Genomic DNA, 106300 nt, shown 5'->3' on the forward strand with positions numbered 1-106300 from the left:
GGCTCTCCGGTCGGGCTACGCCCTCCCTGCGATCCGCCAACCCCGCGTTCTCATCTTGATTGACGCTGAACTCTCATCCTGATTGTCGCGCTGCAAGATTCCTTCCCGAGCAGCAAATCGTCCCTCGTCGAAGAAAAAATTCCCGCTTTTACCTTTCATGAACCGGAGAGTCCGGCTGCGGAACAACTGAGGGTTTGAGCGCGGCAATGGTGCCAGCGCAGAAAGCAAACCAAGGACGAAAACCTCATGAAAAACCTCAAGGGCATCACCGCCATCGAAACCGCCGGCGTTCTGGCCGTTCTCTCCGTTCCGGTGCTGGTCGCCTTCCTGGCATTCGGCCAGTTCTTCGCGAACACCGCCGACGAAGACGCAGACGGCATCCGTGACGGCGTGATCCCCGGCCTGATGGACACCATCACGCAGACCCTGGGCGAAGGCCTGAGCGAAGCGGAGACCGAGGAAGTCGTGACTCCGTAATCAGCTACGGCTGACCTGATTGAGGGGGTGGCATTCGCCGCCCCCTCTTTCGTTCCCAGATCTCTCGTGTTGTCCGGCACCCAGCAGAGCAAGATCACGCTCTCTTTTCATCCAGTTTAATCTACGCCGTCTAAGCAGGGGCAAGCGTTTTCAAGGAGAAACCCCAATGCTGCCCACTGCAATTGCCATGATTGCTATCCTTCTCGCGATCGTTGCCGGCAAGACCGTTGCCCGAACGGACTTGCAGCGCCGAGAGATCGGCACGGAGAACGTCTTCGCTCTCGTTCTCGCCGGCGTCATGCTCGCCTACGCAGCTCCTGTGTCACCCGACCAGGTCTGGGTGGCGCCGGCTTTCGCGGCGTTCCTGGCGCTCGTCATGGGCACCGTGAGCTTTTCCTTCCCGAACAGGCTGGGCATGGGTGACGCCCTGCTTCTGCCGGCCGGGATGCTCTTTGCGGGCCAGCACGGCGCCGTCTACCTCGCATCTGTAGGCATCGGGGCCCTGGGGCTGTGCCTTGTCAGCCACCGCTTGCAGAAGCGTGTTGCGGCCCTGGGGCTCGAGCCGGTGCTCTCCGACGACCTCGAGCACAATGAGACGATGCCCGCCGACTGGCGACACAACCTCGGCTGCCCGGAGCTGCCATTCGGTCTCGTCATCGCCGCCGCCGTGATCGTGACCGCTTTCGTGAAGATCTTCGCATCCGATCTGGGAGGTCAGTGAGATGAAGCGTATCGCTCTCAACCTGTTCCTCGCGGCGACCGTGGCTGTGGCGGCCTGCTCTCCGATGGACCGCAAGCAGGTCACCACACTTCCTGAAAATGGATCGGTGGCTGCCCGGAGCGGCACGCAGATCCAGCCCCAGCCGCGGGCCGCAATCACGACGCGGAACGTGTCGCAGCCGGTCATGCGGGATCTCGAGCAGGTGTCCTCGAACCGGCTTCCGGATGTCCTGGTTGGCCCGTTTGCCGCCGCGGAGATGCCGCTCGTCGATGTCATGGACGCGGTCAGCTACGATTCCGGCGTTGCCTTCAGCTACGGCGGCGATGACCTGGAAGGCCGCACGCTCTCGTTCGTTGATCCGTCGAAGATGCCTCTCGAAGACGCCGTGAAGCGCATCGCGCGGGCGGGAGACCTGTACTGGAGCTATGTCGGCGGGGTGCTAGAACTGCAGTCCGAGCGCGCATACTCGGTATCCGTTCCCGGGGTTTCCGGGGCGGCCGACAGCCTGGCTGCCGCGGTTGCCGGCGTCGGAGCGACCGAAGTCACCGTGTCAGAGGCTTCCGGAGGCATCATCTTCAGTGCCTCGCCGTCTGTCGCCCGGCGCGTTGAAGGCGTCATCAAGAACTGGTCCGGCACCCGCCAGATGATCGATTACGAGGCTTACATCTGGGAAGTCGACCGGTCGATGTCGCACTCTTCGGGGACGACCATCCAGACTCTCAAGAACAAGCTCTCCGCCGTCGCCACGGCAGAGATCCAGGGCAACGGCCTGGTCGTGAAGTCCGAGGCTGCGGACCTGGTCATCGACATGCTGATATCGAGCATCGATGAGAGCAGCTCAAGCCGGGTTCTGTCGCAGCCCACGCTCTCCGTCGTATCCGGCGGAAAAGCTGAGATCGACGTCGGGAACAAGCAGAAGTACGTCGAACGGCTGGCCACGACGACTGAAGACGGGGTTCTGGTCAGCGAGGTAACGATCGGCGAGATCAACAGCGGCATCACGATGTCGATCTCGGGCGAGTACTCGAGCGAGGTAATCGTCACCGATCTCGAGCTGACCCTGTCGACGCTGATCGGCTTCGAGGAATTCGACACCGGATCCGCCAAGATGAAGCTTCCCGAGACCGCGGAGCGAAAGGTCAGCCAGACCCTGCTGGCCCGGCCGGGGGACACCCTGGTTCTTGCCGGCGTGATGTCGAGCGCCGTCGAGCAGGCCGAGACCGGCACCCGCGGTCGCAAGACGTCGGCTTCGGCACGTACGAGCATGACGGAACTCATCGTCGTGTTGCGTCCCCGCGTAACCCAGTACCGCTGAGGAGTTCCTGAAAATGAAGAAACTCCTGATCTTCCTCGTTCCGGCGTCGGTTGCCATCTCTGTCGTCATCGCGCTTGCGGGACTGAGCCAGGGCGGCTCCTCGAAACCGGCCAAGACACCCGCTGCCGCAGTGGTGGTCGCCCCGGAACCCGAACCCGCGCCGACACCTTCGGAGGGGCCGGCGCCTGATGTCGAACCGGTGGAGCCGGAGCCAGAACCCGGACGCATCGGGCTCAAACCCAACCAGCTCACGCACGACCGGCCGATCCCCGGCGCCGCACCGGGTGCCGATGTCGACGTGGTCATCGAGACGCGGACCGAGCTCACCCGGGGCGTCATCGAGACGCGGATCAGCCGCCTTGCCGGTGCCAGACTGGTGGTGACCGAGTTCGGAGAAACGGTCCTCGAATTCGCTGATGCCGAGACACGCGACGAGATCGAGCAGCTCGAAAGAACCCAGGACGTGAGGGTGTTGCTCTCACTGGCAGCCCAAGCGCGGTCCGGCAGCCTTGTCTGCACCCCCAAAGCGTGCGTCGGACTCGAGCAGATCAAGCAGCCGACAAAGGACAAAGCGGATTAATCCGTACGAAATCGGGGCGGGGTTAGAATGCCCGGTGCACAAGAAAGGATTGAATCATGACTGGCAGAGCAAAAGGAACGACGGGCATCGAGACGGCCGTCTTGATTGCAGGATTTTCTGTTCCGATGATCCTTGCCTTCATGATGTTCTCGCCTACCACACTGGAGGAGTGTGGTAGGTTCTGGAAGCTCTTCGACGATTGCGCGGACCCTGCTACCGGTGGATCGGGCAGCGGCAGTGCTTCCGCGGGCTACGAGATTCTGCCAGGTGATTTCGGGGACGAGGAATATGACCCGGATCCCGGAACGACATATTCTGGATGGTGGGTCTTCGGCAATGGCCAGGCATTCTCGTTCCACGAAGAGAAAATGGTTATCCCGGATGACCCCGATTACGAGCATTCCATCGATCCATATTACGCGAAAAATTGGTACGTGGAGAAGGTGGGACATGTAACGCCTCTCGCGGGCTACAACCACGAAAGCAGTCGGGGCAACCTGTGGAATACGTACGCGCTGGAGACCCGGATGCTTCAGCTCGATTCAGGTGTCGATTGCCTGAATGCGTCAACCAGCGGAAAGTATTGTGAAGTCGTCTTGAGCAATCCTGGACAAAATCAGGGCGAGGACGTCCTGGTTGCATCCCGAGCTTGGGAAGTGGCGCCTTACCCTTACTCGTATATCTGGAACCACACGACTTACGAGACGATCGATTACGATCGGTTTGCCATCGACCCTGCCGGCAAGAACGTGGCCATCAAGGATATGCTTGAGGACACGGAAATAAAGAACGACCCGGACGGAAACTACGTCAGCCGATATGAACAGTGGACGAAGGCGGAGTACCAGTTCCAGGGCGACGCGGCCGTTTATGACATATTCAACCGGGGGCGCCCCGATCGAGTCATCGACGCCCAGCAGAACAACATCAGTGTGCATTTCGACGCTCGCGTCGAACTTGAGCTTGCGAACGGGAACTTCGAGACGAACAACTACGTCTTCGATCTCTACGGCGAAAAAAACAACGACTACAGCGGGTTCTATACGTACCGGCCGGCCCCCGGGGGTGTAGTCGCCGCATACCCGACTCGCGACTGGCGCCACAGCCGCGAGGATTACGGTCATGGGCACTTCGCGGATTTCTACGACTCGGATCTGCGTGAGCGGGTGTATTTCCCAGTCCACGGTATAGAGATCGCGGGTGCGGACTGGACTGTTAAGGAATGCAGCTGGTCCGAAGTGCCGTTCGAGCGCGCAACTCAGCACTCGACAGCGAACTACAGGACCGCGCGGGCATCTGTGGGTCACGAAGGCCTTCTGGGCGGCCCGAGCGTCATACTCGAGAACTCCGCGGGAGAGACCTGGGAGCTGATCTACGTCGACCGGCCTCCGATCACCTTGTGCGACGAAAGCAACCCGCTGCTCTTCCGGCAGCGGGGGTGAACTCAGGAATCCTGGAAACAGGAACTGAGCTTTCGGAGTGGCGCTCAAAGGGGTCACCGCCGATGCATATCAAGCAGCCAGCCACCAGGAATAAGGGATAGATCCGGTTAATTCGCGCGAAACCAGCGTGTGCTTTAAGGTTGGCCGCGCAGAAAGGAATGATGATGGGTTACGACAGACAACGAGGCACTACGAGCATCGAAACTGCAGTCCTGCTCGCAGGGTTTTCTGTTCCGGTAATCATCGCTTTCATGATGTTCGCCCCCCAGACAACGGATGAATGCGGCGAGCTCTGGAGGATATTCGATGACTGCGCAGAGGACCCCGCCGGAAGTCCGTCGACCGGCGGGCAGTCTGAAACCACAGAGAAGTACGTGATCAATCCCGGTGATCTCGGGGACGAAGAGCACGACCCGGATCCTGGAACGCCTTATTCGGGGTGGTGGACGTTCGGCAACGGCCAGGCTTTCTCGTTCCTCGAAGAGAAGATGGTGATCCCGGATGACCCCAACTACGAGCATTCCATCGACTCGACTTACGCACAGGATTGGTACGCGGAACGGGTCGAAGGCTATCAGTCTCCGCTGATCCCCCTCGCCGGCTTCAACCACACCACCGGGCGCAACAACGGGTGGAACAAGTATGCCGTCGAGACCCGGATGCTTCAGCTCGACGCCAGCGTCGACTGCCTGAATTCGTCTGGCAACTCACGGTATTGCCAGGTCGCACTGAGCAATCCTGGGCAAAACCAGGGGGAGGACGTCCTGGTCGGCAGCCGGACTTTCGAGGCGGTCGAATACCCGTATCCATACATCTGGTCTGGGTCGACGTTCGAAACGATCGACTACGATCGGTTCTCGATTGATCCGTCGGGACAGAATGTCGGCATCAGAGACGGTCTGACGGACACGGCGACAGTCTATGACCCGGAAGGCCGCTATGTGAGCCGCGAACAGCGGTGGACGAAAGCGGAGTACCAATTTCAGGGCGACGCGACGGTGTTCGACCTGATCGGCTTCGGTCGTCCCGAGCGGATTATCGACGCGCAGCAGAACAATGTCGGCGTCCACTTCGTGAAACACGTCGAGCTCGAGCTTGGAAACGGGAACTTCGAGACGAACAACTTCCTTTTCGGCGCGTACAGCGACAAGGCGAAGCACTACAGCGGGGACTACACGTACCGTCCGGCGCCCGGCGGCGTAGTCGCTGCCTACCCGGCTCGTGACTGGCGACACGGCCGGGAGGATTACGGACACGGACACCTCAACGATTACTACGATTCCGAGCTGGGCGAGCGGGTTCAGTTCCCGGCTCACGGCATTGATATCGAGGGCACGGACTGGGCGATCAAGGAGTGCACCTGGTTCACGGAGGCGCCTTTCGAGCGCGAGACGCAGCACTCGACCGCGAACTACAGGACCGCTCGGGCATCCGTAGGCCACGACGGCCTCCTGGGCGGTCCAAGCGTTATCCTCGAGAACGGCGCCGGGGCAACGTGGGAACTGATCTACGTGGATCGAACCCCGATCGCGTCGTGCGATGAGAGCAATCCTCTGCTCTTTCGTCAGCCCCGCTGAGGGATCCTGAAAATGGCGCAGACGGTAAATATCTACTCGCCCGACGAGGACGTGCGCAACAACACCCGCACGATTTCAGGATCTCTGGGGCTGGTGTGCAAGACGGCCGAGGGGGGCGTCGACGCACTGATCGAGGACATGAACGAGTGGGTCATGCCGCCGCATATCCTCGTCATCGACATGTCCGCTTCGGACGACGTCCCTGCAGATCTCGAGCGGATCGCAGCCGCGGGCCCTTCTGCGGAAATCAGCACGATCGCGATCGGGGATGTCGAGGATCTCCGCCTCGCCCGCCGTCTGCGGAAGCTGGGCGTCGATTACGTGTGCAAGCCGCTCGAGCGGGAAGACTTGGTCGATGCTCTCACGGCTGCCATGGCAAGCACGGATCCTGAAAAGGCCACCGTCGACGCGTCGAAGATCACAACAGTGACGGGCACGGAAGGCGGAACCGGGGTCTCCACGATCGCCGCGGCCATCGCATCGCGGAAGGCAGAAAGCGGCCGGGTCCTGCTCCTCGATCTCGATTTCATCTGCGGCACCCAGTACGTGCTCCACGGCGGCCTGAAAACGGAAGGCTTCTGCTCCGCGATCCAGGTGCCAGCACGGCTCGACAGCGTTTCCCTGGAGCGGCTCGTGAACCGTACGGGGAACCCAAACCTCTACCTCCTCAGTGATCCGGGCCTGCTGCGTTCGCCGCCTGATCCAGGCGGGCTGAGCGGCTTCCTGTCGCTCTGTGCGAGGGCTTTCGACCACGTCGTGATCGACCTGCCTCGTCACTGCGAATGGGGCTCTGTCGTGCTTCCGCTGAGCGGCTCCGTTGTCGTTGCAACGCGACCGTCGTTTGCCGGTGCCGTGCAGCTCGCGGAATTCGTGGAAGCCAAGGGCGCCGGCCTGGTCGACGATGCCCTGGTTGTCGTCGTCAACGACAGCAACGGCGCCAAGTCGGAGAGCATCGAAAAGAGCGCGTTCAGTGAACGGACAACCGCACCGATCATCTACCTGCCGCACGACCCGGTTTCGCTCTACCGCGAAGTGCTGGACGGCGAAATGAGGCTGCAGACGGGCGCGTTCTCGAAGCACTTCAGGAAGCTCGTTGCGGTGACAGCCGGCAAAGCCGAGGAAGAGAGCAAGTCCGGTGGCGGCTTGTTTTCCTGGCTCAATTCCTGAAGGCCGGGCTTACAAGCAGGTCAAGTGACGATCACGGAACCGGTGGGGGTATCCCGACTTAGACCGTGATCGTCATCGCCGTACCAAACCCTACAGCATTAATTACTTGCGATCGCACAACACAATATACTTGTGATGGTACGGATCTCACGACGCTCTACAGGTCCATGCCGCGCTCGCGCCGAGGCCTCTGCAACAGCTGTTCCGCCGGGATCGGCTGGATGTAATCCTGGATTCCGAGGCGCGCGGCGACGCGCCGGGCCCTGTCGTTCGGCATCTTGATATCGAGCTTGTACGCCTGGCGACACAGCGCGAAGAACCGGGGACTGACTGCGTCCCGCGGATGCGACGTGCGCCGTCCGGCTTCCGCGTCCGTCATGCCGGTTCTTTTCAGGAACTCGGCGATAGCTATCATCGCCCGCCTTTGTTCCCTGATCCGCTCTTCTTTCGTCAACTGTGCCATGCCCATTCCTTTTCTGATGACTGCAGAGCAGCAGGCGTACTCCCTTGCGCTTTATTGCCAGTAAATTCAGAAGATTGCCGCAGAGCGTAGCCTTTTTATCCGGGTGAAACCTTGGTGTGGGAGCAAGAGCGCAACAGCACAGGAATTTCATCATGAATACTGAATTCTTCATCTTCGTTGACGCCGCGAGCCCTGCCCGTATTGCTTCCAGGTTCGCCACGCCGATCGATAGTTCGGTTGCCAAGGCAGCTGCTCTTTATCGAGCCCGGGCAGGTCTGTGCTTCCTCGGGGCCGCTCGCATCATCGCGTGCGTCGGTCGACTGCATGGATTGAACGTAGAAGTCATCTGCTCGTTCAAGCGCTCGCAGACCGCCGAGGATCTGGTGCGTGAACTCAAGGGGCGGGCGGCGTTGCTCGATGATTTCAATCGGGCGAAGTTCAACAAGAAGTCGTCCGGATCAATGTGCAACCTGTCGGCACGGTCGGCGTGGCAGCCGGAAACCATTGCGGAAGCAGATGCGGGGTTTGCCCGCTTCATCGACCCCGCGCTCACGATGGAAAATCAGATGTTTCTCGATCCGGACATGACGTTCGATGACCTCGTTCGCACAGGGATCAGAGACGCGAACATGGCGGACATGTGCCGCTCGATGAGGCGGGCCGTGAAGCCCAGCCCCAGCTGCACGATCCACTGAGCTCTTCAGGCCCCGACCATGGCCTTCCTGGTTTTGCTCGCGGTCTTCCCGGTTTTCGGGCTGCCCTTTCCGAAGTCCATCGCCTTGGCGGTGTCGCTCTTCGCGGCTGTGTAGTTCGGCGCCGTGATCGGGAAGTCCTCCGGCAGATCCCACCGTGCGCGGTATTCATGCGGCGTCATGCCGTGCGTCGATCCCAGGTGGCGCTTCAGCATCTTCATGCCGCGGCCGCATTCGAGGCAGTAGACCATATCGTCGGTCACAGCCTTCTCGATCGGGACCGCCGGCCTTTTCGGTGCCGGCGCAGGCGCGGAAGAGCTGGGCTTGCGGTCTGCTGCCTGGGCCTTCGCCCGGTTCGAACGGGCCGGGGTATCTTCCTGGACCGCCTTCGGCGCTGCTACCGGCTGGCTGCCCGGGGCCGGTGTCGTTGCTTCGAACTCGGCACGCAATCCTGACACGAGCCGGATCACGTCTTCAGGCGTGGAGCTTTCCTTCTGAGCGAAGGCTTCAGCTATGCGGAACCAGTCCGCGGGAACGGTCTTGTCTTGAGTTGTCATGGGTGCCTCGGATGAAATTCATCAGTTCAGTCCTGCGCCCACTATTCATGCATCACCGCGGCCGTCAATCCTGATCTACGATCACTGAACGGGAGGGCGCTGAGAGCATGTTTATCCCGTCGAAACCGGCATCGGGCATGCTGGCGCAAACGATAGCGCTGCAGCTGAATGGAGAGCGTGATGACGACCAGTTTGTCGGACAGACTCAAGGACTACTACAGGCCGTCGACTGTCCGCCGGAAGAGCGAGACCGTTGAGACGTTCTTTCCGAACGGCTACAACATCGACGACTTCAAGGCAGCGATCTCAGAGTTCAAGTGCCGGCTCACCTCACTCGCAAAGCAAGCGCAAGACGATGCCCGGAAGACTTCCGACCCCAACCGGAAAGCGGCTTTCAGGAACGTCGCGGCCGCCGCCGAGCTCGAGGCGCACAAGATCGCGATGGTCAAGGACCAGGTCAACAAGCTGCGATTTAGCCCAAAGCCGCTCGAAGCGCTCTGCGACAATGAGGCTTTCGTGAACCGGCTGAACAAGACGCAGTCACCGAACTTGCTTGCCGCGGTCGTCCACCGCAGCGACGCCATGCGCCCGGCAGAAGCCTTGCTGGCACGCGATATCGTGATGCAGTTCAACCGGAATCTGGACGAGCTTCGAGAGAGCCGCCAGGAGATCGAGCAGGGGTTCATCAGGAAGGCGCCGAAGCAGGCGGTTGACCGGAAGCCGGTGGCGAAGAAGACGTTCCTGGGGATTTCTTTCTGAACCAGGACACGTTGCTCTGCGTCATGCCGGGGTGGTATCCTGCGATCAGGAGGATACCGACATGGTCGACGAGACTGAGCATAAGGCCTCTCTGTCGTCCGACGATGCGGAGACGCGGCAGGAGTGGCTCGCGGAGAACGCTGCTGCATTGGCGAAGCAGGCGGAATGGCACGACCGGCAGGGACATCCGCTGAGTGACATCATTTCAGCACCTGGCAGATCTACCTGGACTCGCTGACTTACCACACGGTCTAAGCGGTAATCCTTCCGGGGACGCTGCGGCTATCCCGATTTAATCTCAGAAAAATCGAGCAGAAATAGACTGACGCCCTGAACAGAAAGGGCGTTGTTTTGCTTATCACGACCACAGAATGGATCACCCCGCCACAGGATTGCGAAGTCGTCGCGATCGGAATCGTCGAGGCGAATTCCACTCGTGCGACCAGCGCGATGAAGGACAGCCTGGCCGGTGTCCGCGACTTCTTCGGCGGGCGGTCGAAGACGTACAGCACGATGTTCGAAGCGCTGCTCGAGGACGTCTATAAAGAGCTCGAAGAGAAGGCCAGGAATGCTCCCAGCGTCGATGCCGTGGTCGGGTTGCGTACGAACCTCATCCCGCTGGGGGGAACGAAGCTCGTTGGCTTGCAGGCCATCGGGACCGCTGTCGGATTCCGGAAGAAGGGCCCCGCGCAGTCTATCCCGGATAGCCCGGCCCCGAAGCAATGATGTGGAAGGCTCACCTTGCGCTGGGTGCGCTGGCGGGGGTGGTGTTGAGTGCGTTCGGACCATCCCAGGCGCCGGTGATCATCACCGCGGCGCTCCTCGGGAGCCTGCTGCCTGATCTCGACCACCCACACAGCAAGCTCGGTCGCAAAGTCCGCCCGCTGTCGGATCTCGTCTACGCAGTGATGGGTCACCGGACCGGGACGCACTCCGTGCTTTTCCTGGTGTGTGTGTCGGCTCTGGTTGGTTTCGTGCACATGCCAGCAGGCGCCGGCCTTGCCTTGGGGATTGCGTCTCACCTGCTCGCGGACGCGGTGTCGTACTCCACGGGAAGACCGTTCACGACCGGCGGGGCAGGGGTGCCGGCGGCATGGCCGGTCTCGAACTCGCGCGTCGGCGTCCGCATCGTCCGGGTGAACGGGTTCTTCGAGCACTTCGTGGTCACCACCGGTGCTGCGATGCTCGCGTTCGCCGTTGCCGCTCTCACGCTCTGAGCTGGCGCCGACGATGGCTTCTACGCGATCCGAACTGGGCGTGTCTGTTCGCCACCGCGGCGAGCTTTTCGACATCCAGTGTTTCCAGGACGCGGAGTGCAACGCAGCGGTGCAGGTGGTTGAAAACCGCACCTGGTTCCAGTTTCAGGGTTTCGTCCCCATTCGCCGCGTCCGCGATCGTCGGATCCTGCTCGATTAGTTCCAGCAGATCGTAGCTGCCCCGGATTTCATCCGATGCGACGACTTCCATGGTCGTCTCCCGGATCGCCTCAAACACCTGGTTCTTGAGTGGTTCGCGCAGGTACGATTCAGGTCCGTGGCGGCGATACATGTCGCGCAGAAACTCTCGAGTCCAGGTCTGTATAACCTTATTCGCGGTGTCGATGCAGAGCTTCTTGAACGGCGACGTCTGATCGAAGAGCACGCCCGACGAGAGTGGCGCCTGGATCGCATCGCCGTCGATGCCGAAAGCCTGGTCAGCGCGGAGCTCGGCCGCCTCTTGCTCGCTGAGATCGCTCGTCAGCCTTTTGTCCTCTTCGATGAAGTAGTCAAGGAGGAAGTCGCGATCGTCGCCTTGTAGGTGATCAAGATGCGAAAACGCGTGGAAGATCGTGTCAGCAGTCATGGATCAGTTCCCTTTAATCTCTGCTTACCAGGTTTGCGAATATCTGACATTGTCAATACCTGCGGGAAGGATAAATCGTGGATCTGAGGAAGCTGCATGGGCAGGTAATCCGGGTGCGATGCCGCTGCGGAGAGAGCAGGGAAGAGCAGGTGACCCGTGACCTGATCGAGGTCCATGCGACGCTCGAGAAGCTGTCGGAAAGCCTGAAATGCGACGCATGCGGCGATCCCGGTGTTACATGCGATGTCGTCTTCATCAGGAACGTCGAGGCAAACTACCGCCAACGCACCCCAATAAGCACGTCAATCATGGATGCCGACGGAGAGATCAATCTCGATGCCTGCGACGAGATGTTCGAGGGCGTCCGGTGTGAGGAGCCGACCGCCGAGAGATCTACAGCTGAGAAGGTGGCACCGAAAGCCGAAGGCAAACCGACGAGGAAGCGGCTTTTGATCCGGATGAAGCAATTGCGCTCGAAGACGAAAACGGGTGAACCGTCACGAGCAGTGAACAGGATCGAGAGCTGACATCACACGTACACGCCGTGCTCCAGCTTGGTCAGGTGCTTCTCGACAGCTCTTACGCCCGCGGAGGAAGCCAGGAGGTCGACCGGGCGTCGGTTGTCGAGTCCGGGTGTGGGTGCAAGCAACCAGGCCTCAGCGCTTTCCTGATCACCAAGTGTTTCCGTCGCCTTAGCCAGAATCCGGGCAAAACGCCACGCCCGGCCGCCCTGGGCGGCGGTGAGACGGCTTCTGCTGTTTACGTGCCGGCGGAACGTCTTCCGGCTCATCCCCATGACGGTCTCGAAGGTATCGCGAGACGAAAGGACGTCGACGGACTCGATGAGGTGTTCAAGGGCTTGCGGCGGCATACCGGTGACGAGCATATCGTGCGCGTCGAGCGAGCTTCCTACAAAATTCCTGAAAACGGTGCTTCCGCCGAGAAGTTCGAAAGCGCGCTCTTCCAGTTCTCCATCCATGCCGTACCTCGCCATACCTCATCGCCTTCAAGGTGGCACACGGGTACCGGAATCCAATCAATTTTCCCGCGGTGATCCGATTCAGTTGCAAGGCTCGGGCTCAGCGCCTGATCTGCGAATGGCGGTGACATGAGCAGGTGCTGAAAACGAAAAAGAGCCCGCCTTTCGCTGACGGGCTCTTCCTGGGACAGAGATGCGACCGTGGATCGTTGAATCAGAAGGCCATCGCCACGCCCAGCGAGTAGTTGTCGCCCTCGTGCTCGAAGCCGTCAACTTTCAGATCGCTTTCTGAGAAGCCCGCTTGAGCAACGAGACCGCCGCCGAGGTCATAGTTGACAGCAAAGGCGTAGCCGCGGCTGGTGGGGCCATCGACGCCATCGAAGTCGTTGTAGATGCCGTAATTCGCAGCGACAGACAGGGCATCTCGGGTGTAGCCGACGCCGATTGCTGAGTGCTTCATCGTCTTCGACCAGTTGGCTTGGTCGTACTCCACATAGCTTGCGACGGTCCGAAGCCCGTTCTCGTGGCTCGTCGAGACACTTGCGCCGGCGACGGTGTGCAGACCGTCATCGAAGCCGTAGTCGTCCGCGTCGACGACAGTGCGCTGGTGACCAACACCAACCCGGACGTCCACGCCGGCAATCCTGCGGTCGTAGGTGAAGCCAACGCCATACACAGGGGAGCTTTCGCCCATGTCATCGACTTCGACGGAGACGTGACCGGCGACCGACCCGGCGGAGCGAGAAAGCCGAGCGATCTGGCCGTCGTAGATACCATCGAGCGCCGAGTTGCCGCTGTAGCCGAGGTGCTCTTCTGTGTCGTTGATCGTGCCGACCAGGGATGTTTCGGCTACGGCCGCATCGAACGCGCCGTCGGTGTCGCCGACGTCCAGGCGGTAGTCGCCGTACACCAAGAACCAGGTCGCGCCGTCATCGTCGGTGCCGTCGAAGCTGTCGTCACCCTCGTCGAGATCGACAGACGCGCCGTAGCTCAGCCCGTTGTCCGTTTGCCCGGTCATCGTGAAGACCACTTCGATGTCGGTGAAGATCTGGTCGACGCCGCCGCTAGACGGGGTCCCGTATCGCTCTCCGCCGACGATGCCGACTTCAGCCGAACCGGCGACGTCAACGTACTGTGCGGATGCCATGCCCGCGGAAGCGACCAAAACCGAGGTAGCGAAAAGGATAGATTTCATTGCAGTTCTCCAGAGTTTGCGCGCTCTGGATAGCCGCTAAAGGTTTAGCTGAATTGAAAAAAACAAGAGTTATTCGTTGGAGACGATGAATAGGGTTGCGCGGTCTACGCTGATTACATACGTTCAATGTAACAGGGATGGACGAGAACAATGAAGAGCGCAGTCGCAGTCGATCTACTCGAGAAGATGGCGAAGGACGGGAAGTACGTCTACTCGACGCCCGATCTTCGTATGCTGTTCACTGAGTCCGAGCGGACCCGGATCGGCACCCTCGAGCGCCTCGTCGGGAAGGGGATCCTGGTCCGCGCCACGGAGGCCTCGGGCATCTACGTGTACCCGGACGGCCGCTCGGAAGGCAGCAGGATCAGACATCAGGTCGCACTGATGCTCCGGCAGGGGCACTATTCGTACATCTCGCTGGAAAGCTCTCTGAGTGCGTACGGCGTCATCGATCAGATCCCGGCGGTGCTGACGGTCATGACGACCGGCCGCGAAGGCAAGTTCACCACCCCTTGGGGACGGATCGAATTCGTTCACACAGAGCGCTCGCCGGTGGACATCCTGACCCGGGCCCGCCGCGGGCCGGACGGGAACCTCGACATCGCGCTGCCGGACATGGCGCTCGAGGACATGAAGCGCACCAAGCGGGACCTCAGTCTCGTTGATTGGGAGATGTACCAGGAAGCCCTGGAAGAGCTGGAGGAATTCTTGTGATTGCAACGCAGAGAGACGACTTCAACAGGATCGTCGAACTGGCGACCGCCGAGGCTAACCTGACCGGCACGGGGATGGAAGAATACCTCGAGAAGGAGTTGTTGCATTACGACATCCTCTACGCTCTTCAGCGAGAGGGCCTGCTCGAGGGAATTGTCTTCCAGGGCGGTACGTCACTCCGTCTCTGCCACGGCTCTATCCGATACTCGCACGACCTCGACTTCGCTGCCGGCCGCGGCTTTGCGACAGCTGATGTCATGGCGATCAAGGATTGCCTCGAGACGTACCTGAGCGAGCGCTACGGCCTCGACGTGACCGTGAAGAACCCGAAGAAGGTCCGCGACGAGCCGGATTACGAGAAGATCCACATCGACGCGTGGTGGTGCAACCTCGTAACGCGTCCGGATCGGCCCGATCTGCCTCGGCAGAAGATCAAGATCGAATTTGCGAACGTGACGCCATTGACCTCCGAAGGGGTGAAAATCCGCGCGAAATACTCAGTGCTGCCTGCGATGTACGACCGGATGGTTGTACACTCAGAAGCCCCGCGCGAGATCCTTGCGGACAAGCTCGTTGCGCTCCCCGCCGTGTTCGGAAAGCGGGATGGCTTCGTGCGCTCGCGTGACTTGTGGGATATCTCATACCTCGCTCGCATCGGCGCGGAGCCGGATTGCGGGATGGTTGCTCACAAGATCGACGAGTACCGGGAACAGGACTACGGAGCTCACCTGACAGGGTTCCTTGATGCTCTCCCCCAGATCATGGAGAGCAAGGCATTCAGACAAGAGATGCGCAAATACCTGACGCCAGGGGACATCGAAGCTTACATCGAGAACCCGGGCTTCCGTCAGACGATGCTTGATGACGTCACGGGTGCCCTCAAAACCGTTCAGCGAGAGCTCTATCCTGACCCGGACGACACCCCGTCCGGACCAGGGATGTAGTTACCGCTCGTTTCCCTGATCGCGCGACAGGCGAGCCGAGGCAGGGAGCCGGCCGCGGAACCGCTCGAGATCCGAGAGCACCTGGGAAGACCGCCCGGCAACGCCAGGTCTGTCGTGCAACTGGAGGATTCCCTCGGCGCAAGCCTCGTCCACTTCCATCTGGGTGACGCAATACCCAATCCAATCAAGATCCCTGATTTTCTTGACGGCCTCAGCGAAATCATCGCGAACACCGGGACCATACGCCTCTTCGGCAATGTGCCAACCCCAACGCGAGATCATCACCGACAGGTCAAGGATGTCCTCGCTGAGCGCCGCCGGGTCCTGCCAGCGGTCCGAATTTGCCAGCAGCTTCTCGGCGTACATGAGTTCCCGACTGAGAACCGGCACGCCCAGGCGTGAATCCAGCGCCCCATCAAGTTCTATCCGGGCTTCGAGCACGATCTCGATTTTGATGTCGATGCCGTTGGCTCGGACGACCGTCTTCAGACCGTACCGGTCCGCGCGTATGTCGCGGACGGTCTCAATCGTCTCGCCCAGGCGCAGGATGCCATCCAAGTTCGGTTTGCCGGCAAGAGCTGTTCGGAGGGCCCTGAAGCCATCCCTGTCCGAGCAGAGGAAGTCGATGTCCGGGCTCTTTCGGTAGCCTTCCGAGCAGAGAGGGATCGCGGTCCCGCCGCTGAGAAAGCACTTCGACCCAGCCAAGAATTCACCGTCGATTGAACGGAGGATCGACAGGATCGCGGAGTGGCAGTCTTGTTTCGAAAAAGCAGATTTGACGATGCCGGCTCCGATGAAGACGCCGTTACCGAACTTCTCTACGAGCTGTTCCAGGAGGTTTCTTTCCTCGTCATCAAGCTTGTCCGTCTCTACAAGGCACCAGTTACGCTCGTAGAGGCCGAGTGCTTCCTCCGCGCCGATCACGGCTTCGCCGGGCCGATTCCAGCATAGGCTGCGCAACTGGGGGTAATCTCGGACTCTGATCCGCATGACGAAGACCTCGCTCCAACTCTACTGAAGATATCCGGGACAGGACCGGGATACACCCCGGCAGTCGACGATTTCATGAAGTTTGTGCCTCAGGCATAAACAGACGCCAAAAACGGTAGTTTCGGGTTCACACTTTGCCGATCTGTGAACCTGAAACTACCATTTTTCGGGTTTCACCTCTCCCGCGCGCGGTTCCTTGGACTCGGGTTTTTGTGGGGTGCGTGGTGGTTGCAGTCTACGGCCTGAGGCCTCCTGAACGGGATACCCTTGCCTCCTCACCTGCTCCTGCGAGGTGTCGCGGCAGCCTGGGCGTTACCGACGAACTGAGCGACGATCGTCGCCTGCTTGCGTCGATTACCCGGATGCAGAGAGACGGAAAGGCGCCCGACGATGCCGAGGATGGCCTGCAGGACGGCCGGAAGTCCCGCTCGCAGGTGAAGACGCAGCATGCGCTCTGCATACGCCTCCAGGGCCTCTCCGGGCTGCTCTGGGCTGTGCTGGCAGAGTTCCCGGAGCCGCGCAGCAGACTCACCGGCGCGGGGCGATTTCAGGACCGTTGTCGCCAGGTTGATGGCATCGAGGTCTTCGCTCATCACGCGCAGGCACGTGCGGAGGTCCTCGCGATCGCTGTTCGTCGCCAGGTTCAGGTCGGCAAGGATCTCGACGAGGAAGCTCAGGAAGTCTGTCGTACGGTCCTGCTCGAGCAGATCGCAGAGAGCGTCGATTTCATCATCAAATGCGGCTTCGGACAGGTGAAACCGGTGGGCTGCACAAGCCGCGGCCGCCGCAACCAGGATGCCGTGCTGCATCTCTGTCTTCACCGGGCGCCGGAACCGCTTGTCGACATGGATGGCTGAATAAATCCTCATGGCTTCACCTCTTTCTCTTCTTTGGAGGTTGCAAAATTCAGATGAAAGTCAACCTTCTTGGAAGGGAAAAGGAACGGCGACATGAGAGATACCTGCGATATCCTGAATCTGGGGAAGACGAAGTACCGCCACACGATCTCTTTTCTTGAAGAGGAAGGGTTCTCGTTTTCAGGCAAGAAGAGCGCTCCCGAGATCGATGCAGACCTGCTCATGTCGGTCGTCGACGATGCTATCGACCAGGTCTCCGGGTCTGCGAAATCAGGAAGCCATCTCGAAGGGGGAACGTTCGACCAGCTCTTTCGCGGGATCGACGAGGTGCAAACATCCGAAGAACGGATCCGCAGTGCTCTCTATCGCTGCCGTCCTGGCCCGGTGGAGCCGGATACTGATGATCTGGTGAGCTGCAGGCTTTGCGGTGAGCGCCATGCTGCGCTGACGAAGCATCTCAGTGCGGTGCACAGGTTCTCGCGTGAAGACTACGAGCTGGCGTTCCCGGATGCGGCCGTAGAGAGCAAGCAGTACCGGGAACGCAAGAGGGCAGGTGGACTGCGATCAGTGCAGGCGGCGGGAAAGGGCGCCTAGTAGCTCGCATGCGACGTGCTCGCAGAAGAGCCAGATGTAGCTGCCGTGGTCCGGCGCATCGGGCGTGAGAGCGCACCAGACGCCGGCGTCTGACAGGAATTCAGGCAGTACATCTTCGAGGGGAACGAGCGCGTCGCTGGTGAGGGCGAGACTCAACCGAGTGTGCTTGTTGAGATAGACGTGGGCGGTGACGGAATCCCGGCATTCGGTGGCGTAGACCTGCTCGCTGATCGCGCTGGGATCGAAGTCGCCGTTCTCTCGCAGCGTGGCGAGGATGCCTTCAGCGGCGTCCTCGGCGGCCTTGATGGCTCGCTGCGCCTTCTTGATGCGGCTCTGATCGACGGGTGACGGGGTGGACATGACCGAGAGCATGAGAGCGTCGACCGGGTTTTCGTGAGTAGCAGTGTGCACTTTCCAATATCCTTGTTGCTGGAAACAAGGATACCGTCACACATGTCGATTACGACAGGATAAAAATCGAGAGCAGGCGTCGCCGCCAGTCGTCAGGCCACCGCTTGATCCTGACCCAGTGTCTGCTGGAGCAGCTCGTAGAGTTCCGAGGACGCCTCGTCGTGGTATGCGGCGATCTCCTGATAGAACCGGGATGTCGAGCAGGATCCCCGCATGAGCTCGTAAATGGCGGCGGCACGCCGGGTCGGCGGCGCCGGCAGCACGTGGGTCTCGAAGAACTCCCGGTGAGCCACGACACCGCGGTAGATTTCCTGCTTGCGACGGAAGGTGCCGGCCCCGTCGTAACAAAGCCAGAAGAGGAACCCGCTGAAGTCGGTGTCAACGATTTGATGTGCGTAGAAGTCGTCCTGGCGTAGAGCAGCTTGCAGTTCCGTGATGGTGTGCAGCGTCAGGATATCCAGTCGCTCGATCTCTTGCGCGACCATCCCGAGGTACCGGGCGTTGATGAGGTCGTGCGTGAGGTCTTGCAGTCGTTCCTTCGCAGCGCTCGAGAACAGGTCACCGCCTATCTTCACGGCTTCCTGGATCGGTGCATGGATCGTCGCCGCGGCCGCGTAGACATCGGCCACGTCGAACATGTCCCCGGTCAGGTCTCCGACGCCGATCCGGGCGTCGACCAGGTTTCCGGCAGTCACGTAGTAGTCCGGGGTCTCAAACAGCTGTTGCGAATGCATTTCCATATCCTCTTCTGTCTCTTCGCAAGTGTGCGAAACGGCCGGCAAGGGAACCCCCCTCGGTTAATAAAAATGCCGCATCCGATCCTGAAAACATACGGCGGCGGCAGAGCGTGCCCGGATGTATTTAATCCTGGCGAAAACGCAGTGTGCGACCACCGGCTCTGATTGAACACGGAGCCAAAATCATGAAATTCGGAGCGTCGACGCGAAAGCCCGAAGGGGAGGACACACCCCACACACGCCCCCCCAAGCCGGAAGGTCATCGACCGGAAAGACCGGATGCTGCTCGTAGCGTGTCAAAGCCCGCGCCCGCGGTCGCGCTAGAAGATCGGCAGGTGATCTCAGCTGAAATCAGGAAGAGGCTGAACGTCGACGCAGTCAGTCAGCTGACCGACGCAGAGCGTTACGAGCAGATCCGCCAGGCAGTCGAGATGGTCGCGAGCGAAAAGCGCATGATGATCACGCAGGCCGAGCAGGATCAGATCGCGCGAGAGGTTGCCGCGGACCTGACGGGTCTCGGACCGCTTCAGCAGCTGATCGACGACGAAGCGATCACCGACATCATGGTCAACGGCCCCGATCAGATCTTCGCCGACATCCGTGGCAAGGGACGCCACCTGACCGATGTGACTTTCCGGGATCGCAAGCACCTGGAAGCGGTCGCTCAGAAGATCGCCCGGGACGTGGGCCGCAAGGTTGACGAGAGCACGCCGCTTGTGGATGCGCGCCTGGCGGACGGCAGCCGGGTCAACGTCGTGTTCTCTCCGATCGCGCTCGACGGGGCCTCGATCTCGATCCGCAAGTTCCCGGCTAACTCGTTCCAGCTCGATGACCTGGCCAGGTTGGGTGCCATGAGCCCGGACATGGCCCGCTTCCTGAAATTGGCCGCCAGCAGCCGTCTGAACATCATCGTGAGCGGGGGCACGGGCTCGGGCAAGACGACGCTGCTCAACGCGATCACGAAGTATTTCGGGGCAGACGATCGGATCGTCACGATCGAAGATGCCGCGGAACTTCAGGTTCAGCAGCCGCACGTGGTTCGCATGGAAACCCGCGTCGCCTCGGGCGAGGGTGGCGGGGCCGTCACACAGACGGATCTCGTGAAGAACGCTCTGCGCATGAACCCGGATCGCATCATCCTGGGCGAGGTCCGGGGTGGTGAGGCGTTTGACATGCTTGCCGCGATGAACACCGGACACGACGGATCCCTCGCAACGCTGCACGCGAACAACCCCCGGGATGCCCTCGCGCGCCTGGAAAACATGGTGTTGATGGCTGGATTCGATCTACCGGCCAGAGCGATCCGGACCCAGATTGCCTCGGCGGTCGACCTCGTGCTCCAGATCTCGAAGGGCCGCGATGGCGTCCGGCGCATCAACAAGATCTCTGAAATCAACGGGATGGAAGGCGAGCTGATCATCGTCAACGACCTGTTCGAGTTCGAGATCGAGACCGTCAGCGCAGAACGGATCCATGGCAACTTCAAGGCGGCCAAGGTGAAACCGACGACGCTGCACAAATTCAGGGCCGGCGGACACGAGCGCGAGGTCTCGAGCATCTTCGGCGGGTAGCTCGGAACGCCTTTTATCCACGTTTAAGCGCATCCCGGTAGGCAGAGGGCGTTCACACAGGTTTCTCATGATTTTGCTCTCTGCAGTTGTCTCACTCGCTCTTGTGTTAGTGCTTGCCTTGGTTGCGATCGGACCGATCAAGAGAGCACGCAAGTCGCGGCGCCTGGCATCACGACTCCTGAAAAACGACACCAAGCCGGCGGGCGTGTCTCCACCACCTCCACCGGTCATTACGCGTGATCCGGACCTCGAGAATTCAGGATCTTCGTTCAAGCTGCCGATCCTGTCCCGGCTCGTCGAGAGTGCGCGATACGGCGGCCTGGGTCGCCTTGCCTGGCCGGCCGTGGTCGGTGTCTTCGTCCTCACCTGGCCGTTGTCGAACAAGCTTCCGCTCGATCACGTGCCGAAGATTGTCTCGCTGTTCGTTGCTTTCGTGATCGTCAACAGCGCCGCCCGGATCGTCTTCGGCATGCTGGCTTCGAGAAAGCGGGCACGTATCGAAGCCGAGATCCCTGTTTTCCTGGACGCCGTCGCCCGGGGCCTCAGCGTCGGGAAATCTTTTACCGCCTGCCTGGAATCGGCAACGGAGAACCTGGGGCCGGAGATGTCGCTGGCCGTTCGCGAGATATCGGCAGGTATGAGTGCCGGGTTCCTCGCGTCCGAGCTGTTCGAAGAGCAGGCGCGCAAGCACGATATCGGAGCCTTCCTCTTCGTCGCCGCGGTGGTCGCTGCATCAGAGCGATCCGGCGGCTCGATGACGGCCGCGGTGCGCAACCTGTCGGGGGTGGTGCGCAGCCAGCGTGACCTGAAACTGAAGGTGAAAGCCCTGGCAGCCCAGGGTAAGGCCGGCGGATACATCATTGGACTGATGCCGTTGGGGATGATGCTCGTGATGTCCGGCGTCCAGCCGAAGATGATCGAGCACCTCTTCTCGAACATGATCGGCAACCTCGTGTTCTGCCTGATCCTTGCTCTCGTCTACATGTGCTTTGCCACGGTCAACAAGATCGCGAACATGAAAGTATGACCATATGTCTTTCAATTTGAACGCGAAAACCATCTTCATGGCGAGCCTGTTCGGTCTCTTCGGCGTGCTCGCCGGATCGGCGATCAAGGGCATCCCGTTCTTGAGTCTGGACGCTGTCCTTTTCGGTGCCGTGGCGGGTGGTATCTTCATCGTCACGCGAGCCGTGATCGCCGTGGCGCTGCACCGGGCCGACGCCTCAAGACAGCTCAAGCGCCGGACACGCTCTCAACGCCAAAAGCGCGAGGACCTGCGGCAGCGACTCCTGGAAGCGGGCAAGATCCAACTGGTCGAGCGCAACGATGCGGAGCTGAAGCCGTGGATGTCTCCGTTCATCGGCGGCATGCAGAATGCCGACCGACTTCGGTCACAGCTCGCGACGGCGGGATACCGGGGGCAGAACGCGATCACGAACTACGTCCTCGCACGGATCGGCGTCCCCCTCATCGGCGCGGCGATCGGGGTAACCGTCGCCAGCTTGCTGACCAGCGGCGCCATGGTCCCTGGAATTGCGGCCACCGTGATGGCGCTGGCCGGCTGGTCGGCAATCCCGTTCCAGCTCGGCCAGAAGTCTCTCGAACGCGGAGAAAAGGTCGGCGCCGGCATGGCAGACACGGTCGACATCCTGCTGATCTACGTGACTGCCGGCGTGCCGTTCGACGCCGCGATCGAGGATGCGGTTCCGAAGCTCAAGCGGATCGCACCGCCGATGGCTGACGAGCTCGAACGTCTCAACCGGGATCTGCTCACGACGAACGATCGCCAGGATGCATTCGACAGCTTCCTTGCGAGGGCACAGTCGACGCCGGTCCTCGAGTTCGTTTCGATCGTCAAGCAAGCTGACAAGGAAGGCACTCCGATGTCGGCCGCCCTGGCAAGGCTATCCGAGACCCTGAGGAAAGAGCGGTTTCAGACCGCCGAGCGCAAGGCGGGCAAGATCCCGTCGATGCTGCTGATGCCGCAGCTGCTGTTCGCGTTCCCGGCATTCGTGATGACGATCCTGTTCTCGCCGATCTACGAAGCGGCGCAGCAGATGATGAAGATGTTCTCATCATGACGGCGATCCTACATCTCTTCACGACGCCTGTTCTCGTTCTGCTGGCTCTCGGGGCCGTCGAGGGCGCTCTCTTCCTGTTCGTGAACATCGAGATCAGCTTCGCGACGATCGATATGTCGAACCGGCTGAGGTCAGGGCAGACGATCGAAGAAGCCCTGGAGTCGAGCCCGTTCTCAGACACCCAGTTGAGCCGGCTCTGCAGAGATCCTGAAAACGGGCAGGGGGGCTACGTGTGGTCCGTTTCCACGACGACGAGCGCCGCCGGCTCCCTAGAAATCCTGGGAACGAGTTGCCGCTATGCGTTTTCAGACTCCGGCGTCGTCGCGTCCTTCGGTGGCGGGTATCCTGCAGGCGGCTTTCTGAGCCGGTCGCAGCTTGTCCAGATCGAGGAGCCGTCGTCATGAACGTGGGAGCGATGGGGGCCATCCTGGCGCTGTGCTTGGGCATCGTTGCCGCTCTGGACGGCGGCATTCAAGTGACCCGGTCACTTCTCGCGAAGCATCTTGCGAACGACCTGCACCGGGCCGCGGTCGACCTGGATCTCGACAGGGTCGAGGCACCGACTGATGCGGAGATCGAGAAGCTGCGCGACGTGATCGAGGTGACGCAGAAGCAGGCGTATCCGGAGGAGCCGCAGTTCCGGGCGCGCGTGCACCGATACGTCTTGCGTGGGGGTGAGCGAAGGGTCCTCTGGGAGGCTGATGTGGCGGGTTCCTTGGGGGCGGTAACGGAACTCAAGAAGGCTACGGGTGCACCGGAAACCGGCGAGGAGACGTACATCGACGTGATCGTCTACTACGACCGCCTTGCTATCATGATCGATGCCTGCGACCCGTGTTCGATCACCGCGCTGCCCGGATTGTGACGTCCAGTTCAACCCTCGCTCCGAGGTGCTCAAGAACCTCTATTACGGGTCCTGGATTGCCGAGAGTTGCCGGATCCGGGGACATGTAACTCGACATCTGCGAGTGATGCTTGTCGAGATCCTGGGCCACGCTCTGAGCGGTGACCTGGCGCTCTGTGAGTAGGGCACGCAGAGCTATACCCAGCTGCAGGCGCAGGTGCTTGATCATACGTCGGCCGTCGCCAATCGGGAGGCCGTTTCGGGGGTGGCCGAAATCAGATCGCAGAAGAGGAGGCTGCGGCGCGATCGGGACCCACTCCGACCCGTCCTGGACGAAGACCCTCGTGTGGATTTCAGTATCCTGACCCATGGCTTGCAGGGCGTCGAGTTTTCGGGAGGCCGCGGTCCGGTCGACGAACTCAAAACCGCTCAGGAGCGACAGGAACGGCCGGCTGACACCGATATCCGCGGCGATGTCTTTCAGAAGGCGCTCGTCGGCGTCGATCGCTGCTCTGAGTTGCCTGCAGAGCAGCTCATTCAGGTCGTCGAAGGGGAGCGTCTGGGCGCAGATGATGCGGGCCTTGGTGGGGGTGTCGAGCATGAGATCTGTTCCTCAGGTCAGGTGTTCGTCGTGATGCGGAAGTAGAAAGTCCAGTCCCGGCCGAGGTAATACGGGAGGCGATTCAATCCTGCGTAGATCTTGTACGCGCCGGTCTCCCGGAAGCCTCTGTAACCGACAAGGACTCCCTTCTTTTCAGTGAAAATGGGCTTCATGCGGATCGGTTGATCCCGGATCGACGAGCGGTCGATCGTCAGAAAGATGTTCTCTGCAACGACGTCGTTACAGATGTCCTCGACGGACAGGTAAGGACCTTGGTCAGCGAGGGGTGCAATGCGGAACTCGAGGCTCGCTGCCCGCAGGTGTTTCACGCCATCGAATGCAAAGGCATGCGCAACCCTCTGCGGCGCCTTCAGGCCAGGAACGTAGCGGTAGACAATGCTCGTGCGCACGTCGACTTCAGTCGTGAAGTAGCCGCCGGCAAAAGGACTGAGCCCGCCGGCGATCACGTTATTGAAAGCCTGGTCGGCCTGGGAACGGAAGCTCCGCATTCCCGTAGTTGAGGTAACATTCGTCATGACCGGGAAGTTGCAGTAGATCTGAAAATTGCAAGCCTCGGATAGACAAGATCAGGAACCCGACCTCAGTTTATGCCTCAGGCACAATCCTAGATGAATCTTACGCAACGGCAACATGGAAGCTTGACACAGAGCGCTCTGCATCGAAGAGTGAGAAACTTGGCAGCAATGCCAGACGCGCGGCCCGGGGCAACTCGTGCTGTCCCAAGCAAGCTGTTATCCCCACCCTGGGCCGCGCGTACCAGCATAGAACACAGGACGAGGAGAGGAAAGGGCTGCAACGGTAGAGGATCTGTAGGGTGTAGCCAGTCGTATTGGTACCCGCCCATCCCAAAGGCGCCTTTCTTCCATTTTCAGAAGTTTTCCCTCTTCCAGCGCAAGCGGATCTCTTTCCCTGATCAGGGCAGGACACCCTGACCTTGTGGACGCCTCCTGGTGCCTGGCAAGGCGCCTGAACGCCCTTGGGGGAGAGTTTCCTGTCCCCGTCAGGGGGTGTCTTCCCTGGGCGGCAAAGCGGCCCTGTGGGACTACTGAAGCGGCCTTTGTCGGATGGTGTGAGACGACTTGCGGGAGCAGGGACGTGACGACAAACCCGTAACCCATAGGCTACGGGTTTTGCCCAATCCGTAGCCTATAGGTTACGGAAAGGAGGGGGGGGGGCGCCTTTTATCAGCGCAGCTGTGGGAGGTGTCTGTTTCTGAAATGGACGGGCCCCTGCCGAGTTAACGACAGGGGCCCTGGACAAGGATAGAAGTGATGGACTCGCTTCATTGCGTACAATGATCAGATAGCTTTTTCGGCTAAGGATTGCAACCGCATTCCGTCTGGTTTTCGCTTTTTCTTCAGTGTTCTTCGGCCACCATTTCCACACACTTGACGCATGCCGCCGCGCGACATCCGCCACCGACGCGCCGGGCACCGGCTCTCCGCCGGGATCCGCGCCCGCTCCGGCTTCGAGCGCATCCGTCGCCCCGTCGGGCCCTCGAGCACCTCCAGCCGAGAAGCCCCACCGCCGGTCGAGCCGTCCAAACGGACGCCTCGTTCCAACCCAAGTCGTCCATCGCTTATGCGCGCGGAGTATGGCCCAGTCCGGTCACCAGCGGCAGGACGGGATCGGCATCGCGCTTACGTTCGACCCAGGGACGGGCCAGCCTGGCTAGAAAAAGGAACTTGTGAAGTCCACGTGGTCGGCGATTTGGTCGGACAAGGTCTCGAAGAACCCATCGCGGGCGGATTGGCGATAGACGGCGTAGTATGTGACGGTTGGAAGCTCAGGCTTAGTGGGAATGACCTCGACCCGTCCGCTTTCGGTGAGGGTTGAAAGGTAACTCTTGGCGGCAATGCAGAGACCTTTCCCAGCTATGACAAGACCCAACGTGGCGTGCTGGCTGTCTATCTGAACCGTCGGGCGCCGAGTCACGTTGTGCTTGTGCAGCCATGAAGCGAGACGGGCAGAGAAGCCCGAACGGCTTCCTTGCATGATAATGTTGTAGTCCTTGAGGTCTGCGATCGCGATCGGTCTCTGACCAGAGATCATGCCGGGTTTGGAAAACAGGGCAACTTCCAACTCGGCGACCTTTCGGAAGCTCACGGTCCCGGGGAAGTGCATTTCCGGGATCACAACGATATCGAGTTCTCCGTCCTCGACCATCTGCATCAGGTCACGGCTCAGGCCGATGGTGATCTCGTATTCCAGTTCCGGGCGCAGCGGGACCGACTGTTCCAGGAATTTCGGGAGCCAGGTGAGCGACGACAGCTCGGTAACGCCAGCCCTTACGGTCCGCTTTTGATCTGAAAGGTCGCCATCCTTCGTGAGATCGGCTGCCCGTGACAGCAAATCCTTGGCTCGCTCGAAGTAGCGCTCCCCTCGCTCGGTCAGGCTGGCTCGACGCTTGCTTCGATCAAACAGGCTGATCCTGGACGCCGCCTCGAGATCGCTGATCCTCTTCGACACGGTGGACTGAGTCAGGTTCAACGCTCTTGCAGCTTCTTCGAATGAGCCGGCCTCGACCACCGCCACGAACGCTTCAAGCTGGCCCAGTGTGATACGCATGATCTCTCTCACGGTCTCGTGCCGCAGTTGGACAGCCCATGTCGGCACTGTCAACACGCGCCGCACCACACTGACTCATTCCTCAGTCCGATGGTATCGGATCGAAATAAATCGTTGGAAGTGAACTGATAGAGGTGTTTGACTGAAGAGAAACCGCTGAGTCGCTTGATGGAAGGGATGACACGACTTGCAGGAGGCCGGCTTCTCAGAGCGAATGACGGGCATCAAGCCTTCTTCGAGATTGGCCGCCCAACCCGCGGGAACCCCTTCTCGGGACGCATCAAGGGGCGCCGTTTACCGATCTCTGAATATCCTGAAACCGCTCGGGTGCGGGACACCCGAAGGAAGCGAAACCGAGAGCGCCATCGCTCTCGTCGAGCATCTAGCTGAAGAAAGCCGGTATCGAGATGGTAGCCAGGAGGCCCTTCGTGCCTCCGGATACCTTCTGCGCTCGCCGGAGATAGAAGAAGAATGGCTAGATGAGGCACGACCCGCAGTCGGCGGGTCGGCCGAAAACTGTCCTGAATCTAGGGAGAAAAATCGATGACTGTGAAGACCCTGATCGCATCCGCTACAGCCGCCGTAATGGCGGTGGCAGCGGTTCCCGCGGCTGCGGAATACCCCGAACGCCCGGTCACTGTAATCGTGGCCTGGGGTGCAGGCGGCAGCACTGACACCATGGCCCGTATCTTCGCCAACTACATCGGCGAGGACCTCGGGCAGCGCTTCGTTGTCGAAAACCGCGAAGGTGCTGGTGGTGAAATCGGCTGGACTGCGCTCGCAAATGCACCGGCGGATGGATACACTGTCGGCCTCATCAACTCGCCTTCGTTCGAGTCCAAGGGTATCGTGCGTGATGACGTCGGCTACGACATGGAAGACATCCGCCCGCTTGTGAACGTCGTCACGGATCCCGGCGTTCTCGCCGTTGCGGCCGACAGCCCTTACGAGACGCTCGACGATTTCGTCGCGGCTGCCAAGGAGAACCCGGGTGAGTTGTCCGTATCCCACGAAGGCGTGGGCGGCGACGATCACCTCGCGGCGCTGGACTTCACCGACAAGGCCGGGATCGACGTCAACTTCGTCACGTTCGACGGCAATGCGGAGGCGACTGCTGCGCTGCAAGGCGGGCATATCGATGCTTTTGAAGGCAACATGAGCGAGGTCGCGAACCAGATCGAGAACGGCAGCGTGCGTGCTCTTGCGGTTTGGTCCTCCGACCGAATGGAGGCGATTCCTGATGTGCCCACGGGTCAAGAACAGGGATACGACGTGATTTCTGCTGCCTCGCGCGGCTTCGCCGTCCCCGCCGACCTCTCCGAGGAGCAGTACAACACGCTTCTCGAAGCCGCACGCGGTGTGATTGAGAACGAGGAGTTTCGGGCGGAGCTCGCCGAGCTCAACATGCCGGTGGTCCCGATCTACGGCGAGGATTTCGTCGAGTTCCTCGAGAACAACCGCGAAACGCTCGAGACGCTCTGGGAAAAAGACCCCTGGATCGAGCAGTAATCCACGAGGCATGAAATCGTGTCAGCGAGCAACATAGATCGCTTACTGGCCGTGGCGCTGATACTTGTCGGCGCCACGGCAATCTTCCTGTCGCAGGATTTCCGCGGCGATGCAGGGTTCTTTCCGACTGCCATGGGGTGCCTGCTGATCCTGGCGAGCCTGATCCTTCTTGCACAGAGCGTGCTGCGGACGAGTCCTGCCCAGGAGCCGGAAGAGCCATTCGAGGGGCCAAGGTTCCTCGCTTGGGTCGGCATGGCGGTTCTGCTCTTCATTCTGGTCTGGCAGGTCGACTTCTATCTCAGCGTCTTCCTCTTCATTGTTCTGTCCTACGTGCTGCTCGCAAAGAAGGGTGTCATCTTCTCGATAACCCTCGCCGCGATCTTCACGATCGTGCTGTTCATCGGTTTCGACCTTCTTCTGAACGTCCCGACCCCGAGCAAGCTCCAAGCCTTCTTCAACACCTTCTGAGCCAAGAGGACGCATGCAAGATCTCCTGATCGCGCTCGGCAACATCTTCGAGCCTAGCTCCCTTTTGGTTCTCCTCATCGGAACGTTGGCAGGAATGGTAATCGGGTCACTGCCGGGCCTGTCTTCGACAATGGGCGTGGCTCTCGTCATCCCTATCACGTTCAGCATGACGCCGGAGAACTCGCTCATCCTATTGGGAGCAGTCTATGTCAGCTCCGTCTACGGTGGATCCATAACGGCTATCTTGCTGCGAACACCCGGAACAGACGCCTCGATCGCGACTGCACTGGACGGTTATCCACTCGCTCAACAAGGACGCGGGGCCGAGGCTGTCGGAATGGCAACCATCGCGTCTCTGATCGGCGGCATCTTCAGCACCGTGCTCCTGATTGCAGTCGCCCCGCCGCTTTCGCGTTTCGCCCTGTCGTTCGGCCCCATTGATTACGCAGTCCTGGCCATTTTCGGGATGGTCACGATCATCGGCGTGGTCTCGAGCAACCCCGTCAAAGGCACCGTATCAGCAGCAGCCGGACTGCTGCTCGCCACGATTGGCATGGACAACTTCACGGCTACGCAGCGCTTCACATTCGGTGAGAGCGCACTCTTCGATGGCGTTCCGCTGCTGCCCGCGCTGATCGGTCTTTTTTCGATCTCCCAGGCTATTGCATTGACTGTGCCCAGACGCGCCAGCATCCTGTCCGAAACCGCAGATATCAACCATGGCCGCCCCTATCCTAGCCTTGGGCTAATCCGGCAGTGCATGCGGACGATCATGAAATCTTCGGTCATCGGATCTGCGATCGGTGTCCTGCCTGGTGCAGGGACGAGTATCGCAGCCTTCATTTCATACAACGAAGCGCGCCGCTCCTCGAAAAATCCCGAAAACTACGGCAAGGGTGAGATGGAGGGCGTCGCAGCCAGCGAGGCGGCCAACAATGCTGTCACAGGTGGCACGCTCGTCCCGACACTCACACTCGGCATCCCTGGGAATGCGGTGACCGCGGTCTTCGTGGGCGGCCTGACGATCCACGGCATGGCACCTGGCCCGCGACTTTTCACGGATTTCGCGGACGTGACATACACGCTGATCCTGTCGCTTTTCCTCGCAAACCTCTTGTTTGCAATCATCGGCCTCAGTGTTGGTCGCTATCTGGTCTTCGTCACCAAGATCCCAGGCTCCGTTCTGGGGCCGCTGGTACTCGCGTTCAGCTTTATCGGCACATACGCGCTCCGGAACAACCTCTTCGACGTCGGGCTCGCACTCGCTTTTGGCATAGTTGGCTACTTCATGGAGCGCAGGAATTACCCGGCAGCACCCTTGGTGATCGCGCTCATTCTGGGTCCGATCTTCGAGGTGAACTTCCGCCGCGCAATGGAGATATCGTCCTGGAACTGGGCAGTGTTCTTCGATCGCCCGCTGACGATCTTCCTCATCTTCCTCGTGGTCGCGGCTGTAGTTCTGCCGATCTGGCAACGCCGCAAAGCCAGGAGAGCAGCTCGATTTGACCGGGACAGGCACTCGGAGCCGAAATGACCGTCAGTTCCGGGAACCGCCCCAGCTAGACCGCAAACGCCCTGATCATCGGGCACAACCTCACTAGGTCCTGCTCGCACCGGCAAGCAGGGAGAACTGGCACCAGGTGCCGCCGAAAGGAATACATCATGATCCAGGAAAAGCGTGAACTCATCGACGCCATCCGTAATCGCTTTGCCCACGTGGAAAGCTGTCCGTTCCAAGGACCACGGATCTTCTTCGAGAATGCCGGCGGCGCCCTGACGTTGAAGTCGGTGGGAGAGACATCCGCACACTTCGCCACCATTCCCGATAACCAGGGGCGCGCCAACCCGGCCGGCCAGGCTCTGGTTGACGTCATCACCAAGGCCAAAGCCGATCTCGCTGTCTTCATGAACGCAAGCTCCGGGCAGTTCATCGTCGGCGAGAGCGGCACCGAACTCCTCTTTCGCATGATCCGGACCGCCTGTGTCAACGTCGCCAAGGGAAGCAAGATCATCGGGTCGACGATCGAGCATCCAGCCAGCCGCAGCGCGGCCAACCGGTGGGCCGAAGTGATGGGGCTCGAATATGTCAGTGTTCCGCATGACAATGAGACCGGCACCGTGTCGGCCGAGGCGTACGCCGAGAAGATGACGCCTGATGTCTCGGTTGCGACGATCCTGCATGGCTCCCCCGTTACCGGCATGGGTATGGATGTCGCCGCGATCGTGAAGGAAATCCGCAAGGTCTCGCCTGACTGCTTCATCATCGTGGACGGCATTCAGCACGCCGCGCACGGACAGATCGATCTCGATGCCTACGATGTGGATGGCTATGCAATTTCGCCCTACAAGGTTTTCTCCCGGCACGGCTACGGAGTGGCATGGCTATCCGACCGTCTCAGCGTGCTTCCGCACGAGCAGCTGATGGGTGCTCCTGAGAAGGTCTGGGAATTCGGTACTCGTGATCCGGGATCCTACGCAACCATGTCCGACGTCGTTTCCTATTTCGAGTGGCTGGGTGGCCAGGTGTCTGACACGCAGGATCGCCGGGGTAAGATCGAGGCCGCCGGCCGCGCGATCCATGAGTACGAAAAGCATCTGACCACCAGCCTCATCCATGGCACAGGAAACCTTCCCGGACTTTCGAACATGGATCATGTCGAGATTATCGCGGGTGCCGACAATCCCGCCCGCGAGGGCGTTGTGTCGATCTCGGTAAAGGGCAAGTCGTCGGTCGACGTCGTGGAAATTCTCAACGCGCAAGGAATTCGCACTCACTCCCGGAAAGCTGATCACTTCAGTGGCAATGTTCTGAAGCCTCTTGGCCTCGACGACTGCATCCGGATCTCGATGTGTCACTACAACACCGAACATGAAATCGCGCAGCTTCTGACCGCGCTCAACGAACTTGAGCGGTAGCCCCGAGTACAGTCCAAGCGCGAACCTCAAACGGCCGGGCTCTGCTGCGACTAAGAGCTCTGCCGTGGGAGCGATGACGGCTGCTTGCGCAGCCCCCGGCAGATATCCAGCGTTCCTGCGGCTATTCTTTGTGCTCCTTATCATCATCGCGGCACTGAGTGGCGGTCGCTTCGAACGAAACACTGCGGCTCTCTTTCTGTCGGTCGAGTAGAGAGTACACGCCAGCGGTGCTCACCATGGATCCGAAGTCCCTGAGAGAATAGCCACCGCTTTCGGCGATGGCTGCATGCAGCAAGCTGGCAGCGGCACGCTGGCGGTTCACCTTCAGCAGCCACAGAGGTGGCGTTGATGCCTTCAACCACAGGCGGGTTGAAGCAAGGTGGAAGCCAACGGTGTTTGTGCATCAGGTTCCGACCTGTAGACTGACGTAATCCGAACGGCATTCGAGAGAGAACACCATGCGTCTATTCTTCGCGCTCCTCCTCACCCTGGCTCCACTGCGGGTGGCAGCTCTGGAGTTCGAGCACGAAGTGGTGGACATGAGGCCGATCCTCCCGAAGACCCTGGAGATCTCGATCGCCGGGAATTTCGTGTCCGGCGACAGCGACCGGTTGCAGCAAATCCTCACCAGCACGCTGGACCCTGATTTTCGCGACGTCAGCGTCACGTTCGACAGTCCGGGTGGTTCCCTGATCGAGGGCCTTCTGATGGCCCGAATTTTCATGGAGCTGCCGCAAATCGTTTCGGCCAGAGTTCGATCAGGAGGTGATGAGATCGGTGTCTGCGCGTCCGCGTGCGTTCTGGCATATCTCGGTGCCGACCTGCGATACATGCCGGACAACACGCTGATCGGGGTGCACAGGTTCTCGCATCGGCCAGGCGCGATGACGGATTCCGAGGCCAGCAGCCAGGCGCAGCTCTTCTCCTCGGAGATCGTTGCCCTGATGCAGGACCAGGGCGTGGACATGGAATTGTTCCGTCGCATGTCTGCCACCGGACCTGATGACATCGACTGGGTGCCCAAGCCGGTCCTGGAAAGCTGGCGTGCGGTCACCGGGCACGTCTTCAGTGAGACGATGGAATACCGCAACGTGAACGGATCGCTGTCCCTGCACATGGTCCACGAAAGCATCTACGGGACGAACCAGATGTTCCTGTCCTGCGGTGATAAGGGTCTCATCGCGATCGCGATGCTGGATGAGCCGGAGCTTGCGATGCTCGGCGACGCGGCCTTCGTGGTCGACGGAGAAGCGTACCTGCTTCCTCCAAGCGAGTACGACCTGATCAATCGTGATGGCGGGCGCACCCGGATCGTATTCAATGTCCCTCCTGAGGCCGTGCCGGCCTTACCGGGTGCCAATACGATCGGCGCGCGCATGAACACGCCCGGTGGAGACATCTTCTGGGGGTTCGAGCAGAATATCACCGACAGCAAGGTTCGCGACACTGCCCTTGGCTGTGACAGCACGATGGCACCTCAGAGGAGCCAACCGAGTCCATTGCCGGCGCCGCGCATGACCGAGTTGCCTGGAACCGATCTTCCAGGCGGAGACATGACGGCCGACGGCCTTCGCGACATCTCGTTCGCCGCCTGCAAGCAGATCTGCCTCGATACGCCGAGCTGCCGCGCGGTCTCTTTCGTGCAGTCCATGAGCTGGTGCTGGCCCAAGGGCAGTGTCGGCCCCGCCCGGAGCAAGGCTGGCGTGATCAGCGCGGTAAGGTGACCACGCCAGCCGGTTCTTCAAACCTGATACCCCGGCTGCTCACCATTGGGCGCGCCAGGATACCACCTCCCTACGGAGGTCTTCAGGCCATTCGGAAGGATCCGGCCGGACGTCGAGCGGGGCGTTTCGGTGGCGACGGGACACTGGCGCACATGCTGCCGAACGGGTCCAGCCCATCCAGCCTGCGCTGCGATTGACACCGAGGCCCTTCGACCGTCATCCTCAAGAAAATCACGAGCGGTTTTCGGATGCAGAAGAAGACGGTTCCGCGTGGCGCCAAGCTAGTAATCTACCAAGCAACCAATCGGAACACCGGTAAGATCTATATCGGCAAGGCAAAGCTTGGCATGTCGCACGCAAAGTCGCGACATCATCAGCGCGCGAAATTCCGCTGGAAGTATGGCTGCGACGGCTACTTCTACTCCTCCATCAGGAAGCATGGATGGGGCGCGTTCGACTGGGAGGTTATCGACCAGGTCGAAACTTATGATGAGCTCGACCCTCGGGAAATCGCGTGGATTGCATTCACGAGATCCTACCTGGACAAGTCCGTGGGATACAACATGACGCCGGGCGGCGATGGCGGCGCGGGTCGGACGTTGTCTGCCCGACAGATCGAAGGGTTGCGGGAGCGGTTCTCCGGCGAAGGGAACGTGTGTTGGGGGAAGTTCGGCGCTGATCACCCAGCCTACGGGCACGTCAAATCCGTCGAAGGACGTGCCGCAATATCTCGCGCGCTCACGGGCAGAACCCTATCACAGGATACACGCCGCAAACTCTCCTTGTCTCGGATCGTGCTCACCGCTGAGAGCAAGGCAGAAACAGCGAAACGGAAGGAAGAGGAGCGGGTCGCGAAAAGGACCGAAACGGCCAGGCGCAAGGCCGCCGGAGAATACAAAGGCGAGAACGCCGGCCCCTCCAAGGTGTCCGATGCGCAGCGCGCCGAGATTTGCCTACGCCGTGCGGCGGGTGAGTCCTACCGGTCTATCTCAGAAGACTTCCCGCTGGGCCTCACTGGCGTCAGAGCGGTTGCGAAAGACTGGGGACCACTGAACGGGTTCCCCTTCGAGAAGATCGTCGCCCACTCGGACCACCGATCGAAGCTCACCGACGACCAGAGGCGCGAGATCATCGGGCGCCACCGCAACGGTGATACCATAACGAAGCTTGCCGAAGCCTTCGAGGTCGGCGCCACCACCATCTACTGGACGATCTCTGAATGGCGACCTCGCAACGATCTTCCTTACGTCCGCCTCAGCGGTTCATGGGTCGGGTAGCTCGATAGGCGATGAGCGTGGTTCCACAATACGCCGCGTCGGGGGGCGTGGATGAGCCGGGAGAAATCGGCCCATGCGTCCCCGGCCAGTTCTTGTAGGCTGTCACTGCATACAGGGAAATTGAGGAAGTTTAGCGACTTATGCTACCTGAGGTGTCGCGATAGGGCTGCCACGGCATCGAAGATGTCGGTGAAGCGCGCGTAGTAGAGCTCTCGCGCGGCGAAGGATCGAGATGGCCGGCCTGCCATGTCGCTCTCGATCGCATCGACAAGTCGCAGCAGACGACGCCGGTGAATGCCGAGGCGCGCCTGGATTGGATCAGCCAGAAGACCGGCGAACGCGGTCACCAGGGATGCTGCCATGAGGAGCACGGCGACAGTCCAGCCGATCTGAGAAACCGATGCACCAGGCTGAAAGATCCCGTACCAGGCAGATCCGAGGTTCTCCCCAAGCCAGAAGCTACCGATCGCCCTGTCCCGGACGAGGGCATCGGCGACCGTCGGCGCCATGGAAACCACGCCGGGCGTCAGACTCCTGAAAATCAGCGCGCCGATCAGGATCGCGATCACAGCTGTGGTGATCTCCGACACCGCGGATCGGGTCGCCGAGTATGTCTTAAGAGCGAGGTCGGCCGGCGAGCCAGGTTCGGATGCTTTCAGCTGAGGAAGTCTCAGGAAGTCCGCGGCGACCTTGTGCTCGATATGTCGACCGGTGGCCGTCGGAAGTACAATCGATGCCAGGAATGAATTTAGCCCAGCCGCCGCTCTGCGCAGACGCAGCAAGTCCAGCACCGCGGCGAAGATGCGGACGAGAAGATGGACCGGGGCAAGGGCAACGTTCACTGGAGCGCGGAGCAGATCCCAGCCCAGGGTATGCCGATGAAGGCGCAGTGCGCCGCGCCAGGAGAAGGTCTCTTCGACGAATGCGTCAACGCGATCCCTGGCCCGCTCGAAGGGATCTCCCTCGCGGACCTCATAGTCGATCGCCATGGCATTTTCAGGCACCACTCGCCCCCACGCGGAAGATTCCATGATTGGCAGAATACAGGAGTTTCGCGAACCCTTCGTGACGATTGTGCCTCCGCGGGCTTCCGTGCGACAGTTATCGCATGAAAAAGCTTCGATCTCTGCTGGCTGGCGACCTCGCGCTGGACGAAGCCTTCTGGACCTGGGCGGTGACGGGCGGCCTGATGGTCAACATCTCGACCAGCATCCTCTTTCTGGTTCTCATCCTGCAGGACCTGCCGCTGGCCGCCTTGATCGTGGGCTACGGTTGCTCGGTGCCCTACAACGTGGTCGCGACAATCGGCGTCTGGCGCTCGGCTGCAGTCTACGGCGGCCCGACCCTCTATGCGGATCTGGCGCGGTACGCGACACTTGCCCTCATGGCGATCCTGACGCTGACTTGACCCTGTGCCGTGCCGCGGTCTTTCGTCGAACAAAGACGGGCAGTTGAACACCGATCTGTGCGTCCGAGCTCAGACAAACCCGACTGCGTTCATTCCATGGTATAGGTTCCGAGCCATGCTGCCCTCAGAGCAGGGTCCTGGAGGCCACCATGACACCGATCATCTATAGCGCACAAATCGTGGACCCGACCCGGGACTTCGACCGCTGTGGCATCACGCCTGGAGGGGCCGTGGATCTGCGTGAGGAAAAGGACGGACGGATCGCGATCCTGTGCCAGCGAAGGACACGGTGGTTCCGCTGGAAGCGGCGTGCAGTCCCGGTAGGCTTTCTCGACCAGCTGAACGCCGAGCTGATGAAAACGCATCTCGCGCAGATCGACAGCCTCCGGGTGAGGATCGTTTCGGCCTCGGGACCTGCCAAAAAACCCACCGCCGCGTGTATCTCGGTCTAGGGCAACGTCTGCGCGGCCGGGAAGGCCGAACCGCGGTCTCAAGCATCCGCCGCGCGGGCAACCAATGCTGTGCCGGAGGCGTTGCCGGCCGAATAGGGAGCGCAGCAATCAGGAACTTGGTGTGCGCGCCTGCGTTGCTGCAAGCGAACCGACACGAGGCATTCATGCTACGCTCGATCCTGATGGGCCTTGTCGCAGGCCAGCGCTCGATGGCGCCGCTTGCCGCATTGGCCGGTGCGGCGCGTCTCGGCAACCTCCCGTACGACAACCCGCAGGCGCGACTGATGGAGCACCCTCTGATCGCAGCTGGCGGAGTGGCGATGGCCGCGGCAGAAGTGGGCGGCGACAAGATGAAGACTGCACCCGACCGCACCGTGTTTCTTGGTCTGCTTGCCAGAACCATCACCGGCGGGTTCGCAGGTGCGGCTCTTGCTCCGCCACGGCGCCAGCTGGAGGGGGCGGCGCTAGGCATCGGTGCCGCGGTGGCTTCCTCGTATTGCGGACTTGCTGCGCGCGAACGGGCGATGCAGCACATGGATCAGACAACCTCCGGCTTCGCAGAGGATGTGATCGTTCTCTCGGCAGCCTTCGCGATCGCAAACGCTCGGCCAGCGCTACCGTCTTCTGTCGACAGAGGTGCCCAAAACCCATCCTGATTTCGTGGACTGAGTCATCAGCCAGCAAGGGTGACTGCCATGTCCGTTCGATTTCCGCCTCTCGACACGAAACCCATGGAAGCGGAACCAGTGGACGACCTGCCGACGGGCGCGGGCTACCAGTACGAGCAGAAATACGACGGGTTCCGCTGCCTGGCATTCAGGAAGTCCGATCCGGTCCAACTGCAGTCGAAGAACCAGAAGTCGCTCGCCCGGTACTTTCCTGAAATCGAGAGCGCGCTCCAGGAGGTCGATGAGACCGGTTTCGTGCTCGATGGCGAGATCATATCCCCGGAAGGGATCGAAACCCTCCAGCTGAGGCTGCATCCGGCTGCCAGCCGGGTCGAGCAGATGTCGATCGAGCACCCCGCCCGGTACATCGTCTTCGACATCCTCGCGCGGCTCGGGAGCTCGCTGATGTCGTCGCCGCTGGAAGAGCGCCGTGCCGTGCTCGAGGAGTCATGGCAGCTCATAAGGGCTTGTCTGTGCTGGAGCTGCGAAAGAAGACCGCGACGGCCGCCACCGCTCGCAAGTGGATCGGACAGAAGGGGCTCGACGGCGTGATGGCGAAGAGCCTGGCGCTGACGTACCAGCCGGGCAAACGGGCCATGCTGAAGTACAAGGTCTGGAAGACGGCCGACTGCGTCCTTGGAGGGATCTACCACAAGAAGGGGACGCGGTCGCTCGACTTCCTGCTGCTCGGTCTCTACGACGGCGAGGGCCTGCTGCACTATGTCGGGCGAGCCCGGATACCCACGGGCGGAGAGGCCATGGGAGGGATTCTGGAGCAGCTGGCCGGCGAGGGCGGCTTCACCGGTCGCAGGCCAGGGTCGAAGGATCGCTGGAGCGGCGCCGAGCGCGATTACGTCCCCCTGCGGCCGTTGATCGTGGCTGAGGTGAGTACGGAACTGGTGTCCGCCGATTTCATGAGGCACGGCGCCCGCGTTCTGCGGATCCGGCAGGACAAGAACCCTGACGACTGCTCAATCGACCAAATCCGCTAACCCGGCCGGAGGGGCCTCTAACCACCAACCACTAAAAGTACCATTGAAACTCTACTCAAGGAACGTCTGAACTACGGCTTCGGCTTCGCCGAAAGCCGGTCACTCGCGTGAGGCTTGCCGGGCGACCATTCCCACTTCGGGTTCAGCACACGCCTGACCGGGAGCGACATCACGGCATCACCAGCGCGGACAGCAGCAATGACACCAGGATGCCGACAGTCAAGACGTAGCCGCCGTTCCAGCGCCATGCCACGTGTGCTGGGCTGACCCCGCCATAGGATGCAACGAGGAGGACCGATGCGGTAAAGGGCGAGGTGACGCCACTTAGGGCCCAGCCGCTGGTGATTGCAAAGACCATCGCGACAGGCGCGATCCCCAGCGCTTCCGGCGAAGGCAGTAGCGGACCGATCAGTGACACCGCAAGGATCGGGTTCATGCCGATCTGCCCCGTCAGGGGAATGAGCCAGAACACCGAGATCAGCAACAGGACGGCGGGCACAGCACCCAGATTGATGCCGGCGCCCTCTATCAGCGGCGTTGCGAGAGCCGATCCCAGCGTTCCGATAAAACCTGCCATGGAAAGCAGCACCAATTCCCCATTTAAGCCGGGGATCTCGCGGGTGGCGAAGTCAGACACGCTGTCGCGTATGGCTGCCGCAGGGTGATCCCGGCCTGCCTGCAGGGCGACCCATACGACCGCGATGAGCGGCACCAGCGCCATGACAGCCCCGAATACCCATACCCCGAAGGCGAAGTGCACGGCGGCTGCAGATGCGAATACGACCGCAAGAAGCGTGATCAACGGTCTCAGATGATGGAGCCAGGTTCGGCTCGACGAGTCTTGCGAAGGCGACGGTTGTCCGGATGGACGCGGCTTGAAGATGGTGTCCAGCCCCCAGCCCGTGAGAATGAGCAGAACCACGCCAACCGTGGCCACGGGTAGTACCCCGGCCCAGCTTGCGCCGGGAACGACCGAAAGGGTGATGGCCAGCGAGAAGCTCAGAGGAGACCACACGAGGGTCGAAGCAAAGCCGCGCTGGATGGCGACCAGCATGCGTCGAACGCGATGCTTGCGGACATACGCGCTCGGTGCCTCACGGGCGCTCTCCGTCGCCAGGCCGCCGAGTAGGGAGATCGATCCATAAAGAAGGATCAGGCCAAACAGGTGGCCGCCAATAGTGAGCGCGAGGTAGCGCTTTCCCGGCGCCTGATTGGACAGGAAGCGACCGCACTCGATGATGGCGGGTGAGCTCGCCGCTGCTGTACGGATCGCCGTCAGCGCGCAGAAGAGCGCCGCGATGAAGCTCGCTTGTTTCAGCGCGCGCAGTATGGCCTCGTCCCAGTCGGGCAGGACAGCGATAGCAAGGGCGGTCAGCAGCAACCCGATGAGGAGGAAGGCGACACGTGATCTTCGCATCTGGGGCGCAAAGGCAGCGAGCCCGCAAATCACGAAGCCGCCGGCAATGTAGGAGAACGCGGGCAACCCCGTAAACTCGAAGGGCACGGTCACGAGCAGGGTGGCGATCATGAACAGGCCGCCGAGCTGATTTCGGCCCTCGGACGACCCAACGTTCAAGTTATTCACCTCGCTGGAGTTCTTCCGGCCGCAGTCTCGTGCGTCGCGCGGGGAGTGTCCAGCCAGAGCTATGGTTCAGAGCTCAGCCTGCAGGTGACGCGCAGGCCACGGTCGGCGAGAGACCAGAGGAACTCAATCCAGAACGTCTCCGCCTCGGAGGGTCGATCTCGACGCAGAGCCTCGTTTCTCGACCGGGATCGGCTCGCCGGTGATCATGCTCTCGTCGACGGAAGATCCGCATTGTGTAGATCGCGTCCGCCGCCTTCGGCTTCGGCGCCGCCTTCAACGCGGGATCGAACGTGAGCGGTTTCTCGGCGGGCCTCTATGAGAGCACGCCCGAGCGTCAAGGCTATGCCAACGGCTACAAGCCCAAGCGGATCGACACGCCTGCGGGCACGGTGAGCTTGCAGGTGCCCTAAGCCGCCGGGCACGAAGGAGAGCCATTCTACCCGCAATCGCTCGAGCGCGGACGGCGGGCGGCCCGGGCCGTCATGCTGGCGGTGGCCGAGATGTACGTCAAAGGCGTCTCAACACGCGACGCCGAGGCTGTCATGCGCGAGTTCGGGATCGAGAGCTTGTCGTACTCGCAAGTGAGCCGGGCAGCCAAGCTGCTTGACGAGGAACTGGAAGCATGGCGCAACCGCCCTCTTGGCCAAGTGATATACCGCATCTTTGATGCCCGTTACGAAAAGATGCGCCACGGCGGCGTGGAGATCGACGATGTCGAAGGTCTCAAGAAGGCGCAGAACCTGGTCCGGCGGCAGGTCCCATTCCGCCAGAGGTGCTGCCTGATCCAGGACGTTGATCTTGCGCTCGATGAGCGGCAGGTACGGCCCCGTCCTGCCCCGCTTAAGGCACTTTGCTCTGACACCGCCCTCTAGCCGGCTACTTCCCGATGGGAGGCGTCGTTCCGGCCGGAATGGGACAAACATAGGGATATTCGGCCAGATGGTCGGCATGCGCCTGCTTTGCCACAGCGATCAGACTGCCGTCCAGCAGTGCAGCACGGGCAGTTGCTGCCATCACCTTGCTGGCGTGCAGCATCCCCTTGTGCGCGGCCGGGGCCTTGCCCTGGGCCGTCTGCTGCCAGCTGTGCAGCGCTGTGCCCACCGCGCAGGTCGCCACTCGGGCCTGCACTGTGGGGACCGCCCAGCTGACATCCCCCACATCGGTAGAGCCCATACCGCCCATGAAGGGGCGGTCCAGCGGCGCGATGAAATCGCACAGCGGCTTGTCGTAATCGGGTTTCATCGCGAGACGCTCGAACGTGTCGGCGATATCCTCGCGCGACAGGCTCTCACGAATGCGAGTCGCAAAGGCGGCATCGTCTGCGTCGAAGGGGACGGGGCCCAGAGCCTCGAACTCGGCCTGCATGGCCTCGGACAGAGGGCGGTTCCTGGTAAGGTTCGACACGGCTGAAAAGACCTTCGACGTCACACTGGTCCCGGACATCAAGGCCGCGCCGTCGGCGATCGCGCGCACGCGCTCGACTAGCGAAGCAAGGCCTTGCAGGCTGGGGCTGCGGATCAGATGGCGCACGGTCGCCTTGGACTGCACCACGTTGGGCGCAATGCCGCCGGCGTCCAGATAGGCATAATGTATGCGCGATCCGTCCGGCATGTGTTCGCGCATGTAGTTGACGCCGATATTCATCAGCTCGATTGCATCCAGCGCCGATCGGCCCAGCTCCGGCGCGACTGCCGCATGAGCGGCCTTCCCGTGGAAGGTGAAGTCGATCCTCGTGTTGGCCAGCGATCGCATGTCATCGACCGCATTGAAGCTGGCCGGGTGCCAGGTGATCGCGATATCAACGTCGTCGAACTGGCCGTCGCGCACCATGTAGGTCTTTGCGGCGCCGCCTTCCTCGGCCGGGCAGCCGTAATAGCGGACGCGGCCCGATATGCCCTCGGCCTCCAGCCAGTCTTTGACGGCGGTCGCCGCCGACAGCGCGGCTGAGCCCAGCAGGTTGTGACCGCAGCCATGGCCGAACCCGTGCTCGGCTATCTGCTTTGGCTCGGCCAGACCGGCTTCTTGCGACAGGCTCGGCAGCGCGTCGTATTCGCCCAGGATGGCGATGATCGGGCCGCCTTCGCCTGCCTCGCCCATGACGGCGGTAGGAATGTCGGCGACGCTCTCGGTCACGCGGAAGCCTTGTTCGCGCAGCATCTGCGTATGGGCCGCGCAGGATTGCACCTCGCCATACGCCAGTTCGGGAGTGTCGAAGACGCGATCGGCCAAGCCTGTGAAGGCCGGTCCCTTCGCATCGACGAAGGGCCAGATCGGGTTGTCGTTTCGCATCGGAAATCTCCTTGAAGATGAGGCGTCAGGTCGCCCTGTCGTTGAGGTGGCAGGCCGATAGACGGCCTGGGGCCACCTCTTTCAGGGCAGGCACCTCGACGCGGCAGCGGTCAAAGGCATGGGGGCAGCGGGGGTGGAAGTGACATCCGGTGGGTGGATTCATGGGCGAGGGGATCTCTCCCTCGATGGCATGGTAGATCTTTTTGCCGGTCTCGAAGGTCGGGATCTCGCTGACCAGCGCCTGGGTATAGGGGTGGTTGGGACGAGCGATCAGATCCTCGGACTCGCCCAATTCAACAATACGCCCCAGATACATCACCGCGATCCGGTCAGATATGTGTTCGACCACTCCAAGGTCATGGCTGACGAACAGATAGGTGAGATCGAAATCCTGCCGCAGCTTGACGAACAGGTTGAGCACCTGCGCCTGAATTGAGACGTCCAGCGCCGCGACCGACTCGTCGCAGACAAGGAAGTGGGGCCGCACCGCCAGCGCACGCGCGATGCCGATCCGCGCGCGTTGCCCGCCCGAGAACTGGTGCGGGTACCGTTTGCCCATGCTGGGGTCGAGGCCGACCTGATCGAGGAGATCCTCGACATAGGACGCCATCTGGTTGCGCTGCACGATGCCATGGAAGCGTGGGGCCTCGCCCACGATTTCGCGGACCTGCAACCGGGGGTTCAGCGAGGACATGGGGTCTTGGAAGATCATCTGGATCTTGAGCGCGGCATCCCGGGCGGCGGCGCCCTTCAGCGTCGAGACATCCTGCCCATTGTAGAGGATGCGCCCCTCTGACGGCGTGGTCAGCCCCGCAACCATGCGGCCCAGTGTGGATTTGCCGCAGCCGGATTCGCCGACAAGGCCCAGCACCTCGCCCCGGCGGATGTCCAGGTTGACAGTGTCGACGGCATGGACGGTCGCCGGAGCGATCTTGGCACCCAGCTTCCGCGCTGTCCGTTCGGCGAGATCCAAGTCCTTCGAAAAGCGCTTGGACACGCCGTCGATCTGGAGAATCGTGTCAAAACTCAAGACGTCGCCTTCCCGTTGGCTTCGGAATGGGGATGATGGCAGCGTACGCTGCGGTCGGGGCCTGCGGGATCCAGCGTGGGCTCAACTTCGCAGACGCGATCTGCGCGCGGACAGCGGGGGGCGAACTTGCATCCTTGCGGCAGCTTCAGCAGCGAGGGCGTCATCCCCTTGATCTGCGTCAGCATTGCTCCATGGCGCTTGCCTTGCGGCACGCTGTCGATCAGCCCGCGCGTATACGGGTGACGCGGGTTCGATATGACGTCGGAGGTCGGACCTTCCTCGATGATGCGGCCAGCATACATGACGGCCAGCCGGTCGGCGAGGCCGGAAACGACGGCCAGGTCATGGGTGATCCAGATTAGCGCCGTGCCCGATTGGGCACAGATGTTCTGCACCTCGGAAAGGATCTGGGCCTGAATCGTGACATCCAATGCGGTCGTGGGCTCGTCTGCGATAATCAGGTCGGGCTTGTGCAGCAGCGCAATGGCGATGGCCACGCGTTGGCGCATCCCGCCCGAGAACTGGTGTGGATAGCTTTGCAACCGCTCGTCGGGCGAGGAGATGCCAACCTGGACCAGCGCCTCGCGTGACCTGCGCAGCGCCTCGGCCTTGGAAACGTTGTCGTGCGCGCGCACGGTTTCGACCATCTGCGTGTCGACTCGCAGGACAGGGTTCAGCGTCATCATCGGATCTTGAAAGATCATCGCGATGCGCTTGCCCCGCAGGTTGCGCATGATGGCCTCGCCACCCGCAAGCAGGTCATCGCCGTCAAACAGGATCTGTCCCCCGGCGACGCGGCCGGGCGGATCGATGAGCCCCAGGATGGAAAAGCCGGTGACGGACTTACCCGACCCGGACTCGCCGACCAGCCCCAGGATTTGCCCCCTATCCAGCGAGAAACTGACTCCGTCCACCGCCTTGGCCACACCGTCGCGGGTGAAGAAGTGCGTCTGTAGGTTCTTGACGTCCAGTAGTGCGGTCATTTCTGCAACCTCGGGTTCAGGACGTCGCGCAGGCGGTCGCCGACAAGGTTGATGGCGATGATGGTCACCACCAGCGCAATGCCGGGAAACACGCTGATCCAGTAGTTGCCCGACAGAAGGTAGTCATAGCCATTGGCGATCAGCAGCCCGAGCGAGGGCTCGGTGATGGGTACGCCGACGCCGAGGAAGGACAGCGTGGCTTCAAGCGCGATGGCCTGAGCGATCTGAACGGTCGCGACAACAATAAGGGGCGGGACGCAATTGGGCAGCAGGTGGCGGAACATGATGCGGCGGCTTGGCAGCCCGAGACAACGAGCCGCGTCGATGTAATCCTTGCTCCGCTCGACCATGGCCGAACTGCGGACCGTGCGGGCGTAGTATGCCCATTGTACGATCACCAGCGCCATGATGACCTTGTCCACCCCGCGCCCAAGCAGGGCCAAAAGGATCAACGCAATCAGGATGGCAGGAAAGGACAGCTGCAGATCGACGATCCGCATGATGATGCTGTCCAGCCTGCCGCCGAAAAACGCCGCAAAGACGCCCACGATCGTGCCGATCGTGATGGCCAGCGCCAGCGAGACGGTGGCCACCAACAGGCTGATCCGCAGCCCGTACATGATCGCCGACAGCATGTCGCGGCCCTGCTGGTCCGTGCCCAGCCAGTAGGTCATCTCAGTATCGAAGCTGGTTTCGCCGGGCGGCAGGGAGCTGTCCATGATGTTCAGCTGCGCCAGATCATAAGGATTCTGGGGTGCGAGCCACGGCGCCGCAATGGCGATCAACGCCACCAGTCCGAACAGGATGAGGCCCACGACGGCCACGGGATCCTCGATGAACTGCTTGGCGATGCGCTTGCTCGGGCTGTCGATACGCACCGGCGTGTTAGTTGCGATTTCGGTCATCCATTCATCTCCGACAGGCGGATGCGTGGATCCAGAAGCGAATAGATCACATCGACCAGCAGGTTGATCGCGACGATGATCAGCACCGTCAGCATCAGATAAGCGACGATCACGGGACGATCGAGCAGGTTGATGCTGTCGATCAGCAGCTTTCCCATGCCGGGCCAGGCGAAAACGGTCTCGGTCACGATCGCAAAGGCGACCATCGATCCGAGCTCAAGCCCGATGATGGTGACGACGGGGATCATGATGTTCTTGAGCACATGGACCAGCACCACACGGCGGCCCGACAGGCCCTTGGCGCGAGCGAACTTGACATAGTCCTGCAGGCACACCTCGCGCGTGTTGGCGCGGGCAAGGCGGATGATCAGCGACATCTTGAACAGCGCCAGATTGATGGCCGGCAGTATAAGATGCGACAGCCCGTCCAGCGTCAGAAAGCTGACCTGCAGCCCCAGGAATTCGGTAGTTTCCCCGCGTCCGCCCGCGGGCAGCCAGCCCAGAATAACCGCGAAAATCAGGATCAGCAGCATTCCCTGCCAGAAATTCGGAAGCGAAAAGCCCAGAAGCGAGCCTCCCATGATCGAGCGTCCCGCGATGCTGTAAGGCCGCAGCCCTGCCCAGACCCCAAGAGGAATGCCGATGCCGACTGATAGTAGCAGCGCGACCAGCGCCAGCTCCATCGTGGCGGGTAGCCTTTCAAGAATGATGTCAAGCGCGGGGCGACCGTAGACGAAAGAAGTCCCCAGATCGCCCTGCAGAGCGTTCATCACGAAGATACCGAATTGCTGGTACAGGGGCTTGTCCAAGCCGAGGCGTTCGGTCGTGGCGATGATGTCGGCCTGTGTGGCTTCGGGGTTGATCAGCACATCGACCGGATTGCCGATGAAATAGACGCCGATAAAGACCAGAATGGCCATTGCCACGAGGGCAAGCAGGCTCTGGCCCAGGCGGCGGACAAGATAGACGATCATGGCGGGGTCCTTCGGTCCGGCACTCGGCGAGAGGCCGGCACCCCGCGAGGGGTGCCGGCAGGTCGGGTCACTCGGACGCGGGCTCGACTTTGGTGGCCATGGTGTACTGGTCCACGCGCGGCTCGTAGGACAGGTTCGGCTTCATCGCCCACACCGTCTGTTCGTAGTGCAGCGGGATGATGCCGTAATCGTTCAGCACCATGGTTTCGGCCTCCTGCAGCATCCGATCGCGTTTGGTGTCGTCAATGGTCGACATCGCCTCGAGCAGCAGGGCGTCCATCTCGGGGTTGGAATAGCGGCCGGCGTTGGTCGGCCCCATGCCCGTATCCGGATCATATGTTGCGACCAGAGACTTCAGCGGCGAGGACATGTCACCCGAGGATGCGCCCCAGCCGGCCATGTAGATTGGGAACTCCAAGTCGTTGCGACGCGAGAAAAACTGGCTGGCCGTGCTGGCGTCGACGCGCGTGTCGATACCGATCTGCGCCAGCATCTGGGCGACGGCCTGTGCGACCTGTTCGTCGTTGATGTAGCGATCGTTCGGCGTGCCGAGCGTGATCGAGAAACCGTCGGGGTAGCCGGCTTCGGCCAGAAGCTCCTTGGCGCGTTCGGGGTCATAGGGATCGACCGGACGCTCCGAGGTACCGAACATCGGCGGCGGCAGCAACTCGCCTGCCGCCACGGCATATCCGCCCATGATGCGTTCCACGATAGCGTCGCGGTTGATCGACAACGAGATCGCCTCACGCACGCGGGGATCCAGCAGCGGGTTCTCGCCATCAGTGCCGCTGATACCGGGGGCATCCTCAAGCTGCTGCATGTGCAGATAGATCACCCGGTTCGACAGGGCATCCACGACCTTCAAACCGGCGTCTTCGATTCGCGGAAGATCCTGGATGGGCGGCGATTCGATCATGTCCACGTCGCCGGCCAGCAGTGCCGCCACGCGTGGGCCGTCGCTGGTGATGGGGCGCATCACGACGCGCTCCCAGTCCGGCGTGCCACCCCAGTATTCGTCAAAGCGCGAAAGGACGACTTCGGAGCCGCGGGTATAGGTTTCCAGCTTGTAGGGACCAGTGCCCACGGCAACGTCGGGCGAGTTGAAAGCCGGCGCCTGGGGCACTTCGCCCATCCCCTCGCAGGTGCCGTCGGGACCGTAGGTGATCTCTTCCTCGGCGCCCAGAGTGTCCGCGGACACGATTGCCAGACTCCACAGCTCGGTGGGCAGCAGGGGGTTGGTGGCCTTGGTGGTGATCGTCAGGGTGTGGTCGTCCTCGGCCGTCATGTCGGCGATGCCGGCGCTGTAGATGGTGAAGGGCGAGGGTGAGTTCTGCACCAGCGGGATCCGGCAGAACGAATAAATCACATCGCGCGCGGTAAACTCGGAGCCGTCGTGAAACGTGACGCCCTCACGCAGATTGAACCGCCAGGTGGTGTCGTCGATCGCCTCCCAGCTTTCGGCCAGACCGGGGGTGACCTTCTGCACGGCATCCTGGGTGGTCAGCGCCTCGAAGATGTTCTTGGCGACCTGGATGTTGGTGGACAGCTGATGGAATTGCGGGTCCATCGACGTCGCTTCGGACTTCAGCCCGATCGCCAGCTCCTGGGCTGTCGCGGGGCTGATGCCTGCGGCGGCAAGGCCGGCCACGATTGGCAGGGTTAGTGCTCTCATCTTCATATCCTTTCCTGTTGTGGGTCGTTCCGATTTTCGATCCCGAGGTTTGTCCCCGGCGGCGCAAACGTGCTTGGCGTCCACGCTACGATGCGATAATTCGAAGTCAATCAAAAATACCAATGCGGTTTGGTCATAGCTTATGTCGCGTTCTGAAACATCCGCCAAGGCCAGAGACCGCAGCGCGGGCATCACGCTGCGCGAACTTCAGGTTTTGCAGGCCCTTGTCGCGTCCGGCACCGCGATTAGCGCCGCGCGCGAGCTGGGTATCTCTCAGTCGGCAGTCAGCCGAAGGTTGGCCCAGCTGGAGGATCGCCTGGGCTTTCTGCTGTTTGTTCGGGCAGGTGGGCGGCTGGTGCCGAAAGTCGAGGCATTGTCGATTAACGAGCAACTGACGCCGGTCTTTGACACGCTGGCACGCATCGCCAACCATTCGGGTGAACCCGAAAAGACGCATGCCGGTACATTGTCAGTCGTGGCCCCGCCAACAATCGCTCATCGATTCCTGCCGGCTCGGATTTCCGCCTTTAAGAAACAGAACCCGGATCTGCAGATCGCGTTCGACGTTCTGGCCAGCGACAGCCTGCTGACCGGCATCGCCGAGGGGCGGTTCGACGTCGGGATGACCGACAGCAACGTGTCCCATGAAGGCATCAGCCCCGAGCTACTGCTGGAAACGCAGGCAATCTGCATCCTGCCCAAGCGTCATCATCTTGCGTCCTTGGACGTCATTCGTGCCAAGGACCTGCAAGACGAGGCGTTCATCGCCCTGTCGCGCCGCCATTCCAGCCGTGCCGCGATCGACCGGCTGTTCGACCGAGCAGGCCTGCGCCTGAACCGTGTGCTCGAGGCCTCGACCAATGTGTCGGTGATGGAGTTCGTGCGCGAGGGTCTCGGCGTGTCGCTTTTGAATCCGTTTCCGCTGGTCCATCAGATGGGCGAGAGCATCGTCATGCGACCCTTCCTGCCCGCGATCGGCTACAGCACGAACTTCCTGCTTCCCTCCAGCCGCGCGCCCTCGTCGGCGGCGCTGGCCTTCATGCAGGCGGTGCGCGCGAGCCTCGACAGCACCGTCTATCCGACGCCCCCAATTCCGACCTGACAAAGGAAAAACTCGATGCCCACGCCGTCCAGCCGCGAGATCCTGGCCCAGTTGGTCGCCTTCGACACGACCAGCCGCGGGTCGAACCTGGCTCTGATCGACCATGTCCGGGACTACCTGTCCTCCTACGGCGTCGAAAGCCGCCTGGTGATGGATACCACGCGCCAGAAGGCGAACCTGTGGGCCACGATCGGGCCCGCCGACCGGCCGGGCGTGATCCTGTCGGGTCATACCGATACCGTGCCGGTAGACGGTCAGGAGTGGGCCAGCGACCCGTTTGCGCTGGACGCGCGGGAGGGGCGGCTCTTCGGGCGCGGATCGTGCGACATGAAGGGCTTTCTCGCCTGCGCGTTGGCGGCCGTGCCGGGCCTGGTGGCGCGCGACCTGGCGCGCCCGGTGCATCTGGCGTTCTCCTATGACGAAGAGGTCGGCTGTGTCGGTGTCGTCGGCCTGCTGGAAATGCTGCAGGCCGACGACATCCGCCCCGCCATGTGCATCGTCGGTGAGCCAACCCTGATGCAGGTGGTGATCGGCCACAAAGCGAAGCGTTCGATGCGAGTTACGGTGCGAGGCAGGGGGTGCCATTCCTCGCTGGCGCCGCAGGGCGTGAATGCGGTCAACTATGCAGCGCGGCTCGTCGTGCGGATGCAGGACATCGCCGCGCGGCTGGCGTCGATGGGCGGCAACGACCCAGATTACGACATCACCCACAGCACGGCACATACCGGCATCATTCGCGGCGGCACCGCCCTAAACATCGTGCCCGACATTTGCACCTTCGACTGCGAGTTCCGGGTGCTGCCCTCCGAGGATGCCGATGCCCTGGTGCAGGAGCTGCGCGATTATGCCGCCGAGCTCGAGCTCCTGATGCAACAGGTCGCCCCCGAAGCGGGGATCGACATCGACCTCTACGCGCAGTTTCCGGGGCTCGAAACCGTGCCGGATGCGGATGTCGTGACGCTGACCAAGCGACTGACGGGCACCAACGGCCACTCCAAGGTGGCCTTCGGGACCGAGGGCGGCCGCTTTAACGAAATGCTTGGCGTGCCCACTGTGATTTGCGGGCCCGGCTCGATTTCGCAGGCGCACAAACCTGATGAGTATATCGAGCAGTCTCAGCTTGATGCTTGCGATGCGTTCTTGGTGCGTCTTGCGGACTGGGCTACGCAACGACGATAGGCTTGGGCAACAAGGTATGTGATCCCAGGATATTCTTCCAACTCAATTCCGGGAGGTTTCGTGCGCCTGAAGGCACCGTTCCATGTGCAGCTTGTCGATGCGGTGCATCAGTTTCAAATCGGCTTCCGAGACCGGGCGCGGCCGGTAATAGACGCTGCCCCGGCTAATCCCCAGAACGATGGCTTGGCGGCTGACGCTCAGCTTCGCGGTGGGATCAATCATTCTTTTGCGCTCGGCAACAGACCCGCCTTGCCGAGCGCGACGGACAAAATACCGTTCTCCAGCGTCAGCTCTCCGATCTTCGCATTCAGGGGGCTTTGTTGCGCAAAAAGCGTGAAGCCCGCACTGCCCCTTTCCCCAGGCGGACTTATCCTGCGGGCTCTGTGACAGGTATGCCGAGCGCCGTGTAGCCGTTCAGGACGGCAGCGCGGATCTGGAGTTCTGCAACCTGACGGTCGAAGTCGCGTGCCATGAGGCTCTGCCCCAAAAGCTTCACGCAATGCATCTTCGTCTCGGCGCGGCTTCGGCGGTGGTATCCGCTCCACTTTCGCCAGATGGCGCGGCCGAGATATTTCGAAGCGCGGAGCACCTCGTTCCGGGCGATTGCTCCGGCAGTCGATGGCTTCCACGGCCTGGCGTTCTTGCGCGGCGGGATGACGGCATGCGCGCCCCGGTCGGCGACGGCGTCGTGGCACTTGCGCGTATCGTAGGCACCGTCCGCGGTTACCGATCCGATCTCCACGTCCGCGGGAATCTGGCTCGGCAACTCTGGCAACATGGGCGCATCCCCCACGTTGCTACCGGTGACTTCGATGGCGCGGATTTCCAGCGTCCGTTCGTCGACGCCGATGTGGATCTTGCGCCATAAACGGCGTTTCGCGCCGCCATGCTTGCGCGCGTGCCATTCGCCTTCACCCTCCGCCTTGATGCCGGTGCTGTCGATCAGCAGGTGCAGGGGACCTGTCGAGCCGCGATAGGGAATGCGGACGGCCAGGGTCTTCTGACGTCTGCTCAATGGGCTGAAATCCGGCACCGTCCAGTCGAGACCGATCAGCCGCAGGAGGTTCTCGACAAAGCCCGTCGTCTGACGAAGCGCCATGCCGAACAGCACCTTCATGGTCAGGCACGTCTGGATCGCGGCGTCGCTATATCGGGGCTGCCGACCTCGCTTGCCGGTTGGCGCTGGCACCCAGACCATCTCTGGGTCAAACCAGATCGTCAGGGAGCCACGCTGCTTCAGGGCTTCGTTGTAACCCGGCCAGTTCTTGGTCTTGTAGTCCGGTGGGATAGGTCTGCTCATGCAGCCCAGCTACCACTCTGGATTCACGAGATGTATCCCCCTCCGCCTTTGTGCAACAAAGCCCACGACCACCCCCACCGGCAAACTCACCTTCCACGTCTTCGGCGCGCTTGCCGAGTTCGAGCGCACGCTGATCCGAGACCGCACCCAGGCCGGCCTTGCCGCGGCCCGCGCTCGGGGCCGCAAAGGCGGGCGCCGTCCCGCCCTCAACGCCGACAAGCGCGCGCTGGCCGTGCGCCTCTACAATGAGCGCGAGATGCCTATCCCCAGGATCTGCCGCATGATGGGGATCTCGAAGCCCACGCTCTACAGCTATGTCCGCGCCGCCAACGGCGTCACCATCGGTCCGCCGGCCAAATAGCGATGCCAAAACCGTGCCAAATAACGATGCCGGTCACATCCGGGGCAGAGGGCTCGTTTCCACACCCGTGCTTAACACTTCTCCCGTGGTGTGTTCAGAACAGGGGAACCGCAGTTGGCTTTGAAGCCCTGAGCTGACCCTCTTGCTGCCGGGCGCGTGATGGATTCTGCGTGGGGAAACCCATCCTACTCAGTCTGTCCTACCGTCGGGTCTCATTGTCGTGAGCATTTCCAGTTTCAAGCAAAAAACCGGTCGTGTTGGCCGCGATCTGTGGCCTGATGCCAAACGCCGCCCCGATTGCTGCAAGGTTCACCGGGTTGGGAGGGTCGAGGGAGATTCTTGCCTTTCCTTGAGAAAAGCCCTCTTCCAGCCAATCGCGGATGCCGTCCTCCATCCCGACGAGCGATGTCTTCACGCGGCCGGGGATCGGTGCCCCGTCGACAAATGCCATGATCTTCGACGTGACCAAGGCCGGTGCGCCAGGCTTCAGATCCTCGACGATCGGCGCGCTCAGTTCGAGAAGGGCCTTGTCCAGAACCGTCACACCCAGTCTCTCGAAGAGGCCATCACCAACGGTGGCCTGGGTTTCCGGAATGCTGAAGGACGTCTCGAGGTTCAGTTTCGCCTCGATGCTGCCGGGCATATCCAGAAATGCCCCGAGCCGAGCCCCCGTGTCACTGAAACGCAGGCCGAATGTACCGTCACCGACGAGCTCCAGCGCAGCCGCCCTGCCGGACGCCGCTGTGTGTACCCCGGACAGCGGCACGTGAAGACCCTCGGCGGAAAACGCGATCTCTGCATCCGGAAACGGGAAGGGCAGGGTGGACAGGTCGCCATCCGCGAGGGGATCGAGGTAGTCCCCGGACAGATCAATCTGCAAACCGATGTGGTCGGCCTGGCCAAGAGAAACTCCCGTGCCGGACTCCATCCTGACACCGTCGAACGCCATGCGGCCTGAAATGGCTCTCGGTGCCGGCAAGCCTGAGCCTTCCCCTTCCGAGGAGGATAGCCGCGCGAGCACATGGTTAGGAATCGCCGCCGAGCCACTCGCCTCGTCTACCTGGACCGTGTCCATCGCTGCGGACTGGGACCGGAAATCCTCGATCCGCCATTCGGCCGTGAGATCGCACGATCCAGCCTCTCCGCGGTTGCCGAGTGTCAGGGCGATGTTCTCGACCTGCGATATCTCCGGCGGCTCGTTTCCGAGCATGTCCCGGTCAGCCTGGAGCACGAGACCGGCGACTGCGATGCGGGTCTCGGCAGGCTGGAGATCGATGCGGCGAGGACCGCAATCCGGCCAGGCATCATCGGCCCCGATGTCACCGAGCGTCCTGAAGTTCAGGCTGACGGACCGGGCTGAAATCACGCCACGGTCCCGCGCCGTCGTCTCGAGATTGTCGACCCACAAGTCGCCGGTCTTCATATCCACGACCAGGGCTTCGGCCACGTAGGGAACACCGGCATGCCCGAAGCTGACATCGTCGAAGTAGACCCCTTGCTGTTTCGGTCCACCATAGACGCCATCCAGATCTTCGATCGGCAGGCCCGCGTCTTGGATGGCAATCCCGACATCGTCGATCGAGAGACGATCGGAGCCGTCTTCCTGGGCGTGCAGAAGGGCCGGTGTGGACGCCAGGACAAGACCGGCAACAAGTATAGTTCGTCCGGTCATGATCAGTTTCCCAGCAGGTCGGCGTTTCGATTGACGGAGTCGAAGTAACTTCTGCCCTCCGATGATCCCGGTCCCGTCGATGACCGTGGAGTCTGACGAGGCAGCGTGGTGGTAATCACCTGTGTGGGCCGGCTTCCAAGCGCACGCAGCCTGGCAGGAGATGACGTGTCTGAGCCCGGCTTGATCCAATGTGCTCCGGGCCCCGCCGGTTCGATCCATTGCGGTCCAGAATCCGCTGCCCAGGTTGATGCGGAGATCGTCTCCGGCGGCCACGCTGTCGTAGCATACGCGCCCGGCCGTACACCGTTCTCGTCGACCAGGCCCCGGCCGTGAAGGGTGCGCAGGATCTCGGCGGCAATCGGAGCAGCATGGGATCCCCCCAGAACGTTACCCATGGACAAGTTGTCGTCCTTCCCGAGCCAGACGCCCACCACGATGTCCGGTGTGACCCCGACGAACAAAGCGTCACGGTAGTCCTGGCTCGTGCCCGTCTTTCCGATGATCGAAACGGGATGATCGGTGAACGCCCGCGCTGCCGTTCCCCGAAGAACGACCGAGCGCATCATGGACTGCAAGTCTTCCAGGCTCCGATACCGGAAGTGCCGTTCGCCCGATGGCAGAGGATAGGTTGCCTGCTCGTGCCCTCGCGTGACCCGGGCCACTGCATGTGGTTCAATCCTGATCCCGCCGTTGACGATCCCCGCATAGCCCGCGGCAAGCTTGGCGAGCGTGGTTTCAGACGCCCCCAGTGCAGAAGGCAGGTAAGGCCGAAAGTTTCCGTCGTACACGCCGAGCGCCTCGGCCACGGCGCCCACGTTCGATATGCCGACCTCGTTGGCGAGTTTCACCGCGACGATGTTCGAGCTGACAGCCAATGCGGAGTAGAGTGGAAGGTTGCCGTAACGCTCGCCGCCATAGTTCGAAGGACGGTAGCCTCCGTCAAAGGTCACCGGAGTGTCGGAAATGACATCCCTGCTGGACAGGCCATACTCAAGGGCCGCCAGATACACGAACGGCTTGATCGCCGATCCGGGCTGCCGCATCGCCGTCGTTCGATCGAAACCGGAAACCAGCGGGTTCAGACCACCCACGCTGGCCAGCAAGGCTCCCGTGCGGACGTCCATGACGACGACAGCCCCTTCCAGGGACCGTTTGAAGGCCGGCTGCATCTTCCTGTCGAGACCGATGATGTCTCCACGTTGAAGTCCATTGGACCCAGCGACATGGACTTCGTAATCCAGGCTGAATTCGGCCTCCGGAACCGCGACTGTCACCGTGTTCCCGGCCCGTTCGAGAACGACAGCGGCTCTCAATGCGCCATGTGACGGCACGCTCTTCTCGAGCTTCTGCCTGACGGCGGAAGATGTGAGGCTTTCCATTTCCTCCTCGTCGAGACGGCCGAAGGGAACAGGAGAGCCGATCCTGGTGATGGCGTCCCCCAGCGCTTCCTGGGCGATGTTTTGCCATTCCTGGTAAATCGTCGTCTCGATCAACGGAAGGTCGCCGTCCATCCTGGGCTTGGCAATGGCCGCCAAAGGCGAGCCGCGGAGCGTGTCGGCGACGGCCGTGTTGACCCAGCCGGTCGTTGCGGACGACCATTCCGGTGTCGTCACGGACAGCCGCTCATCGCGTGCCAACAAGAACCGGTCCTCGTCGATGAAGCCTTCGCGCAGCATGGACCGCAAGACGTGGTCTCGTCTCTCGTGAGCCCTCTCCGGGTGGTTTCTCGGGTCGTAAAGGGCAGGCCCCCTCAGAATGCCGGCCAGAAAGGCGTTCTCGGACAGCGTCAACTCGCTCCATGGCTTGCCGAACCATGTCTGCGCCGCCGATCCGGCGCCCCATCCACGGCCAAACCAGGCACTGTCGAGATAGGCCGAAAGAACCTCCGACTTTTCACTCGCTGCCTCCAGCCGCGTCGCGAGAACAGCTTCTGCGACCTTCCTGTCGATGGTCAGGTTCGAACCAACGATCTGGTTCTTGATGAGCTGTTGGGTCAGCCCGGACCCTCCGCGCATCGACCCGTTGACCCAGTCCAGGATCGCGCGTCCGGTCCCGAGGGGGTCGACGCCGGTGTGGTCGAGAAATCTCTTGTCCTCAGTCGCGATCAGCGCATTGAGGAAGTCTGCCGGCAGTCGATCGAGATCCACCATGACCGCATCGGATCCGCCGATCCGGTAAGCAACACCTTCAGGTGTCTCGATCCGGGCATTTATACCGCGGGACACTTCCAGTGCCTGCTCGCGCAGGTTTCCATCGGAAATGTCCACCCCGTACGGCGTCGTCGACACGGAGGCCATCGCACCCACCGCCAGCCGGGTCAGGACGTGCAGGCCGGTCTGCGAGTGCGCCTGTGGCGCAGCAAGCAGGAGAGCGAGCACGCTCACTGCGCCTGTCCGGAGGAGGCGGGCCTTGATCGTCACAGGTTTCTCCGATTTCGTCGGCAATCTATACTCCGCGGTCTGCCTATCATCCTTGAGACCGAATGTCGTGACCGGGCCCTGCGTTTCCAAGGTCCAGCGCTTTGTCCTGCTCGGCGCTGCAGGCAGGATCGATCTGCGCGTCAACGGACCCGTCTGCGCCGCCAGGTCACAGCGCCACACATGGATCCGGCGAGTACGCCTCCGAGATGTGCCTGCCACGCCACGACGCCGCCTGCCAGAAACGAAAAGACCACGTTCAGGGCAAGCAGGGCCAGGGCCTGCTTGAGTAACAAGTCGACGCCACTCCGCGCGACAAGTCGGTCGCGGAGCTCCCAGAATCCCAAGACTCCCACGAGCCCGAACAGCACACCCGATGCGCCGACCATCGGCGCACCGCTCTGGCTCAGTCCGGCATATGCAAAGCCCGAGCCGAGCGCGCTGAGCCCAATGATCAGCAAGAAAGTACTCTGCCGGACACGCGCGTAGACCATCGGGCCGAGCCACATCAGTCCGACCATGTTCATGAACAGGTGCAGCAGTCCGCCATGCAGGACCACGCTTGTCGCGAACATGAGGATGGCCTGGCCCGGATAGAGTTCCAGGCCGCCGCGCAATGCACCCGGCCAAAAGCCGCCAAAGGCAATCATCACGTTCCGGACCTGAGTGCCGAAGCCTACCATTTGCGCCACGAACGCGATGAGTTCGAGCACGACGCAGACCATCACGAACGTCCGGATCGGAGTTGGCTGCCGGGACCATTCGGTGCTCATGGTGCGTCCGCACTCCTTGGCGTTTGGGCCGCCAACATCACCTCAGCCTTGTGGGTGCTGTCCGGCAGTCCCCGGACCTTCACGTCACGCTCAGATGCTCTGGCAGCCTCTTCGGTTCTGCGACCCCCGCGTAGTTATTCGACGATTTCTCCGGGCCTGACGCCCCAAAGGCGGTCCTTGGCCACCCAGCCCTCGTATCCATTCTTTTCAAGCCAGCACCAAACACGGGTACATTCGTCGATCTGCGCCACCACGCCCTGCTCCAGAATGGCAACCTTGCGAGCGTCAGCGTCAGGCTGCACCCGCATAGAAGCGGCCTCGCTCTCTACCTGCGCTGTGCGTTTGCCTGACAGGAGTACGTAGTGCACCCAGCCACCCAGGCCGTCGCGGTCCACGACACGGCGCCAGTGGCCGTGCTCCGCCGTGATGAGGACGGGCAGGCCCTTGCGCTGGTAGACCCAATCGATCCGGTGGGTCAGGGATGGTCCTCGGCGTACGTTCGCCTTCGCCGCCCTGACCGACACAAAGCGCGGCAGCGGCAAATCCGTTACCGGTCCCCGGGTGACCTTGTCAGCCCATCCAGCGGACACCGACATGATCAAGGCCAGCATCGCGACGATCACGCTCTTCATCAATCTTTCCCCGCCGAGGCCCCGCTCCCGCGCACTTGAACCCAGCGCGCCCCTCCTGGGCCGCAAAGATCCTATCGGCAAATTCCAAAGGAGTCGAAGGCATTCACCTCTTGCCCCACGGCCTGAGAGCTGACGCTTCGCCAAAGGCATAAACCTCGGTTGCCTTGTTTCATACCGCATCGTTCTTACCATCAGTGTGTCACCAAGGAGGAAAGCTCATGACCGACGACGCACGTCTCGCTTCTCTGCGCACCCGCCACGCCAGTATCGACGCCGAGATTGAACGGCTACAGAAGCATCCGGGCGCAGACGAGCTGCACATCGCCGACCTGAAGAAACAGAAGCTGGTCGTGAAGGAGGAAATGGTCCGCCTGGAGCAGGACGAGGCCTCAGCAGACTGACCGCAACCCCAAACGCCGGATGCGGCCGGAACGCGCAGCCCGTCCAGACGTCGAAGGTCCACGATCTGTCGCAGGCTTTCGGGTCGTTGATGTTTCCGGACGCCAAGGTTGAAGTCTTGGCAGGGTTGGTGGAACGGGTCACGTTCCCGCCGATGAGATAATCCAGGGCGGCCTGTTCCCCTTATCGGGCGCGGATCGTGATTGCGGCGTCGCATTGCTCGCGCCAGATGTCCTCGAACTTCACCATGGCGACCCACCCTCCTTTCCGTGTGCGCCAGTTGTTCGCGCGCGCTGTGACGCTGCGATACGTGGCGAAGCTGGGAGCCCGGTTGACCGAGGAAAGCCACGAGGCTGGTTCAGAGGATCTCAGCGCTCCGACCATTTGCAATGGACGAACCGCTGACGGCTTTTTGAAACGCTGATCAGCTGTGCGAGGAAGCTTTCGGCGAATGATGAGTGACCATGAACCCGCCGAGGGCTGGCCGACTTGTTCATGGGGTGCGTCGGCTGGCTGACGGGCATTCAGGAAGCGCTCAAGTATGCGAGGGCTTGCGTGGCGCAACGTCTGAACGCCCAGTGGGTCAGTCAATCGACTTTGTGGGGGCGCCCCCGGTAGCGGGGACAACCAACGCGCCGGGGGCTGACCGACGCGCGTTCGTGCGAGCGCCGGCTGAACTGTAGATATCCACGCTCCATTCATTTGCAACCGGCATGACCGCTCGCTGACCCGGCACGCCACACTACCGCAACGATCAGAGACGGAGGCCGCATGCAGGACCCCAGTCCCTTCGGGGAATCTTCAAATGCGCGGCGCCCCTACTCTTGAAATGTGCTTGGTGAGCATCAAGCCGGGAGGCGGCTTGGACGAGGCGCGGGGGCGCGGAAGTTTTGGAGGCCGCGTCCCCGCGCCCTTAGGGAAGATGACAACCCGGAAAATACCCGTGGCTATCAGTAGAAACGAAGCGCCTCATGCCACGTGCTTGCCGCGCCTCGGTCCGAACAGTACCACAACCTGAATGGCATCGCCATGGATATGCCGTGGAAGCGCGCAGCGCGCCCTCTATTTGCTGGCGCATTTCGGCGATGTGGACTCTGATCTTGCCTGCGGAAATTCCTTCCGCTCCGGCGCGCGTATGGGCGTCCCGCTGGCCATCGAGGTTCTGGTCCTTGGTCGAGACGCGCGCATACCCCAGGATCATTGACATAAATCCTCCAAAAACATCGTTGGTTTTGGAAGGGGGTTTTGATCCTGGTCAACCTATTGAAATCCGGAGGGCAGGGGAGGACGGTCAGAAACGACCGCTTTCGGGAAAAAACGCTTTGGCAACGAATTCGTGCCCGGCGTGCGGACAAAGCTGCGATGTCGCATGAAGCGCACTCGACTCTGATTTGCTGCGACCAACGTCCCGGACGGCTGAAGTGTCGCCCGAGCGTCGAGACGGAACTGGCACTGGGGCCGGTAGTTGCTCCGAAAGGTCGTCCCGTCCCGGCAAAGCCGCGGCGCCAGGCCAACATTCGAAATGGAGTTGCCCACATGACATACTTGGCCAATTTGACGGCGATGACGCTTGCGGCTCTGATCTTTGCTCCAGGGCTCTCCGCCGATGCTCAGCCGGCCGGCTGTCCACCGGGACTCGCAAAGAAGAACCCGCCATGCGTGCCGCCGGGGCAGGCAAAAAAGGGAGTGACGACAGAGCAGTGGCTGACGCTTCATCAGGTTGGCGAGCGCGTCGATCCCGACAATGTCGACTGGATCGACGACTTTGCACGCTATGACCTGCCTCCGCTGTCCGACGGCCGCCGCTACGCTACGATCGACGGCACGCTCGTCGTGCTGGACCCGGAGAGCTACGAGATTCTGCAGCTCATTCGGTCCGCCGCGGCTGTTTTCGATTAAATGCATCTGGTGCTTGTTCCGAAAGCGGAACCGCCCGTCTGCGCCCTGGTTCAGAGAGCGAGTGGTGGATCGTGCCGGTAATGCAGGACCAAAGGCCGCATGATCGACACAGTCCTTCTCCTGTCAGCCGTCTTTCTGGTCTTTGCCATCTTGGCGGGAGGCCTTCTTAACGCGTCCCAAGCATCACCGCTTGTGTGGTGCCGTGCCCGAGCGAGTGCTGGCTGGCGAGCCGGTGCCAACAGTTATCTTATTCAGAACGAACGAAAGAAGAGCGCTCGCCCTCGGTGCAGCGCGATCATCGGCTCGGTCTTGATCTGCGTCCTGCTGCTGTCGGCGGGTGCGACCGCCCAAGGTGAAGATGACGGTCCGGAGATATTTGCCTTCGAGGCGGAAGCCATCAATGAGGGCTTGCCGCAGGTCAGATCGTCCCTTCGCCTCGACACGCCTTGGAGTCCTACCTCGACGAGCAGTTCGCGTCAGACATAGACGCCCGGGACGCAGCCATACAGGCCTTGGAAAGCGAAGGGGCGGCTGTCTTCATGCGTGGAGATACGTGGTTCCGTTCCGGAAAGGGTGAGGCTGGCGGGCCCTTGCCTCCGCGATCGCGTCACCTGCTCTTTAGCGCTTGCCTAACCAAGAGTGCCGCAGAAACTCCCACAACCAAGCCAACGGCGTTGGCGGTGAAGTCGGTCCACTGTGCTCCTCGACCGACCAAGGGCTGAAGGAGTTCCACCAATCCCCCCGCAGCCAGCGCCACTGCGCTAAAAAGGCGCCAGCGGGCTGGGAATGCGACGACGATCAGGAAGCTGACCAGACCGAAGCCCACCGCGTGCAGGCGCCGCCCCGCAACCGAGACAAGCTCGCCGAGGATCTCGCCGGGCAGAAATGCCCCGATCCCAAAAAGAAGCGCCAACAGGGCAGCGGCCGAGACGGCCATCCATCGAAACCCATTCATCCGCGTTATGTGCTGCCGCAGGCGGAGGGGCGCAAGGCGCGGAATCAGAAGCTGTGCTGCGCCTGACACAACGAGCGTCGAGCCGCAGCCAAAAGTCGCTGCACACTTGACAATGGCCGAGGTTCGGAATTCGGCAACAGTATCACCCCGTAGTAGTCGCTGCGTATAACCTTTACGAAATCAATATGTTACGTCGAAAGTGCATTTCTTGCGAGCTTTCGGGAACTTAATAGGCGCCACAATCGTTTAGTGATCTCGTAGGCGAAAGACGCACAGGATTACCCACAGAATCTGTGAATAACGATCCCGGTTCAAATAGACCACCAGCGGGGTGATCTGAGAGAATGACCGCAAGCCCTGATGACATTCCCGCACGTGCGTTTCCACCGAGCAATTCGCTCAGCCAGCCCTGTACGCAGTACCGCGGATGTTTCGGGATTTTAAGGAGAGTCTGAAAAACCTCGCGCGCTAAGCGGGTTGGGATAGACTGAGCGGGACGAAGAAGGATGCCCGCCGATGCCCAAGCAGCCAGTCTTTCCCGGCCTCCGCTACGCGATGAAGAAGAAGCAGACGCGTCGCGAGAAGTTCCTGGCCGAGATGGAAGAGGTGGTGCCGTGGACGCGGTTGCTGGCCCTGATCGAACCGCATTACCCGAAGCGTGGTGCGCGCGGAGGGCGTCCGCCGATGCCCTTGGAGACGATGCTGCGGGTGTATTTCCTTCAGCAATGGTATGCGCTGAGCGATCCCATGGCCGAGGAAATGCTCTACGACAGCGAGGCCATGCGCCGGTTCGCGGGCATCGAGCTCGGCGATGACCGCATCCCCGATGAGACGACGATCCTGAACTTCCGACACCTGCTGGAGAAGCATGCGCTGACGGAGCGGTTGTTCGTCGAAGTGAACAAGCATCTGGCCGATCAGGGCATCACCCTGCGCTCAGGCACGCTCGTAGATGCGACAATCATCGACGCGCCATCCTCGACCAAGAACGAAGCCAAGGCGCGCGACCCCGAGATGTCATCGACGAAGAAGGGCAACGACTGGTTCTTCGGGATGAAAGCACACGTCGGCGTCGACGCCGATAGCGGCATCGTCCACAGCCTCGAGACCACGACGGCGAAGGTGCACGACAGCCAGGTCTGGGATGAACTCCTGCATGGGCGGGAGACATCGGTGTGGGCGGACAAGGGCTATGTCAGTGCCGCCCGCGAGGCCGCGTTCTCAGGCCACGACAAGTTCTGGGGCGTCATGCGGAAGGCGCCCAAGGGCGGCGCACTCGACCCCATCGACGCGGATATCAACCGGATCATTGCCATGGTGCGCGCCCGGGTCGAGCATCCGTTCCGCGTGCTCAAGCGCCAGTTCGGTTATCTGAAGACCCGCTACCGGGGGCTGGCCAAGAACCGCGCGCAGCTCTTCACACTGTTCGCCCTCGGCAACCTGTTCCTCGTGCGACGGAAGCTGATGGCATGAGGCGGATCAATCCAGCGCGCATGGGCTGCGCCCGACGCTTTCACAGCCCGACCGACAGGCTCTCGGCGAAGCCGAAGCTGTAATTCAGACGTTCCTTAAAGGTGCCGTCAGGGTTGCAATTTACGCAGCGCCCGTTGCCAAGGATGTAGCGGAGATGTTTTCCGTCCGCTTGCTTAGTCACGGCGGTCGTGGTGCCCTCGTCTGACTGGCACTTCATGATCTGCATGTTTGTCCATTGAGCCGGCATGAATACTCCATTGGCTACGGCGGGTCCCAGCCGGGGGGCGCCCCTGCTGAGCGCACGCTGGCTTGTTCAGCGACCCTTGAGTCTACATGGCTGCGAAGGGCAGGGAGGGACGCGATGGTGGCGCTGCGATGCGGTAATCGCGTAGTCCACGCGTGAGCAATATCTGAATGCTCAGTCTGCGTGTCACTGCTGTGCAGCGCGTATGATCGCCGAACCTGGCAGGAACTGGGGAGCGCTACGTCGATTGGAGTTCTCGCAGCCTGCAACACGTCGTACTGTGGCTATAGCTATTCCCCCGGAAAAGCAGGCTGCGGTCGAGAACATTTCGGTGCGAGCAGAACAACGGCAAGGGAGACGAGGACATGGAAGCCCTGCTTGATGCAATCGGAGCGGTCGCCCTTATTCTCCTGACCGCGATCGGATTGGGCGCCGGCTACCTCGCGGGAAAGATCGCCGGCCGGAACATGGCTCTCTACATGGTGGTGGGCGTGGTGGCAGCGGTCGCGACGCCCTTCTTGCTGGCTGCGCTCGGCATCGGGATTCTCGCTGCTGGCGGGCTGCTTCTTCTGGCCCTCGTGTCAGCTGTTGGCGCGCTTGTCGTACTTGCACTGGTCCGAGCATTGCTGGGGCGAAAGTGAAGCCACTCTGCCAGCCCCACAATGGCCCTCTGCAGAGGTAGGGAAGGTCACCAACCCGTGTGCAAGTCAAGGCGCACCGGCAAACGTGCCTGCCAAGGCGCGGATGCCTGTCGTAGATCAGGCCGAAATGCTATCACTTCGCCAGACTTGAAAGCACCTCGCTCCGATGCCATCATTATTGCAAATCTGCCATCACATCGAAGGTCATCATGGCGAACATGACAGTAAGGAACCTGCCGGATGAGGTTCACGATCGCCTCCGCGCTCAAGCCAAGTCGAACAAGCGGAGCCTGGAAGCTGAAGTGCGCTCGATCCTCATGCAATCGGCCATCGCATCGAGCGACGGAGGGTTCGGCCATCGCATCCGAGAACGCTACGGCCGCTATCTGGGCGACGACTTGTCCGTGGAAAGAGACCAGACGATGAGCCAACCGGGGCTCTTTGATTGATTATCCTCGACACGAACGTGATTTCTGAGACGCAGAAGAAAGCGCCCGACGATGCCGTGATGGACTGGCTCGACGCGCAAGATCCCACGAACCTCTACCTCAGCACCATTACGGCGGCGGAGCTGGTCTTCGGAGTCCAGTCGATGCCCGAAGGCAAGCGGCGCGACGGTCTGGCGAAGGCCGTGGCTGGAATCCTCGAGGAAGACTTCGCGGGTCGCCTGCTGCCGTTCGATGAGGCGGCGGCGTGGGTTTACGGCGAACGGATCGCAGCGGCGCGCAAGCGCGGCTACGCGATCTCGATGGCTGACGGTCAGATTGCGGCGATCGCGCTCTCCCGGCCGGAGGCGATGGTCGCCACACGCGACCGGACGCCCTTTGTGGCACTCGGTGTAGACGTTCTTGATCCGTGGGCCCTCGGCGGGCCGAGACGCCGATAGGCGGGGCAGCTAAATGACCGGAAGGTCCGTAAAGCTGACCAACGCGCACCGGGTCTCATGAGGAAATCAGCAGGACTTTTCGCCTTCAGCGTCCGCCTGGAGACGCTCGTTTTCCTGTACGGCGTCGCCCTCGACGACGTGCCGACGGAGATGAGGGACTGGCTGCACTACAGGGAGTTTAGCTTGTCGCCTGAGACGCAGACCCACCGCTTTCGCAGGAGCGGCGGTGCAGATGGACCCTTCCATCTTCGGGATGTGTTCCGGGGCAAGTTCCACCGAGGTAAATCACCGCCGGTCACGAAAAAGGCGCGGCCCCCGAAGGGACCGCGCCGCCTGTCTCGCCTGCCTGAGAGTTTACTCCCAGCCTGCCTCGTTGAAGATTTCCTGTGCCTGGCCCAGGTGCTCGGCCACGGCCGACAGGTCGACGTCGTCGGCCTTGAACTCGCCCAGCTTGTCGACGGCCTCGGTGGTCTCGACGCCCTCGACGGCCGGGTACTCGTTGTTGCCCGCGGCGAAGTACTGCTGCGCGCTGTCGCTGGCCAGGTACTCCAGGAACTTCACGGCGTTCTCGCGGTTCGGCGCGTTGACCGCCAGACCGCCGCCCGACAGGTTCACGTGCGCGCCGTTGCTGTCCTGGTTCGGGAAGACCCAGCCGATGCTGTCGATCTTCTCGCTCACGCCGTCCACCTGCTCGGCCATCGCGCGGGCGAAGTAGTAGGTGTTCGACACGGCGATGTCGCACTCGCCGGACACGAGGCCGCGAAGCTGGTCGGTGTCGCCGCCCTGCGGATCGCGCGCCATGTTCTCGACGATGCCGTTCGCCCATTCGCGGGCGGCTTCCTCGCCCTCGTTCTCGATGATCGAGGCCAGCAGCGTCTGGTTGTACGTGTTGGTCGAGGACCGGATGCAGATGCTGTCGTCATAGGCCGGATCGGCGAGCTCCATGTAGGTCTGCGGCGGATTCTCGACGCGGTCCTTCGCGTAGAAGATGATCCGTCCGCGCAGCGAGAAGCCGAACCACTGGTTGTCCGCGTCCTGGTACTGGCCGGGGATGCGCTGTTCCAGCACGTCCGACTCGACCGCCTGCAGGACGCCCGCATCCTTCGCACGCTGCAGGCGCGAGGTGTCCACGGTCAGCAGCACGTCCGCGGGCGAGTTCGCGCCCTCGGCTTCCATGCGCGCGATCAGCTCGTCGGCGTTGCCCTCGATGCGGTTGATCGTGATGCCGGTCTGGTCCTCGAAGTCCGAGTAGAGCCGTTCGTCCGTGTCGTAGTGGCGCGAGGAATACAGGTTAAGCTCGCCCTGCGCGAAGGCCGGCGCGGCTGTGGCTGCCACGGCCAACGCGAAGATCGATACGGTACTGAAACGCATGGAGGTTGCTCCCGTCTGGTTGATAGTTGACTTGTTTGGTCAGATACCAGAGCGCCGGAGCAGGTCAACTGATTTTCCGAGTCATTCTGTCAGGTTGGCGTCTGCGCACCGAGCCGCGCGGCCATCACGGCTGGCATCGCGGCGACCGCCAAGGCCAAGCCGGACGAGCGGAACGAGGTTGTCGGCCCGGCACGATCCGCCGACAAAGCGGCCGCATGGCGCGACAAGTGCAGCTGGCATGACCATTTGCCCTACAGTTACCATAACATGGATTATCGGCTAAACAAATTGTACGTGGGCACATTCTAAACCGGGTTGCGACAAATCCCCTATCTTGCTGGAAAGCAAGGAGAAGGAAGATGGCCCACACGGAACTGGATCTGCGTGAACGTCGCCTGATCGAGGACATGCTGAATGTGAAGGTAGGTTCACATTCGAAGTCCAAATCCTGTATGAAACCAGAAACGTGCACGGAGGACATGTGATGGGAAGCAGTTACGCTCACCTGAGTTTCAGGAGCGCATCAAGATTGAAAAGTGGCGGGATGCAAAGATGCCCGTCTGGCGAGGATCAAGCCAAACTGGCGTTTCCATGGCGCAGCGTCGTTAGGCCGGTTTTCCGACCTTCCTATGCCGCTGCACGGCGTGTTTAGCCGTCCACGGGTAGCTCCAGTTTTCTTAGATGCCTGCATGTTCCAGGTTCGGCTTCCGTTCTAAGTCGGCGGGTGACAGCATAACGTCCTCGCCTGTACGCGCTTCGGTCATGCGCCTTCGCGGCTCCGGCAGAGACTGCTTGATGCGCAGGCGACTTGGCCTGCTCGGCGGGCAGCTGGTCGCCAACTCGATACCGGCCGAGGCCGAGTTCGCGCGCGAGACGCTGGCGTCGATTATGGCGGCAGCCAACGACGACGCGGTCGAACACGGCATCGTACGGCATCACCGGCAAGGACCTCGCGCCCTACCTGCTGCAGCGCATCTACGAGAAGACCGAGGGCCGCTCGCTCGAGGCGAACGTGGCGCTGGTGCTGAACAATGCCCGCCTCGCGGCGCAGATCGCCCGCGCGTTGAGCAGTCTGTAGGCGGCGCCCCGAGCCATCCGTCGGGCCCATCGGTCGTCCGGCTGCAGACCATTGCCCGGCGCTGCGCGATTGCGTAACGCTGTGCCGAACCACGCGGACCGCAGCCCATGACCACTCCAATCACGCATCCCCCCAAGCGGCGGCGCCTGCTGTCCAGCCTGCGGGCCTCGTTCCTGACCGGGATCGTGGTGATCGCGCCCGTGGGCCTGACGCTGTGGCTGATCTGGGCGGTGATCGGCTGGGTCGACGGCGTCGTGCTGCCCTTCGTGCCCGACGCCTACCAGCCCGAGGGGCTGGTCAATCGCTGGCTGGGCAACACCGACCCGTTGGCCGACGACTGGATCGCGGTCAACGTGCGCGGCGTCGGCGTGATCGTCTTCCTGATGTTCACGCTGATCGTCGGCTGGATCGCCAAGGGGCTGATCGGCCGGTCGCTGATCCGCGCGGCCGAGGGCCTCGTCGATCGCACGCCGGTCGTGCGCAGCATCTATTCCGGCATCAAGCAGATCGCCGAGACGGTTTTTGCCCAGTCCGAGCGCAGCTTCGAGAAGGCCTGCCTGATAGAGTATCCGCGCAAGGGCATCTGGGCGCTCGGCTTCGTGTCGACCGACACTCGTGGCGAAATCGCCGACAAGGCGGCGGGCGGTAGCGCGATGCTGTCGATCTTCGTGCCCACGACGCCGAACCCGACCTCGGGCTTCCTGCTGTTCTACCCCGCCGACGAGGTGGTCGAACTGGACATGACGATCGAGGACGCGGCCAAGCTGGTGATCTCGGCGGGGCTGGTCTATCCGACCGCCCCCGAGGCCAGGGCCGCCGTCGAGGCGCGGCTGCATCAGGTCTCCTGGGGCGTGACCGCCGCTGCTTAATCCAGCACGTATCCTGCGCCCCGCATCCTCGGCCGAGCCGGTGCGGATGAAGCCGGGATTGGCCAACTGCACGTCGACGCCCGTGGGGCGCAGGTCGGCGTAGAGCGATTCCCGCCAGCACCATCACCGCCGCCTTGGACGCCGCGTAGGGCGCCGCTGCGGGCAGACTGCGGAAGCCGAAAAGAGAGCCGGTCAGCACGATACGGCCCGCGTCACGCTCGACGAAGCGCGGCAGCACCACACCCATCAGGCGTAACATTCCGGTGAAGTTCTCATCGGTTATCTCAATGGCCTTATCAGCATTCCAGTCCTTCGCGCCGAAGTGAGCGTAGACACCGTTGGTCTGCACCGCGCCGTCGATCTCGTGCCGGTCGAAGATCGCTCAAATTTCGGCGGCTTGTCGATGTCGATGGCTCCGGCTCGGTCGCACTTGAAGACGAGAACGGGAAGCTGAAGAACGACCAGGTCAATGCTCGGCAACGCAATCCTGATGTCGAGCGAATCACCAGAGATCTTCAAGTTGCTTGCGAACGACGCGGCGCGACGGTGAGTGAACGCAAATTGAGTTTCTCTTCACCGCGCCAGGCGTAGGCACAGACCCTTTCGGGATAATCGAGGCATGCCGCGCGGGCCTCTTCGATTCCCGGCGGCCCCGTTATCTTGTAGTGCCCCACGAGCACGATCAACGGGTTCCCGATCAACACGAAGAGCGAGAAGATGATCGCGCCGGCGACATGCGTGCCAAGAAGCGACAGGTCGAGCGCCGAGCCCAAGGCGATGAAGAAAAACAGCAGCAGGAAGTCGCGCAGCGGGGCGAGGCGGGCTGCAATTGTCTCACGATAGGGTGTTGAGGCGAGCGCGACGCCCGCCAGCAGCCCGCCGACCTCCTTGTCCAGTCCGACGATGTCGCCGACGGCCGCGAACATCGCCGCCATTGCAATGTCGAAAACCACCAGAAGTTCGGGCGCATGGGCCAGGCGTTCGCACCCGCGCTTCGTCTCGCCTTCTATTCAATGCCGAACGATGATCAGAGAGAATACCTTGAAGACGAGCAACGGCACACTTCGCTTGATCTTGCCCGTTTCGCGTCCTCGGCGGGTTTCGGAGAGCCCCGGCAGATTGTTCGGTATGAAGCGAACGCAGCCCGGCACGAAATTATGAAAGCTGCGGAGGAGGAAAAGGCGGATCTGGTCGTGCTGTCGACGCATGGCCGGACCGGCGCCGCAAAGCTGCTTATCGGCAGCGTTACCGAGCATGTCCTCAAGAACGCGGCGGTGGATGTTCTCGCGCTGCCGGCCGTTCACGATTTGTGAAGGACTGCCCGGCTCCGACATCTGAGGCATGTCGGACAGTTGCGGCGGCCTGGGGTCAGCCACGTGTTCGCCTGACTTATCGCGGTCCGCGCCGACCCGGTCCCGGCTCCTGCAATGCCGCGGCCTGGCCCCGTCAAGCTCTATTGAAGTCACTGCCCAAGCGGTTCGCGGCAATCAGTAGTTTACCAGAGCGAACGCTGCCACTCCGGCCGCGAGCGCGCCACCTATTGCCAGGAAGCGGCGCGTGTGGCGGCGGTCCTGGCGCGAGGCGCCGCCCGCGTAGTCGAAGCGTTCGTAGATCACGCGGTCCATCGGCATGCCGATATCGAGAAGCGCGTCGGAGACCGCGGTGACCATCCCGCCCGGACCGCACATCAGGGCGATGGCCCGCGTAGGGTCGAGGCCGTCGAGCAATGCGCGCAGACGGTCGTGATCGAGAAGTCCCACCTCGCCGCTCCAATCGGCGGTAGAGGTCTCGGAAAGCAGCAGCACGCGAAGGTCCAGATGCGCGCGCGCCGCCTCGATTTCATCGAGGCAGGCAAAATTCGCCGGATTGCCCGCCGCATAGGCCAGCCGCACCGGGCGCCGCTCGCCCCTTGCCACCATGTCGCGCAAAAGCCCGATGATAGGGGCTATGCCGACCCCGCCGGCGACCAGGACCACGGCATCAGCCTCGGTCGCTTCAAGCGTGAACTCGCCATAGGGGCCGTCGAGGCCGACAGGAGTCCCCGGCGCCAGCGTGCCCACCGTTCGGGTAAAATCCCCGACCTCCTTGATGATGAGCTTCACCCCGCGGTCGCGCGGACTGTCAGAGAGCGAAAACGGATGATCGAAAAGCGGGAAGCGGCGCCGCCCGACGGTCAGCCAGACGAACTGGCCGGCGCGGTAGACCAGCGGTGGTGTCCGCGGATCGGGCTCGACATGCAACTGCCACATCCGGTCGGCCACGCGCGTGGCGCTGACAAGACGCCAGGGCCGCAGGTGCAGCTTCAGCCAGCGCCAGCCGTAGAGCGCCGCGACCGCCGCCGCCACGGCGCCCCCCGCAGCCAGCCAGAGCGGTGGCAGGGGCGCGGCCGCACTGAAGCGCCCTGCTCCAAGCGCGTGGTGCAGGCCGCTGACCACCGCCACGATACCAAGCGGCAGGTGCGTCGCTCGCCAGACCTCGTAACGCCATGGCAGCCACTCGCGCAGCAGCGACGTGATCAGCAACAGAGCGAATGCGGCCCACGCCACCACCCCGCTGCGGTAGTGCGGCGCGGTCAGGTAGACCTCAAAGCGCTCGCGCCCCAGCGCCGGGGTCTCGATCCACGTCGGCAGAACGTAAAGGAGCGGATGCAAGGCCACTGCCACCAGAACCCACCACGCAGCGATCTTGTGGAACGCCATGATCTTGTCGATGCCCAGATGACGCGAGACGACATCGAACCGGCCCGATGTCACGAACTGCACCGCCATCGCCACCACCGCAACCAGCCCAAGCCCCGCCGCCGCACGCTCCCAGGGGTCGGTCGGCGTTGGCGTCCCGAGAAGCGCCAGCGCGAGCGGGAGCAGGCAGATGCCGAGATAGAGCGCGGCCAGCACTGGCCCCGGCAGCCGCGCCGGGCGGCGCGCGGCGGCCGACGCGGCGGCTTGGCTATCGTCGGTGCGCGTCATCATCGTTCACTGATCCGGTCAAATCGCCTACGGTGGACCATAGACCAGATCGGGCCGCCGCGTGAACCTCAAGCGCCGTCCCCGGACCGCAGGAAGGGACAACGGCACATGCTCGGAAAAGCCATCCACTCGGCGGTTTTCGTCGCAAGCCTGCTTGTGACATCCGTCGCAGGCGCGCAGGACGACAAGGCGGAACTTTCGGTAATCGTTGAAGCGTGGCGAAACGCGCCGCACGGCGACTACCACTCACCGTCCTTCACCCACTGGAACGCCGAGGGCGAGGTGCCGACGCAGTGCGCGGCCTGCCATTCCGAACTCGGCTTCGTGGATTTCCTGGGCGCGGACGGAAGCGTGACGGGCGTCGTCGACGCGCCGGCGGCGATCAATTCTCCGATCGGATGCGCCTCCTGCCACACGAGCGCCGCGCACGATCTCGACACGGTTTCCTTTCCTTCCGGCGAAAGCGTCGGCAGCCTCGGCCCGTCGGCCGTCTGCACCGTCTGCCACCAAGGGCGCGCGTCCACCGACACCGTTTCCGGGAGGATCGAGAACCTGGACGAGGACGAGGTCGACCCGGACCTGAGCTTCGTCAATGTCCATGACGGCGTGGCCGCCGCCACGATGCACGGCGCGCAGGTTCGCGGCGGTTATCAATACCTCGGCCGCGACTATGTCGGCCGTTTCGAACACGTCCCCAGCGCGAGCACCTGCACCGCCTGCCACGATCCCCACAGCACGGAAGTCGCAACCGAGACGTGTCTGTCCTGTCATCGCGGCGTCGACACAATCGAGGCGATCCGCACGCGGCACCACGACTTTGACGGAGACGGCGACACGGCAGAAGGCATCCACGGCGAGATCGAGACCCTGCGCGACCGGCTGGGGGAGGCCATCTCCGACTATGCTGCGATCGTGGCGGAAGCGCCTATCGGGTATTCCACCGAGGCCTTTCCCTACTTCTTCGCCGACACCAACGGCGACGGCGCAATCGACGCGGACGAGGCCGCCTTCCCGAACCGCTACCAGGGCTGGACACTGCGCCTGCTCAAGGCGGCCTACAACCATCAGTTCGCGCACAACGACCCAGGCGCCTACGTGCACAATCCGGGTTATGTTCTTCAGCTGCTGCACGACAGCATCGCCAGCCTTGCCGAGCGGGTCGATGTGGACGTGCCCTTGGTCCGGCGGGACTGATCGGGCCGAAAGATCAGCACCAGCAACTCAGCGAATGTGCAAGATGTCGCCGCGAAATGGGCAGCTTCAAAAATCTCCAGTCTTTCAACCCGGCATCCTCTCGGTCTTCGTGAGATCATTGGGATCGCTCCCTTGCCGCGACCCTCACCTCAGGTCGCAATGTGGCTTGTAACGTCGTTCACGAGTGGCAAACTCTCCGAGCGGCAGGCGCGCGGACGGACCGGAAGCCAGTTCGCACAGGTTGACCGCCAGGATCTGCAACACCAGCAAGGAGCGCACCTTGTCAGATGCATCCGACACGAAACCGGTATGGCATACGCTCGGCCCCCGTGAGGCCGCAGACCATCACGATGTCGATCCGAGCGTCGGCCTCGGAGACGAGGAGGCCTCGGAACGGCTCGATCGCCACGGACGCAACGAGCTGGAGGAGAGCGGCGGGCGCACGATCTGGCACATTCTATGGGAGCAGATATCGTCGGTCCTGATCCTCATTCTCGTATTCGCCGGCGTTCTTGCCGCGCTGCTCGGGAAGTCTGTCGATGCCATCGCGATTCTTGCGATCGTGCTCCTCTTCGTCGTTCTTGGTGTCGTGCAGGAATACCGCGCGCAGCGCGCGATCGCTGCGTTGAAGCAGATGTCGGCGCCGGCGGTCCGGCTGCTGCGCGGCGGACGCACGATCGAGGTCGCCTCGCCACACTTGGTTCCCGGTGACATTATCCTGCTCGAGGCAGGCAACATCGTGCCGGCGGACCTGCGCGTGGTCGAAAGCCGGGCTCTTCGCGTTCAGGAGGCGGCGCTCACGGGCGAATCCGAAGCGGTCGAGAAGGCGGTCGAGGCACTTGGCGAACCCGAGCTCGGAATCGGCGATCGGACGAACATGGCCTACAAGGGCACTGCCGTGACCTACGGGCGCGGCAAGGGCGTCGTCGTCGAGACCGGGATGCGCACCGAGCTCGGGCGGATCGCCACCATGCTTCAGGGCGTGCGCCATGAGCCCACGCCGCTGCAACGCCGGCTCGACAGCCTGGGCAAGGTTCTTGCGGTAGCCGCGGTGGGAATTGCCGCGCTGGTCGCGATCGCGGGCTGGCTACGGGGAGACGACATCACGCTCGTCCTGCTCACCGGCGTCAGCCTCGCGGTCGCCATCGTGCCGGAGGGGCTGCCGGCGGTCCTCACGCTGACCATGGCGCTCGGCAGCCAGAGGATGTTGAAGAGGAAGGCGTTGATCCGGAAGCTGCCTGCAGTCGAAACCCTCGGCTTCGGTAGCTCAGTTCCGCACCGCCGCCGAGTTCGCGCTCGACCGTGAAGCTGATCAGCCGCGTGCCGAAGCCAGTCGCCTCCGGTGGCGCCGTCTCGGGGCCATTGGTTTCCTCCCAGCGCAGGTGGACCCAAGTGGCGTTGTCCTCGTCTGTCGAGAGGTCCCAGTCGACCTTCACCTGGCCATCCGACACCGAGAGCGCGCCGTATTTCGTGGCGTTCGTGACCAGCTCGTGCAGGATCATGCCCAGTGGCGTCGCCTTGCTGGGCTGCAGGTCAACCTTTGGTTCGTCGGCCACCAGGATGACGCGGTCCCCATCCAGGTATGGCTCGATTATAGCGCGCGCCAAGGCCGGCAGCTCCGCGATCTTTCCGGTGGAGGTCACCTCCATCGAGCGCCCCAGCGCTTCGAACCGGCCGAGAAAGATGTCGCGGTATTCCTCGGCACTGCGCCCGGCCACGTCGGTCTGGCGCGCCAGAGCGTGCGTCACCGACAGCAGATTCTTGATTCGGTGATCGAGCTCACCGATGAGGATGTCCTTCTCGGCCTCTCCGCGCCGGCGTTCCGTGGCGTCAGAAAGCGTCACCAGCAAGACGCGTTGCTCGTTAACGGAATGCGCGAGGCGCTGCGCGCTGACCAGCATCGTCCGCAAGCCGATTTTGGGGAACTCGGCCGTGACCTCATAGTCGAAGACCGACGCGCTGCGCGGGATCACCTGTTCGAGGAGAAGGCGCAGTTCCTCTATGTTCCACTGCCCGTCGCCCAACTTGTCGAAAGGCACGTCGATCGTGGCTTCGCGATCGGTATGAAACGTCCTGTAGAAGGCAGGATTGGCGCTGATGACGGTCAGGTCGGGCCCGAGCACCAGAAGAGCATCGCGGATCGTGTCGACGACCCCCTGCGCCCGCACATGAGAGGCGCGCAGAAGGCGATACAATTCGTCGAGATCCACAATGCGCTCCGATGCTTCACGATTTTTGCGCGACATTCGCACGCGCCAGACCAAAAGAGCAAGAACGTCAAGGAATTCCTCTGGAGGGGCCGCAATACGGGCATCGCCGCACAACGATGACCGGTTCGAGCCCTTCTACAACATTCATCTTTGCGCGTGCCGCAGGCGGGGCTCTCCTGCATGCCGAGTGTCGGCCCTGGCCGACAAATCCCGGGTGAGGCTTCCCGGCCGTATTCCCAGTCGTGACCCGCCTGTCGAGATGTGTAGGCTCTGATCCGCGCTTCGGCTCAGACTGCAACGATGGTGTGGCGCGCGGATACCGGACGCCTTTTTTGAGCGCCATGTCAGGACGAGACACTGGAGGCGTTATTCAAGAGAAATCGAGAGGCGATAGATCAATCCTTCAGAACGATACTCGAGCTCCGCTGCGCCTTCCATCTCCGCGCTCGCCACCTTCTCCAGCAGGCGCGTTCCAAAGCCCATCCGTTTCGGCGGCGTCACACTCGGGCCGTCGAACTCCTGCCAACGCACCTCCAGCCGCGACAGTTGTTCGCCGCCATCAACATGAAACTCCACCTGAACTCGTCCTTCCGCGACCGATAGCGCGCCATACTTAGCCGAGTTGGTGGCAAGTTCGTGCAGCGCCAAACCGAGCATCCGGCCTTTCCGCGCAGATAGACGGACGGAAGGGCCGCTGATGGTAATTGCCTCGGCACGGTCGCCCCGATACGGCCCAAGGATGTCGAAGGCGGTCTGCCGAGGATCGGCGGTCTCGCCCTGATCTTGGAAGACGAGGCTCTCCGCCTTCGCCAAGGCCTGAAACCGGCCGATCAACGAGTCCCGGAACTGTTGCGCCGTGCGTCCTTCCAACGACGTCTGCGATGTGAGCGCCTGCACGAGGCCCAGAATGTTTTTCACCCGATGCTCGAGTTCGCGCGCGATCACCGATTGCTCCCGCGCGTGCCGCTCGAGCTCCTTGTGCGAGCGTATCCGCTCGACTGCCGAGGCGAGAAGATTGGAATAGTTTTGCAGGAAAGAAATCTCGTCATCGTCAAAGTCGCAGTGTTCCCGAGCATCAACCTCGAGCACGCCAAACGGCTTCTCCTCGCCGACGATGATGACGTTGATCATGCTCTTCACCCCGTGGCGAACGAGGACGTCCGATATCTCGAAACGATCCTCCGCCCCGATATCGCGGGACACCACCGGCTCGTTTGTAAGCAGAGCAAAGCCTGCCGGCGACTTTTCGTGATCCGCCAAGGTGACATGGCCGACGACGCCGGGTTCCCAGTTGACGCCGGCCCGGAGCAGGAAGTCGCCGCGTTCGGGCCGGTGCTCCAGCACTTTGACCAGATCCACCTGGAATGCATCAGAAATGAGTTCCGCCGCCCTCGTCAGCAGCGTGTCAAGATCCCGGCAGCGGAAAGCGAAGAGACCGAAATCTGCAAGCGCCTTGCGCTGTGCTTTGAGGTCGCTTGACAATGGATGAACTTCCCTTTGCGCATGGCTACTGATCAAGACGGCTATCATGACGCGCGTCGTCAGCGCAAACTACTGAAACGTTGGCACGTTTATCCATATGAAACATGACTAAGTGTCGGAAACCTTTGGAAAAACGACGTCAGCGGCATTGAAGCCATCAGCCTGCCGAACAAGGGCCGTGTGCCGATTTCTGGCATTGGCGCGTCCGCGGGCGGCGCTCATGCGCTCCGCCGTCTGTTTCGGCAATTGGAGAAGCACATACACAAGCTGATCGAGATCTTCACGCGCCCGCAAAGCGTGGCTTGGCGGGCGTCGTTCAGGACGTTGTTCGGGTGGGCGAGAACACGGTGCTTGACTACGGCACGTTCACGATCTCGCTCTCCGAGAAGATGGGCGGCAGCATGGTTGGGGGCGAATACGTGGCGCTCGCTGAAACGGGCGACACTGTCCTGATCCACAGCCTGTCCGGTTTCCCCAGGCGCGAGGGCCTGCCGGGGCAACATTGACGCGGGCGGGCGCTGAAAGAGCGGTCCTCGCCGCGCGGATCGGCCCTGCTTTCGCGGGATCAAGAGCGCTGGCTTCCTGCATCAGCTTCTCGAAACAGGGTTCCTCACATCGTGCGCGCCGGCATCAGTGAGCCTAAAGATTTATTGATCCCGCCACGGTCGAGTCTCCGTCATGGGCCGCGCCGCCTGGTAGGCATGTCCGGCGGCGAGAACCTTGTTGTCCTGCCAGCGGGCGCCAACCAGTTGCAGTCCGATGGGAAGACCGGTCGACGAGCGGCCGCAGGGCACTGACAAGGCGGGCTGGCCCGTCATGTTGAAAGGCCAGGTGAACGGTGTCCATGTCATCCAGTTCTCGTTTTCCCAGCCCTCGGGAACGACGCGACCGGCACCGAAGGGAAGCACGGGAACCGTCGGCGTGAGAAGCAAGTCCCAGCGACGATGGAAGCGCTCCATGCGGTCGATCAGGCTCATCCTCTCGTTCATGGCACCCATGTAGTCGAGCATCGTCAGACCTTCGGCTTTCTCGACCATGTCCATGAAGCCGGGCTCCAACAGGGCCCGCGCCTCGGGACCGTAGTCGCGTAAGGCGTTCGCGCCACCCGAGGCGTAGAGGGTCCAGTAGGCATCCAACTGGTCCCCGAGTTCGGGATCGACGTGCTCCACGAGGGCACCGAGCTCCTCGAAGGCGGCCGCGGCCTGTTCGACGGCGGTCGCAATCTCCGGATCGACATTCACATCGAGACCGAGCGTCGGGGAATAGGCAATTCGAAGATCGCGCGCATCCAGGTCCAGTGCCTTCATCAGGTCGCGGGCGGGCCGGGGAACGGTGTTGTCGATCCAGTCCGCCTCTGCCAGGAGCGACATCAGCAGAACAACGTCGCCCACGGTCCAGCCGATCGCGCCAACATGCCCGAGCGGCGCGAAGGTGCTGGGCGGCCACATTGGCGCGCGGTCGACGGTGGGCTTGTGTCCCACGACGCCGCAGAACGACGCCGGAATGCGGACCGAGCCGCCCGCGTCCGTCCCGAGCGCGAGCGGCGCCATCCCGCAAGCCACCGCGGCGGCCGACCCGCCCGAAGAGCCGCCCGACGTCATCTGCAGGTCCCAGGGGTTCCGAGTCACGCCGTTGAGGGCGCTGTCGGTCGTGGCCTTCCAGCCGAATTCCGGCGTGGTCGTGCGGCCCATCAGGATCGCTCCGTGCCGCTTCAGCGTGGCCACGGCGGGCGCGTCGACCTTGCAGGGCGTCTCGGTCGTTGCGCGCGACCCCTCGCGGTTCGGCCAGCCGCGCATGTCGAAGACATCCTTCACGGCCACGGGCACACCTTCCAGATCGCCCAGGGGCAACTCTCGCCGCCAGCGTTCGTGCGACCGCTTCGCCTGCTCGAGGACGTCCTCTTCGTCGAAGGCGCAGAAGGCGTTCACGCGGGGCTCGAACTCGGCGATCCGGTCAAGGCAGGCGCGGACCGTCTCGGGCGGCGTGTGGCGCACATCGCGGTAGAGTTGAGCAAGTTCGAGCGCGGTCTGATCTGAAAGGTCCAGTGTCATGAAGCCTCCTCTCCTTCCTGCGTGGTCGGGCTGACTTTTCTGAAACCCGGCCGGCGACCGCGACGTTCCGTTGCCGAGGATGACAGGGAGACCGCGCGTGACCGCAGTGACGCTTGACGCATCCGGGCTCCGGCTGAGGAGCACGGACATCGCCGACCTGACCTTCGTGCGGGAAGCCGAGTCCGCACCCGAGAACCGCGCCTTCGTCGGGCAGTGGACCGAGGCCGAGCACGCCGCCTGCATGGACGACGCCGACTGCCGGCACCTGGTGATCGAGGACCCGCGGAACGGAGAGTTGCTGGGCTACGTCGTGCTCCAGGGCCTTCGGGACCCGAGCCGCGCCATGCTACTCCGTCGCCTTGTGGTCGCCAGGAAGGGACGCGGCGCCGGACCGCGGGCGGTAGAGGCCGTCATCCGCCACTGCTTTGACGATTGCGGCTTGCACCGCCTGTGGCTCGAGGTGCGAGAGGACAATCCGGCCGCGCGTCGCATCTACGAGCGCTTCGGCTTCGTCACCGAGGGTCGGCAACGGGAAAGTGTGAAGGTCGGGGAGAGCTACGTGGACACCTTGTGGATGTCGATGCTCGAAAACGAGTATGCCGCCCGCAGCCGTTCGGCTTCCAAAATAGCTCCTCGTTGGAGCGACCTCCGGTGAGACAGGTTGAGAACGTCGGCGAGTGAGAGACGCTGCAGGCGTCGGGAGGTGCATTGGCGAAAGGATCAGCCCATAGCTCCGATGTCCGCTTTCGGAATCGCCGCACTGCGCCAAACTCAGATGGCCTAACGCCGGCTCAGGGTCGGTCGTGTCGAATCCACCCGTGCTGCAACCGCGAAAGCCTCGATCACAGCGGCGGGTGGTTTGGGCTCGGACCGGTCGTTCGATGTCGCCCAGTCTGTGAATCCTACACGAACACGACTGCAACATCTCGAGCGTCCAGAACGGCTCCCCCCAGATCTTGACCGTGCCGGATACTGCCTCCCGTCGCACGGCCTTCGGTTGCCATTGGAACTGGGGTTCGCGGCCGCACGTTTGCCCGAACTGACGGCGCATGACAACAAATAGCGTCGGCCCTGGCACAATGTGTATTTCGAAAGGAATGTCGACATGACTGACGATACCACCCGAAAAGGCTCCGGCGAGGCGCGGCGCCAGGCCAAGGGTCTGGCCGAAGACGCGCGCCAGGCGGGCCAGCAGGCCTATGACACCGTCAAGGACGAGGCCGGCCATCAGGCCGAGGAGGCGCAGAGCCGGATCGCCTCCGAGGCGGGAGACGTGGCACAGGCGCTGCGGAAGGCCGCCGAGGCAAGCCGCGACGGCTCTCCGCAGGAACGCACGTTCGGCCAGATCGCCGACGCGCTGGCGGATGCCTCGGAAGGCTTCAGCCGCAAGGATCTGGGCGAGCTTGTGAGCGACGCAAACCATTTCGCGCGCCGCAACCCGATCGCCTTCCTCGGCGGCGCCGCGCTGCTGGGTTTTGCCGCCGCACGCTTCGCCAAGGCAAGCAGCCCCTCGGGCCATGATGGCTTCGAGACCCGGCCGGGGACGCCCATGGCCGCACCGGCAGCCCCAGCAAGCCCGGCAGCACCGGCAGGCACCCCCAGGACCGGAGGAATCTCGTAATGGCGACCAACGACAACCCTAACCTGCATACCGACGAAACGCCGGCACAGGCGCAATCCACCCTGTCCCTGGTGCGCGAGGCCCTGACCTCGACGGCGCTCCTCCTCGGAGCGTTTTTTGCGGCGAGCGCCGTCATCTTCTTCTCGGGCATGAAGATGACCGGCCTGGCAGACCGGCTCGCCGACAGGACGGGCCTGGGCGAAGCGATTATCGGCGGCGTTCTTCTGGGGCCGCCACTTCTCTTGGCGGAATCATCGTGTCGGTGACCGCCGCGCTCGACGGGCGCGCGTCGCTTGCATTCTCCAACAGCGTGGGCGGGATCGCGGCGCAAACGCTCTTCCTTGCCGTCGCCGACATGTTCTATCGCAAGATCAATCTGGAACACGCCGCAGCCGATCTCGGCAACGTCTTCCAAGGGATCGTCTTGATGGTCCTGCTGACGCTGCCGTTCCTGGCGATGTCGGCCCCGGAATTCACGATCTGGGCGGTGCACCCGATCTCGTTCGTGATCCCGCTCGTCTATGCCGGCGGGCTGTTCGCGCAGCGCGCCGTGCAGGAACACCCGATGTGGGAGCCCGTCGAGACTCAGGACACGAAAGAGGATGCGCCCGACGACGAGGACGAGGAGAGCCGCGCCCAAAGCACGCTGCGCCTGTTCCTGATCTTCGGCGGGCTGATGCTGCTGATGGGCACGGCGGGCTACGTGATCGCGAAAACTGCTTCGGAACTGGCGGACAGGCTGGATGTCGCGGATTCGACGGTGGGTGCGCTCGCTACCGCCGTCGTGACCTCGATGCCCGAGCTGGTGACGACCGTCGCCGCCGTGCGCCGCGGCGCCCTGCAGCTTGCCGTGGGCGGCATCATCGGCGGCAACACCTTCGACACCCTGTTTTTGGTGGCCTCCGACATCTCCTACCGCGAGGGCTCGCTCTACCATGCGGTGGGTGATGCGGATTTCTACTGGATCGCAACTGCGCTGGTGATGACGGGCGTCCTGATCGGCGGCCTGATCATGCGGCAAAGGCAGGGCCCCGGGAAGATCGGCGCGGAAAGCATCCTCCTGCTGGGGATCTATGCTGCGGCGGTTGCCGTCCAGTTCCTTGCCAGAGGGTGATACGCGTGCATCAGCGCGCTTCCACCGTCGGCGACACGGCGGCCTGAAGCGCGCCGGCCATCATGGCTCGGCAGGGTATCCGAGCGGACGAGAAACCGACGGAGTGCGACCGGTGGAGCGGTCGCGCCTTCCGGCGGCCGGGCGAAGCGCTTTCGGGCCCAGCCCAGCCAGCCTTCCTTGTGCGAGCCGCTTCCTGCGCGTAGCACTGCCGAATGCTCATCGAGATTTCGATCGTTCTGTTTCTGATTCTGGTCAACGGATTCCTCGCGATGTCGGAACTCGCCGTGGTCTCCGCACGGCCGGCGCGGCTGAGGGTTCTGGCCGACCGGGGTAGCAGGGGGGCAGCCACGGCCATAAGCCTGGCCTCCGATCCGGGCCGTTTCCTGTCCGCGGTGCAGATCGGCATCACGTTGGTGGGCGTCCTGTCCGGCGCCTTCTCGGGCGCCACTCTGGGCCTTCGCCTGGCTGACGCTCTCGCCGCCGCGGGCGCGCCCGCGGGCATTGCAGCCACCCTTGGCGTCGGCGGCGTGGTCATGGTCATCACCTACCTCTCGCTCATCGTCGGTGAACTTGTCCCCAAGCAGATCGCCCTGCGCGCGCCGGAGGTCGTCGCGGCTCGCGTCGCGCCGGCGATGCGGATGATCTCTCGTGTCGCAGCACCGCTTGTCTGGCTGCTCGACAAGTCCGGCAAGATCGTCCTCCGTCTTCTTGGTCAGTCGGGACACGGCGGGTCAGGCATGAGCGACGAGGAGGTGCGCATGGTAATCTCCGAGGCGCGTCAGGCGGGGGTCATCGAACACGCCGAGAACGAGATGATCGCCGGGGTGATGCGCGTGGCCGATCGCACCGCGCGCGGTCTCATGACACCGCGCCACGAGGTGGACCTGGTCGACCTTGCCGACGGTTCCACGGCCGTTCTGGAGCAGGTGCGTGCGAGCCGCCGCTCCCGGCTACCCGTCCGGGACGGCGCGGCGGACGACATCGTGGGTGTTCTGACCACGCGCGACGTGCTGGAGATCGGGCCTGCGCCCGATCTCGATGACCTTCGCGCGCTCATCGTCCCAGCGAAGATCGTCCTCGACGGAATGCCGGCGCTCGATGTTGTCGAGACGCTCAAGCAAGGGCCGGCGCAAATTGTGCTCGTCTTCGACGAATACGGCCACTTCGAGGGCATCATCACAGCGATGGACCTCCTCGAGGCAATCACCGGAGACTTCGCCGACGTTGAGTATCCAGAGCCGAAGATCGTCGAACGCGAGGATGGAAGTCTGCTGGTGGCTGGCTGGATGCCGGTCGACGAGTTTGCCGACAAGGTCGGTCTCGCGCTGCCCGACGGTCGCGATTTCGAGACCGTCGCCGGGCTGATCCTCGACCACCTCGGCGCTCTCCCTGACGTCGGTCAAAGGATGGAGATCGGCGGCTTCGAGATCGAGGTTCTGGACCTCGACGGACGGCGCATCGACAAGGTGCTCGTCTCGCGGAGGGCTGCGGATTCTTGAGCGGCACCGCCGCCTGTTGCCCCCGACTGGTGCGGCCTTCTATCCGTGTGGCGGAACCCTGAAGGCTGGCCGTCATTCTTCCGACAGCATCCAATGCGGCGACGAGAATGGAGGTATCGAATGAATAGTGAGCCGGCACTTCGCACCGGTGGGCATCGCCGAACGATTGCTCGGGCCAGCGCGAACTGATGGATCAAGCCGCCCATCCGCCTTCCGAGACACCGCCTGCCATCCTGCGACCCGGAGACACATGCTGGCGCATCGCGCATGCGGACCGCATGTTGGTGATCGTCGATGCCGCGCCTTACTTCGCGGCCCTGCACGCGGCGCTACAGCAGGCCCGGCACAGCGTCATCATGATCGGCTGGGAGTTCGACACGCGCATCTCGCTCTTGCCGCAAAGAGACGGCGACGGCGTCCCGACGCGGCTCGGCAAGTTTCTCAGCTGGGTGGTCCGCCAGAACCCGGACCTGAACATCTACCTTCTCGAGTGGGATACGGGCATGGTCCAGGTCCTGGGGCGCGGCTCAACGCCATTGCGGATCGCCGACTGGATCTCCGGCAGTCACATCCACCTGAAGCTCGACTATGCCCATCCGACGGGCGCCGCGCATCATCAGAAGATTGTGGTGATCGACGACGCTCTGGCGTTCTGCGGCGGGATCGACACGACGACGGACAGGTGGGACACGCGCGAACACCTTGACGAGCATCCCTTGCGCAAGCGGCCGACTACGGGGCGCAGCTACGGCCCGTGGCACGACGCGGCGGTGGCCGTCGATGGCGACGCCGCTCGCGCGCTGGGAATCCTGGCGCGCGATCGCTGGAAGCGGGCAACGGGTGACGAACTGGACCCGCCGCCTTCGGTGCCGCCTGTATGGCCGAAGGACCTCGTGCCGACATTCGAGGATGTCGATGTCGCGATTTCGCGAACGGCCCCGTCCTATGGCGGGCGCGAGCCCGTGCACGAGATCGAGGCGCTCTACCTGGCGATCATCGCCGCGGCGCATCACAGCGTCTACATCGAGAGCCAGTATTTCGCGTCCCGCATGATCGCCGAAGCGATCGCCGAGCGGCTTCGCGAGCCCGACGGCCCGGAATTCGTGATCGTGAACCCCGAAACGGCAGATGGCTGGTTGGAAGAAGAGGCTATGGGCTCGGCACGGGCTCGCTTGCTTGCGCTAATCCGCGAGGCGGACCACCATGACCATTTCCGGCTCTACACGCCCGTGGCGGAGCAAGGCACGCCCATCTACGTGCACGCCAAGGTCGTGGTGCTGGACGACCGGCTCTTGCGGGTGGGGTCCTCGAACCTGAACAACCGGTCTCTCGGCATGGACACCGAATGTGACATGATAATCGAGGCGCAGGACGACATCGCTGCGGACCCTGAAGTGCGGCGGCGGATCGTCCGGCTTCGCAACGACCTGATCGCCGAGCATCTGGACGTGGATACAGGGAATGTCGAGACGGCGATCGAGCAGGCGAACGGCAGGCTTATCGGCGCAATAGAGGCGCTGCGCGGGGGCCGGAAGACGCTGGTCCCATTCACGCCTCCGGATCTCAATGTGGTCGAAGAAGAGGTGCTGGGCGAAAACGACCTGTTCGATCCCGAACGGCCGGCGCGGCGCTGGCGTCCGTTCCGCCTGTTCTCGCGTCCGACGAAGTAGCGCAGCGCTGATTACTCACTTCTGCCGCGGAGAAATTGCACGGCAGCAATCCGACGTCTTTCTGGGCGAAAGCATGCAGATCGTGCTACACGGTTGATCCGATGCGATGCCATCGAAGTCTCTCGCGACGGTGCCAAGCGTGAAGCAGAAGCGGGGCGCACGCCCGGGTCGTGATTGTGCACGCACGGCTTAGTGTGCAATGTCCGTGCATGGAGAAGCTCTCGTCACTTTGGTCCGGCGACCTCGCGCTCAATGATGCATTCTGGACATGGGCGGTGACGGTAGGTCTGCTGATCAATTTCGGCACCAGCATCCTGTTTCTGGTGCTGATTCTCCAAGACCGGCCGCTGGCCGCCGTCATCGCCGGATACGCGTTCTCCATACCCTACAACATCGTTGCGACGGTCGGCGTCTGGCGGTCGGCCGCACGCTACGCAGGGCCACCTGTCCACGCCGATCTTGCACGGATCGCAACAGTCATTCTGATGGCGGCACTGACGCTGACCTGAGAAAGGCACAAGCGTGCCGACGGATGATTGCCTCCGCGCTGGCGCTCAGGTGTGCAGCGCAGCTTCGGGCATGGCATCCGTGTGCTTGCCCATCCCGCTCAGTAGGCACCTGAGGACGTCCGATCCGGTGATCACGCGCTTCTGCCCGGGCGACCACAGCAGAATGACGGTCTCGTCGTGCCCGGCGTCCTGCTCGCGATGCGTGGAGAGCGTTCCGAGAGCCTTGTCCAGCGTATCGGTCGGGGTCGTGACCACGGCCGGCCGATGACAGTAATCGCCGGGGCCGGCATCCTTTCCCAGCGCCAGAAAATCCCGAAGAAACGCGTTCGCATTCATCAGAAGACGTGGCTGATCTTCCTCGTCGGTCAGGACAATCCACTTCTTCTGCGAAGAAGCCAGCCTGCGCAGGAACGGATCGTCGGCGGCGTGAGCGATCTCCGGGAAAACCGGCTGTTCGCCGTCGAAGGGGATCTTCAGGATACTGTTGGGATCAAGGGGCTTTCCCTGATCCTGCACCACCAGGTCATCGAGCGCGAGGAAGTTCGTGGCCCCGATCGCCTCGACGCGGCCGACTTCGCTGCCGGTATTCTCGGCATGGTAGCGCAGGATGTTGTGCAATTCCCGTTCCCGGAACCAGGGAATCGTTTCCGTGCCCACCCAGGCATCCAGAAGACGCGCGGTGGGCTTCGCGATCGGCCAGAACAGGATGCGGTAAAATTTCAGGATCGGCGCAAACAGCGCGACGGCCCGCAACGCGTTGCGCGAGAAATAGGCCTGCGGACCGATCTCGCCCAAGGCGGTGATGACTATGGTCGAAAACAGGAAGGCCAGGACGCCCGCCATCACCGAATCCGCGAGCATGGTCAGAAGCACGTTGATCGCGACATTGCCGATGAGGATCGTGACCAGCGTGAAGTTCGCGTCCCGCCGAAGGTCGAGCGCGCTCGACGCGCTCTTGTCCCCTGCAGCGGCCGCCGCCTCGAGCCGCAGGCGGCTGAGGCTGAACACCGCGATGTTGCACCCCGAGAACAGGGCGGATTGCGAGATGCAGAAAGCGATCCCGAGCCAGATCAACAGATCGTTCATGGTATACCCTAAGCGCTCGGGGTGAACCGGCGGATGTGCCGATGGTTCCGTCGGGATACGAGTGCGCCCCGCTCAGACGCGATGCCAATCGCCGAATTTCGCGAGAGTTGGGGCCAAACCCGCGTCACCCGCGTTGGCAGTCTGAAAGCCGGGACGTTGCGCCACGATGTGGCACGCGTTCGCCTGAATGCCGCGAGCACCAGAAGGGCCCACGATGCTCCAATTAACTGATGAACGGCCATGGTTCGCGGCGAAACTGCTCATGTTGACGGTCATCATCATTGCGACGCTTGCTGCCTGGCAACTTTCGCATATCCTGCTGCTGGTGTTCGGCGCCGTTCTTGTCGCGGTGCTGCTGAAGGCCGTGGCGCTTCCCATCGAGAGGTTCACCCCGGTTTCCGAACAATGGTCGGTTGGCGTCGCGTGCCTGATCGTCGGCGGAGTGCTGGCCGGCTTCTTCACACTGATGGGGAGGCAGGTCAGCCAGCAGGTCACGACCCTCATCGAGGGCGTTCCGGACCTGCTCGCGTCGCTGGAAGAGCGGTTTGGTGTCTCCGGCCTGCGGGGCTGGGTCGAGGAGCAGCTTGCCGACGTGTTTCAGGACGGTGAAATTGCCATCAGTTTGGCCGAATACTCCACGTCAGCCCTCACTATCGTGGCGCATGTGCTGATCGTCCTGACGTCGGGGATCTACCTTGCCTTGAGGCCCCGGGCTTACAAGAACGGCCTGACGAGCCTGTTCCCAAAACGGCGTCAGGCTCAGGCCCGGGACACCATGGAGACGATCGGACAGGCCCTAAAGCTTTGGCTGCTGGGGCAACTCGTGGCGATGGTTCTGGTAGGGGTTCTGACGACGCTCGGGCTGTGGCTGCTCGGCATCCCTTCCGCATTGGCGCTCGGTCTCCTGGCCGGATTGCTCGAGTTCGTGCCCTTCATCGGGCCGACCCTGAGCGCCGTTCCCGCGATCGCGCTTGGATTGTCAGAGAGCCCGTCGACGGGGCTGTGGGTGGCGGGTCTCTACATCCTTGTCCAGCAGGTCGAAGGGAACCTGATCACGCCTCTGGTCCAGCAACGCGCGGTCGACCTGCCGCCGGTGGTAACGATCTTTGCGATCCTCAGCTTTGGCGTTCTGTTCGGCGCGATCGGCGTGCTGCTTGCGACCCCGCTGGCGGTAGTCTGCTTCGTCCTGGTCAAGAAACTCTGGATGCAGGACATTCTGCACGAAGATGTGGATGTTCCCGGCGAGGAAGACGACGGATCGGACTACGCTGAGAGCTGAAACGCGATCTTTTGGTCCTGGAGCGAAGCGCCTCGCCTGCCGCCAAGCCTGCGTGGGGGCGGAGAGCATGCGGATTCAACTTGCAGCTAAAAACTGTTCGCGGTGTTGCTCATGACGGTTTCAATCTTCTCGAGAGTTTGGTCGTCCGGCAGGCCCGGGCCGGTTTCAGCGCTGCCCGTAGAGCCCTTTGCTGACGGTTGCCCTGGATCAGACCGCGTCTCTCATCTCGGCCTCGAGGCGCTTCTGGAACCTGCGGCGGGCGAGCCATCCGCGCAGCTGCTTGGTCGCCATCTTCTCGGGCTGGAACACTACGTCCTCGCCCTCGCGGGTGACGCCGTAGGCTTTGGATCCGGCCGAGGTCATGGCCGAGTATCCAGTCTGGGCCGCCACGGTCAGGGTCAGGCGCTCGATCGTCTCGGGTGCGACGCGCTTGTTTCCATGCATCTCTATCCGCGCCATCAGATCCTCGAAGCTGCCCGCGTCAAGGTAATCGCCCGACGCCAACGGCCCCTCGTTCGTCGCGCCGCGGGCGGATTCCAGGTCCTCGCTGCGGATGTTGTCGTTCTGGGTGATATAGGCCGTGCCACGCTCGCCCGCGGCCTCGTAATCCGCGATGATCGCGCTGACGTAGATTGGCTCGGTGCCCATGTTCGCAATGAAGAGCCGGGCATTTGCGGCGATCGCCCTCTCGCTCATCCCCTGCGCATACTTCAAGCGCAGCACATCCCGTATTCGGCGCATCGACAGTCGTCCCGTTGGCATCTCGGCTCCCTCGTTCAAAAAACGAGGGTCACCGTAGCTTCAGACTGTCGGCCAAACCCGCCCACGATCGCGTGGAACGGCTGCCCATCATCGCGTGGAATCGCTGCCCACGATCATCTGGAACGGGCGCCTATCATCCCGTGGAACACGCACGTCGCCCGCGATGATCGTGCACCACCTCGCGCCTCGGCGAGACGTGGCCGGGGCAATGCCCCGGAGTATGCGGCCAGCCCCAAAGCTCTTCTGGCGTCTGCAAAGCGTGCTGCGGTCTGGCACGGTATCCAGACCGACCAGCGCAAGAGATTCTCTGCGAAGCCTATAGCTCGCTTGGACGCCAAGCCGAGCAGCACCTTCAATGTACGGTACAGGGTGGTAGTTCGCGAAGGCATTTCCACGATCAGTTCTTGGCCTGCGTGATGTGCGTCAGGGCCACACGATCGCCGGTATTGACCTTCGCTGTGCAGAAGCGCGACGCAGATAGAAAGGCGTTCCTGCCGGAAGCCGAGGCGCTCAGGGACGCGTCATCGCCGGAGGAGCGGATCGAGGCCGCGGAGGCTTCGGGAAAGGATGCCGCGCGCAAGATATAGCCGCCGGCACGAAAGACCCGCTGCAGCTGCGGCTCACCCGCTTCGTCCGCGGCTGCGGCAGCCCCTCGCAGCGCGACGATGTCCTGCGCAGGCTGGCCCGAAGCCTCGGTTCGACAGCAGGCGCCGACGCTGCGGGCAAACGATACGATTCCCATGGCCGCAGTTGCGGCAGAGGCCACAGGCAGCGCGCCCCGCTTTGCCCTCCAGCCCTGTTTTAGCGGCTTGTAAGGGTCCAAGAGGGCGTTATGCTCCACCGGAATGAGGCGGTTCGGACGAGGTGGCGGCGTCTGAAACGATCCGGCGCGGCATAAGAATGGAGTGACTATGTCGAACAGCGTGAGGGACACCGTGACCCGCATCATTGCTGAACAGGCTATGGTCGAACCTGCGGCTGTCACGTCAGATCAGACGCTGGAAGACCTGGGGATAGATTCCTTGGGCCTCGTCGAATCGATCTTCGCGATTGAGGAGAGCTTGAACATTCAGGTACCGTTCAACGCGAACAGCCCCGAGGACAGTGGATTCGACGTTTCGTCCGTCGCCACAATCGTAAAGGCGGTAGAAGGGCTGGTCGCTGAGCAAAAGGCTTAGGAATGCCTCGGCAATACTGCATGTTCCTCCTGCCCTCCTGGTGAAATGAAATCCGGCTCAGGCGGAATACCGCGAAAGCGTCCGCGAGGCTGTTCGTTCCTGCATTGCTGGTTCGACTCGTCCGCCGACGCCCATGGGGCTGCCATCGCCGCGAAGGACCCCCGCAAAGGCGAAAGGGTTGTTGTCCTCGTGACCGATCGCGAGGACATGCAGCGTGAGGATCTCTCTTCGGCCGGAAAGGTCCGCGCGGCATTCTGAGGTGCGCGTGATGGCCGGAACCCGCTCTTGGCATCGGGCAAGGCGCACAACCCCGCGCTCACGCGCGCGCTTACCGAGCAGAAGGAACTCACGGCATGATCTCAGAGTGGCACATCTCCATGCTCGCTTCCGCTCTGCGGCTGCAGGCGGGGCGCGTTCACGAGGAGGAAAGTGAGCGAGAATGCGTAGTTCTCCTGCACGGCCTCGGGCGCGGCCCTGCCTCCATGCGCTTAATGAGGTGGGCTCTCGAGAAGGAAGGTTGTTTCCGGGTCATCAACCTTGGTTATCCGTCGACCCAGGCCGGTATCGCGGATCTGTCGAACCTTGCGATTTTGCCCGCCGTCGAGCGCTGCAGGCACGCGCCCCGGGTGCATTTCGTCACCCACTCGCTCGGCGTCATTCTGCTACGGCACTGGATCTCCCGGCACGCCCCGGCTGAACTGATGCGGTCGCTCGATATTTCGGCCCTGCTCCCCTTCTCGCTCCCAGAGATCGCGTTGATGGCCCGGGCATGAAGCTGGATTACCGCCTCGACCCCCGCCCGGGCCGGCGCCTCGAGTAGAGGGAAAACTCAGCTGGCCTTCCGATTCAGCCGCGCCTCCGCAAGATCCGTCAGCTTCTTGTCGGTGGCCTTCTCTTCCGAGAGCGTTTCCTGCAGAACTGAGGCGCAATCTTGGCGTCCCAGTTCTCGAGCCCAAGCGATCAGCGTGCCGTAGCGCGAAATCTCATAATGCTCGACAGCCTGCGCCGCTGCAGCGAGGGCGGCGTCCAGAACCTCCGGGTCGCCGATGTCGCCGGAGATATCTTCCGCCTCCTTGATGATACCGTCGATGGCGGGGCAGGTCACAGCCTTGGCTTTCGTACCATGCATCTCGAACACTTGCTCGAGACGGCTCACGTGGGTCTTCGTCTCTTCGAGGTGCTGCTTGAATCCCTCGCGCAGCGGGCCTTCGCTGGCCTTGTCGATCATTTTTGGCAGCGCTTTCACGATCTTCTGCTCTGCGTAGTAGATGTCTTGCAGTGTGTGGACGAAAAGGTCGTCCATGCTCTGAATGTCCTTGGAAAAAAGTGCCATCTGTAGCTCCTCCGATCGGATGGTCGGGCAGCACCTCGGTGCGCGTCCCTTCAGCGCCTCAACGTGACGGTTCGGCCCATGTTCCATCCCGGCGCTCTCGGGAATCCAGATAACGTCGAGAGACGATGCGGAGGGGATCGTGTTGGCGCTCATGCTGATCAATGATCATAGCGGGAAACGATCCCACGCCCGTAGCGGACGCCCGATCAGCGCTGGCGCACGCTGCCGCCGCCGGTCACGCGGCTCGCCGCCTGCTCCATGATCTCGGTAGTCACCGGGTGGCGGGGCGCAGAGGGCGAAACCGGTTCTTCGCGTGTTCGGTCGGACTGACGGATCTGCCGCCGACGTAGTCCTTAGCGTCTGGGGCGCGCAGAGACGGGTATAACGGTTCGTATCCGGTCAGACGCTCCAAAGGATTCAGGAGTAGTGAACGATGCCAGGTGACACAAGAAATTGCGCGACGCCTCCCGTTTCGGTGCCACGGCGGACGGTTCCGGTAATAGATAGAAGTTTCGGATTTTGAACGTCTCACCGTAGAAGCCACGACGACACTGATGGCGGCCCGCTCTACTGAGCCCGCCCTTTTGCTGCCTGCACGCTGCCACGAAGCCGAATCCGAAACGAAACGAGAGGCTCAGTGAGCCTCTCGTCCGGTGCCTTCCTGGAAGGCTTTTCTCGGGCGTACCCGCGGGCGCTTATTCGGCCAGCTCGGCGAACAGGTCCTGGAACACGGTCTTGGCCTTGCCGGGGTGCGAGACGGCCTCGGCCTCGGCGACGTTGTCCGGGTCGCCGACCTTGATCAGGGCGACCATGCCCATGGCGTAGTGCGGCTTGCACTTGATGCCGTAGACGCCGTCCTCTTCAAAGGTGTAAGAGACATCCTGGTTCATCTTGCCGACGAAGGGCTCGGCGCCCTCGGGGAGCATGCCGGCGATCGTCTCGGCGTTGTGCGACTTATCGGTCGCCACGAAGGTGACCGTATCGCCGGGCGCGATCTCGAGATAGGCGGGCTCGAAGACCATCATCGTTCCGTCTGCGCCGCGGTTCAGCATCTTGATCTCATGATCCGCGGCGAACGCGGGCACGCCGGCGAGCATCGCGACTGCGGTTGCGACGGCGGTGAGGCTGATCGTTTTCATGTCATTTTTCCTTGGGGCCTGTGTCGGGGTGCGGAAGGTTTGCCGCACCCCTTGGATGGTTTCGGCTTCAGAAGCCTGCACGGATGACATCCGGTTGCTCTTCACCCTCGACCGAGAGGGTGCCGACGAGGCCTCGGGCGACGCGGCTCAGCGCGTGGTCCACCAGCACGTAGTCGCCGGAAACCTCGAGCTTGATGTCGACCGCGGCAGCGCCACCGGGAGGCACGGAGATCGTCTGCACGTTCTCCAGCGGAGCGCTGGTCAGGTCACCGAGCTGGTAGACCTTGTCGAAGATCTCGCCGATGACGTGGAAGCTCGAAGTCTTGTTCGGGCCACCGACGCCGAAGTAGATCCGCACCGTCTCCCCGACCTTCGCCCTCAGGGCCGCATCTCCCGTCAGCGCATTGGCTGCGCCGTTGAAGACGTAGTATTCCGGGTCCTCGTCGAGCAGCTTGTCGTAGCTCTCCGTCAGCTCGCCTCGCGTGCCGTGATCTTCCTCCGTGTAGATCTCGCCCTGCATCACGTAGAACTCGCGGTCGACTTCGGGCAGCCCGCCTTCAGGCTCGACCAGGATCATCCCGTACATGCCGTTCGCGATGTGCTGAGCTGCCATCGGGACGGCACAGTGGTAGACGTAGATGCCCGGTTTGAGCGCCTTGAAGGTGAAGCCGGCCTCTTCGCCCGGGGCCGCCATCGTGACGGATCCGCCGCCGTGTTCTCCGGTCACCGCGTGCAGGTCGATGTTGTGCATCGCCCAGCTGTCGCCGGCGTTCTTGAGGTTGACCTGCACGGTATCGCCGACTGCAACCCGAAGGAATGGCCCGGGGACCTTTCCGTCGAAGGTCCAGTAGCGATAGGACGTGCCGTCATCCAGCTGGCCCACGAGTTCAATCGTCTCGAGGTCGACCTTGACGGTCTGGACTTCCTGGCGCGCCAGCGGCGCAGGCAGGTCGGTCGCGAGGCGAACAATGTTCGCGGCGGCAGGCTCGTCTGCGAGAGCGGGCGCACCTGCGAAGCCAGCGAAAACCATTGCCGTTGCGGCAGCGGTGCTGAGGAGCAGGTTGCGCGGTGTCATCGTTTTGTCCTTTCTCGGATGACTGAGTTTCTGATTGGAAGATAAGGAACGCCCGCCCGAGCGCGAGGGCGATGGTTGCGCTGGAACAAGGTTCTGAGGAAAATACTCGAGCTTTCGTGCTGGCGTCGGCGGAGTACCTTGCGCGGCCTTATAGGACGCACGCAAAACCTGGAGAATTCCACATGCGAACCGTTCTGCGCTACGGCACCGAGGCGAAAAGGCCCTGGTTCGGCAATAAGCGCCGCTTCTCGTTGCGCTGCATCAACGAGCTTGGCGCGATCGTTGATACTGAGGGTGGGAATGGGCCTCCGCCGCTACACCCCGAGATGGACGTCCAAATGCAACGCCATCACGGTCGCGCGGCACCGAGATCGGCAGGGCACCGCTCGGTTCGAAGAATGCCTTCTCTACCTCGCCAATGTCCTGAATGCCCTGTTGCCGCAGTAGCGACATCAACTCCGCCGAGACATTGAGCCAACTCCCACGGCCGATTCCACCACCGCACCGTTTTCAACCACGAGAACGGGTTCTCCCTCGAGAACATCCTCTGCGCGCTCGCTCCTGTCTGTCAAGACGCTCATCGCCCAGTGCAAGAGCATCACGACCGTCAGAACCAGAATTCCGTGCGAAAGAGGAACGTGGTGGTAGAACATCGGATCACCGGCGGCAGAGCAGTTCTTAGTGACATCCAACACACGATGTCTGCAGAGAGTAAGGCAGATGGCGGACCAGTCGAACGGCGGCTTGGAAGCCTGCGCGTAATCAACGGCCACCATGGCTGAGCCGACTACGAGAACCATCTCGCGCGTATCTCCATCTTTGCAGGGAGTTCGCTCCGAGGCCGGACACGTTGACACAGAAGGCGAAGCCCGAACGCCAAAACCACTTGCAGACAGGGTAGGCCATGCGTTGACAGCAGGCCGTTTTACAGGTGTTGGTAACGCAATGGTACGCCTGATGGTGGGCGGCCCCGCAAAACGGCAGACAGGAGTCGGTCATGGGAAGCGCCATCAAGACACTCGTTCAGGACTTCGGCTGGATCCACACCGGCCTGGGCATGTTTGGCAATATCAGCTTCTTTGTTGGCAGCATCATGTTCTTACCAAGTCTTGGCACATGGCGGGCCGTGGGAATGGAATGGCAGACGATCGGCGTCTGGCTATTCATAGTCGGAGCCTTCTTTATGCTGGTCGGCGCGCTCGGGAATTTTCTGGTCAAGATCTACGAAAAGAAGGACGCAAGTTGATGAAATGCCCCACTGAAGTTCTTTAATCGCACTGGTCAAGGTTTGTCTTTCACGTCTGCGCCTTCGCCGGGTTCAGGGTTCTCTCCGCAGTCGATCGCTCTTGGGGTCGCTGCATGTTGGCGTCGGATGGTGGATCGGCCGAAGTGGTCCTCGCGGTCATCTTCGTTGCGTCTTGTCGAGGCGCCGCGTTTCAGAGGGCCGGCCTGATCCTGGCCACGCGTCCCGGCAGGACGCATTCGTGAAGTCGTCAGTCAGTCATGCTCCTTTGTTGTCATGCATCGACCTCGCTCCAGCGGAACGGGGTGTTTGTCTTCCACATGGCGTGGAGGATGACGGCAAGCTTGCGGGCAACGGCCACACGTGCCTTCTTGAAGCCTGACATCTTGGCCAGCTTCAGGCCCCACGCCTTCAGCGTTGAGAAACGCAGGTTGCGCGTCAGCAGGGTGGTGGCCGCCTCGTAGAGGTGCTTCCTGGTCAGCTGGTTGCCCTGCTTGGAGATGCGACCGTTGCGACTGGTCTCGCCCGACTCGTAGCGCCGGGGTGTCAGGCCGAGATAAGCCCTCGCGCTCGATGAACGCCTGAAGCGCGAGGCATCGTCGAAGACCGAAGCGACCGACAAGGCCGTGATCACGCCCACGCCGGGCGCGGTCATGAACAGTCGCACCACCGGCGTTACTCTGGCGATAGCAGACAAGCGCCGGTCGAGCACCTTGATCTGGTCAAGGATCGAGGCCCGCGCGTTCATCAGGGTCTCGGCGACCAGGCGCATGTCTGGCGAGGCCGCGAGCGCGCCTGCAATGATCTCGCCGGCGCGCTTTGTGAAGCTGCCGACGCGTTTGCCGAACAGTACGCCGAAGGTCCGCAACAGCCCGCGCAGCTCGTTCTCGATCCTGACGCGCGTGCGCACAAGCATCTCGCGCGCCGTGAGCTGATAGTTGCTGCGGCTCTACCAGCCGAGCTGACCGAGGACTACAGGGACATGATCTACGCCGAAACAGCAGTCGAGGTTGAGGCACGGCGCAAGGCGTTTCTGCGCATGTGGCGCCTGAAATGCCGTGCGGTTGCCGACAGCCTCGAGGAGGCCGGCGATCGGCTTTTTGCCTTCGCCCGCCTCGATCCATCGCGGTGGAAATCAGCGCGAACCACGAATGCGATAGAACGGCTCAACGAGGAGTTCCGCCGCCGCATCAAGACGCAGACCGTGCTGCCCTGCGCGGAAACCGTTCCGATGCTGCTTTGGGCGCTGCTGGCGTCCGGCCGGATCCAGATGCGCCCACCCGCGCCGTCGCGGGCGTGATGACGGCCTGCGCGTTCATTGCGTCAACTATCGCCACGTCATCCACGCCCTGCGCCGCAAGCCGCAGGCCTTGGCAGGATCGGCGAATTGCGCTGGCCTGTGCCCGCGCTCGGAATACGCCGAGGCATGGGCCGCGCTGTCCGCCGCCTTGCCGCATCTCGACGCCTGCCGCCGGATGGTCGACCTGCTCTGGCTCGCCCATGACGAGGGTTGCGGGATGGAACCGGCCCCGCGGCAACCGCGCGCACAGATCAGGGCTCCGATACTTGAGGTCTCCGCCCTGCCCGGCTGCGCTTCCGTCATGCTTCACCGGGACACTTCTACTTTGCGGAGCCCCGGACATTTTAACTTGGTTGCGGCATTGCCGCCGCCATATCTGGTCTGCTGCCTGAAAAGACCGGTCAAGCGCTCGTCCTTCCCCGCAGTGCGAGGCTGACGAGCGTCAGCCCCGCGATCAGGTAAACCGGCGTGCCGATCCCCAGCATAAGCATTCCGCCGACACGCTGCCCAGCGAGATCCGGCGACGTGCCGTAGAGGACGCGTGGCGCGAGGATGAGCAGCGCGCCGAGCAGCGTCATGTGCATCGAGGTTATCAGCAGCCCCGCTGCACCGGCCAGCGGCCGGTCGGACCGCAGGCAGCCGGCCCAGACCAGTAGTCCGACAACCAGGAAAGACGCCTGCTCTGTCGCAAAGCCGATGGAGGTCAGTCGCCCAAATTCGTGCGCGGCAGGCAGGTGCCATGACCAGACCACCACAAGTTCCGCCATGCTGGCGAAAAGCGGCGACACCCGAAGTGCGCCGGTCGCGGAGGGCAGGCCGAGGACCACGAGCGGCGCGGCAAGCGCCACCAGCGTCATGTGCCGCAGCATGTGAGCGGCGAAGACCGGGACAATCGTTTCGAGCGGCAACAGCCAAATCAGTGCGAGAAGGCCGAGCCCGGGGAGAAGAAAGCGGAAGTTCATCTGCAGTTCTCAAGCGGCATCGACGGCAACGGACGACGGCACGGACTCCACCGTTTCCTGCCAGGTTAGGCAACGGGGCACCGTGACAGAAGCAATAAGTTCTACAGGACCTTCGCCCCTCGATAGCCCGCGGCGCGCGAAGCCGCACGAGGCGAACAGCCGGGCCGCCAAGCCACGAAGTCGCAGAACCCTTTGTTGATCCTCGCGCTCGCTGCGATACGATCAATAGAGTGGAAGGCCACGTGCGGATGGGCGCAGCCATGAGGAGATGAAGGCCGCGATGAAAGCATCGACAATTCCATGATCCTCTCTGCGAAGGTTATACTTCCTCGCCTGCGCGTCTTCGCTGCGTTGCTCGTACCGGCTATGGCCGCCGCGTGCAGCGGCGAATTCTCGACACTCGATCCGGCCGGGCTGGAGGCGGACCGCGTCGCCGTTTTGTTTTGGGTGATGCTGGCCGGTGCATTTGCGATCTGGATTTTCGTTATCGTCCTGTGTCGCAGCGTCGTGGTCCGCGCGCCTCGCGAGAACTCCGAGCGGCAGGCGCGGCGCCTTATCCTGTGGGGCGGCGCGGTGTTCCCCGGGGTTGTGGTGACGGCCTTGGTGGTCTTCGGGGTCGGCATGATGCCGGAGCTGCGGCGCCCGGCAGATGGTCCGACCATTGCTGTCTCGGGTGAGCGCTTCTGGTGGCGCATTGCCTACGACGTCGAGGGCGGCCCAGGGGTGGTCAGAAACCTGCCCGCCGGGGGCGTGCCGAGCGCCAACGAGATATGGCTCCCGGTCGGGCGCAGAACAGAGATCCTGCTGAGCAGCCCGGACGTGATCCATTCCTTCTGGATTCCCGCTATAGCCGGCAAAATGGACGCAATTCCCGGTCGCGTCACGCGGCTGGTGGTGGAGCCGACCCGCACCGGAGTCTTCGCCGGCGCCTGCGCCGAGTATTGTGGCGATACCCACGCGCAGATGCGGCTGCGGGCGGTAGTTGTACCGGAGGAAGACTACGCCGCCCACGTCGCCGCGCAGGCGGAGCCCGCCGCGGTGACGGAAGGACCGGGCCCCGAGCTTTTCCTCCGGAGCGGCTGCGGCGCCTGCCACACCGTCCGCGGCACGCCGGCGGACGGGCTGGTGGGGCCGGATCTGACCCATGTGGGCGGCAGGTCGACACTGGCCGCGGCGATCCTGCCCATGAGCGTGGAGACCCTCGCGGACTTCATCCGGTCGCCGCAGCACCTGAAGCCCGGGGTCGAGATGCCCGGCTTCGGGATGCTGCCCGAGAGGGAGATCGAGATCATCGCGGAATGGCTGGGGAGCCTGGAATGATGAACCGGGAGGAAGGCGCGACCGGACTGGACCAGAACGACCCGGAGGTGCGCCGCGGCCAAGAGGAGCGTCTGCGCAAGGCCTGGGCCGCTCCGGCCGGCTGGCGCTATCTGTCATCGGTGAACAACACCGAAGTCGGTCTCTGGTATGTCGGCACGGCGATGATCTTCATGCTTTTCGCCGGGGTCCTGGCCCTGGGAATGCGCGTACAGCTCGCGGTGCCGGAGAACGATTTCCTCTCGGCCGACCTCTACAGCCAGTTCTTCACCATGCACGGCACGGTGATGATGTTCCTCTTCGCCATCCCGATCTTCGAATCGCTGTCGCTGATCCTGCTGCCGCAGCTTCTGGGGTCGCGGGAGCTGCCGTTCCCGCGCGTGACCGCGTTCGCCTTCTGGTGCTTCTTCGTGGGAGGCGTCTTCGTCTGCGGCTCGATCTTCTTCGGCGCGGGGCCGAAGGGCGGCTGGTTCATGTATCCGCCGCTGACGACGCAGGAACGCTTTACCCCGGGCTACGGGCCGGACATCTGGCTGCTCGGCCTGTCGTTCATCGAGATCGCGGCGCTCGTGGCGGCGGTGGAGCTGATCGTGGGCACACTCAAATGCCGAGCGCCGGGCATGCGGCTGAACCTGATGCCGCTTTACGCGTGGTACGTGCTGGTGGTGGCGGGCATGATCCTCTTCGCCTTCCCGCCGCTGATAGCCGGCGACATCCTGTTCGAGCTCGAGCGCCTGTTCGGATGGCCCTTCTTCGACCCCAGCCGGGGCGGCGACCCGATCCTGTGGCAGCACCTGTTCTGGATCTTCGGGCATCCCGAGGTCTACGTGATCTTCCTGCCCGCCATCGCACTGCTTGCCATGGTCGTGCCGACTTTCGCGCGGCGGCCGATCGTGGGCTATTCCTGGGTGGTGCTGGCGGCCGTGGGAACGGGGTTCATCTCGTTCGGCCTCTGGGTCCACCACATGTACACGACGGGGCTGCCGGCGATCTCGCTGGGGTTCTTCACCGCGGCGTCCGAGGTGGTGGCGATCCCCACCGGGGTGCAGATCTTTGTCTTCCTCGCGACGTGCCTCGCGGGACGAGTGATCTACTCGGTGCCGATGCTGTTCGCGGCAGGGGCGTTGGCGATCTTCGTAATCGGCGGGCTGACCGGTGTGATGGTGGCCATGGCCCCGTTCGACTGGCAGGCGCACGACAGCTATTTCGTCGTAGCGCACCTGCACTACGTGCTGATCGGCGGGATGCTTTTCCCTGTGGTCGCCGGCATTCACTACTATTGGCCAATGATCTTCGGCAAGACGCTGTCGGCGCGGGCGGGCTGGTATGCCTTCTGGCCCATGTTCATAGGCTTCAACATCGCGTTTTTCCCGATGCATTTCTCGGGGCTGATGGGGATGCCGAGAAGGGTCTGGACCTACCCCGAAGAGATGGGCGTGGCGCTGCCGAACCTGATCTCCACCATCGGCGCCTTCATCTTCGCGGCCGGTTTCCTGATATTCGTCCTCGACGCCGTGCGGCCCCGGAAAAACCAGCCCTACGAAAAGCGCAACCCGTGGAACGCCGGGACGTTGGAGTGGCTGGCCGAGATGCCGGGCGAGGCTTGGGGCGTGCGTTCGGTTCCCATCATCGAGACCCGCTATCCTCTGTGGCAGCAGCCGAACTTCATAAAGGACGTTTCTGCCGGCCGCTTCTACCTGCCGGATGCCGAGGAGGGCCGGCGCGAGACGATCATAACCTCGGTCCTCGCGGCCGAGCCGGAATGTGTCGTGCGCGTGCCGGGCCCGAGCCATGTGCCGCTGGTGGCGGCGGTGCTGTCGGGCCTCGTCTTCATCTTCGCGACGTTCCACTGGTGGCTCCTGACCGGGGCCACGGCAATCGCTGCGGGGGCGGTGATCATCTTCTGGCTCTGGCGCGGCACGGCCGAGATCCCCGAGAAGCCGACGAAGGACGTGGGGCTCGGGCTGACACTGCCGCTCTACCGCTCGGGCCCGGCCTCTGTCGGGTGGTGGGCGATGTTCATCACCATGTTCGGCGACCTGACGGCCTTTCTCAGCTTTCTGTTTGGCTACTACTACTTCTTCACGCTTCACGCCGACTTCCCGCCCCCCGGAACCGAAGGACCCGGTGTCTTCTGGCCCTCTGTCGCGGCTGGGCTGTTCGTGGCGACCTGGTTGGCGGTTGAGCTGTCGAAGCGGACGAACCGGAGCGGCAGGGTCACGGCCGCCCGGCTGCTGATGGCCATGGCCGCCGTGGGGGCGCTGGCGGCGGCGGGCGCGCTGCTCTGGGGGCCGCACGCGACCGGGCTCGACCCAGTGGCGCATGTCTACCCGGCGACGGTCTGGGTGATCGTGATCTGGGTCGCCCTGCACGCGGCGATCGGGTGCGTGATGCTGCTCTACTGCCTGGCGCGGTCACTGGCGGGTCGGATGACGCCGGACCACGACAAGGACATCTCGAACGTCACGCTCTACTGGCATTTCACCGGCCTCCAGGCGCTGCTTGCGGTGGCGACGGTCTCGCTTTTCCCCTTGGCGGTCTGAGGAGGGCGCGGTGCATTTCTTCGGACGCACGCCGGACACGCTCTGGACGCTGATCGCGGCGCCGGCGATCTGGGCGATCCACTTTCTCGCAAGCTACGTGGCCGCCGCCTACGCCTGCGCGCCGAACGCCGACATCTTCCGGGATATCGGCGGCGTGCGGGTCTTCATCGGCATTGCAACCGTCGTGTCACTGGTACTGATCGCCCTGTTCTTCTACCGCGCGTGGCGGGACTGGCGGCGGCGCACGACCGGCGGCGACCGCGGCACGCGTCAGGACCAGGAGGGCTTTCTGGAGTTCGCGACCATGCTGCTGGCGTCGCTGTCCTTCTTGGGTGTCCTGCTCGACGCGACGCCCGCGCTGTTCATCGTCGATTGCCGGTAGGGAAGCGGATGCGGATTAACTTCGTCCTCACGTGGAAGAAGATGCTGGCGACGCTCCTCGGCGCCGCGGTGCTGGTGCTCCTGGTGGGCTGGAGCGGCCTCGTTTCCATCTCCGCCGCGTCGGGCCACTTCGCCCCGGTGCGCTGGTTCCTCGGCTGGACCATGGAAAACGCGGTGAGGCGGCAGTCGATGCCGGTGGACCGGCCGGCCGGCCTCGATCTCTCGGATCCGGCGCTCGTGCTCCGCGCGGCGGGCCACTTCGCCACCGGCTGCGCTCCGTGTCATGCGGCGCCCGGGATCGCGCAGTCGCCGGTCGCGCAGGCGATGACGCCCGCGCCTCCGCGGCTGGAGGGCCGGGTTGAAGACTGGGACGACCGCGCCCTGTTCTGGATCGTACGTCACGGGATCAAGTACAGCGGGATGCCGGCCTGGCCGGCGCAGAACCGGGACGACGAGGTCTGGGCGCAGGTGGCGTTCCTGCGCGCGCTTCCGGACATGAGCGCCGAGACCTACGCGGAGATGGCGCTCGGAGGCCTCCGGCCGCCGCAACTCCCGGGCGATGCCATCTTCTCGGACGCGCTGGAGGATTGTGCGCGCTGCCACGGAACCGACGGTCTCGGCCGCGGCGAGGGCCGGGCGAAAGAGGCTTTTCCGGTCATCGCAGGTCAGCCAGAGACATACCTGTACGAAATCTTGCTCGCCTTCCACGAGGGCCGGCGCGAAAGTGGCTTTATGGAACCGCCCGCCCGGCGCTACGCGCCGGAGACCCTTCGTCGCCTCGCCGCCCATTACGCGCAGCAACCCGCGCCAGACATCGCGCCCGTTCCGCCTCGCCCGGAGGGGCCGCTTCCGCCACGGGTGGGGCAGGACGAGGCCGGCACGCTGGACGGGCTCGAGACCGCCGCAGGCTTCGAGGTTCCACCGGCGGCGCCGGGCGGTCCGCCAGCCTCGCGCGAGGCGCTTCTCGACCTCGGCCGACGTATCGCCATGGAGGGGCTTCACGCCCGCAAGGTCCCGTCCTGCCAGAGCTGTCACGCGCGGGACGAGCGGCGCAATCCGAACTACCCTTACCTGCCAGGGCAGCCGGGATGGTATGTGGAGGAGCAACTTCTCCTGTGGCGCGAAGGCGCGCGTGGCGGCACCGGCTGGTCGCACGTCATGACGGAGATCGCGCAGAACCTCACGCGCCAACAGATCGAGGCGGTCTCGCTCTGGTACGATCACCTGCGGGAGCAATAGGAGAAGTGGCGGCGACGCGATGGCGCAGGACAGCCTCGGCCGCGACCGGTGGGTTTGGGACGTGGCAGATGCTGTTCCACTTGGGCGCGCATGCCGGCTCGTGCATACTTGACGCTGCTCGTGGGAGGGCGGCATCGCCACGCTATTGACCACTGGCCCGCCTAAACCGGTGACGGGTGCCGCGAAGCCTGGCTGGTCCAGGTGGGCTGCATGATGCCGGACGGCGGCGCAGTTATCGCTGGCCGCGCCGCCGGCCGCGCAGTCGCGCAGCGGGGGCTGTCAGTCGGAGGTGCGGCTGCACTCTGCCGGGTCCGCGGAGCGTAGCCGCTCGCGCGGGACGGGCGCCTTGGCGGGATCGTCCGGCTCAACGTAGTCGCCGGCGATCAGCCGGGCGCCGCGCTCGTAGGTCAGGTAGCGCCACAGCCATTGCATCGAAACTAAAAGCCGGTGCTGAAATCCGACCAGAAGATAGACATGGACCACCGCCCAGGCGAGCCAGGCGAACCATCCCTTCACCTTCGTGCGGCCGTGTTCGAACACGGCCGCGTGGCGGCCGACGATGGCTGTATTGCCGCGGCTCCGGTAGCGGAAGGGCTGCAGCGGCTCGCCGTTCCGCATATGCGCCGCCAGCGCTTGGCCCAGGTGGTCGCCCTGCTGCTTGGCCACTTGGGCGAGACCCGGCAGCGGCTTGCCATCCTCGCCGATGAACACGGCGACGTCGCCCAGTGCGTAGACGCGCTCGTGGCCGGGCACGGCGAGCCTTTCGTCCACCGCGATGCGGCCGGCCCGGTCGGTTTCACCCAGTTGTCGCGCCAGCGGCGACGCCGAAATGCCTGCGGCCCAGATCACAAGGCCAGTCGGCTCGGACTGGCCGGCGATGCTGATCGAGGTCGGCCCCACGTCGTCCACCGCCTCTCCGGTCCGGATGCGCACGCCCAGCCGTTCCAGGCGGGCCTTGGCGTAGTCCGACATCTCTTCGGAGAAGCCCGCCAGCAGCCGTGGCCCGGCCTCGACCAGGGTGATGCGCGCAGCGGTCGGGTCGATGGCGCGGAAGTCCCGCGCGAGGGTGTAGCGGCTCAACTCGGCGATGGCGCCGGCAAGCTCGACGCCGGTGGGGCCGCCGCCGATGATCGCGATGCTGAGCAGGCGTCGGCGCTCTTCGGGGTCGTCGGATCGCTCGGCGCGCTCGAACGTCAGCAGAAGCTGACTTCGGATGTGGCGCGCGTCCTCGATGGTCTTGAGGCCGGGCGCCCACTGCGCCCACTCGTCGTGCCCGAAATAGCCGTGCCCTGCCCCCGCGGCCAGGACGAGGTGGTCATACCCCACCGACTGACCGCTGCTGAGATGGACCCGCCGCGCCTGCGTGTCGATATCCGATACTTCGCCGAAGAGAACCCGGACCGAAGCATAACGCCGCAGCACCTTGCGGATCGGCTCGGCCACGTCGTTGGCCGACAGCGCGGCGGTGGCGACCTGGTAGAGCAGCGGCTGGAAGAGGTGGTGGTTCTTGCGGTCGATGATCGTGGTGACGATCCCGGCGCGCCCCAGCGCTTTCGCGGCTTCGAGCCCGCCGAACCCGGCGCCGACAATGATCACCCCGGACGAGGAAGCGGGCGTGCCAGCTTCTGGCTCCGGACCTGTCATGGCGGGATCTTCGCTCATTGTCACCTCTTGGCTCAGTACCACCGGTGGAAGGCAAAGCCACATCAATTGGTTCAGCGCCTTCAAGCCGCTTAGCGGCTCAAGCTTTGCCGGCCTTTCCTGCACGTGGCAGTTCCCTCCGATGGAGCCGTTTCCGCGCATCTGGCGAACCGCATGCGCTTGCTCGAGAACCTGCCCGACCCGCAAGTTGTTCCGAGCCCATTGCCCGATCGAGAGCGCGGACGGGGCCGCAAAAGAATCGCGGTTTGCTCCATAATCGAGACATGTGAGGGGCGGGGAGAACATCCACCTCCGGCAATGCCGGTGTTGGCCAAGATGCGTTTCGCCGTAGCGCGAAATCTCGTAATGCTCGACACCCTGCGCCGCTGCAGCGAGGGCGGCGTCCAGAACCTCCGGGTCGCCGATGTCGCCGGAGATATCTTCCGCCTCCTTGCTGATACCGTCGATGACGGGGCAGGTCGCAGCCTTGGCTTTCGTACCATGCATCTCGAACACTTGCTCGAGACGGCTCACGTGGGTCTTCGTCTCTTCGAGGTGCTGCTTGAAGCCCGCGCGCAGCGTACTTTGGCCCATTCCCTCCTCGGCCAGCGCGTCGATCTTCGCCCGGTCGACCATCGTCGGGTCGATCTCGACCGAGAACTCCCAGTCGTCGGTGGGAGGGATCACCGCCTTGACCGCCTGCGCCAGCCGGTGGATCAATTCGGGCGGCAGGATCGTCGGCGTGCCGCCGCCCCAGTGCATCCGCCCCAACCGAAGGCCCGCCGGCAAGGCCCGCGCCAGAAGCACAAGCTCCTGCTCGAGCGTGCCGAGATAGCTTTCGACGGGGGACAGCGTCCTGGTCCCCTGCGTGCGGCAGGCGCAGAACCAGCAGAGCCGTTCACAGAAGGGAATGTGCAGGTAGACCAACACGGGCGTGTGCGGGTCCAGCGCCGCGAGGGCGGAGGGCAGTGGGCCCTCCCGCTGCCGATCGCCGAAAGCGGTAAACCTGTTCAGAAGCCGTCGGCGCACCTGACGACGTACAGGCTACCGCCGGCCGCGAGAAAGCCGAGCGGCGGATCATAGTCCAGCGCAGCGCAGAACCGCTCTGCCATCGCCTCGCAGCTTGCATCGCCCTCACCGCAGGGGATCGGCAGGTCCGAGAATGCCTCGCCGTCCGGGAGCAGGTCGGGCATTTCGCTATCTGCGGTGTCGCCATCGACCGGGTCCATAGCGCTGGTCTGCGTCACCTCGACGTCGTCCGGCGCGTTGAACATCTCGAGAAGATCAACGAACCAAACATCCTCGTCTTCGCCGAGAAACGTGTCGTCGTCTAAGTCGCCCAGACTGAACAGGCCGGCCGAGAACGCCTCTTCGGTCAGAGGGCCTTCGCTGACATCAAGGCCGATCCGGGCGAGCAAGTTGGTCTGTTCCATCGCCTCGAGAAATTCGAAGGCGGATAGAGTGCCGTCGCTGTCGGCGTCCCACTCTTCGACCTGAAGATCGACCGTGTCTTCGCCTAACCAGGTGTCTATGGCATCGTCCCATTCGCCGACCGTCAGCCGCCCGTCATCATTGCTGTCCCAAAGGTCGTAGATGCCCTCGGTGATCTCGCGACGCGCGAGCGCTTCGTCGGAGTCGACGTCCCAGCGGTCGAAGATGCCCGAGGCCCCAATGCCTGCGCCGAACTCGGCGCTGCCGAGGAGCCCGTCGGCGTCGGTGTCCAAGTCACCGAAGCCCTGCGCCGACAGGGATGTGGTCACCAAAGCGACGGCGGCAAAGGTGGCGTAAGCGGTCGCCATATTGTGGTGCTTTCCAGAAGTCCCTTTCATGTCGTGTTCCTTCCATTTTGGGTGAGAGGAAGCGGCACGATCGTTCATGATCATTCAGCAACCGTACCGCCCGGTCTTCCGCCACGAATACGCTGTAAGGCCCGCGACGGCGCAAAATCGACGGGATTCACGATATCACTGATCGTCGGACGAAGTTTCGTCGGCACTGGCTTCCACCGGCTCGCCATCAGGGCCGTAGAACACGATTTCGACGTCAGAGGCGAGATCCTGCTGATGACCCTGAACGGCTTGCTGCTGAAGCTGCTGCACGATCTGAAGACGGACGTCTTCGAGCGGCGGCAACTCCTCCTCGGTCTGCTCGGCGATCTGGTCAATCTGGTCATAGGTTTGCTGCACCGCTTCATCGGTGACGCGGTTCTCGAGCTCGCGCACGAGGTAAACTTGCGGTCCTTCATCCTCCGAAAATGCTGCGAGACGCACGAATGGCAGCAATGCGAAAGCTGCGCCGCGGCGTGGAAACGGTCCGCGAACGGCAGGACCGGGCCGTGAGCACCGACGGCTCAGGTCCATGCCAAGGCTCCTCCCGCCGCGCTCCCGCAGGTTCGATCTGAGCCTAAATCTATTGTAGCGCCCGAGATCGAGTTCGTGCAGCGAGACCGCCGCTTGCAATCGTGGTCGCCAACGCCATAACGGGAAGCCTCTGATCCTCTGGAAGCACATGCCATGACCCACCGTCTGACAGCCAGCCTCGAGACGTGCGCGTGGGGCTATTTCGATGCGGCCTTGCCGCCGGCACTCGAAATCGACAGCGGCGACGCGGTTACGATCGAGACCGTTTCGGGCGCAGTTTCGCAGCTGCCTCCTGCGGATGCGGGCTTTCATGTCCCGGAGGAAATCCACGAGATTCACGCCCGGGCAGAGCGCATGCTTCCGGGCCATATCCTGACGGGGCCGGTGGCCATTCGCGGCGCGCGGCCGGGCATGGTCCTGCAGGTCGACATCCTCGATGTCGTGCTGCGGCAGGATTGGGGATGGAACATCATCCGTCCGCTGGCGGGTGCTCTGCCCGAGGATTTCGATACCGGGCGCACGACCATCATCCCGCTCGACACCAATGCGATGACCGCGCTCCTGTCCTGGGGGCTGACCTTGCCTCTGGCACCGTTCTTCGGAGTCATGGGCGTCGCTCCGCCACCGGCCTGGGGACGGATCTCGACGATCCAGCCTCGCGCCCATGGCGGCAACGTCGACAACAAGATGCTCGGTCCCGGCGCGACGCTTTATCTGCCGATCTTCGCCGACGGCGCGCTGTTCTCGGCCGGAGACGGCCACGCGGCGCAGGGCGACGGCGAGGTCTGCGTGACTGCGATCGAAACCGCCCTGACCGGCACGTTCCGGCTTACCGCGCGGGACGACATGACGCTCGCCGCGCCACGAGCCGAAACGCAGGACGACCTGATCACCATGGGCCTTCACGAAAGCCTCGACCGCGCCGCGGAGCGGGCCGTGCGCGACATGATCAAGTGGATCACCGAGCGTCGCGGATTGAACCGCGAGGACGCCTACATGCTGTGCTCGCTCGCCGCGGACCTGCGCATCACGCAATGCGTCAACGGCACGAAGGGTGTGCACATGGTGCTGAACAAGGCGCTGCTGGACCGCTGAAATACAGGGGAGCGAACGATGACGGTGAAGACGGCGATCATTGGCTTGGGGATCATGGGCCGGCGCATGTTGGAGCACATGGTCCGGCACGATGACTTCTCCCCGGTCACGCTTTGGGATCCTGATCCGCGTGCCTGCGCGACCGCCAAAGCCATGGCCCCGGACGCCGTTCTGACCCAAAGCGCCGAGGCCGCTATGGATTCCGCGGACCTTGTTTACCTGGCTTGCCCGCCCGGACCGCGCCGGGCCTATGCGCTTGCTGCTGCGGCGGCCGGGAAGGCCGTCTTTCTGGAAAAGCCGCTTGGCGTGGATCTCGATGCGAGCGAGGATCTCGTCGCGCGTCTCGAAGCCTCAGGTGTCCCGGCTGCCGTGAATTTTGTGCAGGCCTCTGGCGACGCGCTGGCGGGCGTCTCGGCAGCCGCCGAGTCCGGCGCGATGGGTGATCTTGTCGGGGCCGAGATCATCCTGACCTACGGCGCCTGGCCGCGTGCATGGCAGCAGGCGGCAGACTGGCTGCGCTATCGCGACGAAGGCGGAATGATACGAGAGGTCGTCTCGCACTTCCTGTTCTTCACCGAGCGTTTGCTGGGCCCGCTTTCCGTGGAATGGGCCCGGCCCTCGTTCCCGTCCGATCCGACCTTGTGCGAAACGCAGATGGCAGCACGTCTTGTGACAGAGGACGGCCGCCCGGTGAGTGTTCTCGCGAGCGTGGGCGGCGCGCTTCCAGACCGGCAGGAACTGACCATCAAAGGAACGCGGACAAGCCGACGGATCACCGATTTCTACATCGACGCCGTGTCGGACGGGGGCGCGTTCACCGAGATCCGCCCGCGCCCAAAAGACCCCCGGGCGACCAGCCTGAAAGCCCAATTGGATGGCTTGAAGCTTTGCATCGCCGGCCAGCCTCACCGGCTGGCATCCCCACGAGAAGCGCTACGGGTCCAGCAGCTGGTAGAGGCAATGCTGCGTGGGATGGGCTGAAAGGTTTCTCTTCTGACGGTGGTGGGAGTCGGCTGGTCTCCTCTACCTGAGCAGCTTTTGGACAAGATATGAGCAGTCGCAGCGAACGGCAGGCCCACTTGCCCTTTTTATGTCTGTCGACACCGGATGAGCCCTCATTGAAGTGCGGTTAGCTGCGCTACGGCGCCGGCATCGTGGTCTTGCCCCCGTTTCGCCGGACACTCAGGCAGTTGCGGTTTGAGCTGCGATGAAGTCGCGTGGCGAGCGCATCTTCAGCCCTGAGTGCGGG

At 62.8% G+C, this 106300-nt stretch carries 109 protein-coding genes and 7 pseudogenes; 67 read left to right on the plus strand and 49 right to left on the minus strand.

Features of this window, described 5'->3' with window-relative positions:
- Positions 1-246 precede the first annotated feature (246 nt).
- The 7 genes from BLW27_RS15605 to BLW27_RS15635 all read left to right on the plus strand — a co-directional run bounded on the left by BLW27_RS15605 (position 247) and on the right by BLW27_RS15635 (position 7279).
- Complete coding sequence (locus tag BLW27_RS15605; protein ID WP_089884618.1) at positions 247-477, plus strand: hypothetical protein; 231 nt, start codon at positions 247-249, stop codon at positions 475-477.
- Positions 478-643: 166 nt separating this feature from the next.
- Positions 644-1198 (plus strand): prepilin peptidase, encoded by a 555-nt coding sequence (locus BLW27_RS15610; protein WP_089884620.1) that lies wholly within the window; start codon positions 644-646, stop codon positions 1196-1198.
- A gap of 1 nt (position 1199) precedes the next feature.
- Positions 1200-2513: a hypothetical protein gene (locus BLW27_RS15615; protein ID WP_089884623.1), complete on the plus strand. Its 1314-nt coding sequence runs from the start codon at positions 1200-1202 to the stop codon at positions 2511-2513.
- A gap of 13 nt (positions 2514-2526) precedes the next feature.
- Positions 2527-3093, plus strand: coding sequence for a hypothetical protein (locus BLW27_RS15620; RefSeq protein WP_089884625.1), 567 nt, complete (start codon positions 2527-2529; stop codon positions 3091-3093).
- Between the two features lie 56 nt (positions 3094-3149).
- Positions 3150-4535, plus strand: a complete 1386-nt coding sequence (locus tag BLW27_RS15625; protein ID WP_089884628.1) for a hypothetical protein — start codon at positions 3150-3152, stop codon at positions 4533-4535.
- A gap of 158 nt (positions 4536-4693) precedes the next feature.
- Entirely contained in the window at positions 4694-6112 is a 1419-nt protein-coding gene (locus tag BLW27_RS15630; protein WP_089884629.1) for a hypothetical protein, read from the plus strand.
- A gap of 12 nt (positions 6113-6124) precedes the next feature.
- Entirely contained in the window at positions 6125-7279 is a 1155-nt protein-coding gene (locus BLW27_RS15635; RefSeq protein WP_089884631.1) for a CpaE/TadZ family protein, read from the plus strand.
- Between the two features lie 157 nt (positions 7280-7436).
- Here BLW27_RS15635 and BLW27_RS15640 read toward each other — a convergent pair whose 3' ends face one another.
- Positions 7437-7742 (minus strand): hypothetical protein, encoded by a 306-nt coding sequence (locus tag BLW27_RS15640; protein WP_089884633.1) that lies wholly within the window; start codon positions 7740-7742, stop codon positions 7437-7439.
- Positions 7743-7894: 152 nt separating this feature from the next.
- Between BLW27_RS15640 and BLW27_RS15645 the strand changes: the two genes are divergently transcribed.
- Entirely contained in the window at positions 7895-8437 is a 543-nt protein-coding gene (locus BLW27_RS15645; RefSeq protein WP_089884635.1) for a hypothetical protein, read from the plus strand.
- A 5-nt stretch (positions 8438-8442) separates the two neighbouring features.
- Here BLW27_RS15645 and BLW27_RS15650 read toward each other — a convergent pair whose 3' ends face one another.
- Complete coding sequence (locus BLW27_RS15650; RefSeq protein WP_089884638.1) at positions 8443-8991, minus strand: MucR family transcriptional regulator; 549 nt, start codon at positions 8989-8991, stop codon at positions 8443-8445.
- A gap of 180 nt (positions 8992-9171) precedes the next feature.
- Between BLW27_RS15650 and BLW27_RS15655 the strand changes: the two genes are divergently transcribed.
- The 4 genes from BLW27_RS15655 (at position 9172) to BLW27_RS15665 (ending at position 10967) form a co-directional block, all read left to right on the plus strand.
- On the plus strand, positions 9172-9750 hold the full coding sequence (locus tag BLW27_RS15655; RefSeq protein WP_143042297.1) for a hypothetical protein: 579 nt from the start codon (positions 9172-9174) through the stop codon (positions 9748-9750).
- A gap of 61 nt (positions 9751-9811) precedes the next feature.
- Positions 9812-9988, plus strand: a complete 177-nt coding sequence (locus BLW27_RS21270; protein WP_177177938.1) for a type II toxin-antitoxin system CcdA family antitoxin — start codon at positions 9812-9814, stop codon at positions 9986-9988.
- 113 nt (positions 9989-10101) lie between these two features.
- Positions 10102-10476, plus strand: a complete 375-nt coding sequence (locus BLW27_RS15660; protein WP_177177939.1) for a YbjQ family protein — start codon at positions 10102-10104, stop codon at positions 10474-10476.
- Entirely contained in the window at positions 10476-10967 is a 492-nt protein-coding gene (locus BLW27_RS15665) for a metal-dependent hydrolase (RefSeq protein WP_177177940.1), read from the plus strand. The genes BLW27_RS15660 and BLW27_RS15665 overlap by 1 nt, the downstream gene beginning before the upstream one ends.
- Here the strand turns inward: BLW27_RS15665 and BLW27_RS15670 are convergent.
- Positions 10957-11592, minus strand: coding sequence for a hypothetical protein (locus tag BLW27_RS15670; RefSeq protein ID WP_089884646.1), 636 nt, complete (start codon positions 11590-11592; stop codon positions 10957-10959). The two genes, BLW27_RS15665 and BLW27_RS15670, sit on opposite strands and share 11 nt — an antisense overlap.
- A 77-nt stretch (positions 11593-11669) precedes the next feature.
- On the opposite strand from BLW27_RS15670, the gene BLW27_RS15675 reads away from it, so the two are divergent.
- On the plus strand, positions 11670-12119 hold the full coding sequence (locus BLW27_RS15675) for a hypothetical protein (RefSeq protein WP_089884648.1): 450 nt from the start codon (positions 11670-11672) through the stop codon (positions 12117-12119).
- Between the two features lie 2 nt (positions 12120-12121).
- Here BLW27_RS15675 and parS read toward each other — a convergent pair whose 3' ends face one another.
- Positions 12122-12571: a type II RES/Xre toxin-antitoxin system antitoxin gene (gene parS / locus BLW27_RS15680; protein WP_177177941.1), complete on the minus strand. Its 450-nt coding sequence runs from the start codon at positions 12569-12571 to the stop codon at positions 12122-12124.
- 214 nt (positions 12572-12785) lie between these two features.
- Positions 12786-13766, minus strand: coding sequence for a porin (locus BLW27_RS15685; RefSeq protein WP_089884652.1), 981 nt, complete (start codon positions 13764-13766; stop codon positions 12786-12788).
- Between the two features lie 150 nt (positions 13767-13916).
- Between BLW27_RS15685 and abiEi the strand changes: the two genes are divergently transcribed.
- Entirely contained in the window at positions 13917-14480 is a 564-nt protein-coding gene (abiEi, locus tag BLW27_RS15690) for a type IV toxin-antitoxin system AbiEi family antitoxin (protein WP_089884654.1), read from the plus strand.
- A complete protein-coding gene (locus BLW27_RS15695) occupies positions 14477-15424 on the plus strand; it encodes a nucleotidyl transferase AbiEii/AbiGii toxin family protein (protein ID WP_089884655.1) in 948 nt (315 codons plus the stop codon). Before abiEi ends, BLW27_RS15695 begins: the two co-directional genes overlap by 4 nt.
- On the opposite strand, the gene BLW27_RS15700 is transcribed toward BLW27_RS15695, so the two are convergent.
- Positions 15425-16348, minus strand: coding sequence for a nucleotidyl transferase AbiEii/AbiGii toxin family protein (locus tag BLW27_RS15700; protein WP_177177942.1), 924 nt, complete (start codon positions 16346-16348; stop codon positions 15425-15427).
- 341 nt (positions 16349-16689) lie between these two features.
- Positions 16690-17283 carry a hypothetical protein gene (locus tag BLW27_RS15705; RefSeq protein WP_089884659.1) on the minus strand — a complete coding sequence of 198 codons (594 nt, stop codon included), beginning with the start codon at positions 17281-17283 and terminating at the stop codon, positions 16690-16692.
- 81 nt (positions 17284-17364) lie between these two features.
- Between BLW27_RS15705 and BLW27_RS15710 the strand changes: the two genes are divergently transcribed.
- On the plus strand, positions 17365-17865 hold the full coding sequence (locus BLW27_RS15710) for a hypothetical protein (protein ID WP_089884662.1): 501 nt from the start codon (positions 17365-17367) through the stop codon (positions 17863-17865).
- Here the strand turns inward: BLW27_RS15710 and BLW27_RS15715 are convergent.
- Both BLW27_RS15715 and BLW27_RS15720 read right to left on the minus strand, forming a co-directional pair.
- The gene (locus BLW27_RS15715) at positions 17836-18276 is read right to left on the minus strand and encodes a hypothetical protein (RefSeq protein WP_089884664.1); all 441 of its coding nucleotides are present in this window, start codon (positions 18274-18276) and stop codon (positions 17836-17838) included. The two genes, BLW27_RS15710 and BLW27_RS15715, sit on opposite strands and share 30 nt — an antisense overlap.
- A gap of 92 nt (positions 18277-18368) precedes the next feature.
- Positions 18369-19010, minus strand: coding sequence for a hypothetical protein (locus tag BLW27_RS15720; RefSeq protein WP_089884666.1), 642 nt, complete (start codon positions 19008-19010; stop codon positions 18369-18371).
- Between the two features lie 338 nt (positions 19011-19348).
- On the opposite strand from BLW27_RS15720, the gene BLW27_RS15725 reads away from it, so the two are divergent.
- The 5 genes from BLW27_RS15725 to BLW27_RS15745 all read left to right on the plus strand — a co-directional run bounded on the left by BLW27_RS15725 (position 19349) and on the right by BLW27_RS15745 (position 23530).
- Complete coding sequence (locus tag BLW27_RS15725) at positions 19349-20584, plus strand: TadA family conjugal transfer-associated ATPase (protein WP_177177944.1); 1236 nt, start codon at positions 19349-19351, stop codon at positions 20582-20584.
- Between the two features lie 67 nt (positions 20585-20651).
- Positions 20652-21611 (plus strand): type II secretion system F family protein, encoded by a 960-nt coding sequence (locus tag BLW27_RS15730; protein WP_089884670.1) that lies wholly within the window; start codon positions 20652-20654, stop codon positions 21609-21611.
- A gap of 4 nt (positions 21612-21615) precedes the next feature.
- A complete protein-coding gene (locus tag BLW27_RS15735) occupies positions 21616-22665 on the plus strand; it encodes a type II secretion system F family protein (protein ID WP_089884672.1) in 1050 nt (349 codons plus the stop codon).
- Positions 22662-23069, plus strand: a complete 408-nt coding sequence (locus BLW27_RS15740; protein ID WP_089884674.1) for a hypothetical protein — start codon at positions 22662-22664, stop codon at positions 23067-23069. Before BLW27_RS15735 ends, BLW27_RS15740 begins: the two co-directional genes overlap by 4 nt.
- Complete coding sequence (locus tag BLW27_RS15745; RefSeq protein WP_089884676.1) at positions 23066-23530, plus strand: hypothetical protein; 465 nt, start codon at positions 23066-23068, stop codon at positions 23528-23530. The genes BLW27_RS15740 and BLW27_RS15745 overlap by 4 nt, the downstream gene beginning before the upstream one ends.
- Here BLW27_RS15745 and BLW27_RS15750 read toward each other — a convergent pair.
- The 3 genes from BLW27_RS15750 to BLW27_RS15760 all read right to left on the minus strand — a co-directional run bounded on the left by BLW27_RS15750 (position 23508) and on the right by BLW27_RS15760 (position 26699).
- Positions 23508-24110 (minus strand): hypothetical protein, encoded by a 603-nt coding sequence (locus tag BLW27_RS15750; RefSeq protein ID WP_089884678.1) that lies wholly within the window; start codon positions 24108-24110, stop codon positions 23508-23510. The genes BLW27_RS15745 and BLW27_RS15750 overlap by 23 nt on opposite strands.
- 17 nt (positions 24111-24127) lie before the next feature.
- On the minus strand, positions 24128-24646 hold the full coding sequence (locus tag BLW27_RS15755; protein WP_143042300.1) for a hypothetical protein: 519 nt from the start codon (positions 24644-24646) through the stop codon (positions 24128-24130).
- Between the two features lie 1156 nt (positions 24647-25802).
- The gene (locus BLW27_RS15760; protein WP_143042301.1) at positions 25803-26699 is read right to left on the minus strand and encodes a LysR family transcriptional regulator; all 897 of its coding nucleotides are present in this window, start codon (positions 26697-26699) and stop codon (positions 25803-25805) included.
- Positions 26700-27242: 543 nt separating this feature from the next.
- Here BLW27_RS15760 and BLW27_RS15765 point away from each other — a divergent pair.
- The 6 genes from BLW27_RS15765 (at position 27243) to BLW27_RS15790 (ending at position 34593) form a co-directional block, all read left to right on the plus strand.
- Complete coding sequence (locus BLW27_RS15765; RefSeq protein WP_089884683.1) at positions 27243-28208, plus strand: tripartite tricarboxylate transporter substrate binding protein; 966 nt, start codon at positions 27243-27245, stop codon at positions 28206-28208.
- Between the two features lie 51 nt (positions 28209-28259).
- Complete coding sequence (locus BLW27_RS15770; protein ID WP_177177946.1) at positions 28260-28676, plus strand: tripartite tricarboxylate transporter TctB family protein; 417 nt, start codon at positions 28260-28262, stop codon at positions 28674-28676.
- A 13-nt stretch (positions 28677-28689) separates the two neighbouring features.
- The gene (locus BLW27_RS15775) at positions 28690-30210 is read left to right on the plus strand and encodes a tripartite tricarboxylate transporter permease (protein WP_089884688.1); all 1521 of its coding nucleotides are present in this window, start codon (positions 28690-28692) and stop codon (positions 30208-30210) included.
- A 128-nt stretch (positions 30211-30338) separates the two neighbouring features.
- The gene (locus tag BLW27_RS15780) at positions 30339-31592 is read left to right on the plus strand and encodes an aminotransferase class V-fold PLP-dependent enzyme (protein WP_089884690.1); all 1254 of its coding nucleotides are present in this window, start codon (positions 30339-30341) and stop codon (positions 31590-31592) included.
- Between the two features lie 458 nt (positions 31593-32050).
- Complete coding sequence (locus BLW27_RS15785) at positions 32051-33316, plus strand: PAN domain-containing protein (protein WP_089884693.1); 1266 nt, start codon at positions 32051-32053, stop codon at positions 33314-33316.
- Between the two features lie 248 nt (positions 33317-33564).
- Positions 33565-34593: a hypothetical protein gene (locus BLW27_RS15790; RefSeq protein ID WP_089884695.1), complete on the plus strand. Its 1029-nt coding sequence runs from the start codon at positions 33565-33567 to the stop codon at positions 34591-34593.
- A 143-nt stretch (positions 34594-34736) separates the two neighbouring features.
- Here the strand turns inward: BLW27_RS15790 and BLW27_RS15795 are convergent, their stop codons facing one another.
- Positions 34737-35582, minus strand: coding sequence for a DUF6635 family protein (locus tag BLW27_RS15795; RefSeq protein ID WP_089884697.1), 846 nt, complete (start codon positions 35580-35582; stop codon positions 34737-34739).
- Between the two features lie 119 nt (positions 35583-35701).
- Here BLW27_RS15795 and BLW27_RS15800 point away from each other — a divergent pair, with 119 nt between their 5' ends.
- From BLW27_RS15800 to BLW27_RS15820, 5 genes are all read left to right on the plus strand, one after another.
- A complete protein-coding gene (locus BLW27_RS15800) occupies positions 35702-36001 on the plus strand; it encodes a hypothetical protein (RefSeq protein WP_089884822.1) in 300 nt (99 codons plus the stop codon).
- Between the two features lie 149 nt (positions 36002-36150).
- Positions 36151-36453: a hypothetical protein gene (locus BLW27_RS15805; protein ID WP_089884699.1), complete on the plus strand. Its 303-nt coding sequence runs from the start codon at positions 36151-36153 to the stop codon at positions 36451-36453.
- 164 nt (positions 36454-36617) lie between these two features.
- Positions 36618-37109 (plus strand): DUF4126 family protein, encoded by a 492-nt coding sequence (locus BLW27_RS15810; RefSeq protein ID WP_089884702.1) that lies wholly within the window; start codon positions 36618-36620, stop codon positions 37107-37109.
- 90 nt (positions 37110-37199) lie between these two features.
- On the plus strand, positions 37200-37673 hold the full coding sequence (locus BLW27_RS15815) for an ATP-dependent DNA ligase (RefSeq protein ID WP_177177947.1): 474 nt from the start codon (positions 37200-37202) through the stop codon (positions 37671-37673).
- Positions 37595-38113 (plus strand): hypothetical protein, encoded by a 519-nt coding sequence (locus tag BLW27_RS15820; protein ID WP_177177948.1) that lies wholly within the window; start codon positions 37595-37597, stop codon positions 38111-38113. Before BLW27_RS15815 ends, BLW27_RS15820 begins: the two co-directional genes overlap by 79 nt.
- A gap of 169 nt (positions 38114-38282) precedes the next feature.
- On the opposite strand, the gene BLW27_RS15825 is transcribed toward BLW27_RS15820, so the two are convergent.
- Positions 38283-39641, minus strand: coding sequence for a hypothetical protein (locus BLW27_RS15825; RefSeq protein WP_089884824.1), 1359 nt, complete (start codon positions 39639-39641; stop codon positions 38283-38285).
- Positions 39642-40180: 539 nt separating this feature from the next.
- Between BLW27_RS15825 and BLW27_RS21750 the strand changes: the two are divergent.
- Positions 40181-40339: pseudogene (locus BLW27_RS21750) on the plus strand (transposase); the annotation flags it as partial.
- Between the two features lie 3 nt (positions 40340-40342).
- Here BLW27_RS21750 and BLW27_RS22135 read toward each other — a convergent pair.
- From BLW27_RS22135 to BLW27_RS15860, 7 genes and pseudogenes are all read right to left on the minus strand, one after another.
- Positions 40343-40519: pseudogene (locus BLW27_RS22135) on the minus strand (IS21 family transposase); the annotation flags it as partial.
- A 55-nt stretch (positions 40520-40574) separates the two neighbouring features.
- A complete protein-coding gene (locus BLW27_RS15835; protein WP_245710904.1) occupies positions 40575-41927 on the minus strand; it encodes a M20 family metallopeptidase in 1353 nt (450 codons plus the stop codon).
- Between the two features lie 85 nt (positions 41928-42012).
- On the minus strand, positions 42013-42960 hold the full coding sequence (locus BLW27_RS15840) for an ABC transporter ATP-binding protein (protein WP_245710905.1): 948 nt from the start codon (positions 42958-42960) through the stop codon (positions 42013-42015).
- A 53-nt stretch (positions 42961-43013) separates the two neighbouring features.
- A complete protein-coding gene (locus BLW27_RS15845) occupies positions 43014-44000 on the minus strand; it encodes an ABC transporter ATP-binding protein (protein ID WP_089884712.1) in 987 nt (328 codons plus the stop codon).
- On the minus strand, positions 43997-44905 hold the full coding sequence (locus BLW27_RS15850; RefSeq protein ID WP_089884714.1) for an ABC transporter permease: 909 nt from the start codon (positions 44903-44905) through the stop codon (positions 43997-43999). Before BLW27_RS15850 ends, BLW27_RS15845 begins: the two co-directional genes overlap by 4 nt.
- The gene (locus BLW27_RS15855; protein ID WP_089884716.1) at positions 44902-45879 is read right to left on the minus strand and encodes an ABC transporter permease; all 978 of its coding nucleotides are present in this window, start codon (positions 45877-45879) and stop codon (positions 44902-44904) included. Before BLW27_RS15855 ends, BLW27_RS15850 begins: the two co-directional genes overlap by 4 nt.
- 67 nt (positions 45880-45946) lie before the next feature.
- Complete coding sequence (locus tag BLW27_RS15860) at positions 45947-47551, minus strand: ABC transporter substrate-binding protein (RefSeq protein ID WP_089884827.1); 1605 nt, start codon at positions 47549-47551, stop codon at positions 45947-45949.
- Positions 47552-47693: 142 nt separating this feature from the next.
- Here BLW27_RS15860 and BLW27_RS15865 point away from each other — a divergent pair, with 142 nt between their 5' ends.
- Together BLW27_RS15865 and argE are read left to right on the plus strand one after the other, a co-directional pair.
- On the plus strand, positions 47694-48653 hold the full coding sequence (locus BLW27_RS15865) for a LysR substrate-binding domain-containing protein (RefSeq protein ID WP_089884717.1): 960 nt from the start codon (positions 47694-47696) through the stop codon (positions 48651-48653).
- A 15-nt stretch (positions 48654-48668) separates the two neighbouring features.
- Entirely contained in the window at positions 48669-49832 is a 1164-nt protein-coding gene (gene argE, locus BLW27_RS15870; RefSeq protein ID WP_089884719.1) for an acetylornithine deacetylase, read from the plus strand.
- 78 nt (positions 49833-49910) lie between these two features.
- Here argE and BLW27_RS21755 read toward each other — a convergent pair.
- Both BLW27_RS21755 and BLW27_RS15880 read right to left on the minus strand, forming a co-directional pair.
- Positions 49911-50143, minus strand: a pseudogene (locus tag BLW27_RS21755) (IS3 family transposase); the annotation flags it as partial.
- A 56-nt stretch (positions 50144-50199) separates the two neighbouring features.
- Entirely contained in the window at positions 50200-51132 is a 933-nt protein-coding gene (locus BLW27_RS15880) for an IS5 family transposase (RefSeq protein ID WP_089884724.1), read from the minus strand.
- On the opposite strand from BLW27_RS15880, the gene BLW27_RS15885 reads away from it, so the two are divergent.
- Positions 51131-51493, plus strand: coding sequence for a recombinase family protein (locus BLW27_RS15885; RefSeq protein WP_089884726.1), 363 nt, complete (start codon positions 51131-51133; stop codon positions 51491-51493). The genes BLW27_RS15880 and BLW27_RS15885 overlap by 2 nt on opposite strands.
- 199 nt (positions 51494-51692) lie before the next feature.
- On the opposite strand, the gene BLW27_RS15890 is transcribed toward BLW27_RS15885, so the two are convergent.
- From BLW27_RS15890 to BLW27_RS15905, 4 genes are all read right to left on the minus strand, one after another.
- A complete protein-coding gene (locus tag BLW27_RS15890; protein WP_089884728.1) occupies positions 51693-53165 on the minus strand; it encodes a hypothetical protein in 1473 nt (490 codons plus the stop codon).
- 2 nt (positions 53166-53167) lie between these two features.
- On the minus strand, positions 53168-55585 hold the full coding sequence (locus tag BLW27_RS15895; RefSeq protein WP_143042303.1) for a transglycosylase domain-containing protein: 2418 nt from the start codon (positions 55583-55585) through the stop codon (positions 53168-53170).
- A gap of 140 nt (positions 55586-55725) precedes the next feature.
- A complete protein-coding gene (locus BLW27_RS15900) occupies positions 55726-56355 on the minus strand; it encodes a rhomboid family intramembrane serine protease (RefSeq protein WP_089884732.1) in 630 nt (209 codons plus the stop codon).
- 134 nt (positions 56356-56489) lie between these two features.
- Positions 56490-56987 (minus strand): SH3 domain-containing protein, encoded by a 498-nt coding sequence (locus BLW27_RS15905; RefSeq protein WP_089884734.1) that lies wholly within the window; start codon positions 56985-56987, stop codon positions 56490-56492.
- A gap of 218 nt (positions 56988-57205) precedes the next feature.
- On the opposite strand from BLW27_RS15905, the gene BLW27_RS15910 reads away from it, so the two are divergent.
- From BLW27_RS15910 to BLW27_RS15930, 4 genes are all read left to right on the plus strand, one after another.
- On the plus strand, positions 57206-57388 hold the full coding sequence (locus tag BLW27_RS15910) for a YdcH family protein (protein WP_089884736.1): 183 nt from the start codon (positions 57206-57208) through the stop codon (positions 57386-57388).
- 1534 nt (positions 57389-58922) lie between these two features.
- Entirely contained in the window at positions 58923-59285 is a 363-nt protein-coding gene (locus BLW27_RS20840; protein WP_143042304.1) for a YlmC/YmxH family sporulation protein, read from the plus strand.
- Between the two features lie 625 nt (positions 59286-59910).
- Complete coding sequence (locus BLW27_RS20845; RefSeq protein WP_143042305.1) at positions 59911-60306, plus strand: hypothetical protein; 396 nt, start codon at positions 59911-59913, stop codon at positions 60304-60306.
- A 450-nt stretch (positions 60307-60756) separates the two neighbouring features.
- Positions 60757-61713, plus strand: coding sequence for an IS5 family transposase (locus tag BLW27_RS15930; RefSeq protein WP_089884745.1), 957 nt, complete (start codon positions 60757-60759; stop codon positions 61711-61713).
- 40 nt (positions 61714-61753) lie between these two features.
- On the opposite strand, the gene BLW27_RS15935 is transcribed toward BLW27_RS15930, so the two are convergent.
- Positions 61754-61939, minus strand: a complete 186-nt coding sequence (locus BLW27_RS15935; protein WP_245710906.1) for a hypothetical protein — start codon at positions 61937-61939, stop codon at positions 61754-61756.
- Positions 61940-62322: 383 nt separating this feature from the next.
- Between BLW27_RS15935 and BLW27_RS15940 the strand changes: the two genes are divergently transcribed.
- The 3 genes from BLW27_RS15940 to BLW27_RS15950 all read left to right on the plus strand — a co-directional run bounded on the left by BLW27_RS15940 (position 62323) and on the right by BLW27_RS15950 (position 63484).
- On the plus strand, positions 62323-62598 hold the full coding sequence (locus BLW27_RS15940) for a GlsB/YeaQ/YmgE family stress response membrane protein (RefSeq protein WP_089884749.1): 276 nt from the start codon (positions 62323-62325) through the stop codon (positions 62596-62598).
- Between the two features lie 209 nt (positions 62599-62807).
- Positions 62808-63047, plus strand: a complete 240-nt coding sequence (locus BLW27_RS15945) for a FitA-like ribbon-helix-helix domain-containing protein (protein ID WP_089884752.1) — start codon at positions 62808-62810, stop codon at positions 63045-63047.
- Positions 63044-63484: a type II toxin-antitoxin system VapC family toxin gene (locus BLW27_RS15950; protein ID WP_089884754.1), complete on the plus strand. Its 441-nt coding sequence runs from the start codon at positions 63044-63046 to the stop codon at positions 63482-63484. The genes BLW27_RS15945 and BLW27_RS15950 overlap by 4 nt, the downstream gene beginning before the upstream one ends.
- Before the next feature lie 354 nt (positions 63485-63838).
- Here BLW27_RS15950 and BLW27_RS15955 read toward each other — a convergent pair whose 3' ends face one another.
- The gene (locus BLW27_RS15955) at positions 63839-64855 is read right to left on the minus strand and encodes an extracellular solute-binding protein (RefSeq protein ID WP_089884756.1); all 1017 of its coding nucleotides are present in this window, start codon (positions 64853-64855) and stop codon (positions 63839-63841) included.
- A gap of 808 nt (positions 64856-65663) precedes the next feature.
- Between BLW27_RS15955 and BLW27_RS15960 the strand changes: the two genes are divergently transcribed.
- Together BLW27_RS15960 and BLW27_RS15965 are read left to right on the plus strand one after the other, a co-directional pair.
- Complete coding sequence (locus BLW27_RS15960) at positions 65664-65933, plus strand: pseudouridine-5'-phosphate glycosidase (RefSeq protein ID WP_425429302.1); 270 nt, start codon at positions 65664-65666, stop codon at positions 65931-65933.
- 107 nt (positions 65934-66040) lie between these two features.
- Positions 66041-66802, plus strand: coding sequence for a DUF502 domain-containing protein (locus BLW27_RS15965; protein ID WP_089884758.1), 762 nt, complete (start codon positions 66041-66043; stop codon positions 66800-66802).
- A 172-nt stretch (positions 66803-66974) separates the two neighbouring features.
- On the opposite strand, the pseudogene BLW27_RS21760 reads toward BLW27_RS15965, so the two are convergent.
- Both BLW27_RS21760 and BLW27_RS21765 read right to left on the minus strand, forming a co-directional pair.
- Positions 66975-67151, minus strand: a pseudogene (locus BLW27_RS21760) (SDR family NAD(P)-dependent oxidoreductase); the annotation flags it as partial.
- A gap of 166 nt (positions 67152-67317) precedes the next feature.
- Positions 67318-67755, minus strand: coding sequence for a cation:proton antiporter domain-containing protein (locus tag BLW27_RS21765; protein WP_245710907.1), 438 nt, complete (start codon positions 67753-67755; stop codon positions 67318-67320).
- Between the two features lie 15 nt (positions 67756-67770).
- Here BLW27_RS21765 and BLW27_RS15980 point away from each other — a divergent pair, with 15 nt between their 5' ends.
- The gene (locus BLW27_RS15980; RefSeq protein ID WP_089884759.1) at positions 67771-68115 is read left to right on the plus strand and encodes a universal stress protein; all 345 of its coding nucleotides are present in this window, start codon (positions 67771-67773) and stop codon (positions 68113-68115) included.
- Positions 68116-68289: 174 nt separating this feature from the next.
- On the opposite strand, the gene BLW27_RS15985 is transcribed toward BLW27_RS15980, so the two are convergent.
- Positions 68290-69771, minus strand: coding sequence for a ferredoxin reductase family protein (locus BLW27_RS15985; protein ID WP_245710908.1), 1482 nt, complete (start codon positions 69769-69771; stop codon positions 68290-68292).
- On the opposite strand from BLW27_RS15985, the gene BLW27_RS15990 reads away from it, so the two are divergent.
- A complete protein-coding gene (locus tag BLW27_RS15990; protein WP_218141134.1) occupies positions 69745-70962 on the plus strand; it encodes a cytochrome c3 family protein in 1218 nt (405 codons plus the stop codon). The two genes, BLW27_RS15985 and BLW27_RS15990, sit on opposite strands and share 27 nt — an antisense overlap.
- A gap of 184 nt (positions 70963-71146) precedes the next feature.
- A pseudogene (locus tag BLW27_RS15995) lies at positions 71147-71926 on the plus strand (HAD-IC family P-type ATPase); the annotation flags it as partial.
- Between the two features lie 208 nt (positions 71927-72134).
- On the opposite strand, the gene BLW27_RS21770 reads toward BLW27_RS15995, so the two are convergent.
- Both BLW27_RS21770 and BLW27_RS16005 read right to left on the minus strand, forming a co-directional pair.
- Positions 72135-73208, minus strand: a complete 1074-nt coding sequence (locus tag BLW27_RS21770; protein ID WP_245710909.1) for a sensor histidine kinase — start codon at positions 73206-73208, stop codon at positions 72135-72137.
- A 330-nt stretch (positions 73209-73538) separates the two neighbouring features.
- On the minus strand, positions 73539-74702 hold the full coding sequence (locus BLW27_RS16005) for a sensor histidine kinase (RefSeq protein WP_089884762.1): 1164 nt from the start codon (positions 74700-74702) through the stop codon (positions 73539-73541).
- Between the two features lie 284 nt (positions 74703-74986).
- Between BLW27_RS16005 and BLW27_RS20850 the strand changes: the two genes are divergently transcribed.
- Entirely contained in the window at positions 74987-75160 is a 174-nt protein-coding gene (locus tag BLW27_RS20850) for a hypothetical protein (RefSeq protein ID WP_218141135.1), read from the plus strand.
- Between the two features lie 141 nt (positions 75161-75301).
- Here BLW27_RS20850 and BLW27_RS16010 read toward each other — a convergent pair whose 3' ends face one another.
- Positions 75302-76705: an amidase gene (locus BLW27_RS16010; RefSeq protein ID WP_089884764.1), complete on the minus strand. Its 1404-nt coding sequence runs from the start codon at positions 76703-76705 to the stop codon at positions 75302-75304.
- A 97-nt stretch (positions 76706-76802) separates the two neighbouring features.
- On the opposite strand from BLW27_RS16010, the gene BLW27_RS16015 reads away from it, so the two are divergent.
- From BLW27_RS16015 to BLW27_RS16040, 7 genes are all read left to right on the plus strand, one after another.
- Positions 76803-77360, plus strand: coding sequence for a GNAT family N-acetyltransferase (locus tag BLW27_RS16015; RefSeq protein WP_177177950.1), 558 nt, complete (start codon positions 76803-76805; stop codon positions 77358-77360).
- A 450-nt stretch (positions 77361-77810) separates the two neighbouring features.
- Positions 77811-78326 carry a hypothetical protein gene (locus tag BLW27_RS16020; protein WP_089884768.1) on the plus strand — a complete coding sequence of 172 codons (516 nt, stop codon included), beginning with the start codon at positions 77811-77813 and terminating at the stop codon, positions 78324-78326.
- The gene (locus tag BLW27_RS22020; protein ID WP_342708079.1) at positions 78326-78592 is read left to right on the plus strand and encodes a hypothetical protein; all 267 of its coding nucleotides are present in this window, start codon (positions 78326-78328) and stop codon (positions 78590-78592) included. The genes BLW27_RS16020 and BLW27_RS22020 overlap by 1 nt, the downstream gene beginning before the upstream one ends.
- Entirely contained in the window at positions 78583-79440 is an 858-nt protein-coding gene (locus tag BLW27_RS16025; protein ID WP_342708080.1) for a sodium:calcium antiporter, read from the plus strand. The genes BLW27_RS22020 and BLW27_RS16025 overlap by 10 nt, the downstream gene beginning before the upstream one ends.
- 212 nt (positions 79441-79652) lie before the next feature.
- Positions 79653-80939: a hemolysin family protein gene (locus BLW27_RS16030; RefSeq protein WP_089884770.1), complete on the plus strand. Its 1287-nt coding sequence runs from the start codon at positions 79653-79655 to the stop codon at positions 80937-80939.
- A 278-nt stretch (positions 80940-81217) separates the two neighbouring features.
- Positions 81218-82609, plus strand: a complete 1392-nt coding sequence (locus tag BLW27_RS16035; protein ID WP_245710910.1) for a phospholipase D-like domain-containing protein — start codon at positions 81218-81220, stop codon at positions 82607-82609.
- A 209-nt stretch (positions 82610-82818) separates the two neighbouring features.
- The gene (locus BLW27_RS16040) at positions 82819-83118 is read left to right on the plus strand and encodes a hypothetical protein (RefSeq protein WP_089884775.1); all 300 of its coding nucleotides are present in this window, start codon (positions 82819-82821) and stop codon (positions 83116-83118) included.
- A gap of 45 nt (positions 83119-83163) precedes the next feature.
- Here the strand turns inward: BLW27_RS16040 and BLW27_RS16045 are convergent, their stop codons facing one another.
- On the minus strand, positions 83164-84204 hold the full coding sequence (locus BLW27_RS16045) for a DUF21 domain-containing protein (RefSeq protein WP_089884778.1): 1041 nt from the start codon (positions 84202-84204) through the stop codon (positions 83164-83166).
- A 214-nt stretch (positions 84205-84418) separates the two neighbouring features.
- On the opposite strand from BLW27_RS16045, the gene BLW27_RS16050 reads away from it, so the two are divergent.
- On the plus strand, positions 84419-85483 hold the full coding sequence (locus tag BLW27_RS16050; protein WP_089884780.1) for an AI-2E family transporter: 1065 nt from the start codon (positions 84419-84421) through the stop codon (positions 85481-85483).
- 207 nt (positions 85484-85690) lie between these two features.
- Here BLW27_RS16050 and BLW27_RS16055 read toward each other — a convergent pair whose 3' ends face one another.
- Together BLW27_RS16055 and BLW27_RS20855 are read right to left on the minus strand one after the other, a co-directional pair.
- The gene (locus BLW27_RS16055) at positions 85691-86179 is read right to left on the minus strand and encodes a hypothetical protein (RefSeq protein WP_177177935.1); all 489 of its coding nucleotides are present in this window, start codon (positions 86177-86179) and stop codon (positions 85691-85693) included.
- 463 nt (positions 86180-86642) lie between these two features.
- Positions 86643-87179, minus strand: coding sequence for a hypothetical protein (locus tag BLW27_RS20855; RefSeq protein ID WP_143042307.1), 537 nt, complete (start codon positions 87177-87179; stop codon positions 86643-86645).
- On the opposite strand from BLW27_RS20855, the gene BLW27_RS16065 reads away from it, so the two are divergent.
- Positions 87157-87423, plus strand: coding sequence for an acyl carrier protein (locus BLW27_RS16065; protein WP_089884786.1), 267 nt, complete (start codon positions 87157-87159; stop codon positions 87421-87423). The two genes, BLW27_RS20855 and BLW27_RS16065, sit on opposite strands and share 23 nt — an antisense overlap.
- A gap of 353 nt (positions 87424-87776) precedes the next feature.
- On the plus strand, positions 87777-88196 hold the full coding sequence (locus tag BLW27_RS16070) for an esterase/lipase family protein (protein ID WP_089884788.1): 420 nt from the start codon (positions 87777-87779) through the stop codon (positions 88194-88196).
- Positions 88197-88252: 56 nt separating this feature from the next.
- On the opposite strand, the gene BLW27_RS16075 is transcribed toward BLW27_RS16070, so the two are convergent.
- The 5 genes from BLW27_RS16075 to BLW27_RS16090 form a co-directional block, all read right to left on the minus strand.
- The gene (locus BLW27_RS16075) at positions 88253-88756 is read right to left on the minus strand and encodes a YciE/YciF ferroxidase family protein (protein WP_089884790.1); all 504 of its coding nucleotides are present in this window, start codon (positions 88754-88756) and stop codon (positions 88253-88255) included.
- Positions 88757-89451: 695 nt separating this feature from the next.
- Positions 89452-89895 (minus strand): pseudoazurin, encoded by a 444-nt coding sequence (locus BLW27_RS16080; RefSeq protein ID WP_089884792.1) that lies wholly within the window; start codon positions 89893-89895, stop codon positions 89452-89454.
- 67 nt (positions 89896-89962) lie between these two features.
- A complete protein-coding gene (nirK, locus tag BLW27_RS16085; protein ID WP_089884794.1) occupies positions 89963-90970 on the minus strand; it encodes a copper-containing nitrite reductase in 1008 nt (335 codons plus the stop codon).
- A 261-nt stretch (positions 90971-91231) separates the two neighbouring features.
- Positions 91232-91423 (minus strand): DUF421 domain-containing protein, encoded by a 192-nt coding sequence (locus BLW27_RS22140; protein WP_143042308.1) that lies wholly within the window; start codon positions 91421-91423, stop codon positions 91232-91234.
- Positions 91423-91770 (minus strand): DUF421 domain-containing protein, encoded by a 348-nt coding sequence (locus BLW27_RS16090; RefSeq protein WP_089884796.1) that lies wholly within the window; start codon positions 91768-91770, stop codon positions 91423-91425. The genes BLW27_RS22140 and BLW27_RS16090 overlap by 1 nt, the downstream gene beginning before the upstream one ends.
- A gap of 197 nt (positions 91771-91967) precedes the next feature.
- Between BLW27_RS16090 and BLW27_RS16095 the strand changes: the two genes are divergently transcribed.
- Complete coding sequence (locus BLW27_RS16095; RefSeq protein WP_089884798.1) at positions 91968-92216, plus strand: YrhK family protein; 249 nt, start codon at positions 91968-91970, stop codon at positions 92214-92216.
- 271 nt (positions 92217-92487) lie between these two features.
- On the opposite strand, the gene BLW27_RS16100 is transcribed toward BLW27_RS16095, so the two are convergent.
- Positions 92488-93123, minus strand: a complete 636-nt coding sequence (locus tag BLW27_RS16100; RefSeq protein WP_245710911.1) for an IS110 family RNA-guided transposase — start codon at positions 93121-93123, stop codon at positions 92488-92490.
- Between the two features lie 39 nt (positions 93124-93162).
- On the opposite strand from BLW27_RS16100, the pseudogene BLW27_RS16105 reads away from it, so the two are divergent.
- Positions 93163-93489 (plus strand): annotated as a pseudogene (locus tag BLW27_RS16105) (transposase); the annotation flags it as partial.
- Between the two features lie 425 nt (positions 93490-93914).
- On the opposite strand, the gene BLW27_RS16110 reads toward BLW27_RS16105, so the two are convergent.
- A complete protein-coding gene (locus BLW27_RS16110) occupies positions 93915-94475 on the minus strand; it encodes a cytochrome c oxidase assembly protein (protein WP_089884800.1) in 561 nt (186 codons plus the stop codon).
- A 300-nt stretch (positions 94476-94775) separates the two neighbouring features.
- On the opposite strand from BLW27_RS16110, the gene BLW27_RS16115 reads away from it, so the two are divergent.
- From BLW27_RS16115 to BLW27_RS16130, 4 genes are read left to right on the plus strand one after another with little or no spacing between them, the layout of a single operon-like run.
- Entirely contained in the window at positions 94776-95795 is a 1020-nt protein-coding gene (locus BLW27_RS16115; protein WP_089884802.1) for a cytochrome c oxidase subunit II, read from the plus strand.
- A complete protein-coding gene (locus tag BLW27_RS16120; RefSeq protein ID WP_089884804.1) occupies positions 95792-98335 on the plus strand; it encodes a cbb3-type cytochrome c oxidase subunit I in 2544 nt (847 codons plus the stop codon). The genes BLW27_RS16115 and BLW27_RS16120 overlap by 4 nt, the downstream gene beginning before the upstream one ends.
- Positions 98336-98345: 10 nt before the next feature.
- Positions 98346-98717 (plus strand): hypothetical protein, encoded by a 372-nt coding sequence (locus BLW27_RS16125; protein WP_089884806.1) that lies wholly within the window; start codon positions 98346-98348, stop codon positions 98715-98717.
- Positions 98718-98758: 41 nt separating this feature from the next.
- Positions 98759-99955: a c-type cytochrome gene (locus BLW27_RS16130; protein ID WP_218141137.1), complete on the plus strand. Its 1197-nt coding sequence runs from the start codon at positions 98759-98761 to the stop codon at positions 99953-99955.
- 279 nt (positions 99956-100234) lie between these two features.
- Here BLW27_RS16130 and BLW27_RS21775 read toward each other — a convergent pair whose 3' ends face one another.
- The 4 genes and pseudogenes from BLW27_RS21775 to BLW27_RS16145 all read right to left on the minus strand — a co-directional run bounded on the left by BLW27_RS21775 (position 100235) and on the right by BLW27_RS16145 (position 103956).
- Positions 100235-101902, minus strand: coding sequence for an NAD(P)/FAD-dependent oxidoreductase (locus BLW27_RS21775; protein ID WP_342708081.1), 1668 nt, complete (start codon positions 101900-101902; stop codon positions 100235-100237).
- A 99-nt stretch (positions 101903-102001) separates the two neighbouring features.
- Positions 102002-102556: pseudogene (locus tag BLW27_RS21780) on the minus strand (YciE/YciF ferroxidase family protein); the annotation flags it as partial.
- A gap of 50 nt (positions 102557-102606) precedes the next feature.
- Positions 102607-103479, minus strand: a complete 873-nt coding sequence (locus BLW27_RS16140; protein WP_177177951.1) for an EF-hand domain-containing protein — start codon at positions 103477-103479, stop codon at positions 102607-102609.
- 81 nt (positions 103480-103560) lie between these two features.
- Positions 103561-103956, minus strand: coding sequence for a hypothetical protein (locus tag BLW27_RS16145; protein ID WP_143042311.1), 396 nt, complete (start codon positions 103954-103956; stop codon positions 103561-103563).
- Positions 103957-104109: 153 nt separating this feature from the next.
- On the opposite strand from BLW27_RS16145, the gene BLW27_RS16150 reads away from it, so the two are divergent.
- Together BLW27_RS16150 and BLW27_RS16155 are read left to right on the plus strand one after the other, a co-directional pair.
- Complete coding sequence (locus BLW27_RS16150; protein WP_089884818.1) at positions 104110-105051, plus strand: acetamidase/formamidase family protein; 942 nt, start codon at positions 104110-104112, stop codon at positions 105049-105051.
- A gap of 18 nt (positions 105052-105069) precedes the next feature.
- Entirely contained in the window at positions 105070-106032 is a 963-nt protein-coding gene (locus tag BLW27_RS16155; RefSeq protein WP_089884820.1) for a Gfo/Idh/MocA family protein, read from the plus strand.
- The last annotated feature ends 268 nt before the right edge of the window (positions 106033-106300 follow it).

The organism is Citreimonas salinaria (assembly GCF_900107235.1).
GTDB classification, from domain to species: Bacteria; Pseudomonadota; Alphaproteobacteria; order Rhodobacterales; family Rhodobacteraceae; genus Citreimonas; species Citreimonas salinaria.

Excerpts from the sequence above, each read along its gene's own strand:
- BLW27_RS21775 (WP_342708081.1), bottom strand. The coding sequence starts at position 101,902 with ATGTTCTCCCCGCCCCTCACATGTCTCGATTATGGAGCAAACCGCGAT.
- BLW27_RS15780 (WP_089884690.1), top strand. The coding sequence starts at position 30,339 with ATGATCCAGGAAAAGCGTGAACTCATCGACGCCATCCGTAATCGCTTT.
- BLW27_RS15710 (WP_089884662.1), top strand. The coding sequence starts at position 17,365 with ATGAGAGATACCTGCGATATCCTGAATCTGGGGAAGACGAAGTACCGC.
- BLW27_RS20840 (WP_143042304.1), top strand. The coding sequence starts at position 58,923 with ATGACATACTTGGCCAATTTGACGGCGATGACGCTTGCGGCTCTGATC.
- BLW27_RS16080 (WP_089884792.1), bottom strand. The coding sequence starts at position 89,895 with ATGAAAACGATCAGCCTCACCGCCGTCGCAACCGCAGTCGCGATGCTC.
- BLW27_RS15655 (WP_143042297.1), top strand. The coding sequence starts at position 9,172 with ATGACGACCAGTTTGTCGGACAGACTCAAGGACTACTACAGGCCGTCG.
- BLW27_RS15665 (WP_177177940.1), top strand. The coding sequence starts at position 10,476 with ATGTGGAAGGCTCACCTTGCGCTGGGTGCGCTGGCGGGGGTGGTGTTG.
- BLW27_RS15790 (WP_089884695.1), top strand. The coding sequence starts at position 33,565 with ATGCAGAAGAAGACGGTTCCGCGTGGCGCCAAGCTAGTAATCTACCAA.
- BLW27_RS16010 (WP_089884764.1), bottom strand. The coding sequence starts at position 76,705 with ATGACACTGGACCTTTCAGATCAGACCGCGCTCGAACTTGCTCAACTC.
- BLW27_RS15625 (WP_089884628.1), top strand. The coding sequence starts at position 3,150 with ATGACTGGCAGAGCAAAAGGAACGACGGGCATCGAGACGGCCGTCTTG.
- BLW27_RS15865 (WP_089884717.1), top strand. The coding sequence starts at position 47,694 with ATGTCGCGTTCTGAAACATCCGCCAAGGCCAGAGACCGCAGCGCGGGC.
- BLW27_RS22020 (WP_342708079.1), top strand. The coding sequence starts at position 78,326 with ATGGCGACCAACGACAACCCTAACCTGCATACCGACGAAACGCCGGCA.
- BLW27_RS15845 (WP_089884712.1), bottom strand. The coding sequence starts at position 44,000 with ATGACCGCACTACTGGACGTCAAGAACCTACAGACGCACTTCTTCACC.
- BLW27_RS16020 (WP_089884768.1), top strand. The coding sequence starts at position 77,811 with ATGACTGACGATACCACCCGAAAAGGCTCCGGCGAGGCGCGGCGCCAG.
- BLW27_RS16035 (WP_245710910.1), top strand. The coding sequence starts at position 81,218 with ATGTTGGTGATCGTCGATGCCGCGCCTTACTTCGCGGCCCTGCACGCG.
- BLW27_RS15640 (WP_089884633.1), bottom strand. The coding sequence starts at position 7,742 with ATGGCACAGTTGACGAAAGAAGAGCGGATCAGGGAACAAAGGCGGGCG.
- BLW27_RS15805 (WP_089884699.1), top strand. The coding sequence starts at position 36,151 with ATGACACCGATCATCTATAGCGCACAAATCGTGGACCCGACCCGGGAC.
- BLW27_RS16110 (WP_089884800.1), bottom strand. The coding sequence starts at position 94,475 with ATGAACTTCCGCTTTCTTCTCCCCGGGCTCGGCCTTCTCGCACTGATT.
- BLW27_RS16120 (WP_089884804.1), top strand. The coding sequence starts at position 95,792 with ATGATGAACCGGGAGGAAGGCGCGACCGGACTGGACCAGAACGACCCG.
- BLW27_RS16095 (WP_089884798.1), top strand. The coding sequence starts at position 91,968 with ATGGGAAGCGCCATCAAGACACTCGTTCAGGACTTCGGCTGGATCCAC.
- BLW27_RS16030 (WP_089884770.1), top strand. The coding sequence starts at position 79,653 with ATGCTCATCGAGATTTCGATCGTTCTGTTTCTGATTCTGGTCAACGGA.
- BLW27_RS15630 (WP_089884629.1), top strand. The coding sequence starts at position 4,694 with ATGATGATGGGTTACGACAGACAACGAGGCACTACGAGCATCGAAACT.
- BLW27_RS16150 (WP_089884818.1), top strand. The coding sequence starts at position 104,110 with ATGACCCACCGTCTGACAGCCAGCCTCGAGACGTGCGCGTGGGGCTAT.
- BLW27_RS15940 (WP_089884749.1), top strand. The coding sequence starts at position 62,323 with ATGGAAGCCCTGCTTGATGCAATCGGAGCGGTCGCCCTTATTCTCCTG.
- BLW27_RS15795 (WP_089884697.1), bottom strand. The coding sequence starts at position 35,582 with ATGGCGATCGACTATGAGGTCCGCGAGGGAGATCCCTTCGAGCGGGCC.
- BLW27_RS16045 (WP_089884778.1), bottom strand. The coding sequence starts at position 84,204 with ATGAACGATCTGTTGATCTGGCTCGGGATCGCTTTCTGCATCTCGCAA.
- BLW27_RS15905 (WP_089884734.1), bottom strand. The coding sequence starts at position 56,987 with ATGAAGAGCGTGATCGTCGCGATGCTGGCCTTGATCATGTCGGTGTCC.
- BLW27_RS21270 (WP_177177938.1), top strand. The coding sequence starts at position 9,812 with ATGGTCGACGAGACTGAGCATAAGGCCTCTCTGTCGTCCGACGATGCG.
- BLW27_RS15980 (WP_089884759.1), top strand. The coding sequence starts at position 67,771 with ATGGGCCAGGCGTTCGCACCCGCGCTTCGTCTCGCCTTCTATTCAATG.
- abiEi (WP_089884654.1), top strand. The coding sequence starts at position 13,917 with ATGAAGAGCGCAGTCGCAGTCGATCTACTCGAGAAGATGGCGAAGGAC.
- BLW27_RS15850 (WP_089884714.1), bottom strand. The coding sequence starts at position 44,905 with ATGACCGAAATCGCAACTAACACGCCGGTGCGTATCGACAGCCCGAGC.
- BLW27_RS15635 (WP_089884631.1), top strand. The coding sequence starts at position 6,125 with ATGGCGCAGACGGTAAATATCTACTCGCCCGACGAGGACGTGCGCAAC.
- BLW27_RS16070 (WP_089884788.1), top strand. The coding sequence starts at position 87,777 with ATGATCTCAGAGTGGCACATCTCCATGCTCGCTTCCGCTCTGCGGCTG.
- BLW27_RS15685 (WP_089884652.1), bottom strand. The coding sequence starts at position 13,766 with ATGAAATCTATCCTTTTCGCTACCTCGGTTTTGGTCGCTTCCGCGGGC.
- BLW27_RS16155 (WP_089884820.1), top strand. The coding sequence starts at position 105,070 with ATGACGGTGAAGACGGCGATCATTGGCTTGGGGATCATGGGCCGGCGC.
- BLW27_RS16075 (WP_089884790.1), bottom strand. The coding sequence starts at position 88,756 with ATGGCACTTTTTTCCAAGGACATTCAGAGCATGGACGACCTTTTCGTC.
- BLW27_RS16040 (WP_089884775.1), top strand. The coding sequence starts at position 82,819 with ATGGAGAAGCTCTCGTCACTTTGGTCCGGCGACCTCGCGCTCAATGAT.
- BLW27_RS16145 (WP_143042311.1), bottom strand. The coding sequence starts at position 103,956 with ATGGACCTGAGCCGTCGGTGCTCACGGCCCGGTCCTGCCGTTCGCGGA.
- BLW27_RS15650 (WP_089884638.1), bottom strand. The coding sequence starts at position 8,991 with ATGACAACTCAAGACAAGACCGTTCCCGCGGACTGGTTCCGCATAGCT.
- BLW27_RS22140 (WP_143042308.1), bottom strand. The coding sequence starts at position 91,423 with ATGTCGCTACTGCGGCAACAGGGCATTCAGGACATTGGCGAGGTAGAG.
- BLW27_RS15750 (WP_089884678.1), bottom strand. The coding sequence starts at position 24,110 with ATGCTCGACACCCCCACCAAGGCCCGCATCATCTGCGCCCAGACGCTC.
- BLW27_RS15745 (WP_089884676.1), top strand. The coding sequence starts at position 23,066 with ATGAACGTGGGAGCGATGGGGGCCATCCTGGCGCTGTGCTTGGGCATC.
- BLW27_RS15735 (WP_089884672.1), top strand. The coding sequence starts at position 21,616 with ATGTCTTTCAATTTGAACGCGAAAACCATCTTCATGGCGAGCCTGTTC.
- BLW27_RS15775 (WP_089884688.1), top strand. The coding sequence starts at position 28,690 with ATGCAAGATCTCCTGATCGCGCTCGGCAACATCTTCGAGCCTAGCTCC.
- BLW27_RS15670 (WP_089884646.1), bottom strand. The coding sequence starts at position 11,592 with ATGACTGCTGACACGATCTTCCACGCGTTTTCGCATCTTGATCACCTA.
- BLW27_RS15800 (WP_089884822.1), top strand. The coding sequence starts at position 35,702 with ATGAAAAAGCTTCGATCTCTGCTGGCTGGCGACCTCGCGCTGGACGAA.
- BLW27_RS15620 (WP_089884625.1), top strand. The coding sequence starts at position 2,527 with ATGAAGAAACTCCTGATCTTCCTCGTTCCGGCGTCGGTTGCCATCTCT.
- BLW27_RS15880 (WP_089884724.1), bottom strand. The coding sequence starts at position 51,132 with ATGAGCAGACCTATCCCACCGGACTACAAGACCAAGAACTGGCCGGGT.
- BLW27_RS15785 (WP_089884693.1), top strand. The coding sequence starts at position 32,051 with ATGCGTCTATTCTTCGCGCTCCTCCTCACCCTGGCTCCACTGCGGGTG.
- BLW27_RS21770 (WP_245710909.1), bottom strand. The coding sequence starts at position 73,208 with ATGTCGCGCAAAAATCGTGAAGCATCGGAGCGCATTGTGGATCTCGAC.
- BLW27_RS15765 (WP_089884683.1), top strand. The coding sequence starts at position 27,243 with ATGACTGTGAAGACCCTGATCGCATCCGCTACAGCCGCCGTAATGGCG.
- BLW27_RS15760 (WP_143042301.1), bottom strand. The coding sequence starts at position 26,699 with ATGCGTATCACACTGGGCCAGCTTGAAGCGTTCGTGGCGGTGGTCGAG.
- BLW27_RS16065 (WP_089884786.1), top strand. The coding sequence starts at position 87,157 with ATGTCGAACAGCGTGAGGGACACCGTGACCCGCATCATTGCTGAACAG.
- BLW27_RS15615 (WP_089884623.1), top strand. The coding sequence starts at position 1,200 with ATGAAGCGTATCGCTCTCAACCTGTTCCTCGCGGCGACCGTGGCTGTG.
- BLW27_RS15705 (WP_089884659.1), bottom strand. The coding sequence starts at position 17,283 with ATGAGGATTTATTCAGCCATCCATGTCGACAAGCGGTTCCGGCGCCCG.
- BLW27_RS15855 (WP_089884716.1), bottom strand. The coding sequence starts at position 45,879 with ATGATCGTCTATCTTGTCCGCCGCCTGGGCCAGAGCCTGCTTGCCCTC.
- BLW27_RS15955 (WP_089884756.1), bottom strand. The coding sequence starts at position 64,855 with ATGCGTTTCAGTACCGTATCGATCTTCGCGTTGGCCGTGGCAGCCACA.
- BLW27_RS15900 (WP_089884732.1), bottom strand. The coding sequence starts at position 56,355 with ATGAGCACCGAATGGTCCCGGCAGCCAACTCCGATCCGGACGTTCGTG.
- BLW27_RS16130 (WP_218141137.1), top strand. The coding sequence starts at position 98,759 with ATGCTGGCGACGCTCCTCGGCGCCGCGGTGCTGGTGCTCCTGGTGGGC.
- BLW27_RS15755 (WP_143042300.1), bottom strand. The coding sequence starts at position 24,646 with ATGACGAATGTTACCTCAACTACGGGAATGCGGAGCTTCCGTTCCCAG.
- BLW27_RS16115 (WP_089884802.1), top strand. The coding sequence starts at position 94,776 with ATGATCCTCTCTGCGAAGGTTATACTTCCTCGCCTGCGCGTCTTCGCT.
- BLW27_RS15985 (WP_245710908.1), bottom strand. The coding sequence starts at position 69,771 with ATGATGACGCGCACCGACGATAGCCAAGCCGCCGCGTCGGCCGCCGCG.
- BLW27_RS16050 (WP_089884780.1), top strand. The coding sequence starts at position 84,419 with ATGCTCCAATTAACTGATGAACGGCCATGGTTCGCGGCGAAACTGCTC.
- BLW27_RS15935 (WP_245710906.1), bottom strand. The coding sequence starts at position 61,939 with ATGCAGATCATGAAGTGCCAGTCAGACGAGGGCACCACGACCGCCGTG.
- BLW27_RS15740 (WP_089884674.1), top strand. The coding sequence starts at position 22,662 with ATGACGGCGATCCTACATCTCTTCACGACGCCTGTTCTCGTTCTGCTG.
- BLW27_RS15610 (WP_089884620.1), top strand. The coding sequence starts at position 644 with ATGCTGCCCACTGCAATTGCCATGATTGCTATCCTTCTCGCGATCGTT.
- BLW27_RS15645 (WP_089884635.1), top strand. The coding sequence starts at position 7,895 with ATGAATACTGAATTCTTCATCTTCGTTGACGCCGCGAGCCCTGCCCGT.
- BLW27_RS15825 (WP_089884824.1), bottom strand. The coding sequence starts at position 39,641 with ATGATCGCCACCCTGCTCGTGACCGTGCCCTTCGAGTTTACGGGGTTG.
- BLW27_RS15720 (WP_089884666.1), bottom strand. The coding sequence starts at position 19,010 with ATGCATTCGCAACAGCTGTTTGAGACCCCGGACTACTACGTGACTGCC.
- BLW27_RS16005 (WP_089884762.1), bottom strand. The coding sequence starts at position 74,702 with ATGATAGCCGTCTTGATCAGTAGCCATGCGCAAAGGGAAGTTCATCCA.
- nirK (WP_089884794.1), bottom strand. The coding sequence starts at position 90,970 with ATGACACCGCGCAACCTGCTCCTCAGCACCGCTGCCGCAACGGCAATG.
- BLW27_RS15810 (WP_089884702.1), top strand. The coding sequence starts at position 36,618 with ATGCTACGCTCGATCCTGATGGGCCTTGTCGCAGGCCAGCGCTCGATG.
- BLW27_RS15890 (WP_089884728.1), bottom strand. The coding sequence starts at position 53,165 with ATGACCGGACGAACTATACTTGTTGCCGGTCTTGTCCTGGCGTCCACA.
- BLW27_RS16090 (WP_089884796.1), bottom strand. The coding sequence starts at position 91,770 with ATGGTTCTCGTAGTCGGCTCAGCCATGGTGGCCGTTGATTACGCGCAG.
- argE (WP_089884719.1), top strand. The coding sequence starts at position 48,669 with ATGCCCACGCCGTCCAGCCGCGAGATCCTGGCCCAGTTGGTCGCCTTC.
- BLW27_RS16140 (WP_177177951.1), bottom strand. The coding sequence starts at position 103,479 with ATGATCATGAACGATCGTGCCGCTTCCTCTCACCCAAAATGGAAGGAA.
- BLW27_RS15945 (WP_089884752.1), top strand. The coding sequence starts at position 62,808 with ATGGCGAACATGACAGTAAGGAACCTGCCGGATGAGGTTCACGATCGC.
- BLW27_RS15930 (WP_089884745.1), top strand. The coding sequence starts at position 60,757 with ATGCCCAAGCAGCCAGTCTTTCCCGGCCTCCGCTACGCGATGAAGAAG.
- BLW27_RS15730 (WP_089884670.1), top strand. The coding sequence starts at position 20,652 with ATGATTTTGCTCTCTGCAGTTGTCTCACTCGCTCTTGTGTTAGTGCTT.
- BLW27_RS16055 (WP_177177935.1), bottom strand. The coding sequence starts at position 86,179 with ATGAGCGAGAGGGCGATCGCCGCAAATGCCCGGCTCTTCATTGCGAAC.
- BLW27_RS15860 (WP_089884827.1), bottom strand. The coding sequence starts at position 47,551 with ATGAGAGCACTAACCCTGCCAATCGTGGCCGGCCTTGCCGCCGCAGGC.
- BLW27_RS15605 (WP_089884618.1), top strand. The coding sequence starts at position 247 with ATGAAAAACCTCAAGGGCATCACCGCCATCGAAACCGCCGGCGTTCTG.
- BLW27_RS15965 (WP_089884758.1), top strand. The coding sequence starts at position 66,041 with ATGACCACTCCAATCACGCATCCCCCCAAGCGGCGGCGCCTGCTGTCC.
- parS (WP_177177941.1), bottom strand. The coding sequence starts at position 12,571 with ATGGATGGAGAACTGGAAGAGCGCGCTTTCGAACTTCTCGGCGGAAGC.
- BLW27_RS15910 (WP_089884736.1), top strand. The coding sequence starts at position 57,206 with ATGACCGACGACGCACGTCTCGCTTCTCTGCGCACCCGCCACGCCAGT.
- BLW27_RS15885 (WP_089884726.1), top strand. The coding sequence starts at position 51,131 with ATGCAGCCCAGCTACCACTCTGGATTCACGAGATGTATCCCCCTCCGC.